Origin of the sequence: Agrococcus beijingensis (genome assembly GCF_030758955.1) — a bacterium.
Taxonomy (GTDB): domain Bacteria; phylum Actinomycetota; class Actinomycetes; order Actinomycetales; family Microbacteriaceae; genus Agrococcus; species Agrococcus beijingensis.
Map to the genome: position 1 here is coordinate 1,025,336 of NZ_CP132360.1, position 112,148 is coordinate 1,137,483.

The following is a 112,148-nucleotide window of genomic DNA, read 5'->3' on the forward strand; positions in this document are numbered from 1 at the left end:
CGCCTGGGCCGACGGCCTCATCACCGTCGCGAGCGAGCCCAGGGCGCTGCGCGACATCGTCGCCGCCTACCGCGACGCGGGCGGCCGCGGGCCCGTGTGCGGGCAGCTGCACCTCGCGTGGGCACCCAGCGAAGCCGAAGCCCTCGCGATCGCGCACGACCAGTGGCAGAGCAACCTCGTGCCGGCGCCCGAGGTCTGGGACATCGAGCAGCCCGAGGACTTCGAGCGGCGCACCGAGGGCGCGAGCGTCGACGAGCTGGCACGGGCCGTGCACATCTCGAGCGACCTCGGCCGGCACGCCGACCGCATCGGGTCGCTCGTCGACGCCGGCCTCGACGAGCTCTACCTGCACCATGTCGGGCAGGAGCAGACGCCCTTCATCGACGCGTTCGGCGAGCACGTGCTGCCGCAGCTGAGCGCCGAGCGGAGCGCGACGTGAGCCCGCGCCCGATCGAGGCGGCCGACCGCTGGTGGCGCAACACGGTGCTCTACTGCCTCGACGTGCAGGTCTTCCAGGACTCCGACGGCGACGGCACGGGCGATCTGCAGGGGCTCGTGTCGCGCATCCACGACCTCGCCGACCTCGGCGTCACCTGCCTGTGGCTGATGCCCTTCTACCCCACCGCCGATCGCGACGACGGCTACGACATCACCGACTTCTTCGGCGTCGACCCGCGGCTGGGCACGCTCGGCGACCTCGTCGAGGTGGTGCGGGTGGCCCGCGCGAACGGCATGCGCGTGATCATCGACTTCGTCATGAACCACACCTCCGCCGACCACCCCTGGTTCCGCTCCTCCCGCCGCTCGAAGACCTCGCCGCACCGCGACTGGTACGTCTGGCGCGATGCGCCCCCGGCGAAGCAGGACGCGCCCGTCTTCCCCGGCGAGGAGGACTCCACCTGGACCGAGGATCCCCGCACGGGCCAGTGGTACCTGCACCACTTCCGCGCCCACCAGCCCGATCTGAACATCGCGCATCCGCCCGTGCAGGAGCAGATCGAGCGCAACCTCGGCCTCTGGCTCGAGCTCGGCGTCTCGGGGTTCCGGGTCGACGCGGTGCCCTTCATGTTCAGCAGCGCCGCGCACCACGGCACCGAGACCACCGGCGCCGCCCCCGACTATCGGGGCGCGGATCACCTGCGGGCGATCCAGCGCTTCGTCGCCCGCCGCAACGGCGAGGCCATGCTGCTGGGCGAGGTGAACCTGCCGCACGAGCAGCAGCTGCACTGGTTCGAGGCCGAGGGCGAGGCGTCGGGGCTGCACGTGCAGTTCGACTTCGTCTCGATGCAGCAGCTGTTCCTGTCGCTCGCCCGCAAGGACGCCCGCCCGCTGGCGAAGGCGCTGCGCGACCGGCCCGAGCTGCCCGAGGCGAGCCAGTGGGCGAACTTCGTGCGCAACCACGACGAGCTGACGCTCGACAAGCTTGCGCCCGACGAGCTCGAGGAGGTGTTCGAGGCGTTCGCGCCCGACGAGGGCATGCGGCTGTACGGCCGGGGCATCCGGCGCCGCCTGCCCACGATGCTCGGCGACGACCGCGCCGTGCGGCTCGTCTACACGCTGATGTTCTCGCTGCCCGGCTGCCCGGTGCTGTTCTACGGCGAGGAGATCGGCATGGGCGAGCAGCTCGACGTGCCCGGCCGCTATGCGGTGCGCACGCCGATGCAGTGGGCGCCGGATGCGGGGGGCGGGTTCTCGACGGCCCCTCCGTCGCGCTTCCCCCGGCCGCTGCCGACGGGCGACTTCGCCCCCGATCGCGTGAACGTCGCCGATCAGCGGCGGGACGACGGATCGCTCTGGCACCACATCCAGCGGCTCACCGAGCGGTACCGCGACGAGCCGTCGCTCGCCTGGGCGAAGCTCGAGGTGCTGTCGCTGCGGCAGCAGGCGGTGCTCGGCCACGTCTGCCGCGACGACGACTGGACGATGCTGGCGCTGCACAACATGGGCGACGGTCACGAGACGGTGAAGCTCGAGGTGGCCTCGGACGACGGGCCGGTGACGCTGGTCGACCGCTTCGACGTCGACGCGACCCCGATCACCATCGACGGGCGGCTCGAGGTGCGGCTCGACCCCTACGGCTGGCGCTGGCTGCAGGTCACGCCCGCGTCGGCGGCGATCCGGCGGGTGTAGGCCGCGTCAGGCCAGCGGCTGGGTCGGCGGTGCGGGCGGTGCTGCCGGCGGCGCTCCCCCGGTCACCCTGGCACGTCACGAGCCGAGGAGCAGTCGCGGAACGCGGACGATCCATCCTCGTTCCGCGACGGATGCCGGATCCGTCCGCTTCTCGTGGCCACTGGCATCGGCCACTGGCATCGGCCACTGGCATCGGCCCGGGACGACGAAGGCCCCGACCTTGCGGTCGGGGCCTTCGTGCGGATCAGGTGCTTACCAGCTCGACTTGGTCACGCCGGGCAGCTCGCCACGGTGCGCCATGTCGCGGAAGCGCACACGCGAGATGCCGTACGCACCCACGTGGCCGCGGGGGCGGCCGTCGATGGCGTCGCGCTTGCGCACGCGCACGGGCGAAGCGTTGCGGGGCAGCTTCTGCAGGCCGAGGCGCGCGGCCTCGCGCTCCTCGTCGGTGCTCTTCGGGTCGATGAGGGCCTTCTTCAGCGCGAGACGCTTCTCGGCGTAGCGCGCGACGATGACCTTCCGCTGCTCGTTCTTGGCGATCATGCTCTTCTTGGCCATTTATCGCTCCTCTCGGAACTCGACGTGCTGACGCACGATGGGGTCGTACTTCTTCAGCACAAGTCGGTCGGGGTTGTTGCGACGGTTCTTCTTCGTCACGTACGTGTAGCCGGTGCCTGCGGTCGAGCGCAGCTTGATGATCGGACGGACGTCCTGCGACTTCTTCGCCATCAGAGCTTCACCCCCCGAGCCTGCATGTCACGGACGACGGCCTCGATGCCACGGGCATCGATGACCTTCATGCCCTTGGCCGACACGTTGAGGGTGATGTTGCGCTTCATCGAGGGGACGAAGTAGGTCTTGCGCTGCACGTTCGGGTCGAAGCGGCGCTTCGTGCGACGGTGCGAGTGCGAGATCGCGTGCCCGAAGCCAGGAACGGCTCCGGTCACCTGGCATACGGCTGCCATGATGCCTCCAGTTGTGGTTACCGTGGGCTTGACGCCCACCCAAGATCACTTGCCTGCACGCACCCGGACCGACCCTTGCGGGACGTGGAGGGGGCGTGTGCTGCGCGGCCGAGGCCGCACCAAGGATCAAGCGTACGCGATCGGACGCCGCCGAGGCAAGACCGAGTCGTGCGCGGGTCGGCCCCGGAACGTCGCGGAACGAGCGGATGCGTCGTGGCGCCCAGGGCGGGACGGCTCGGCTCGCAGGCTCAGCGCGGGAAGACCGGCTGGCCGTCGGGCCCCATCGGGTACGGCGTGCCGTCGGGATGGGTCGGCCACGGCAGCAGGCCCTGGGCGTCGGGCTGCGGCGGCTGCGGCTGCTGCCACGGCGCCTGCATCGCGGAGGGGGCTGGTGCCGGCGCCTGTGCTTGGACCGGGGCCGGGGCCGGGGCCGGTGCCGGCGCCTGCTGCGCCTGGCCTGCCGCGGGCCACGCGGGCCACCCGCTCGGCGAGCCCGGCGCCGCGATGCGCGCTGCCGAGCTGCCGGCGGGGCGCACGTGCTCACCCCGAGCCTCGGCCTCCTGCCAGTCGATGTTGCGGCGGTTCCAGTAGAGGAGCACGGTCACCGACGATGCCAGCGCCGTCACGACGATCGCGGCGACGGTGGAGCGCCAGTACCACTCGCTCACCTCGAGGCCGAACGCGTCGATCGCGAAGTGCAGCGTCAGCAGCACGCCGACGATGCCGACCAGCGCGGACGCGATCAGGCCGATCGTGCGCGCCATCGCGGCGCGGCCGCGGTCGCCCAGCTCGATCAATCCCCAGGCTGCGGCCGCGGCGGCCCGGACGACCAGCACGGTCAGCAGCACGATGCCCAGCAGCTCGCCGAAGATCCAGTCGTTCGCGAAGGGATCGTCGTCGGCGGCTCCGCTGCCGCGCATCCAGATCGAGATCATCAGCACGGCCAGCAGGTAGATGTTGGCGGCGACGCCGATCACCAGCGGCGTCGCCGAGCGCCGTGCCAGCACGAGGTCGACGGCGAGGAGCCCGGTGAACGCCAGGAAGACGACGACCGTCCAGACCACGCGCGACGCCTGGCTCTCGAAGTCGCCGATGAAGATGAGCACGACCGTGATGATCGTGACGATCGCGAGCAGGCAGATGCCGACGAACAGCACCGGCTGGATGCCGAGGATGCGTCGGGGCCCGGTCGGGCCCCCGGGTCGCTCCGGCCAGGCCTGCGGCGAGCTGGTGCGGCCTGCGAGCGGGTTGACCGGCACCCGCGGGGCGGGCCCGGGCTGCGGCGTCGATGCCTGCACGGTGGGCACCGAGGCATGCGGCTGCTCTTGCGACGGCCCGTGCGGCCGCTCGGGCGACGGGCCCTGCGACTGCTGCTGCTCGCGCTGCCGGATCTGTTGCAGCAGTCCCTGCGTCTGGCGGCGGGCTGCTGCCGCGGTGCGGATGTCGACGGGCTCGCGCGCCCCGAAGGCGCTGGGCTGTGCGGTCACTGCTGGTCTCCTCGTGCTGGTGCCGCCAGTCTGGCGAAGGACGCCGGGCGCCGCGATGGGGAGAACTTCCCCCTGTGGAAAGACGAGCGCCGTGGAGAGACGAGCACCGTGCAGAGACGAGCACCGTGCAGAGACGAGCGCCGAGGCCGTCAGCGCGCTGCGGCGCACTCGGCGCAGACGCCGAAGATGTCGACCACGTGCTCCGGCTCGACGAAGCCGTGCGCGGCCGCGACCCTTCCCGCCCACTGCTCCACGGCCGCGGCCTCGAGCTCGACGGTGCGGCCGCACGAGCGGCAGATCAGGTGGTGGTGGTGGGTCTTGGTGCAGGCGCGGTAGAGCACCTCGCCGCCGGACTGCAGCGCATCCGCCTCGCCGTCCGCCGCGAGCGCCGCGAGCGCCCGGTAGACCGTCGCCAGGCCGATGGTCGAGCCGCCGGCGCGCAACGACTGGTGCAGCGACTGCGCCGAGACGAACTCGTCGCTCGCGTCGAGCGCGGTGCGCACCGCCTCGCGCTGCCGGGTCGTGCGGCGGGGGCCGGTCTCGACGACGGCGGCATCGCTCGGTCGGTGCTGGCTCGGTCGGTGCTGGCTCGGTCGGTCGTCGCTCACGGTGTCCTCGCCTCGATGGTGGCACGCGCCGGTGCGCGGCGCAGGCCCGCCGCCAGCCAGGCGAGCCCGTAGCAGGCCGCCGCGACCAGCGCGATCGCGCCGCCGGCGGCCGCGTCGAGCCACCGCGACGCGAGCAGCCCCGCGACTCCCGAGAGGATGCCGATGGCGGGGGCGAGCAGCAGCATCCAGCGGAAGTCGCGCACGAGCAGTCGGGCGGCGGCGGCGGGCGCGACGATCAGCGCGACGCCCAGGATGGCGCCGACGACGGGCATGATCGCGACGACGGTCGCCGCCATGAGGGCGAGCGACACGGCCTCCGGCACCCACGGCCGCAGGCCCGCCCGTCGGTAGCCCGGCTCGTCGACGCTCGAGAAGACCAGGTGGCGGCCGGCGACCGCCCACACGCCCGCCGCGAGCACGAGCATGGCGCCCGTCAGCGCGAGGTCGGCCTCGGTCACCGCCAGCACCTGCCCGACCAGGAACGACTCCACGTCGATCGGCAGCGGCGTGAGCGACTGCAGCATCGCGCCGAGCGCGAAGCCGGCGGTCAGCATGACACCGGATGCGACTGCCGGCCCCTGGGAGCGGATGCGCCCGATGCCGACGGCCACCGCGACGAGCGCGACCGCCGCGACCGCGGCGCCGAGCGGCACCGAGACGCCCAGCATCGCGGCGGCGACCGCGCCCGGGAAGGTGGCGTGCGTGAGCGACATGGTGAAGAAGGCGCGCTCGCGCAGCACCACCAGCACGCCGACCAGGCCGGCCAGCCCGCCCGCGAGCACGACCTCGACCATGGCGAGCTCGAAGAAGCCCAACTGCGCGCCCATCAGCCGGTCACCGCCTGCTCGTCCGCCTGACGCTGCTCGCCCGCACGACGCTGCTCGCCCGCACCGCTTCCGTCCACCGCACGGCCCCGCCGGCGCGCGCCCCGACCGCGCAGCGCGCCGACGCCGAGCGCCACCAGGTACCCCGCGATCATCGTGAGGGCCACGGTGGCGCCCGGGGCCGCATCCGCCCCCAGCACCGCCAGCTGCACGACCACCCACAGGCCGAGCCACCCGGTGACCGCGCCGAAGAGGATCGAGATGGCGACCGCGGCGGGCAGCGACCGCGTCAGGGCACGCGCGGCGGCGGTGGGCACGATGACCACGGCGAGCGCCAGCAGGGTGCCGACCGAGGCGGATGCGGCGACCACGACGAGCGCGACGGCGACGGTGCCGATCGTCTCGAGCAGCACCACGTTCAGCCCCGCACGGCGGGCGCCGGCCGGGTCGAAGGCGGCGAAGAGCTGGCCGCGGGCGGTGGCGACGATCAGCGCGACGGCGAGCGCGATGAGCGCCACCGACAGCCACAGGTCGTCCCAGGTGATGGTGAGCAGCCGGCCGAAGAAGAAGTCGGTGAGGCTGCCGCCCGAGCCCCGCGAGCCGGAGACGAGCACGACGCCGAGCGAGAAGAAGGTGGTGAGCACGATCGCCACCGCGGTGTCGCGCGGCTGGCCCCGGCGGGCGATGAGCGACAGCACCACTGCGGCCACGAGGGCGGCGCCGAGCGCGCCGGGCATGAGCCCCGCAGCGCCGCCGAGCGCCGCGCCGATCGCGAGCCCGGGGAAGACCGCGTGGGTCAGCCCGTCGGTGGCGAACTCGAGGCGGCGCAGGTGCACGAGCACGCCGACCGTGCCGGCAGCGACGGCGAGCGCGATGAGCAGCAGCAGCGGCCGGCCCATGAACGGCACCGCGAACGGCGTGAAGGGGTCGAGCAGCGTCGGGAGCATGACGCTCATCCGCGGTCGGTGCTTGCCGCGTCGTCGTCCTGCAGCAGGTGGTGGTGGTGCTCGGTGTGCTCGGCCTCGTGATGCTCGGTGGTGGCGAGGGTGTGGCCGTCGATCTCCATCACGTGGCTCGCGAAGGCCTCCTCGACGCGCTCGAGCGTCAGCACGCACTCGGTGAGGTCGAAGGCGATCTGCTCGCGGTTCACCAGCAGGGTGCGGTCGCACACGGCGCGGGCGAGCTCGAGGTCGTGCGTGGTGATGATGAGGGCGACGCCGCGCGCCTTGAGCTGCCGGATCGTCTCGAGCAGCGCGTCGCGCGAGCCGCGGTCGAGGCCGTTGAAGGGCTCGTCGAGCAGCAGCAGGCGAGGCTCGCTGGCGAGCGCCCTGGCGAGCAGCCCGCGCTGGCGCTGGCCGCCGGAGAGGTCGCCGAAGCGGGTGCCGCGCAGCGCGGTGAGGCCGACGGTCTCGAGCGCCCCGGCGACCACCTGCCGGTCACGGCCGCCCGGCCAGCGCAGGCCGAGCCGCGGGGTGCGGCCCATCGCGACGACCTGCTCGAGCGTGACGGGGAACTGCGGGTCGATCTCGCTCGACTGCGGCAGCGTGCCGATCTCGCCGCGGCCGCTCGGCACGCGGAAGACCCTCGCGTCGTGGTCGGCGAGCCCGAGGAGCCCGGCGAGCAGCGTCGACTTGCCGGCGCCGTTCGGCCCGATCAGCGCGACCGCCTCGCCGGCGGCCACCTCGAACGAGACGCCCGAGAGCACCGGGGCGCCGCCGTAGCCGAAGGCGGCATCGGCGATCTCGACCACGGCTGCGCTCATGTCAGCGATCCCGGCACCGGCAGCGGCTCGGCGCCCCAGGCGGTCACGATGGCGGTGGTGTTGTGCACCATCGCGCCCAGGTAGGTGCCGGTCGGGCTGCCCTCGAGCCCGAGCGCATCGGCCGCGAGCGCCTGCTCGCCCTGCCGCAGCTCGACGCCGGCCTCGCGGGCGATCGTGGCGGCCAGCTGCGGGTCGATCGCGGTCTCGCTGAACACCACCCGGGTGCCGGTCTCGGCGATCTCGGCGACCAGCTCGTCGATGTGCGCCGCGCTCGCGCCCGCCGCGTCGTCGAGGCTCGGCAGCACCGTGCCGACGACCTGCACGTCGAACGCCCGCTCGAGGTAGCCGAAGGTGTCGTGCGTGGTGACGATCAGGCGCTCCTCGACCGGCACCTGCTCGATCGACGCGCGCATCCACGCCTCGAGCTCGACGAGCCGCTCGAGGTAGGCGTCGGCGGATGCGTCGAGGTCGATCGCGGGATCGGCGGCGGTCACGGCGTCGCGGATCGCCTCCGCCTGCGCGATCGCGTTCGCCGGGTCGTTCCACACGTGGGGGTCGACGTCGCCGTGATCGTGGCCGGTGTGGCCGTCGGCCGGCGCAGCCTCGTCGGCTGACTCGTCGGCAGCCTCGTCGGCGTGCGCATCGGCGGCGTGGTCGTGCCCCTCGTGCGGGTCGTCGTCAGCGGCCAGCAGGTCGAGCCCGAGCGAGGTGTCGACGAGCGTGCCCGCGAAGCCGGAGGCCTCGACGGTGCTGTCGAGCCAGGTCTCGAGGCCCGCACCGTTGACGATCAGCAGGTCGGCGGCCGCGAGCGCCGCGAGCGCCGAGGGGCCGGGGTCGAACGCATGGGCCGAGGCGCCGGCGCGCAGCAGGCTCGTGACCTCGGCCTGATCGCCGACGAGCTCGCGGGTGATGTCGGCCAGCTGGGAGGTCGTGGCGACGATCTCGAGCCGGTCGTCGGCCGAGCCCGCCCCGGGGGCTGCCGCAGCGCATCCGCTCAGCACCAGCGCCAGCGCGCCGATCGCGCCGACGGTCGTGAGGGTTCGCATGCGTTCCTTGTCCGAGCGCGACGCCGTGCCGCACGGAACGACGCTACGGCTAGATGAGAACGATTGTCAATTTCGTGTGCGGCGGGCGATCGACGCCGTAGGCTCGCTCCATGGAGCGAACCCCCCTGGGCACGGCCCAGCTGCAGATCATCACCGCGCTCGGCGTGCACCCCACCATCGACCCGCCCGCGGAGCTCGAGCGCCGCGTCGCCTTCCTGGTCGACTACCTCGAGGCCACGGGCGCGAAGGGGTTCGCGCTGGGCATCTCGGGCGGCCAGGACTCCACGCTCGCCGGCCGCATGGCGCAGCTCGCCGTCGAGCGCCGCCGCGCCGCCGGCGCCGAGGCGCAGTTCGTGGCGGTGCGGCTGCCCTACGGCGTGCAGCACGACGAGGCGGATGCGCAGCTCGCGCTCGACTTCATCCGCGCGGACCGCGAGACCGTCGTCGACGTGAAGCCCGGCGTCGACGAGCTGGAGCGCGAGGTCGAGGCCGCCATCGGCGAGGTCGTCGACTACCACAAGGGCAACGTGAAGGCACGGGCGCGCATGGTCGTGCAGTACGCGATCGCCGGCCAGCTCGGGCTGCTCGTGCTGGGCACCGACCACGCCGCAGAGGCGGTGACCGGCTTCTACACGAAGTACGGCGACGGCGGCGCCGACGTGCTGCCGCTGTCGGGGCTGACGAAGGGCCAGGGCAAGCAGCTGCTGCGCCAGCTCGAGGCGCCCGACCGGCTGTGGCAGAAGGAGCCGACCGCCGACCTGCTCGACGGCAAGCCGGGCCAGGCCGACGAGGTCGAGCTGGGGCTCTCCTACGAGGAGATCGACGCGTTCCTCGAGGGCCGCGAGGTGGCCCCCGAGGTCGCGCAGGAGATCGTCAGCCACTACCACCGCACCGAGCACAAGCGGCGGATGCCCGTGGGGCCGGCCGACGAGTGGTGGCGGCCGGTCGCGGGGCCGATCTTCGATTAGTCGAGCAGCAGCGCCGGCTCCTCCAGGATCGACGCCACGTCGGCCACGAACCGGCTGATCACGTCGCCGTCGATCGCGCGGTGGTCGAACGAGCCGCCCACGGTCGTCACCCAGCGCGGCCGCACCTCGCCGTCGACGACCCACGGCTTCTGCCGGATCGTGCCGAGCGCGATGATGCCCGTCTCGCCCGGGTTCAGGATCGGCGTGCCGGTGTCCATGCCGAACACGCCGATGTTCGTGATCGTGAAGGTGCCGTGCTGCATCTCGGCCGGCTGCGTCCTGCCCTCGCGCGCCGTCGTCGTCAGCTGCTGCAGCGCCCGCGCGAGCTCGAGCAGCGTCATGTCCTGCGCGTCCTTGATGTTGGGCACCAGCAGCCCGCGCGGCGTCGCGGCGGCGATGCCGAGGTTGACGTAGTGGTGCACGACGAGCTCGTCGCCCGTGAACGTCGAGTTGATCTGCGGGGAGCGCCGGATGGCCCAGAGGATCGCCTTCGCCATGATCAGCAGCGGCGAGACCTTCACGTCGGCGAAGTCCGCCGAGGCCTTCAGCCGCTTCACGAACTCCATCGTGCGGGTCGCGTCGACGTCGGTGAACACCGACACGTGCGGCGCGGTGAAGGCCGACTCGACCATCCCCTGCGCGATCACCTTGCGCACGCCCTTGACCGGGATCCGCTCCTCGCGGCCGCCCGCCCACTCGGGCGTGGCCAGGTTGCGGAACACGCTGGCCTGCTGCGCCGCCTGCACGACGTCGTCGCGCGTCACCTCGCCGGCGAGGCCGGTGCCGGCGAGCGAGACGAGGTCGACCCCCAGATCCTTCGCGAGCTTGCGGGTCGGGGGCTTCGCGATCACCGGGCCGGCGGATGCGGCGGGCACCGAGGCGGGCCGCACCGGTCCGTCCGGGGCCGGCACGGAGCGCACCGTGTGCGGCTTCCGACGTCGGGTCTCCGCTCCCCCGCGGACGCCGTAGCCGACGAGGACCGCGCCGCCGTCCTCCTCCTTGTCGACGGTGCCGGCCGTGTCACGGGTGGTCTCGACCGCATCCGCCCCACCGCCGGAGACGCGGATGATCGGGGTGCCGACCTCGACGGTCTGCCCCTCCTCGACCAGCAGCTCCTCGACGGTGCCGTCGAACGGGCTCGGCAGCTCGACGAGCGACTTGGCCGTCTCGACCTCGAGCAGCACGTCGTTGACGGCCACCGTGTCGCCGGGCTTCACGCGCCAGGTGACGATCTCGGCCTCGGTCAGGCCCTCGCCCGGATCGGGAAGGTTGAACTCCTGCATCGGTGCTCCTCGCCTCGTGCGTGTCAGTAGGCCAGCGCGCGATCGACCGCGTCGAGCACGCGGTCGGCGTCGGGCAGGTAGATGTCCTCGAGCTGCGCGGGCGGGAACGGGGCGTCGAACCCCGACACCCGCAGCACCGGCGCCTCGAGCGAGTAGAAGGCGCGCTCGGCGATCGTCGCGGCGACCTCGCTGCCGACCGACACGTGGCCGGGGGCCTCCTGCGCGACGACCACGCGGCCGGTGCGTCGAGCAGACTCGACCAGCGGCGCCCAGTCGATCGGCGAGAGCGAGCGCAGGTCGACGACCTCGCAGCTCGTGCCCTCCGACTCGGCGATCTGGGCGGCCTGCAGCAGCACGTGCACCATGGCGCCGTGCCCGATGAGCGTCACGTCGGTGCCCGGCCGCGCGACGACCGCATCGTGCAGGCCGGCGGTCGGCGCGGGCCGCACCTCGCCCTTCGACCAGTACTTCGACTTCGGCTCGAGGAAGATGACGGGATCGTCGCTCTCGATCGCCTGCCGCAGCATCCAGTGCGCGTCGTTGGCGGTCGAGGGGCTCACCACGCGCAGGCCCGCGGTGTGGGCGAAGTAGGCCTCGGGGCTCTCCTGGTGGTGCTCGACGGCGCCGATGTGGCCGCCGTAGGGGATGCGGATCACGACGGGCATGCGCACGGCGCCGCGGTGGCGGGCGGTCATCTTCGCGAGCTGCGAGACGATCTGGTCGAAGCCGGGGTAGACGAAGCCGTCGAACTGGATCTCGATCACCGGCCGGTAGCCGCGCATCGCGAGACCGATGGCGGTGCCGATGATGCCCGACTCGGCGAGCGGGGTGTCGAGCACGCGGCGGTCGCCGAACTCGGCCTGCAGCCCGTCGGTGATGCGGAAGACGCCGCCGAGCGGGCCGATGTCCTCGCCCATCAGCAGCACCTTGTCGTCGGCGCGCATGGCCTCGCGGAGCGCCGAGTTGAGCGCCTTCGCGATGGGCATGGTGATGGATGCGGTGCGCGCGCCGGCCGCGCCGGTCGCGTTCGGCTCGGCCGCGCCGGGCTCGATCACGGTCTCGCTGCTCATGCGTCGCCTCCGAACGCCGCCTCGAACGCCGCCAGCGCCCGCTTCTGGTCGACCATCAGCGGGTGCGGGTCGCTGTAGACGTGGTCGAAGATGTCGTCGCTGATGGCCGTGCCGGCAGCGAGCGTCTGCCGCCGCATGTCGGCGGCGAGGTCGGCTGCCTGCTGCTCCTGCTCGGCGAACGCGGCGTCGTCGACGCCCTGCGCGCGCAAGTGGGCGGCGAGCCGGGCGATCGGGTCGCGGCGCTGCCACGCCTCCTCCTCCTCGCGCGGGCGGTAGCGGGTGGGGTCGTCGCTCGTGGTGTGCGCGCCCATCCGGTAGGTGTCGGCCTCGATGTAGCCGGGCGTGCCCTGCCGGGCCGCGTCGAGCATCCGCCGGGTCACCGCGAACGACGCGAGCGGGTCGTTGCCGTCGACCCATGCGGCGTCGAGCCCGAACCCGCGGGCGCGCTCGTGCAGCGGGAAGCGGCTCTGGCGCGTCGAGGGCACCGAGATCGCCCACTTGTTGTTCTGCACGAAGAAGACGATCGGCGCCGCGTAGCTCGCGGCGAAGACGAGGCCCTCGCTGGCGTCGCCCTGACTGGCCGCGCCGTCGCCGTAGAAGGCCATCACGGCCTCGTCGGTCTCGGAATCGCCTGTGCCGCACCTGCCGTCGAAGCCGATGCCCATCGCGTAGCCGGTCGAGTGCAGCGCGTGGGTGGCGATGACGAGCGAGTAGATGCGCATGCCCTGCGTCTCGAGCGGGTTCCAGCCGCCGTGCACCGCGCCGCGGAACACGTCGATGATCTGGTTCATCGTCACGCCGCGGTGCAGGGCGATGAGGTGCTCGCGGTAGCTGGGGAAGAGCGTGTCCTGCTCGCGCGCGGCCCAGGCGGCGCCGACCTGCGCGCCCTCCTGGCCGATCGACGGCACCCACAGGCCCAGCTTGCCCTGCCGCTGCAGGTGCCCGGCCTCGATGTCGAAGCGGCGCGTGCGCACCATCTCGCCGTGCATCGCCAGCCGGTCGGCGGTCGAGAGCTCGCGGGCGAGCTCGTGCCACTCGGCGTTCGCGTCGGACTCCACGAGCGCGCCGGCCGCATCGAGCAGGCGGATGGGCTCGGTCGCGCCGAGCGCGCCCGTCACCTCGGTCGCGCTCACTGCAGCGCCTGGATCGCCCGCGCCGCGGCGAGGATGTGGTCGTCGGCCTCGGCCTCGCCGACGGAGATGCGGGTGCCGTCGGCGAACACCTTCGCGACGATGCGGTTGGCGAAGAGGATGTCGTGGATGGCGTCCTCCTGGCCGGGCTTCGAGGGGATCCAGAAGAAGTTGCCGTGCGGCTTCGGGGTGCGCACGCCGGCGTCGACGAGCCGCTGCCACAGCGCGTCGCGGCGGTCGGCCAGCACCTCGATGCGCGCGAACGTCTCGCCGACGTGCTCGAGCGCGGCGATCGCGGCCGAGGAGGCGAGCGCCGTCTGCGAGAGGGGCACGCCGGTGAGGTCTGCGCCTCGCAGAACCCCCGGGTCGCCGACCGCGTAGCCGACGCGGAGGCCCGCGAGCCCATGCGCCTTCGAGAAGGTGCGCAGCACGACGAGGTTGTCGTGCTGGCGCTGGAGGGCGATGCCGTCGGCCGTGGGCTCGCGCACGAACTCGATGTATGCCTCGTCGAGCATGACCAGCACATCTGCGGGGACCCGCGCCAGGAAGGCATCCAGCTCGGCCTTGCCGACGATCGTGCCGGTGGGGTTGTTGGGGCTGCAGACGATCACGGCGCGCGTGCGCTCGGTGATGGCCGCGGCCATCGCGTCGAGGTCGTGCGCGTGGTCGGCGTCGACGGGCACCTCGACGGGCGTCGCACCGCCGGTGCGGACGAACAGCGGGTAGGCGTCGAACGAGCGCCAGGCATAGACGACCTCGTCGCCCGGGCCCGCGACCGCGTGGATCAGCTGCTGCAGCAGCGAGGCGGAGCCGTCGCCGATCAGGATGCGCTCGACGCCGACGCCCAGCTCCTCCGCGAGCGCGGCGCGCAGGTCGGGAGCGCCCGGCCGCGGGTAGCGGTTGACGCGCAGCGCCTCGCGCCGCACCGCCTCGACGACGGCAGGCAGCGGCGGGAAGGGGTTCTCGTTGCTCGAGAGCTTGAACCCGCCCTCGGGCGCGGGGCGCCCCTGCTGGTAGGGAGGAACAGCTGCAATCTCAGGTCGAAGTCGCGCGGTCACCGCCTCAGGCTATTGCGAGTCTCGGCGTCGGAGAGGCATGGAGGTGCGAGAATCCGGCCATGCGCTTCCTGCTTCGAGTGATCTTCACCGCTCTCGCGATCTGGCTCGTCACGCTCTTCGTGCCCGGCATCGAGATCCGGTCGTTCGGCACGCAGTGGTGGGAGGTCGCCCTCACGACCCTGGCCGTCGCCCTCGTGTTCGCGCTCGTGAACGCCACCATCGGCAACCTGATCCGCATCGTCGCGTTCCCGCTCTACATCCTGACGATCGGCATCGTCGCGCTGTTCGTCAACGCGTTCCTGCTGATGATCGTGCACTGGATCTCCGAGGCGGTCGGGTACGGCATCCGTGTCGAGACCTTCTGGTGGGGCATGCTCGCGGCGGTCTGCATCGCCTTCCTCACCTGGCTGATCACGATCGTCACCCGCCCGGTGTTCGGCAAGGAGCGCCCGCGGGAGCGTTGATGCTGCAGCGCGCACTGCCGCGCAGCGGCGTTGCGTGCGCAAGGCCCAAGGTCGAGCAGCCGCGGCAGGCGGCGTAGCGAGACCGCGATTCAGCCACGTCGCAGCTCGACCACCGTGGTCGACACGGGCACCGCGCCTGCGGTGACCGCACGCAGGTGGTCGCGGTGCCGGTCGATGCCCGAGTGCTGCCCCTCGCGCACGTCGAGCGACTCGATGTACTCCGGCCGCGAGTGGCGCGCGGCGAGGCCGGTGCCGTGGCCGCCCGCGCTCTCGAGCAGCAGCGTCGTCGGCCCGTCGCCGTCGGCGATCCCGTCGAGGGCCGCCGTCGGGTCGCCCTCGTGCGCGACGCTCAGCACCGCGATGTGGCTCGGCAGCTCGACCGAGGCGACCGGCCCGCCGACCAGCAGTGCCGTCTCGACGTCGAACCGTCCCGACGCCGCCACGTTCGCGATCGCCGCTGCCCCTTGCGAGTAGCCGAAGAGGTCGACGGGCTCGTCGGGCTCGATGCCGGCGGCGACCATCGCCTCGGCGACCGCCGCGTCCGATCCCAGCAGCGCGGCGTCGCTCGCGGCGTTCTCGACGTTCGCCCAGCCGTCGAGGCCGACGCCCGGATCCGGGAGGGGGCTCTGGGTGCCGTCGACGAACACCTGATGCCGCCTGGTGCCGTCGGGCATCTCGAACGTGGTGATCGTCACGTCGGCGTCCCCGTCGCCGATGACCCGCATCGCCTCAGCGGGTTCGCTCACGGCATGCTCCGGCGGCGGCATCCGCCGCATCGAGTGCACCTGCACGGGTGGCGGCGCGAGCCCCGCCGCCCGGCCGAGCACCGCGCCGCCGGCGAGCGCCGCGAGCACCGCGTCGCGGCCGCCCTCGGTCTCCAGCAGCACCACCGCCTCCTTCGGGATGCCCAGCAGCCCCGCGAGCGCCTCATCGCTCGACTCGACCGCGAGCGCGAGCGCTGCGACGAAGGCGGGGTTCGCCAGCAGCGTCTCGGAGGTGCGCTCCCAGAACGCCGCCGCTCGCTCGAGCAGCGGCTCGAGCGCGATGCCGGCCCCGTGCGCGAGCGCCATGACCTGCGCGGCCTGCTGCGGATGCGCGAGCGCGATCCGTGCGGCGAGCGGCACGATCACGAGGCCCACGGTGAGGGCCGCGCTGACGCCGACGGCCAGCAGCAGCGGCGTCGACGGTGCGATCGCGCCGAGCGCGGCGATCGCCAGCGCCCGGGCTCCCACGCCGACGCCGTACGCGATGCCGTCGACCAGTCCCTCGACGAGCTGCAGCACCGCATCCGACGCCAGCTCGTAGGCGCGACCCACGAGCTCGGTGTCGTCGTGCAGGCGGTCGATCTCGCCGCGCAGCGCCCGCGCCTCGGTCTCGCGGAGCGCCAGCTCGTCGGCGAGCGAGGCGAGCACGCCGCCCGCCACCCCGGGCACGGCACCCATGCGCAGCTCGGGCGCCGATGCCAGCGCGACCACGGCGTCGTTCGCGCGCCATCGCGCGTCGCGCAGCCGGCTGCAGGCGATGCCGGTGACGGAGTCGTCCCACGCGACCGGCGCCGACGCCTTCGCCGTCGGCTGCGGCACCCATCCGAAGGCGCCACCGGCCGTGCCGAACGAGCCGCCACCGCCCGCCGGCCCCCCGAACGTGCCAGCCGCCCCGCCGAACGAACCGCCACCGCCGGCCGACCCGCCGAACGCTCCCGCCGCGCCGAACGGGCCGCCGCCGCCCGCTCCGTCGAACGCCGCCGCCGCGCTCACAGGAGCCCCGTGAGCGAGTGCTCGAGCACGCGCAGCTCGTGCTGCTCGCGCAGCAGGCGACCGCGCAGCGCCTCGACGCGGGCGTCGTACGCATCGCGCGCCGGCCCCAGCCAGCCGTCGAGCCCCTCGAGCCGCACGAGCGCGGTGGCGTCGTCGAGCGCATAGCTCGCGCGCCGCACGGCCGAGCGCGCGGCCCGGGCCCTGCGCCGCAGCTCCTCCTGCATCGCCGCCGTCGCCGTCGCCGTCGCAGCACCCGTCACACCGGTCATCCCGGCCGCCCCAGCCATCGTCATCATCGGCACCCCCTCGACCGCACGGTGCCACGCGAGGGCCGGGCACGAGTGCGCGCGACAGGCGAGCTGTGGAGAGTCGCACGCCCGAGCGCCTGCGGGCCGCCCGCATCCGCCAGAATGGGGCCGTGACCATCGAGCGGGAGTTCGCCGACGCGACGCGCTTCCGCGTCTGCTTCGTGTGCACCGGCAACATCTGCCGCTCGCCGATGGCCGCGACCGTGTTCGAGCACCTCGCCGAGCGGGCGGGCGTCGCCGACCGGCTGCTCGTCGCGAGCGCCGGCATCAGCGAGTACCACGTGGGCGAGACCGCCGACCCGCGCACGCTGCAGACGCTCGAGCAGGCCGGCTACGACGCGGTCTCGCACCGCGCCAAGCAGTTCAAGGCGAAGTGGCTCGACCGCTTCGACCTCGTCATCGCCTTCGACCGGGGTCAGGAGCGGGCCCTGCGCTCGCTCGCTCGCAACGACGAGCAGCATTCGAAGATCCGGCTGCTGCTCTCGTTCGACCCCGACGCCACGGCGCTCGACGTGCCCGACCCCTACTACTCGGAGGACGCCTTCTTCGGCACCGTCCTCCACCAGATCGAGATCGCTGTCGGGGGGCTGTTCCGCCAGATCCAGCCCGCCATGCGCAGCTGAAGGAGCCCCATGTCCCTGCCCATCCAGCCCCTCTCCCCGCTCGACGGCCGCTACCAGCGGCAGACGTCGGCGCTCGCCGAGCACCTCTCCGAGGCCGGCCTCAACCGCGCCCGCGTGCACGTCGAGGTCGAGTGGCTGCTCTGGGTCGCCGAGCACCGCCTCTTCGGCGCGACGCCGGTCGAGGCGCATGAGGCGGATGCGCTGCGGCAGTGGGCGCGGAGCTTCGGCCAGGAGCAGATCGACTGGCTCGCCGAGAAGGAGGCCGTCACCCGCCACGACGTGAAGGCCGTCGAGTACCTCGTGCGCGACCAGCTGGCGCAGCTCGGCCTCGAGCGGCTGTCGGAGGCCGTGCACATCGCCTGCACGAGCGAGGACATCAACAACCTCTCCTACGCGCTGACGATCCGCGCCGCCGTCACCGACGTCTGGATGCCTCAGTTCCGCGCCGTCATCGACCGCCTCCGCGAGCTCGCCGTCGAGCAGCGCGACCGCCCGATGCTGTCCCTCACCCACGGCCAGCCCGCCACGCCGACGACGCTCGGCAAGGAGCTCGCGGTCGTCGCGTGGCGCCTCGAGCGGCAGGCGAAGCGCATCGAGCAGGTCGAGGTGCTCGGCAAGTTCGCCGGCGCCACCGGCACCTTCTCGGCCCACGTCGTGGCCGAGCCCGGCGCCGACTGGCCGGCCACCGCATCCGCCTTCGTCGAGCACCTGGGGCTCGTCTGGAACCCGCTCACCACGCAGATCGAGTCGCACGACTGGCAGGCCGAGCTGTTCGGCGCGATCTCGCACGCAGGCCGCATCCTGCACAACCTCGCGACCGACGTGTGGACCTACATCATGCTGGGCACCTTCACGCAGATCCCGGTGGCGGGCGCGACCGGCTCGTCGACGATGCCGCACAAGATCAACCCGATCCGCTTCGAGAACGCCGAGGCCAACCTCGAGATCGCGTCGGCGCTGCTCGAGTCGCTCTCGGCGACGCTCGTCACGAGCCGCTTGCAGCGCGATCTCACCGACTCGTCGACGCAGCGCAACATCGGCGTCGCGCTCGGCCACTCGCTGCTCGCGCTCGACAACCTGAAGCGCGGCCTCTCGGAGATCGCGGTCTCCGACACCGCGCTCGACGCCGCCCTCGACGGCAACTGGGAGGTGCTGGCCGAGGCGATCCAGACGGTGATCCGCGCCGAGGTGCTCGCCGGCAGCTCGTCGATCGACGACCCCTACGCGCAGCTCAAGGAGCTCACGCGGGGCCAGAAGGTCGGTCAGGAGCAGCTGATCGCGTTCGTCGACGGGCTCGACATCTCGGATGCGGCCAAGGAGCGCCTGCGCCGTCTCACCCCGGGCGCGTACACGGGCGTCGCGAGCGCGCTCGTCGACCGCCTGCCGTAGGCCGCGCGCAGCCCGAGTCGGAGCCGGGCGCCGGGCAGTGCCAGGCTGGGGGCATGCGAGCGACGATCCTCCACGCCCCGGGCGACATCCGCGTCGAGACCTGGGCCGACCCATCCATCGAGCGTCCGACCGACGCGATCGTGCGGGTGGTGGCCGCGTGCGTGTGCGGCTCCGACCTGTGGCCGTACCGCGGCGCGAACCCCGTGCACGAGCCCCGCACGATCGGCCACGAGGCGATCGGCGTCGTCGAGGCGGTCGGCGCCGACGTCGCGCGCGTGCGCGTCGGCGACTTCGTGATCGTGCCGTTCGACCACTGCTGCGGCCGCTGCGTGCACTGCCTCGCCGGCCAGACCCAGGGCTGCCTCGAGCTGGCGATGACCGCGAGCGGGCAGGCCGAGCTCACCCGTGTCACCAACGCCGACGCCACCTGCTTCGTGCTCGACGACGCGCCCGCCGTCGAGCAGCACGCGGCGGTGCTCGCGCTCAGCGACGTGCTGCCCACCGGCCACCACGCGGCCGTCTCGGCCGGCGTCGCGCGCGGGATGACCGCGGTGGTGGTGGGCGACGGCGCCGTCGGCCTCTGCGGCGTGCTCTCCGCCCGCCGGCTCGGCGCCGAGCGCATCATCGCGCTCTCCCGCAACCCCGCGCGGCAGCGCTTGGCGACCGCCTTCGGCGCCACCGACCTGGTCGACTCGCGCGGCGACGACGCCGTCGAGGCGGTGCGCGAGCTGACCGACGGGGTGGGGGCGGATGCGGTGCTCGAGTGCGTGGGCACCGAGCAGTCGATGCTCACCGCGTTCCGCGTCGCGCGCCCCGGCGCGACCGTCGGCTTCGTGGGCGTGCCGCACGGCACCCAGATCCCCTGGCCGACCGCGTTCCGCGGCAACATCGGGCTGCGCGGCGGCATGGCGCCCGTCGTGCGCTACCTGCCCGAGCTGGTGCCGGACGTGCTCTCGGGCGACCTCGACGCATCCGCCGTCTTCGACCTCGAGCTGCCGCTCGACGACGCGGCAGAGGCCTATCGCGCGATGGACGAGCGGCGGGCGATCAAGGTGCTGCTCCGGCCCTGAGGCACGGCAGGGCGCACGGCACCGCAGTGAGCGCGGGCGAGACGGGGCCGCGCCCGACGACGAGAGGCCCGCTCCGGAACCATCCGGCGCGGGCCTCTCGTCGTGTGCGGGCTAGAAGACGGCGGGCGTGCGCACCGGCTCGGAGGCCAGCGACGTGCGCGGCTCCTCGATGGGCGTCAGGCCGGCCTCGACGAGCGCGCCGAGCCCCGCATCCACGTTCTTCCAGTACTGGATCGCGCGCTCGCGGATCTCGGGCACGCGCGTCTTGCCGACGTGACCGACGATGTTCGCCACCAGGCGCTCGCGCTCGGGGATGCTCAGCACGTCGCGCACGAGCGTGCCGGCCTGGCCGAAGTCGTCGTCCTCGGGGTGCAGCGTCACGGCCGAGCGCACGAGCTCACCGTCGTTCTGCCACCCGCGGTCGTCACCGGCCGCAGCCGCATCCGCCGCCGGGCCGCCGAACGAGTTCGGCGCGTAGACCGGGGCGCTCGCCGGGCGGAAGCGCGTGCGCATCGAGCCCTCCTTGTCGTACGAGCTCACCTCGGCCTTCGCGGCGTTGACGGGCAGCTCTGCGTGGTTGGCACCGACGCGGTAGCGCTGCGCGTCGGCGTAGCTGAAGATGCGCGCCTGGAGCATCTTGTCGGGGCTGGCCGCGATGCCCGGCACGAAGTGCGCGGGGCTGAACGCCGCCTGCTCGATCTGCGCGAAGTAGTTCTCGGGGTTGCGGTCGAGCGTCATCTGGCCGACCTCGATGAGCGGGTAGTCGCCGTGCGGCCACACCTTGGTCAGGTCGAACGGGTTGAAGCGGTAGGTCGCGGCATCCTCGTAGGGCATGACCTGCACCAACAGCGTCCACGAGGGGAAGTCGCCATCCTCGATCGCCGAGTAGAGGTCGCGGATGTGGTGGTCGGCGTCGCTGCCGGCGAGCTGGTCGGCCTCCTCCTGCGGGAGGAAGTCGTTGCCCTGGTTGGTCTTGAAGTGGTACTTCACCCAGAAGCGCTCGCCCTCGGCGTTGATCCACTGGTAGGTGTGCGAGCCGAAGCCGTCCATGTTGCGCCACGTCTTCGGCAGGCCGCGGTCGCCCATCAGCCAGGTCACCTGGTGCGCCGACTCGGGCGAGAGCGTCCAGAAGTCCCACTGCATGTCGTTGTCGCGCAGGTGCGAGCCGGGCAGGCGCTTCTGCGAGTGGATGAAGTCGGGGAACTTGATGCCGTCGCGGATGAAGAAGACGGGGGTGTTGTTGCCGACCAGGTCGTAGTTGCCCTCGGTCGTGTAGAACTTCAGCGAGAAGCCGCGCGGGTCCCGCCACGTGTCGGGGCTGCCCTGCTCACCGGCGACGGTCGAGAAGCGGGCGAGCAGCTCGGTCTCGACGCCCGGCTGGAAGAGCGCGGCGCGCGTGTACTGCGAGACGTCGTGGGTGGTGACGAAGCGGCCGAAGGCGCCGCCGCCCTTGGCGTGCACGACGCGCTCCGGCACCCGCTCGCGGTTGAAGTGGGCGAGCTTCTCGACCAGGTAGTGGTCGGTCAGCGCGATCGCGCCGTCGGCGCCGACGCTCTGCGAGTGCGCGTCGCTCGCGATCGGGGTGCCGACGCTGTTCGTGGTGGGGGTCGTCATGAGCCGCTCCGTCTCGTGTCGTGTGTCGTGGTCGGTGGACATCGCGCGGCTGCGCGCTGTCGGGTCTGTGGATGGGCTTCGTCGCCCGGGTCTGTCGGTGCCGCGCGGCGGTCTGGCGGGGGTCGGTCAGGCGGCCTTCGCGCAGTCGGCGCAGACGCCGACGAACGTGACCTGCGCGGCCTCGACGGTGAACCCCGGCGGGGCGTCGGCGTGCAGGCAGGGCGCCTCGCCGACGATGCAGTCGACATCCTCGACCTTGCCGCAGCGCGCGCAGACGGCGTGGTGGTGGTTGTCGTCGACGCGGCGCTCGTAGCGGGCCGGTGAGCGCTCCGGCTCGAAGCGGCGCACCAGCCCGGCCACCGTGAGGTCGCCGAGCATGTTGTGCACCGACTGCACGCTCGTCTCGTGCCCTGCCGCGGCGAGCCCGCGGTGCAGGCTCTCGGCGTCGGCGTGCGGCATGCCCGCGAGCACGTCGAGCACCGCGAGTCGGCCCTGCGTCACGCGCAGGCCGTGCTCGCGCAGCAGCTCGGCGTCGGTCTCGGTCACGATGCCACCCTACTGGTTATCGTGAACCGATCAAAAGAACGTTCGCCTTCGGCGTTTCGCGACCGGGCCGCGATCGGGCGACGGTCGTGAGGTCGCGCATGCGCCCGTCATGGCGGAGGGCGCGGCGGGCGTGGGTCAGCGCTGCTCGTCGGGGAACGCCGTAATGATGTGGCCAGAGCTCAGGCCGACGCCGACCGTGACCATCCAGGCGCGCTGGGTCTGGTCGTCATCGACGAGCTCGACGAGCACGTCGTAGTTGACGATGTCGTCGCGGTACTCCTCGACGCGCGTCGGCTGCTCGAGCGCGCGGTCGATCGCGAACCAGGCGACGTCCTCCCACTCAGCGCCGACCGGCTCGGCGAGCTCGCCGAAGTCGCCGGTGTGGCCATCGGCGATGTGACGCCAGCCAGCGCCATCCGCGTTGCCGCAGGTCATGATCGCCTCACCGGCCGCGACGTCCAGAGCGGGCCAGGCTGCGCGGTCGAAGGCGTCGAGCTCGTCGCGGCCCGGTAGCCCCTCGCAGTCGTCGTCGGGCTCGACGTCGTGGGCGATCGGGTCGAAGACGACGCCCTCGGCGGTCAGGTGCGGGCCGTCGGGGGCGGCTGCGGGCGGCTGCGACGCGGCGTCCGGGCTCGAGCTCGGCCCGGTACCGCCGACCGGGCCGGTCGAGGCGCAGCCGGCGAGCGCCACAACGGCCGCCGCCGCCAGCAGCGCCCGCAGCGTCACGCGTCGAAGCCGTCGCGCTTGTCGAGGTCTGCCGACGACCGCCCCTTGGGCTTGATCGAGAGCATCAGGGTCGCGATGATCAGCAGCGTCACGATGAAGCCGACACCGCCGAAGATGAGGGCGAGCACCACGTCGCGCACCGTCATGAGCACGATCAGGCCGATGAAGACGCCCGCCGCGCCCGCGAACGCGAGGTACTCGAACGGCTTCAGCCGCTGCTTCCGGGTGGGCTGGACGGACCCGTCGTCGTACTGCTGGTCGCTCATGCTTCGCTCCGCTCAGGCTCGGGGTTGGTGCGCGCCGGGCGTGCGGAGAGCGCCGCGAGCGCGTGGTAGACGCCGACGATGACGGCGTAGGCGTTGATCAGGCCGGTGAGGGTGACGGCATCCCTGACGAACAGGAGCACCGCGCCCAGCACGATCGTGAAGAGGCCGACGGCACGCCAGTCGCGCGCCAGCTGCAGGGTGCGCGGCTCGGTGACCGCACGCATCCGCCACCAGCCGCGCAGCTCGAGCACGCCCGAGGCGATGCCCCATGCCGCGACGGTGAGGGCGAGCGCCGTCGCCGTGGGAGCGGCGAGCGCCAGCGCGAGCGCCACGACAGCGGCGACAGCCGACCACGCGGCGGTCAGCAGCGGCCAGCGCCCGGCCTCGCCGGGCACCAGCGCGCGGCCCACCCAGAGGGCGACGGCCGTGCCGGCGAGCAGGATCGCGAGCGCGACCAGGCCGACGAGCGCCGAGTGCAGCGCCAGGAACGGCAGCGCGAGGCCGACGACGAGCGCGGGGATGGCTCGCATGGCAGGGAGATGCCACGGGAGCAGCCCCTGCGAGGGGCGCGGCGTGGCGGTCACGGGTCTCCTTGCAGTCCCCTCCATCGTACCGGCGCTGCCGGAGGTCGTAGCCTGTGGAGCATGAGCCTCGAGCAGCACCGCCCGTTCATCGAAGACCTCTACCGGGAGCTGCACGCGGCACCCGAGCTCTCGCTCCGCGAGCACCGCACTGCCGCGCGCATGGCCGAGCTGCTGCGCGAGCTCGGGCTCGAGGTGCACGAGGGCGTCGGCGTCGAGACCGCCGTCGTCGGCGTGCTGCGCCGCGGCGACGGCCCGACGGTGCTGCTGCGCGCCGACATGGACGGCCTGCCCGTCACCGAGGCCGAGCAGGTGCCGTATCGCTCGACCGCGACCGACACGTTCGAGGGCCAGGCCACCGGTGTCATGCACGCGTGCGGCCACGACACGCACATGGCCTCGCTGCAGGGCGCGCTGCGGATCCTCGCCGACCAGGACGACTGGTCGGGCACGATCATCGCCGTCTTCCAGCCCGCCGAGGAGACCATGGACGGGGCGCTCGGCATGCAGGGCGCGCTGCGCGAGCTGTTCCCCGCGGGCATCGATGTGGCGCTCGGCCAGCACGTGATGTCGGGCGCCGCGGGCCACGTCGTGAGCGCCCCGGGCCCGGTGATGGCGGCGAGCGACCACCTGATCGTGACCGTCAACGGCCGAGGGGGCCACGGCTCGCAGCCCGAGAAGACGATCGACCCGATCGTGCTGGGCGCCTCGATGGTGCTGCGCCTGCAGACGATCGTCTCGCGCGAGGTGGCGCCCTCCGACCGTGCGGTCGTGACGATCGGCACCTTCCACGCCGGCACCAAGCAGAACATCATCCCCAGCTCGGCCCGCTTCGAGGTGAACGTGCGGTCGTTCGAGGAGCCCGTGCGCCAGCGCGTGCTGGCCGCCATCGAGCGCATCGTGCAGGGCGAGGCGCAGGCCGCGGGCGCTCCCCCGGCGACGATCGAGCGCGGCGAGCGCGCGCCCCACACCACGAACGACCCGGATGCGTCGGCTGCGGTGGGTGCGGCGTTCGACGCGGCCTTCGGCGAGCGGCACGGCGTGCAGCAGCCGGTGCTCGGCTCGGAGGACTTCAGCTACCTGCCCGAGGTGTGGGGCGCACCGTACGTCTACTGGTTCTATGGCGGCTTCGATCCCGAGCTCGTCGCTGCGGCTCGCGCGCGCGGCACCTTCGACGTCGACGTGCCCTCCAACCACGCACCCAACTTCATCCCCGTGATGCAGCCGACCCTCGACACCGCGACCACCGCGATGGTCGCGGCGGCCCGCGCCTTCCTGGCCTGACGGCGCCCGCTCCGGGCCCTGGCCTCCCGCCCCCGGACCGGGACGGAATAGATGCGCCCGCGCGCAGGTTGTCGGATATCGGACTGCGCCATCGCGCTCACCTCGGATCCTGAAGGAGACCCATGTCTGCACGCCCCCGCATCGGCCTGATCGTCGGCAGCACCCGCCCCTCGCGCATCGGCCGCAAGGTCGCCGACGAGATCGTCCCTGCGATCGACGCGGCCGGCGCCGAGCCCGTCATGCTCGACCTCGCCGAGATCGACCTGCCGCTCCTCAACGAGGAGGCGCACCCCGCCACCGACATCCGCACCGAGCCGCACACCATCGCGTGGGCCGAGCAGATCGAGGCGCTCGACGGGGTCATCCTGCTGACGCCGCAGTACAACGGCAGCTTCTCGGCGCCGATCAAGAACGCGCTCGACTCGCTCTACACGACCTGGAAGGGCATGCCCGGCCTCGTCGTCTCGTACGGCTGGTCGGGCGGCGCGGATGCCGCGGCAGGCATCGGCGGCGTCTTCGCGCACATGGGCGGCGAACTCGCGGCCGATGCGGTCACGCTCACGTTCGCCCCCACCGACTTCGACGAGGACCGCAGCTTCGGCGAGGTGGCGCCGTTCGTCGCCCGCTACAGCGACGACATCCGCCAGGGCGTCGAGCAGCTCGTGGCCGCCGCCGCGGCGGAGCTCGTCTCGGCCTGACGCCACTCAGGCACGACACGACGGGCGGTTGCCCAGCTCACCCCGGCAGGGCAACCCCCCCTCGTCGTCGGTGCGGGCACGCCCCGCCCGCATCGATCCGGTGTCCGTAGGCTGGGCGCATGATCGCTGTCATCACGTCGTTCACCGACGACCCCACCCGTCTTGAGCTGCGTCCCCGCCACCGCGAGCTGCTCACCGAGATGCACGAGGAGGGGCTGCTGGTCGCCGCAGGCCCGTTCGCCGACCAATCGGGCGCGCTGCTGCTGTTCGAGACCGACGACGTCGCCCAGGTGAAGGCCGCGCTCGCGCGCGACCCGTACTACTCCGCGCCCGGCGTCTCGATCGTGACGATCCAGCCCTGGACCGTGGTGGCCGGAGACCTCTGATGCCCGAGCACCTCGAGGCCCAGCGCCTCGAGACCCAGCGCCTCGAGACCGAGCTGCTGGTGATCGGCTGGGGCAAGGGCGGCAAGACGCTCGCCCGCTCGCTCGGCAGCGCCGGCCGGCGGGTCGTGCTCGTCGAGCGCGACGACGCCATGGTCGGAGGCACCTGCATCAACGTCGCCTGCGTGCCCACGAAGGCGCTGGTGCACCAGGCCGAGTCGCGGCGGCCCGACGACCACCCGGATGCCTTCCTGGCTCGCGCCGTCGAGACCCGCGACAGCCTGGTCGGGCGACTGCGGGAGGCCAACCGGCAGCTGCTCGCGACCGTCGACGCCGTCACGCTCGTGCGCGGCGAGGCGCGCTTCACCGGCCCCCGCACGGTGCGCGTCCACGGCGGCGACGAGCAGCTCGAGATCGTCGCCGAGCACGTGGTCGTCAACACCGGCACCGAGCCGCGACTGCCGGGCATCCCCGGCGAGACCGGGCCGCGCGTGCACGACTCCACCGGCCTCCAGCACCTCGACCGCGTGCCCGAGCGGCTCGCGATCGTCGGCGGCGGCCCCATCGCGCTCGAGTTCGCCGGCATGTTCGCCCGCTTCGGCAGCGCGGTCACGGTGATCGTGCGCGGCGCGAGCATCCTGCCCCACGAGGACGACGATGTGCGCGCCTCCGTCGAGGAGGCGCTCACCGACGCCGGCGTGCGGATCCTCGCCGATGCCGACACCGAGCGGATCGACGACGACGGCGCAGTCGCGACGGTCGTCACCTCCGCCGGCGAGGTCGCCGCTGACGCCGTGCTGCTCGCCACCGGCCGCGCGCCCGTCACAGCGGGACTCGACCTCCCGTCAGCCGGCATCGCTACCGACGAGCGCGGCTTCGTGACCGTCGACGAGTTGCTGCGCACCAGCGCCGACGGCGTCTGGGCGGTCGGCGACGTGAACGGCGGCCAGCAGCTCACGCCCATCTCGCTCGACGACCACCGGGTCGTGCTCTCCCAGCTCACCGGCCGAGGCGGCCGCAGCCGCGACGACCGGGTCGCCGTGCCGACCACCACCTTCACCACGCCGCCGCTCGCCCGCGTCGGCATCACCGAGCGCGAGGCGCGAGCGCGCGGACTCGACGTGCGCGTCGCCGCCAAGCCGGTGGCGACGATCGCCGCGATGCCGCGGCCGAAGGCCGTCGGCGAGACGCACGGCATCATCAAGCTCGTCGTCGACGCGCAGAGCGACCTCGTGCTCGGCGCCGCCCTCCACACCATCGACGCACAGGAGGTCGTGAACCTCGTCGCCCTGGCGATGCGCGCCGGCGTGACGGCGACCGAGCTGCGCGATGGCATCTGGACGCATCCGTCGTCGACCGAGGCCCTGAACGAGGTGCTCGCGGAGCTGCGCTGACGGGGATGGGGCCTCAGCGCCAACGACCTCAGCGCCGCACGCCCAGCCGCGACAGTACCCGATCGGCGAGCGGCTTGCCGCCCGTCTGGCAGTTCGCGCAGTACTCGAAGGTGCTGTCGGCATAGATGACCTGGCGCACCGTGTCGCCGCACACCGGGCACGCCTCGCCCTTGCGGCCGTGCACCCGCATCCCCTGCCGCTTCTCGGCCTTCAGCGACGACGCCGGCACGCCGCGGGCATGCTCGACCGCCTCGCCGAGCACCTCGCGCAGGGCCGTGTAGAGCCGGTGCACCTCGTCGGGCGGCATCGACGCCGGGTGGAACGGCGACATGCGCGCCGCATGCAGGATCTCGTCGGAGTAGGCGTTGCCGATGCCGGCGATGCGCCGCTGGTCGCGGAGCACGCCCTTGATCTGTGCCCGGCCGGCATGCTCGAGGATGTTCGCGAAGCGCTCCTCGGTGAAGGATGCGTCGAGCGGCTCGGGGCCGAGCGTCGCGATCGAGAGCACCTGGTCGGGATGCGCGACCACGTGGATCGCGAGCCGCTTCTGCGTCGCGCGCTCGGTCACGTCGAAGCCGTCGCCGCCGACCCCCTCGTCGCCCGCGGCGCGCTCGAGCACCACGCGGGCCGCCAGCGGACCCTTGAACGCGGGCAACCCGTTCACCGTGGCCCGAGACGGGCCACGGCGCTGGCGTCGCGGCGAAGACCCGAAAGGGTCTTCGCTCTGAGCTCCAGCGCGCCACTGGATCCACCCGGAGCGCGCCAGGTGGATCACGAGGTGCAGCCCGCTGTCGACGCTCAGCACCAGGTGCTTGCCGCGTCGGCTCGCTCCGGTGAAGACGGTGCCCGCGAGGGCGTCGACGGATGGGTCGTAGGTCTTGAGCGCGGCGATCGACGGCACGTCGACACGACGGATCGCGCGGCCGGCCAGGCGGGCGCCCAGGTCGGCCGCGAGCGCCTCGACCTCGGGCAGCTCCGGCATGCGACCAGTGTGCACCCGGTCGCTGACATCGGGACAGCCGTCGCTGCCCGCGAGCCGGCGGGCCCGGGCTACTCGCCCTTCAGGCGGAGCAGGCGGGCCTGCCCCTCCTCGCGCAGCTCGACCAGCGCATCCCTTGCGGTCACGAAGTCGGAGAACGACTTGTGCCCGATCGACTTCTCGTTGAAGACCGGATCCATGCGCTTCATCTGCTCCTTGACGACGTTGGCGTGCAGCCACTCGTCGTCGGTCTTCTGGTGCAGGATGCGCATGGCGCGCTCGAGCAGGCCCGTCGAGGCGTCGCCGCGCTGGGCCGGGGTCATCGCCACCTCGTCCTGAGCCGCGGCGACCGACTCGCTCGTCGCACGGCGGCGGCGACGCGCGGGTGCCTTCGCGGCCTCGGCCTCCGTCGCCGCGGCCTCCTCGGCCTCGGCGGCGATGCGCTTGGCCTCCGCCTTCGTCGGCGCGGGCGCGTCGACCTCGGGCTCGGGCTCGTCGATCTGCACCGGCTCGATGCCCGGCAGCGCGTCGTAGTCGGCGAACTCGTCGCACGCGGCGGCGAGCGACTTCGAGGTGGAGCCGGCGACGCCGATGCCCACCATGTAGCGGCCCAGCCGCTTGGTGCGCTGGGCGAGCGCGATGTAGTCGCTGTCGCCAGCCACCACCACGACGTGGGTGATGTTGTCGAGGCGGAAGAGATCCTCGACCACGTCGATCGAGAGGCGGATGTCGGCGCCGTTCTTCAGCGAGCGGGTGGTCGGGAACATCTGCACCAGGTCGACCGCTCTGGCCAGCAGCTGGTCGCGGTAGGCGGCGTGCGCCGGCACCGACCAGTCGGCGTAGGCGCGGCTGAGCACGATCGAGCCGTAGGAGGAGGCGTAGTCGATGATCGCGCCGAGGTCGACGGTCGCCTGCGAGAAGCGCGTGCGCGCCTTCGACTCGCGGCCGTCGGCGGGCAGCGTGCGCACCTTGTCGGCATGGAAGGCGCCGCGACCGTGGATCTGGTCGTAGCGCGAGATGAGGATGTTGTCGAAGTCGATGTAGACGGCGACACGCGCCTCGGAGTCAGTGGGCATGCAGCCAGTCTGTCAGGCCGCCTCGGTCTCCTCGGCGAAGGCATCGGCGATCTGGTGCCGGAACACCGCCAGCACCCACCACACCGCGACGCCCGCGATCGTCGCCAGCACGCCGGCGACCACGAACGCGGTCGGCAGGTCGAAGGCCGACGCCACGGCCCCGCCGGTGAGCGCGCCCAGCGGCATGCCGCCCCAGATCACCGTGCGGTAGGCGCCCTGCACCCGGCCGAACAGCGCATCCGGGATGAGGGCCTGCCGCACCGACATGACCTGCACGTTGAAGGCGCTCACGGCGAGCGCCCCCAGCGGCCAGCAGACCAGCGCGACCGGCAGCGTCGGCCAGACGCCCATCGCCAGCAGCGTCATCCCGTAGACCACGCCGCTCACGCCCATGGCGCCCGTGCGGCCCAGCAGCCGCGTGATCGTCGTCGACAGCAGCGCCCCGAGGATCGCGCCCACGCCGATCACGCTCAGCACCAGGCCGAAGCCGGCCTCGTCGATGCCCAGCACCTCGAGCGCGAACAGCACGCCGATGCCGTTCGCGATCGCGTTGCCGAACCCTGCGATGCCCGTCGCCCAGACGAGCTGCCGCAGGATCGGATGGCGCACGAGCCAGCCGAGGCCCTCACGGATGTCGGCCGACATCGTCGTGCGCTCGGCCCCGCGGTCGGGCACGAAGGCGCCGCGCACCGTCGCCACCAGCACCGCCGCCCCGACGTAGAGCACGACCGATGCGCCGATCGGCAGCACCGCCCACAGCGCGAACAGGAGTGCGCCCAGGGGCGCGCCGAGGAAGAGGTTCGTGACGCTCTCGGCGGTGGAGAGCAGCGAGTTGCCCCGCTCGAGCTGCGCCCGACGCACCACCCTGGGCAGCATCGCCCTCGCCGCGTTGTCGTAGACGGTCTCGGCGATGCCGAGCAGGAACGCCGCGACGTAGAGCACCCAGATGCTCGCCCATCCCGTGGCGAGCGCGACCGCCAGACCGAGCAGCACGAGGGCGCGGAAGAGGTTCGCGAGCCGCATCGCCGCACGCCGGTCGACGCGGTCGACCAGCGCGCCCGCCGGGATCGCGAACAGCAGCCACGGCAGGAACGCGAGCGTCGCGACCAGCGAGACGAGCAGCGGGTCGCGCGTGAGGCTCGCCGCGACCAGCGGCAGCGCCGCAGCCAGGATGCCGTCGGAGAAGTTCGACGCCGTCGACGACGAGAAGAGCCGCCAGAAGCTCGCGCCGAGCGGCGCCCGCTGCGGCACGCGCTCATCGGTCACGGCCCCCGAGTCTGCACCATGCGCGGCGCCCAGCGACACTCCCGACGACTGCCAGGGGTTGCACAGGCCGCGTGCGACCGGCATCGTGGCCGGTTCGCCAACGGAAGGAGCACTCCATGCTCACCCTGACCGAGAACGCCCAGACCGTCATCACCGGCATCGTCGAGAACGCCAGCGTCGCCAGCACCGGAGGCCTCCGCATCTCACAGGACCTCGGCGGCTCCAGCCTCGACGTGGCGGTCGCCGCAGCACCGCAGGACGACGACCAGGTCGTCGAGGCCGCCGGCGCGAAGGTCTTCCTCGACCCGTCGGCCGCCGTGGTGCTCGACGACAAGGTGCTCGACGCCTCTGCGGCAGATGACGGCCGCGTCGACTTCACGGTCGGCCAGCAGGGCTGACTGAGGTTCCACCGAGGCGGGCCCCGACGCGTTTGCGGGGCCCGCCTCGTCGTTGCACCGCTGACGACAGCTGGGGAGGAGTCTCTGCTCGTCGCCCTCAGCCTCCGACCTGCCATGGGTCGTGCAGCGTGATGCCGAGCCCTTCGAAGTCGGCGAGGTTGCGGGTCGCGAGGTCGTGCTCGCCGACCAGGCAAATCGCGGCGATCATCCCGTCCTCCAGGCTCATCGGCCGGCCCAGCCGCTCGCGCTCGGCCCGCAACGACCCCCATCGGCGGGCTGCGGCACGATCGAAGGCCAGCAGCCGGTCAGCAGCCGCCCGCTCCATCCGATCGATGGCGCCCTGGAGCGCATCGCGCCGTCGGCCCGCATCCAGTCGCTGCACGCCGTACTGCAGCTCCGCCACCGAGACCGCAGTGATCGCGGCGCGATCGGCGTGCGCGCTCAGCCATGCGATGACGCCCGGGTCAGGCCTCCGTCGCATGGGCTCGGAGAGCACGTTCGTGTCGAGGACGATCACAGGAGGTCGACCGAACGCGGGCGTCCACGCTCGGGAAGCGAAAGATCGATGTCGAGCTGCTCGACATCGCTGAGCCAGCCGTGGACGAAGTCGACCCGCACGCCGACGGCGTCGTCGAGGATCTCACGCACCTCGGCCTCCATCGAGCGATCGTGCGCAGCGGCCCGTGCTTTGAGTGCTCGCCTGGTCTCCTCAGACAGGTTCCGGATCGTCAATGTCGCCATCGTGCACCTCCTGCTAGCAATGCTAGCAAACGCGGCTCAGCCCTCGTAGGGCGGCGGCTCGGGCGGCGGTGCGCCGTAGGGCGTGCCACCGAACGGCGTGCCGCCGGGCGGCATCGAGGCGATGCCCTCGCCCGGTCCCATGCCGGGCGCGATGTCGACGAAGCGGGCCAGGTGGCCGTGGAAGGCGACCGGGATCGTCTTCGTCGGGCCACCGCGGTGCTTGGCGACGATGATGTCGGCCTCGCCGGGGCGGATGTCGCGGTCGTAGGCGTCCTCGCGGTGCAGCAGCATCACGATGTCGGCGTCCTGCTCGATCGAGCCCGACTCGCGCAGGTCGCTGATGGCGGGCTTCTTGTCGCCGCGCTGCTCGGGGCCACGGTTCAGCTGCGAGAGCGCGATGACCGGCACCTGCAGCTCCTTCGCCAGCAGCTTGAGCGAGCGCGAGAACTCCGAGACCTCCTGCTGGCGCGACTCGACCTTCTTGCCGCTCGTCATCAGCTGCAGGTAGTCGATCACGACCATGCGCAGCCCGGCCTGCTGCTTGAGGCGGCGGCACTTGGCGCGGATCTCGACGAGCGTGAGGTTGGGGCTGTCGTCGATGTAGAGGGGCGCGTCGTTGATGCGCCCGCGCACCTGCGCGAGCGTCGTCCAGTCGCGGCCCTCGATCGCGCCCTTGCGCAGCTTCTGCAGCAGGATGTTCGACTCGGCCGAGAGCATCTTCATGGCGATCTCGGTGCGCCCCATCTCGAGCGAGAAGAAGACCGACGGCAGGTCGCTCTTGATCGAGCAGGAGCGCACGAGGTCCATCGCGAGCGTCGACTTGCCGATGCCCGGTCGGGCGGCGATCACGATCATCTGGCCCGGGTGCAGGCCGTTCGTGAGCTCGTCGAGCTCGCGGAAGCCCGTCGGCACACCGGTCATCACGCCGTCGAGGCCCTTCGCCGCCTCGATCTCGTTGATCGCCGACTCGACGGCGATGCTGAGGGGCACGTAGTCCTCGGCCTGGTCCTCGCCCATCACCGAGTAGATCTCGGCCTGCGCGTGGTTCACGAGGTCGGTGACCTCGCCCTCCGAGGCGTAGCCCATCTGCACGATGCGCGTGCCCGCCTCGACGAGCCGGCGCAGCACCGCCTTCTCGGCGACGATCTCGGCATAGAAGCCGGCGTTGGCGGCGGTCGGCACCATCGACGTGAGCGAGTGCAGGTACTCGACGCCGCCGGCGCGCGAGAGCATCGCCGTCTTCGTCAGCTCGTCGCTGACGGTGATGACGTCGGTGGGCTCGCCGCGCGAGTAGAGCGAGAGGATCGCCTCGTAGACGATCTCGTGCTTCGGCTGGTAGAAGTCGTTGCCCCGCACCACCTCGAGGCAGTCGGCGACGGCGTCCTTCGACAGCAGCATGCCGCCGATGGCCGACTGCTCGGCGAGCATGTCGTGCGGCGGGGTCCGCTCGCTGTACCGGCTCTCGTTGAGCCCGATCTCAGCCAGGTCTGTCACGCGTTCCCCCTCACCGCCACGATGGCGCACGCCGCCCACAGCGGCATGCCGAGGGGAGACTGACTCAGGCTAGGAGCGCCCGGGGCCGCCGTCGAATCGCCCTGTGGACAACGCTGTGGAAACCTGGGGACAACGCCGCGCGCCCCGGGAGACGACTCTCCCTCAACCTGTGCACAGATCTGTGGAATTGCACCGTGGAATCTCGCCGAAACCGACTCTGACCGGGACTTCCTGTTTCCACAACCGGTGGGGAGATACGGGGGTGAAGTGCACGTTGAAGGTTGGCTTCCCCTGTCGGCTTGACAACGCATCCGACCCTGCCGTCGACGACGAACGAGGGCCCGCATCCATGACGGATGCGGGCCCTCGGCGAAGCGGGTACGGCTACTTGGCCGCGACCACCTTGAGCGTGATCGTCGCGACGATGTCGTCGCGCAGACGCGCGGTCGCCTTGTACTCGCCGACCGAGCGGATCGGCGAGGCGATCTCGATGACGCGCTTGTCGATGCTGCCGTGACCGGCGGCCTCGACGGCGTCAGCGATGTCCTTCGTCTGGATCGAGCCGAAGAGGCGGCCCTCGGAGCCGGTCTTCGCCTTCAGGGTGACGGCGTTCGCCTCGAGGCGAGCGCGCAGGTCCTGGGCCTCCTCGATCGTGGCGTGCTCGCGTGCGACGCGGCCTGCCTTGATCGACTCGACCTGCTTCTCGCCGCCGCGCGTCCACGCGACAGCCAGGCCCTGCGGCACGAGGTAGTTGCGGGCGAACCCGTTCTTGACCTCGATGACGTCACCAGCGGAGCCGAGGCCGGAGACCTCGTTCGTCAGAATGAGCTTTGCCATGGTTCAGTCCCCTCAGCGTCCGGCGCCGGAGTACGGCAGGAGCGCCATCTCGCGAGCGTTCTTGATCGCCTTGGCGATCAGGCGCTGCTCCTGCACCGAGACGCCGGTGATGCGACGGGCACGGATCTTGCCGCGCTCCGAGATGAACTTCTTGAGCGTCGCGACGTCCTTCCAGTCGATGACGCCGACCTTGATCGCCTTCGCCGGAGCGAGCGTCTTGCCGCCCTTCGGGCCCCGCGGCTTGCGGTTCTGCGGCTTGCCAGCCATGTGTCCTTCTTTCGTGCTCGGGACTGCCGTCCCGTGAATGCTTGGAGTGCGAGAGGCCTAGAAGGGCGTCTCGTCGTTGTAGGAGGTGCCGGGAGCGCCCCACACGTCGCCGGAGGCGGGCTGCGCGGCCGGCTGGCCCCACGGCTCACCGGCGGCCTGCTGCGGCTGGCCGAAGCCGCCGCCCTGCCCGACCTGGCCACCCTGCCCACCGGAGCTGCGGCCTGCGCCGCCGCCCGTCGTGCGCGTGATCTGCGCCGTCGCGTAGCGGAGCGAGGGGCCGATCTCGTCGACCTCGAGCTCGATGACCGTGCGCTTCTCGCCCTGCTGCGTCTCGAACGAGCGCTGCTTCAGGCGACCCTGCGCGATGACGCGCGAGCCCTTCGACAGGCTCTGCGAGACGTGCTCGGCGAACTCGCGCCACACCGACGCGCGGAGGAACAGCGCTTCGCCGTCCTTCCACTCGTTCGACGCGCGGTCGAACGTGCGCGGCGTCGATGCGATCGTGAAGTTCGCCACCGCGAGACCGTTCTGCGTGTAGCGCAGCTCCGGGTCGGCAGTCAGGTTGCCGACGACCGTGATGATCGTCTCGCCAGCCATGGCTACTCGGCCTCGACCTCTGCGGTCGCCTCAGCGGCTGCCGGGGCTGCGGGGGTCGCGGTCACCGGAGCGGCCGGCGCGGCGGCAGCGGCGGGCGCATTCGCCTTCCGGGCTGCCTTGGCCTCGGCGTGGCGACGCGAGTCGCCCGTCTGCGCCACGGCGGTGTCGGCACGCAGCACCTTGGTGCGCATGACGGCCTCGGAGAGGCCCAGCTGGCGGTCCAGCTCATCGGTGGTCTTGGACTCGGCCGAGAAGTTGACGACGGCGTAGATGCCCTCGGTCTTCTTGTCGATCTCGTATGCCAGGCGACGTCGGCCCCAGATGTCGACCTTGTCGATCGTGCCGCCATCGTTGCGGATGACGTTGAGGAACTTGTCGAGGGACGGTGCGACAGAGCGCTCGTCCACCTCCGGGTCGAGAATCACCATCAGCTCGTACTGCTGCATGCTTCACCCACCTCCTTCGGACTAGAACGGCTGCAGACGGTCTGCAGCAGGAGGGTATGCATGTGCGCGGGTTCACCCAGCGCAACCTGGCAATCCTACCGCAGGCGAGGTGCCAGTCTCAATCCCGATCTGGCTCGGGCTCGGCGGGCAGTCGCTCGCCCGATCGTCGAGGGTCGGATGCGGTGCGCAGGCCGATCACGCCCGTCACGATGGTCGCGACCCCGTTGATGGCCACCAGCGCCATGGCGAGGTAGTGCCACCAGGGGCCGCGCTCGACGACGCCCAGCTGCTCGGGCACCAGCTGCACGGCGACGATGGCCGCTGCGGCGAGCAGCACCATGCCGATGCCGACGCCGATCGACAGCCGCGGCCGATCGAGCCACCAGCGCTCCATGCGCGCCCACCGCCCGTCGCCGGTCGGGCGGGCGGCCAGGCGCATCGACGCGGCGACGGTGCGGCCGATCGACGCCGGCTCGCGCACCGTGGCCGCGGGTGCTGCTGCCGGCGCGAGCCGGCCCGAGGCGAGGGCGGCGAGCAGCTGCGGAGCCGCCACGGCGTCGGCCAGCCGGTCGGCCGTGACCGCCGGGAAGTCGTCGAGCCAGAGCTGCTCTAGCGCCGTGCGGTGCTCGTCGCCCAGGCCCAGCTCGGCCAGCAGCTCGTCGGGCACCGTCATGGGCGAGCGCACCCGCAGCCGGTCCTGCGCCCGCAGCGCCGCGGCCGCCGCGGGGTCGCGCGCGTCGTCCGGCACGATGCCGATTGGCCGCGTCTCCCACGCGAGCGCCCAGTCGGCCTGCATCGGCCCGAGCCGCTCACCCAGCGTGCGCCTGCGCCCGACGGGGCGGCGCAGCCACGCGAGCAGCTCGAGCCGGTCGTCGCGCTGGATCATCGCCACGACCGGTCGGAGGTCCTTCGTCCACTGCGGGAAGCTCGCGCCCTCGGTCACCACGATCGACCGCTCCGCCGCCGGCACCAGCGTGGTGCGGCCGCCGGCGCCGAGCGCGAGCTCGGGCAGTCGCGGCGCCAGACGATCGGCTGCCAGCGGCACGAGCGACGCGACGAGCGTCGGCGCCTCCAGCAGCGACGCCGACCTCGACTCCATCGCCAGCTCCGGGTCGAAGTCGAGCGGCACCGACATCGCCACGTCGCCCATCGGCTCGCCGGTCGCCGACAGCGCCGTCAGCTGCACCGCGGCGCCCAGCACGCGGCTCAGCCGAGCCGCGATCGTGTCGAGGGCGAGCCCGGCCTCGAGCCCCTCCTCGCCAGCCACCATGGCCAGGCCCGAGACGTCGGTCAGGATCGCGCCCGAGAGGATGCCGACGCTCTCGGCTGAGGCGTCGCGCAGCACCAGGCCCACCAGCCGCTCCGCCCGCAGCGCGGCGAGCAGCCGGTCGTGCGCGTCGTCGACCGGCAGCTGCAGCACGACCTCGAAGGGCGCGTGCGGCACCTCGGGGCCGGCCCAGCCGTCGTCGGGCCGGGCTTCGTCGGGACGGGCTTCGGCGGGACGGGCGCCCTCGGGGTCGATCATGCCCCGATGCTAGGCGCCGCGGGCGGCCCACCAGTCGCGCAGCACCGTCTCGGCGCGCTCGGCGCCGAGCGGGCCGTGCTCGAGCCGCTGCTCGAGCAGCATCCGGTAGGCCTCGCCCACCTCGCGGCCGGGCTGCAGGCCCAGGATCGCCATGATCTGCTCCCCGTCGAGGTCGGGACGCACCGCATCCATCTCCTCCTGCTCGCGCAGCTCGGCGATGCGCTGCTCGAGGTCGTCGTAGGCGAAGTCGAGCCGCTCCGCCTTGCGCCGGTTGCGGGTCGTCACGTCGGAGCGCGTGAGGATGTGCAGCCGCTCGAGCAGCGGGCCTGCGTCGCGCACGTAGCGCCGCACGGCCGAGTCGGTCCAGGCCTGCTCGCCGTAGCCGTAGAAGCGCAGGTGCAGCTCGACCAGCCGCGCGACCGCCTTCACCGTGTCGTTGTCGAAGCGCAGCGCCTTCAGCCGCTGCCTCGCCAGCCGCGCGCCCACCAGGTCGTGCTGGTGGAAGGTGACCGTGCGGCCCTCGATGCGGCGCGTCGCCGGCTTGCCGATGTCATGGAGCAGCCCCGCGAGCCGCGAGACCAGGTCTGGCGACGCATCCGGATTCCGCGACGCCTCGAGGTCGATGCCCTGCTGCAGCACGGTCAGCGAGTGCTCGTAGACGTCCTTGTGGTGCGCGTGCTCGTCGGCCTCGAGCCGCAGCGCCGGCACCTCGGGCAGCACCCGGTCGAGGATGCCCGTGTCGGTCAGCAGCCGCACGCCCGGCACCGGGCTGCGCGTCAGCAGCAGCTTCGTCAGCTCGTCGCGCACCCGCTCCGCGGAGATGTCGCGGATGCGCTCCGCGAGATCGGTCATGGCCGTCACGACCCGGGGTGCCACGTCGAAGCCCAGCTGGGCGGCGAAGCGCGCGGCGCGCATCATGCGCAGCGGGTCGTCGTCGAAGGAGCGCTCCGGCGCCATCGGGGTGTCGAGCACGCCCTGCAGCAGGTGCTCGAGACCGCCACCGACGTCGACGAGCTGCGGCACCGCATCCGTCGTGCCCCGACGGGGCGTGATGCGCAGCGCCAGCGCGTTCACGGTGAAGTCGCGCCGCTCGAGGTCGAGCTCGAGGCTGTCGCCGAACGCCACCTGCGGCTTGCGCGAGACGCCGTCGTACTGATCGGCGCGGTAGGTGGTGATCTCGATCGTCTCGCCGCCGATGCGCGCGGCGATGGTGCCGAACTCGCGGCCGACATCCCAGGTGGCGTCGGCGAGCGGCGACACGAGCGCCAGGATCTCGTCGGGGCGGGCGCTGGTGGTGAAGTCGAGGTCGGTCACCGGCCGGTCGAGGAACGCGTCGCGCACCGGTCCGCCCACGAGCGCCAGCTCGTGCCCCGCCGCCGCGAACGCGTCGGCGAGCGGCTTCGCAGGCGCCGACTCCACGAGCGCGTGCAGCCGCGCGGTCGCCTCCCCCATCACGTTCACGACCGACCATTGTGCCGCACCGCCCGCCGCCGTCCGGCGCCGGACCCGCGAGGCCCGCTCATGAAGGCAGTCTCTACACTGAGCGCATGCTGTCGGCAGGTCGCCTGGCGCGACGGCGCGCGACAGCGTGCGCCGCCGCTGCTGTCGCGACGGCACTGCTCGCAGCCCCGCTCGCCGGCGCCGATCGGGCGCAGGCCGCCATCGCTCCGGCGAGCGATGGGGAGCTCTCCATCGCACCCGTCGACCCGCTGCTCAGCGAGGGCGAGCGGCTCGTGCTCCAGGTGACGATCGACAACGCCTCGGCCACCGCCTCGCCCGCCACGACGGTCGACGTGCTGCTGACGACCGCTCCCATCGCCACCCGCTACGCCCTCACCCGCTGGTTCGACGGCCAGGCCATCGCCGCGAACCGCAGCATCGCGACCGTCGAGCTGCCCGAGGTCGCTGCGCTCGAGCAGGAGACCGTCACGGTGACCGTCGAGGCGGATGCGCTGGGTCTCGACGGGACGCCGTGGGGCGCCTACGGGATCGCCGCGTCCGCGCCGAGCATGAGCGGGGCGACGAGCGTCGTCGTGCGCGACGAGCCGGGCGAGTCGAGCCCCACCAGGCTCGCGCTCGCCGCGCCCATCGACGCCCCGGTCGAGGAGAGCGGGCTGCTGGCTGCCGACGACCTGGCCGCCGCCACCGGGCCCCGCGGGCTCGCGCGCACCACGCTCGACGCCGCCCTGGCAGCCGGTGCGACGGTCGGCGTCGACCCCGCCTTCGGCGCGAGCGCCGCTGCGCTCGGCCAGGAGGCGCCGGCTGCCGCGAGCGCGTGGCTCGATGCCGCAGACACGCCCTCCGCCTACCCGCTGCTCTACGCCAACGCCGACCCGATCGCGCTGGTGCGCGCGGGCCTGTACCCGGTCGAGCCGCTCGGCATCCCGATCGCCGACGGCTCACCGCTCGCCCCCTCGGCCGGCGTGGTCGGCTCGCGCCGGCCCGTGATCGACGCCACCTCGGCCGTGATGAACCAGGACGACCTCGTTGCGCTCTCGGGCATCGGCACCGTGGTGCTGTCGACCGGCAACCTCGACGAGCAGATCGGCGGCCGCACCCCCGGCGCGCACATCGAGGTCGCCGGGGTCGAGGTGCTCGCCGCCGACGCCGAGGTGCAGCGCGCCGTGGGCGACGCCGCCTCCGCCGACGCCGTCGAGGCCTCCGAGGCGCGCGCCGAGCTCATGGCGCTGCTCGCGACGATCACCCGCGAGCGCCCCAGCGATCCACGCACGCTCGCCGCGGTGCTGCCTGCCACGACGCAGGGCGCGAGCATCGAGACCCTCGCCGATCTCGCATCCGCCCGCTTCGTCGACACCGTCGGCATCGACGCGGCGCTCGAGGCCGAGTCCCGCCCCGCCGAGCTCTCGCCCCTCGAGGACCCGTCGCGGGTCGAGGGGGCGGTCTTCGTGCAGCAGGCGCTCGCGCACGAGCAGGAGGTCGCGCGGGTCGCGAGCATCGTCGCCGACCCCTCGACGCTGCTCGCCGAGCTGCGGCTGTCGCTGCTGGCCGCGCTGCCCGACGCCGGCCGGCGGGTCACCGACGCCGACCGCGCCGCGATCGACGGCCTCGGCAGCGCCATGACCGTGCTGCGCAACGGCGTGCAGATCGTCGGCGGAAGCGAGATCCAGGCGGTCGGCGAGCGCGTGCCGATGCCCATCACCATCACCAACCAGCTCGACGAGGCTGCCGAGGTCGTGCTGACGGTGCGCGCGTCGAACGCGCTGATGACGGTGCGCGAGCCCAGCACCACGATCGTGGTGCCCGCGGGCAGCCAGCAGCGCGTGCAGGTGCCGGTCGACATCGTCGGCACCGGCACCGTGCTGCTCATCGCCCAGCTGCACACGCCCGACGGGGTGCCGCTCGGCCAGATCCAGACGCTGCGGGTCAGCGCGCAGCCGACGATCGAGGTGGCCGTAGCCTGGGTGCTCGGCAGCGCCATCGTGCTGCTGCTCGGGTTCGGCATCTGGCGCTCCGTGCGCAAGCGCAGGCTCGGCAAGGCGCATGGTGACCTCGACACCCCTGAGGAGCACCGCGAGCAGGGGGATCCCGAGTGAGCACAGGCAAGGCGAGCGCGATCATCGCAGCCGGCACGATGGTCTCGAGGCTGCTCGGGTTCGCCAAGATGGTGCTGCTCGCCGTCGCCATCGGCCAGTCGAGCTCGCTGGCCGCCGAGGCGTTCGGCATGGCGAACCAGCTGCCGAACAACGTCTACGCGCTCGTCGCCGGCGGCGTGATGAGCGCCGTGCTGGTGCCGCAGATCGTCAAGGCGTCGAGGGGCGCCGATGGCGGCGAGGCCTACGTCTCGAAGATCGTCACGCTCGGCGGCACCGTCTTCCTGCTGCTGACCGTGGTCGCGACGCTCCTCGCGCCGCAGCTCGTCGACATCTACGCGGTGAGCGCGGGCGCCGACGGCCGAGGCTTCGGCGCCGAGCAGCTCGACCTCGCCGTCGCGCTCGCCTACTGGTGCATGCCGCAGATCCTCTTCTACGCGATCTACACGCTGCTCGGCGAGATCTACAACGCGCGCAGCCAGTTCGGTCCCTACACCTGGGCCCCGGTCGTCAACAACCTGGTGTCGATCGCCGGCCTCGGGCTGTTCATCCTGCTGTTCGGCAACGACAAGATCAACCGCCAGCTCGAGGTGTGGGACTGGGATCGCATCGCGCTGCTCGGCGCCGTCACGACCGGTGGTGTGGCCGTGCAGGCGATCGTGCTCGTGCTGTTCTTCCGCAAGACGGGGCTGAGGTTCACGCTCGACTTCCGCTGGCGAGGCGTCGGGCTCGGCGCGACGGGCATCGCCGCCAGCTGGCTGTTCGGCATCGTCATCATCGGCCAGATCAAGGGCATCGTGCAGTCGCGCGTCGCATCGCTGGGCGAGGGCGCCAACATCGCCACGATGCAGAACTCCTGGTACGTCTTCTCGCTGCCGCACTCGATCATCGCCGTCTCGATCGCGATCGCGTTCTTCACCCGCATGTCGCACCACGCCACCCGCGACGACCTCTCCGGCATCCGGCAGGACGTCTCGAGCGCGCTCCGCTCGGTGGGCATGCTCACGACCATCTCGGCGCTGGTGCTGGCCGTCGTCGCCGTGCCGTTCTCGCGCATCCTCGAGGGTGGGTTCGATCCGACCCTGGCGATGCCGTTCACCATCTGGGCGTTCCTGATCTGCCTGGTCGCCTTCAGCGCCGAGTTCGTGCTGCAGCGGGTCTTCTTCGCCCTCGGCGACACCCGCACGGCCTTCGTCTACGCGTGCGTGGGCATGTTCATCACCTTCGGGCTGCTCTGGTGGGCGTCGACGCTGCCCGGCAACTGGGTGATCGCCGGCACGGCGCTCGCCGTCTCGATCGCCAACCTCATCTCGTGCGCTGTCTGGCTCGTGCTCGTGCGCCGCAAGATCGGGCAGTTCGGCTTCAAGCTCATCGGCCTGCGGCACCTGCAGTACCTCGCCTACGGCCTCGTCGCGGCGGCCGGCGGCGTCGGTGCCACGTTCGCGCTCGGCGGCTACCGAGCCGATGGATTCGGCACGCAGTTCGTCTGGACGGCGATCCTCACCTGCGTCATCGCGGGCGCCGTGATGGCCGTCATCTACTTCGGGCTGCTGTACATCACCCGCAACCCCGACTTCCGGTCGACGATCGACATCCTCGTCGCGAAGGTCAAGGGCGGCCGCCGCGAGGCCGACCCGGACCTCCCCAAGGAGCCCGTCTGATCCACCGACGATGCACATGCACGGCGTCTAGGGTGGGCGGCACCGCACTGCTCGGAGGGGGCATCGCATGGCTGGCCAGCTCGTCCGCATCGCCGCGCCGCTGATCGTCGGTGCCGCCGCCGGCATCGGCGCCATCATCGGCGCATCGCTCGCCAGGGATCGCGCGCAGCTGCGCGAGATCGAGCCGCCCGGCCGTCCGCTCGCGTTCGAGGGCTGGTGGTCGTCGGATGCGTCGTCGTCGCTCGCGCACGCGCATCCGGCCGTGCTCATGGTCGATGCCACATCCGCCCGCGTCATCGACTCGTGGGACCGTCGCCGGCGCGCCCGTGTCGAGCATCCGGTGGTGCGGCGCACGCCGGAATGGCCCCGGGAGGGCGTCATCGTGGTCGATGCGGCCACCGGCGACCTGCTGACCGTGGTCAGCCCGGCGGGGCCGGCGGGAATGCCCGCCGCCTAGAATCGGTTGTTCCGGACGCATCCCATCGAACAGGAGATCCTGTGCACGACGTCATCATCATCGGCTCCGGCCCCGCGGGCTTCACCGCCGCCATCTACGCGGCGCGCGCGAACCTGAAGCCGGTCGTCCTGGCCTCGAGCGTCGAGATGGGCGGCGACCTCATGACCACCACCGAGGTCGAGAACTTCCCCGGCTTCCCGAACGGCGTGCAGGGCCCCGAACTCATGTTCGCGATGCAGCAGCAGGCCGAGCGCTTCGGCGCCGACGTGCGCATGCAGGATGCCACCGAGCTCGAGCTCGACGGCGACGTGAAGCGGGTGTACGTGGGCGACGAGGTGCTCGAGGCGCGCACCGTCATCTACGCGACGGGGTCGGCCTACCGCAAGCTCGGCATCGCCGGCGAGGAGCCCCTCTCTGGCCACGGCGTCTCCTGGTGCGCGACCTGCGACGGGTTCTTCTTCAAGCAGAAGCAGCTCATCGTGGTCGGCGGCGGCGACTCGGCCATGGAGGAGGCGACCTTCCTGACGAAGTTCGCCGACAAGGTCACCATCGTGCACCGCTCCGAGTCGTTCCGCGCCAGCGAGGTCATGCTCGACCGCGCCCGCGCCGACGAGAAGATCGAGTTCCTCATGAACGCGGTCGTCGAGGAGATCAACGGCTCCGAGATCAACGGCACGCAGCAGGTCAGTGGCGTCACGCTGCGCGACACCACGTCGGGCCAGGTCTGGGAGATGCCGGTCGACGGCGTCTTCGTCGCGATCGGCTCCGACCCGCGCACGCACCTCGTGCACGGGAAGCTCGACTTCACGCCTGAGGGCACGATCGCCGTCGAGGGCCGCTCGTCGCGCACCTCGGTGCCCGGTGTCTTCGCCGCCGGCGACGTCACCGACCCCATCTACCGCCAGGCCGTCACCGCCGCAGCGTCCGGCACGGTCGCCGCGCTCGACGCCCAGCACTACTTGGCCGCGTACGCCGTGCCGGCCCTCGTCACCAGCCCCGAGGAGGCAGCACTGTGAAGGAAGTCACCACCGCATCGTTCGAGCAGGACGTGCTGAAGTCCGACAAGCCCGTCGTCGTCGACTTCTGGGCCGCCTGGTGCGGTCCGTGCCGCGCGGTCAGCCCCATCCTGGAGGCGATCGACAACGAGACCGAGAAGCTCGACGTCGTCAAGGTGAACGTCGACCAGGAGCCCGAGCTCGCCATGCGCTACAACATCACGTCGATCCCGGCGATGAAGGTCTTCCAGAACGGCGAGATCGTCAAGGAGATGATCGGCGCGCGCCCGAAGCCCGCCATCGAGCAGGAGCTCGCAGCGTTCCTGTGATCTGACCTGACACGAGAAGGGCCCGGTGGATGCGTCCACCGGGCCCTTCTGCACGCATCGGTCAGTCGTCGGTCGGCTCCGCACCGCCGCTGAAGCCCTGCTCCCCCAGCTGCCCGAGGATGCGGTTGAGGTCGCCCACCGTGGCGAAGTCGATGGTCAGCTGACCCTTCGAGCGGCCGAGCGCGATGCGCACGCGGGTGTCGAGCCTGTCCTCGAGCCGCGTGGCGATCTCATCGAGCCCGTGCTGGACCGCGCCCTTGGTCGGCGCCTTGCGGGGGCTGCGCGTCTGCACGAGGCCCGCGGCAGCCTCCGCCGCACGCACTGAGAGATCCTCATTGATGATCTTCGCTGCCAGCTGCTCCATCGCCTCGGGCGTCGGCAGCGAGAGGATCGCTCGGGCGTGGCCCGCGGAGAGCACCCCGCTCGCCACGCGCGTCTGGATCGGCTCGGGGAGCTTCAGCAGCCGGATCGTGTTCGAGATCTGCGGCCGGCTGCGGCCGATGCGCTTCGACAGCTCGTCCTGGGTGATCGCGAAGTCCTCCATCAGCTGCTGATAGGCGGAGGCCTCCTCGAGCGGGTTCAGCTGGGCGCGATGGAGGTTCTCGAGCAGCGCATCGCGCAGCATCGCGTCGTCCGGCGTGTCCTTGATGACCGCGGGGATGGTCTCGAGGCCAGCCCGCTGGGTGGCGCGCCAGCGCCGCTCCCCCATGATGAGCTCGTAGCGCGTGCCGTCGGCGGCCGGCTCCACCGGGCGCACCACGATGGGCTGCAGCACGCCGAACTCGCGGATCGAGTGCTCCAGCTCGGCCAGGTCGTCCTCGTCGAACGCGGTGCGCGGCTGGCTGGCGTTGGGCCGGATCTCCGAGGGAGCGATGGCGGCGAAGCTCGCCCCCGGGATCTCCAGCAGCTCGTGCTCGTCCTGCTCTCCCGAGAAGAAGACGTCGACCGGCCGGCTCCCGGCCTTCGGTGCTCGCCGGCGACGTGTCGCCGGCGCAGCGGTCGACGCAGCGGCGTCATCCCTCGGGTCGGTGGGCTCGGCGGTCTCGGTGGGTGCGGGACCGGTCGGGATGAGCGCACCGATGCCTCGTCCCAGTCCTGCCTTCTTGCTCATGCCGCTCCTCTGCGTGCGATCTCTGCGGCTGCCTCGCGATACGAGAGCGCACCGGGGCTGTTGGGGTCATAGGCGATCACGGTCTGCCCGTAGCCAGGCGCTTCCGAGACGCGCACCGAGCGCGGGATGACCGCCTCGAGCGTCTCGTCGGCGAAGTGCTCGCGCACCTCGTCGACCACCTGCCGCGACAGCAGCGTGCGGCCGTCGAACATCGTCAGCAGCACGGTCGAGAGGTCGAGCTTGGGGTTCAGGTGCGCCTTGATGCGATTGATGGTGTCGAGCAGCTGCGAGACGCCCTCGAGCGCGTAGTACTCGCACTGGATCGGCAGCAGCACTTCCGTGGCGGCGGTGAATGCGTTGATCGTCAGCAGGCCCAGCGATGGTGGGCAGTCGATGAAGACGTAGTGCGGCGGCTCCTTGTGGCCGTTCAGGAACCCGTCGAGCGCCTCGCGCAGTCGGTGCTCCCGGCGCTCCATGACGGCCAGCTCGAGATCGGCTCCCGCGAGGTGGATGGTCGAGGGGACGACCTGCAGGCGGTCGCTCTGCGGGCTCACTGCGATCGCGTCGGCGAGCGGGTCGCCGTCGATGAGCACGTCATAGGTGCTGATCACGTCGGCGTGGTGATCGATGCCGAGGGCGGTGGATGCGTTGCCCTGCGGGTCGAGGTCGATCACCAGCACGCGCGCCCCGGCCTGCGCCAGTGCGGCCGCGATGTTCACAGCACTGGTGGTCTTGCCCACGCCGCCCTTCTGGTTCACCACCGTGAAGATGCGGGTTCGCGCCGGCAACGGCAGCTCGGCCGATGAGAGCGCCTGCCGTCGGCGCGCCATCGCCGCGAGCTCGCGGGCGATCGGGGTCGTGTCGAACTTTCCCGTGGTCACGCGTGCCTTCCTATCGATGTTTCACGTGGAACATCGCGGCTTTGCGCAGCGCGACGACGGTCCTGAACCGGCTCCCAGTCTGGCGCCTGCAGGCCCGATTGCAAAGTCGAGAGTTGCTCGTGCCTGTCCGGCCTTGTTTCACCTACACACCGTTGTCCACAGCCATGTGGATAACTCGTCGGCGTGTCCCTGCACCTCGAGGTGAGCCTGAAGCCCTGGCCTAGTGGCTCATAATCCGCGGGATCACGCGGAAACTGGGCCATTCGTCACGCCGTTCTGCGACCCTCAGGCTTGGCCAGGCTTCAGCAGTTATGCACATTTCTCCACAGGCACTGCGCACGCCCGCACCCGGCGGGCTCGACCAGGAACAGGGAGCCGAGCCCTCGTCCGCGCTCCTCGCGCCTCGTTTTGAGGGATTGTCTGATCGCCACCACCTGGAGCGGGCCCAGGCGGACTCAACGCCACCGCGCCAGTTCGGCCGTGTTTCACGTGAAACACGGAATGCGGTATGCACCACCCACGGCGACCGGCACAGCTGCGGTGATGAGCAGCAGCACCGCAACCTCATGGAGACGCGCGCATCAGCGTCGAAGGTGTCGCTTGCTCGACGCGAGCTGCTCAGGCGTGCACCGTGGCGGCGCCCAGGGAGATAGATGTTCGCCGCAGTGCGGCCGCCCTTTCGCGATCGCTAGCTCGCTCGGCCCGGCGCGGGTGCGCAGCACTCGGCGACGCGAGGGTCAAACTCGCGGATTCTGAAGCTGCGCCGTCAGCGCGTGCCTCCCTCGCGATCAGCGCATGCCTCCATCGAGCGCAGCAACTCCGGCCACGAGTGATCCCTGCCGACCGCCGACTGATGTGATCGCGATCTGGAATGTTTCACGTGGAACACCGGATCCCATCAGCGCAACGGGCTGCCGCACCGCGCTGGCGGCGGCGCGCCGACAACAGCAGTGATGCTTCACGTGCAACATGCAAGGAGCGACGCTGCTCGGCGCCTGTGTTTCACGTGGAACATCCGCGGCGACCCGCTGGAAAGCTGGCCTGCGGATAGCGTGCGTCTCCACGAAGCGGCACGGGCGGCAGGGTTCGCGGCCAGCATGTGCATCCGGCAGCTCGACAGCGAGGTGCCCGGGGAACGCCTCGCGCAGCTGTCGCGCAGCATGCTGGCTGGCTGCAGCGACCGCCAGCGCCATGTTTCACGTGGAACATCAGCAGCGAATCACATGCGATGCCCGCCTGACCCGCGTTCACCACGCAGTCGACGCACTCCTGCATCGGCAATGCGCGCCCACCGCGCCTGCCGCAACGCGGTGGCGCGGGGCGACACCCCTGACGGAATGCTGGCGAACGGCACGGAGCCGGATCCTCGCGTCGCACGCGGCTCGCGCACCACGCCGACGCCTCAGACCGCCACTCGTCCGCTGAAGCGACCGAAGGTCAGCAGTCCAGCTCGCAGCGCCCCAGTCCAGCGTGCAGCGCTCCCTGGCTCAGGGACCGCGGCAATCAAGGGTCGACGATGGCGCGCACGACCCGGGTGATCTCGAGGCCGTGCTCAGCGCCGAGCTCCAGCACCTCGATCGACGACACCCGGTGCTTCCGGAGCACCTTCGACGCCGCAGCGATCTCGTCCTGTGCTCGGCCGCCCTTCATGAGCAGCAGCTCGCCGCCGCTGCGGAGCAGGGGAGCGGTCAGCGGCACCAGCGTGCGCAGCGCGGAGACCGCACGGGCGGTCACCTGATCGAGGGGGAGGAGCAGGCCGCTGCCCGGCAGATCCTCCGCTCGTGCCCGGACCACCTGCACGTTGTCGAGCCCCAGGCGGTCGACCTCGGACTGCAGCCAGTCGGTGCGACGCTCCATCGGCTCGATGAGCGTCATCTCGACGTCGGGGCGCGCGATCGCCAGCACGAGACCGGGTAGCCCGGCGCCAGATCCGACGTCGCCGACACGACCGTGCAAGAGGGGAGCCACCAGAGCAGAGTTGAGGATATGTCGAGACCAGAGCTGCGGCAGCTCGCGAGGTCCGATCAGACCGAGGGTCTCGCCCTGCGCCGCGAGCGATGCGGTGAACGATCGGGCGAGCTCGATCCGTGCCCCGAACAGCCGCCCTGCGATCGCCGGCTCAGGCTCGACGACTACGGCAGGCTCGACCGCTGCACCTTGCTCGACCGGCGCAACCGGGTCGAACGACGCAAGCGGGTCGAACGGCGCCGAAGGCTCGACCGGCGTGGGAGTGCCGTCGGTCACGACGATGCGGCAACGATCACGATGTGGCGGTCGGCGCCCTCGCCCTCCGAGTCGCTCGCCAGCCCGTGATCGCGCACGAGGTCGTGCACGATCTTGCGCTCATACGACGACATCGGCTGCAGCGGCACACGGTCGGCACCGTCCGCGATCGCGGCAGCAGCCTCGTCGACGACGACCTGCAGCTGCGCGGCGCGGGCATCCCGTGAACCCGCGACGTCGAGCACCAGCCTCGAGAACTCGCCGGTCTGCTGCTGCACGGCCAGGCGCGTCAGCTCCTGGAGCGCCGCGACGACGTCGGGCTTCGAGAGGTCGCCCAGATCGTCGCCGGCCTCGCCGACCACGATGGTCGTGCGCATCTCGGTCTGCTCGATCTCGATGTCGCCGTCGAAGTCGGCGATGTCGAGCAGCGCCTCGATGTAGTCCGCGGCCACCTCGCCCTCATCGGGCGTCGCGTCGGTCTCTGCTGCCGCCTGCTGCTCGGTCATCAGTCGTCCTCTCGCTTGGACTTGGGCTTCTTGGAGCGCGGCTGCTGCCGCTGCGTCCGAAGATCGATCTCGGCCTGCGTCTCAACCGCGACCGCCTCGTCGGCCGGCGGCAGACCCATCCGCTGCCGCTTGCGCGCCATGCGCGCCTCGCGGGCCAGAGCCGCCTCGGAGCCGGGAGTCGGGAGCTTGCTGATGATGATGAGCTGCTGCACGAGCGTGTAGATGTTGGAGACGAGCCAGTAGAACATCGTGCCGAGCGGGAAGAGCCAGGCCGAGACGAGCAGGAACACCGGGATGATGTACAGCAGCACGCGCTGCTGCTTGTACATCGGCGACTCCTTCATCGCCGGCGTCTGGTTCTTCGTCATGATCTGCAGCTGCGTGTAGAACTGCGTGGCGCACATGATCAGCGTCAGCACGATCGACGTGATGATGACCGGCACATTGGCTTCTTCGAAGCCGGCCTGCATCGTCATGTGCAGCGGCACCACGTCGAACAGCGTCGACTCGCTGAACTTGATCGCGAGGTCCTGCGTGAGCAGGCCCACACCCGGCTTGCGGTTGTTCGCGTCGGTCAGCACCTGCACCAGACCGAGGAAGATCGGCATCTGGATGAGCAGCGGGAGGCAGGACGCGAAGGGGTTCGTGCCGGCCTTGCGGTAGGCCTCCATGGTCTCGCGCTGCATGGCCTCGCGCGAGAACTGATCCTTCTTGCCCTTGTACTTCTTCTGGATCCGCTGGATCTCGGGCTGGATCTCGAGCGACTTCCGCGACGAGACGATCTGCCGGACCGTGAGCGGGATCATGGCGCTGCGGATCACGAGCACGAGCCCGACGATCGAGAGCACCCAGGTCAACCCGGATCCAGGATCGCCGCCGAGCGACGTCACGATCCAGTGGAAACCGACGAGGATCGCCTCGATGACCCACTTGATGGGCCACATCAGCAGGGCGAAGATGTCCAAGCTGTCACTGCTCCTTGCGGGCGAGGACGAACCCCGCTCGAGTCGTTGCGAACCGCGACCGCGGTTCAGGGATGTCGTCCACTCCGCCGGCCGCCCACGGGTGGCAGCGCAGGATGCGTCGAGCGCCCAACCAGATGCCGCGCACTGCACCGTGCTGCTGGATCGCCTGGAGGGCGAACGACGAGCAGCTGGGGTAGTAGCGGCACACGTCGCCGTAGAGCGGTGAGATCACCGCTCGGTAGACGACGAGGATCGCGACGCAGATGTTGCGAGGAACCAGTCCCAGCCTCAGCAGGCCCTCACTCATGATCGTTGCTCCAGCAGCGGCGCGATGCCGGCCTTCAGTGTAGCGAAGTCGGCCTTCCCGGCCGCCGGGAGCGCTCGGATCACGATGTCGGTCGCCTCGATCGTCGGCAGCTCCTCGCGCACGATCTCGCTCAGCCTCCGCTTCACGCGGTTGCGGACGACAGCGTTGCCCACCTGCTTCGACACGATGAACCCGAAGCGGGCGACTGCCGCTTCGGGTTGCGCGCGATGCACCACCGCGAGGGGTCCGCCCGCGCGGCGACCGGTGCGCACGATGCGACGGAAGTCACCGCCGTGCACGATCCGGTTCGCCTTCGCGAGCACCGCCTGGGTCTACGCCGAGAGCTCGGTGCGACCCTTGGCGCGGCGTGCGGCCAGGATCGAGCGGCCGGCACGCGTGCGCATGCGGAGGCGGAAGCCGTGCTTCTTGGCGCGACGGCGGTTGTTCGGCTGGAACGTGCGCTTGCTCATGGTGAATCTCCCGTGGTCCGGCGCGATTGCGCCGCAAGATGTGGTGGCCGAGCTGGCAGGCTCGCCGATGCGCCGCACGACGGGCGCGGCAACCTGACAACCATACGCGAGACTCAGCCTCCGGTCAACGGCGCGAGGTGCCCGATGCCGCCACGCCGAGCTCATGACAGCAGGACTTGCAAGCAATGCGCTATGCGTGCAGACTCGTGGAATCCGCGCCGCGGCAGGTGCCCGGGGATCACCGCAGCGACCGCACCACATCACCCACAGCACATGTGGATAATGGTGTGGAAAGACGCACCCCAGCACCGCCTGCACAGAGGAACCGCATACCTATGGCCCCGGACGACCGAACCGGACAGCTCTGGTCCTCCGTGCTCTCCACGCTCGAGGGGGACAGCCGGATTCCCCCGTCGTTGCGCGGATTCCTCGACCTCGTGGAGCCGCAGGGCGACATGGCCGGCGTGCTCTACCTCGAGGTTCCGAACGACCTCACCCGCGACATGCTGGAGCAGCGGCTGCGCTCGCCGATCACCGAGGCGCTTGTGGAGAACGCTGTGGAGATCTCCTCCTTCAAGATCGTCGTGAACCCGCAGCTCGACCGCGAGCCGCTGCCCGATGTCATCGATGATCCGCGGGCCGAGCCCGTCGTCGCACCGGTGCAGAGCTACGAGCGCGACAGCTCCGACTCGTCGGCACGGCGTGTCGACTCGCGGCTCAACCCGAAGTACGTCTTCGAGAACTTCGTCATCGGCGGATCGAACCGCTTCGCGCACGCCGCGGCCCTCGCCGTCGCCGAGACGCCGGCCAAGGCCTACAACCCGCTGTTCATCTACGGCGACTCCGGCCTCGGGAAGACGCACCTGCTGCATGCGATCGGGCACTACGCCGAGGGCATGTACCCCGGCATCCAGGTGCGGTACGTCTCGAGCGAGGAGTTCACGAACGACTTCATCAACTCGATCGCCAACAACCTGAACCAGTCCTTCCAGCAGCGCTACCGCGAGGTCGACGTGCTGCTCATCGACGACATCCAGTTCCTGCGCGGCAAGGAGTCGACGCAGGAGGCGTTCTTCCACACCTTCAACACGCTGCACGACCACAACAAGCAGGTCGTCATCACGTCGGATGTGGCGCCCAAGCACCTGCAGGGCTTCGAGGCCCGCATGGTGAGCCGCTTCGAGTGGGGGCTGATCACCGACGTCACCGCGCCCGACCTCGAGACCCGCATCGCGATCCTGCGCAAGAAGGCCGAGGCCGAGCGCATCCAGATCCCGCCGGAGGTGCTCTCGGTCATCGCCGACAAGGTGCAGTCGAACATCCGCGAGCTCGAGGGCACGCTGATCCGCGTGACAGCCTTCGCGAGCCTCAACCGGCTGCCCGTCACGATGGAGCTGGCCCAGACGGTGCTGAAGGACCTCTTCTCGTTCGACGAGGAGGCGGTGGTGTCGCCGAGCGACATCATCAGCCACACCGCCGCCTACTTCCGGCTCTCGGTCGACGACCTGCACGGCTCGTCGCGGTCGCAGACGATCGCGCTCGCCCGGCAGATCGCCATGTACCTCTGCCGCGAGATGACGAGCATGTCACTGCCGAAGATCGGCCAGCTGTTCGGCAACCGCGACCACACCACGGTCATGTACGCGAACAAGAAGATCGAGAAGCTGATGCAGGAGCGTCGCTCGGTCTACACGCAGGTCACCGAGCTGACCGCCCGCATCAGGCAACGCGCGGGCGCTTGAGGTGAGAGGCCATTGCTGGCCTCTCACTGCGCCCTGCGCCCTGCGCCGACGCCCGTCCCGGGCGTGGGTCACTGCTGCGTCGCCATTCCCGTCGCGCCGCCCTCCGCATCCCAAGCGGCCTCCGCGACGCGCACCATCCCTCGACGACCACACCCAACCCTCAACGTGCACTTCATGTGATTCGGATGTGGAGCGCGTGGGCGAGCCTGTGGACAACGCGACCGCGACCTGTGGAACTCGCGCCCCAGCGCATCCGCCCGTCTCCACCGTCTGTGGATGCGCGTCAACAGCGGCTCTACAACTTCCACGGTTGTAGTTCCCAGCGTTCCCACGGCGAGGACGCCATCGATCCACAGGTTGCACAGACGTTATGAATGACAGAGATCGTTTCGAGAGAGATTTGGGCGAGCTGCCAACCATGACCGTCGGCGGCCCGATCGGCGTCCGGGGTCGGAATGGCGAGCCTGTGCCAGAATCGACACCGCCGTGCTCTGCGGCGCGGCAATCTCGCAGCGCCTCGAGCGCCGAAGGAGGATCCCCCGTGAAGAAGCACGCCGTCAAGAAGGTCGCGCAGTGAAGTTCGTCATCAATCGCGATGTCTTCAGCGACGCCGTGTCGTTCGCGGTCAAGCTGCTGCCGCAGCGGCCGACGATGCCGATCCTGAGCGGCGTGCGCATCGAGTCCACGGCCGACGGCGTGGTCTTCTCGTCGTTCGACTTCGAGTCCTCCGCCCGCACCTCGGTGGCTGCCGACGTCGAGGGCGAGGGTGTGGTGCTGGTCTCCGGCCGGCTGCTGAGCGACATCGCGGCGAAGCTGCCGCAACGCGAGGTGCGGGTCGAGGACGACGGCACCAAGGTCATCCTGCGCTGCGGCAACGCGCAGTTCTCGCTCGCGAAGATGCCGCTCGAGGAGTACCCGACGGTGCCGACCGTCGAGGGCCGCACCGGCGTCGTCGAGGGCAAGGCGTTCTCGGAGGCCATCTCGCAGGTGGCGATCTCGGCATCGCGCGAAGACGTCACGCCGGTCATCACCGGTGTGCAGCTCGAGGCCTCGGAGCACACGCTCACGCTCATCGCCACCGACCGCTACCGCGTCTCGGTGCGCAGCATCCCGTGGGACGCCGGCGATCAGACCGAGGCGCTCACCTCGCTGGTGCCGGCCCGCACGCTCGTCGAGGTCGGCCGCACCTTCGGCAGCGCCGACCGCATCGAGATCACCATGAGCGAGGCGGGGGAGCGGCAGCAGATCGCGTTCTCGACCGCCGATCGCACGGTCACCAGCCTGCTGATCAAGGGCAACTACCCGCCGGTGCGCCGGCTCTTCCCCGAGCAGGTCGAGCATCACGCGGTCGTGAGCACCTCCGAGCTCGTCGATGCCACCCGTCGCGTGCAGCTCGTGCTCGACGCCGAGGCCGCGATCCGCTTCACCTTCAGCGAGGGCCAGGCGCAGCTCGAGGCGATCGGCTCCGAGCAGGCGCAGGCCTCCGAGTCGATCGACGCCGTGCTCGAGGGCGACGACATCGTGCTCTCGATCAAGCCGCAGCTGCTGATCGACGGCATCCAGGCCACCCACTCGGAGTTCGTGCGCGTCTCGTTCACGCACTCCGAGAACACGAACAAGCCCGGCCCCATGCTGATCCGCGGGCAGACGTCGCGCGACGACGCCGAGGCGACCGACTTCAAGTACCTGCTGCAGCCCAACCTGCTGCTGCGCTGACCCGCGACACACGTCGCGACGAGGGGGCACCATGACGCACATCGGACTGATCGGGCTCGGCAAGATGGGCGGCAACATGCGCACCCGTCTGCGCGACGCCGGCATCGACGTCACCGGCTACGACCGCAAGCCCGAGGTGACCGACGTCGCGAGCGTCGACGAGCTGATCGCTGCCCTGCCCGCGCCCCGCACCGTCTGGGTGATGGTGCCGGCGGGCGAGATCACGGATGCGGTGGTCACCGAGCTGGGCGAGAAGCTGTCGGAAGGCGATCTGGTCATCGACGGCGGCAACTCGCGCTTCACCGAGGATGAGCGGCACGCGGCCCAGCTGGCCGAGCGCGGCATCCGCTTCGTCGACGTGGGCGTCTCCGGAGGCATCTGGGGCCTCGAGAACGGCTACGGCCTGATGGTCGGCGGCGACAAGGCAGACGTCGAGGGGCTGCTGCCGGTCTTCGACGCGCTGCGCCCTGAGGGCCCGCGCGAGGAGGGCTACGTGCACGCCGGCCCGACCGGCGCCGGTCACTACGTGAAGATGGTGCACAACGGCATCGAGTACGGCCTCATGCAGGCGTACGCCGAGGGCTTCGAGCTGCTCGAGCGCAAGGAGCTCGTGCACGACGTCGCCGGCAGCTTCAAGGCATGGCAGCGCGGCACCGTCGTGCGCTCCTGGCTGCTCGACCTGATGGTGCGCGCCCTCGACGAGGATGACGACCTGTCGGAGATCGAGGGCTACGTCGACGACTCGGGCGAGGGGCGCTGGACCGTCGAGGAGGCGATCGCCAACGCGGTGCCGATGCCCGCGATCGCGGCGTCGCTCTTCGCGCGCTTCGAGTCGCGTCAGGACGACAGTCCCGCGATGAAGGCGGTGGCCGCGCTGCGCAACCAGTTCGGCGGCCACGCGACCAAGAAGGCATAGGTGCGCGTCAGCCGACTCGCGCTGACCGACTTCCGCAACTACCGCGCGGCGGACGTCGCGTTCGAGCCCGGTGCGAACCTGCTCGTGGGCCGCAACGGGCAGGGCAAGACCAACATGGTCGAGTCGCTCGTGTGGATCGCGACCGGGTCGAGCCACCGCGTGCCCGTCGACACCGCCCTCATCAGGGCGGGGGAGCAGCAGGCGATCGTGCGCTGCACCGTCACCAACGACGAGCGCAGCTTCCAGCTCGATGTCGAGCTCAACGCCCGCGGCGCCAACCGCGCGCAGGCCAACGGGCAGAACGTGCGCATCCGGGATCTGCCGCGCTACCTGCAGGCGGTGCTGTTCAGCCCGGAGGATCTGCAGCTCGTGCGTGCCGATCCGGCCGGTCGGCGCAGATTCCTCGACGACCTGGCCGTCATGCGTGCGCCCCGGCTCGCCGGCGTGCACAGCGACCTCGACCGGGTGCTGAGGCAGCGCAACTCGCTGCTGAAGAGCGCTCGCGCGGCGCGGCTGCGGCCCGACGACCTGACGACGCTCGAGGTCTGGGACGGCCGGCTCGTCGACCTCGGCCTCGAGGTGCTGCGCACCCGTCGCGCCCTGGTCGCCGAGCTGGCGCCGCACGTCGACGCCGCCTACCGGCTGGTCGCGGGCGACGAGCACGAGGCGCGCATCGCGCTGACCACCAACGTGCCCGACTCGGCCGAGGCGTTCCACGCGCTGCTCGCCGAGCGGCGCCGCGACGAGCTCGACCGCGGCGTCAGCCTGGTGGGCCCGCATCGCGACGACCTCGACCTGCAGCTCAACGACCTGCTGGCCCGTCACTACGCCAGCCACGGCGAGTCGTGGTCGTTCGCGCTGGCGCTGAAGCTCGCCTCGGCCGAGCTGCTGCGCGACGGCTCGGGCGGCGATCCGGTGATGATCCTCGACGACGTGTTCGCCGAGCTCGACGCGGGCCGTCGGCGTCGCCTGGCCGAGGCGGCGGCCGGCTTCGAGCAGGTGCTCATCACCGCGGCGGTGGAGGACGACGTGCCCGAGGCGCTGCGCCACCACCGCATCCGCATCGACGGGGGAGAGGTGATGGCCGATGCATGAGCTGGCGAAGACCGAGCCCGAGCGCGTCTGGTTGCGGCTGAAGGCGAAGTTCGGCGACCCGGCGATGGTCACGCGCGACGGCCGACGCCGTTCGAGGCGCGACCCGGATGCGTCGGTGCCGTTCGGGAAGGGACGCGATCCGCGGGCGCTCGGCGACGTCATCGGCGGCTTCGCCGACGACCGCGGCTGGACGACGACGCTCGCGCGCGCCGACGTGATGACCCACTGGCCCGAGCTGGTGGGGGAGGAGAACGCCGGACGCACCGAGCCGGTCTCGTTCGAGGAGGGCGTGCTCACCGTGCGCTGCGCATCGACGGCCTGGACGCAGCAGATGCGCATCCTGCGCGCCGAGACGACCACGCGCATCCTCGCCCGGTTCCCGGAGTGCGGGCTGACGTCGGTGCGCTTCATCGGTCCGGACCTGCCGAGCTTCAGCAGGGGCCGGCGCTCGGTGCCCGGTCGGGGTCCGCGCGACACCTGGGGCTGAGCGCGCGAGATCGGCCTGTGCGCCCGGGTTCCGCCCGCCCCTCGGTCGCGCCGCGAGCCCCTCGCCGGTGATCCTCCCGCGGTCGGTTACCCTGTCTGACAACAGGACTCGAGGAGGAGCCATGCCCAGGGCTTCGCGCACGCATGACGCCGTTGATCAGCTGCTGGACGCCATCATCGACGGCGCCCTCACCGCCGGCGAGCAGCTGCCGCCCGAAGGGGTGCTCGCGACCGAGTTCGGCGTCTCGCGGCTCACCATGCGCGAGGCGGTGCGCCTGCTGCAGGCGCAGGGCGTGATCGTGCAGGTGCCGGGCAGCCGGCACCGCATCGCGCAGGTCGCGGAGTGGACGGGCATGGATGCGGTGGTGCGGCATGCGCGCAGCGCCGGCCAGCGCCGGCAGTCGTCGCTCGAGCTGCTCGAGGTGCGCATGATGATCGAGACGGGCGCCGCTCAGCTGGCGGCCGAGCGCCGCACCGACGAGCACCTCGAGCAGCTGGAGGACGCGCTCGCCCGCATGGAGCAGCACCACGGCAGCGGCGATGTCGACGCGTTCGTGCAGGCCGACCTCGAGTTCCACGACCTGGTCATGCGCGCCGCCGACAACCGCATCCTGGTGGCTGCGCTGCTGCCGCTCACCTCGATGCTCACCGAGACCCGAGGCGAGACGAGCGCCGTGCTCGAGATCCGCGAGCACGCGATCGACGAGCACCGCAAGGTGCTCGAGTCGATCCGCTCCGGTGTCTCGGTGGCGGCCCGCGATGCGATGGCGAGCCACATGCAGCAGACGCGCGACGACCTGCTCTCGCTCGTGCTCGACTGAGCCTCGCCGACCGGGGCTTGACAGCCTGCGGCATTCTGCTCCACCATGTCTGATATCAGATCGCGCTACCGCTGGCGCTGATCCGCGGACAAGGGAGTTCTCGTGCACATCGATGCCCTGCTGGCCGACCTGCCGGCCTCGCTCGAGATCCCCGCGGCGGCCGTCGCCGCGGCGCGCAGCGACGACCTCGTCTTCGTGGTGCTCGACGACGACCCCACCGGCACGCAGTCGGTCGCCGGTCTGCCCGTGCTCACGCGCTGGGCTCCGGAGGATCTCGACTGGGGGCTCACCCAGGGCGCCCCAGCCGTCTACGTGCTGACCAACAGCCGCTCGCTGAGCGAGGCCGACGCCGCGAGCCGCAGCCGCGAGGTGGTCGAGGTCGCGATCGCCGCGGCCGCTCGGGCGGGCGTGCGCGTCTCGTTCGTCAGTCGCAGCGACTCGACGCTGCGCGGGCACTTCCCGCTCGAGACCGACGTGCTGAGCGCCGCGGCGGCCGAGCACGGCGGCGCCGCCCCGCATCTGACCGTGCTGGTGCCGGCCTTCCCCGACTCCGGCCGCATCACCGTCGACTCCGTGCACTACTGGGTCGTCGACGGCGAGGCCATCCCGGTGGGGGAGACGGCCTTCGCCGGCGACGCCACGTTCGGCTACCGCTCGTCGAACCTCCGCGACTGGGTGGAGGAGAAGACCGAGGGACGCATCCGCCGCGACGACGTCGCCGCCCTCACGATCGACATCATCCGCTCGGGGCCGGAGCGCGTGGCCGGGTTCCTGCGCGAGCTGCCGGCCGGCACCGTCGTCGCCGTCGACGTGGTCGACGAGCACGACATGCGCTGCGTCGCGCTCGCCCTGCACGCGCTCGAGCACGAGGGCATGGCATCGCTGCTGCGCATCGGACCGCCCTACCTGCGCGCCCACATCGGCCAGGAGATCGCCGCTCCCGTGACCGCCGACCGCATCGAGTTCGCGAACGCGCGCGGCGGCCTCGTCGTCGTCGGCAGCCACGTGCCGCTCACGACCGCGCAGCTCGAGGCCCTGCTGGCCGACCGCCCCGGCACCGTGACGGTCGAGCTCGACGTGCGCGCGCTCATCGACGACCGCCGCGAGGCGCACCTGAGCGCGCAGGCGGATGCGGTCGCCCGGGCCATCGCGTCGGGCACCGTGATCGTGCACACCAGTCGCGAGCTGGTCACCGGTCGCGACGGCGCCGAGAGCCTCGACATCTCCCGCCGCGTCTCGGCCGGACTCGTCGAGCTCGTCGCGCGGGTGCTCGAGCTCGCGCCCCCTCGCTTCGTCATCGCCAAGGGCGGCATCACCTCGAGCGACACCGCCTCCGAGGCGCTCGGCATCCGCCGGGCCATGGTCGTCGGCCCCATGCTGCCCGGCATCGTCTCGCTCTGGCAGCCGCAGGTCGGCCCGGCCGTCGGCATCCCCTACGTCGTCTTCGCGGGCAACGTCGGCACCACCGAATCCCTCGCGCTCGTCGTCCGCACGCTCGCGGACTGAGCCGATCCCGCGACCGCACCGACGCATCCGCACCTCTTCTCCATCACCGCACACCCACAGAACGGAACAGCCATGACCAGCAAAGTCGCCGTCATCGGGCTCGGCGCCATGGGACTCCCCATGGCGACGAGGCTCGCGCAGCGCTTCGACGTCTCCGGATTCGACATCGCCGAGCAGCGCCTGGCGCTCGCCGGCGAGCAGGGCGTCACCCCCGCCACCTCCGCGGCCGAGGCCGTCGCCGGTGCGCAGGCCGTCATCGTGGCCGTGCGCACCGGCGAGCAGCTGCGCGAGCTGCTCTTCGGCGAGCGCGGCTTCGCCGAGCACCTCGGCGACGGCGCCGTGGTGATCCTCACCAGCACGGTCGGCACCGACGGCATCGCCGAGATCGCCGAGCTGCTGCGTGCCTCGGGCGCGGCGCTCGTGGACGCGCCGCTCTCCGGCGGCCCGGTGCGCGCCGGCGAGGGCGACCTGCTCATCGTGGTGGGCGCGGAGCCCGCCGCGCTCGAGATCGCCAGGCCGGTGCTCGAGCAGCTCTCGTCGACCCTGTCGATCGTCGGCGATCGGCCCGGCCACGGCCAGGCGCTGAAGACGGTGAACCAGCTGCTGTGCGGCGTGCACATCGCCGCCGCTGCAGAGGCGCTCGCCCTCGCCGACGCGATGGGGCTCGACCAGGAGCGCACGCTCGAGGCGCTCACCGCAGGAGCCGCGAACTCGTTCATGCTCGGCAACCGCGGCCCGCGGTCGCTGCAGGCCTACGACGAGGAGGGCGCCGAGGTGCTCAGCCGCCTCGACATCTTCGTGAAGGACATGGGCATCGTCGGCGCGGCCGCGCGGGCCCACCACCTGGCGGCCCCGGTCGCCGCCGCCGCCGAGCAGCTGTTCCTGCTCGGCGAGGCCCAGGGCCTCGCCGCCCACGACGACTCCGCGGTCATCCGCGTCGTCGCCCCGGCTCGTCGGGCAGCAGCGGGCCGTCGCGGAGAGGCGGCGATCTGATGGAGTACCCCCTCGGCGTCTTGATCGCCATCGGCCTGGGCGGCATCGGCCTGCTGCTGCTGCTCATCATCAAGTTCAAGGTGCAGGCGTTCTACGCGCTGCTGCTCACCTCGATCGTGGTCGGCGTCGCCGCCGGCCTGCCGCTGACCACCGTCCCCGCCACCGACGACAGCCCCGAGCAGCTCGGCGTCATCCAGGCGATCATCGCCGGCGTCGGCGGCACGCTCGGCTCGGTCGCGGTGCTCGTCGCGCTCGGCTCGATGCTCGGCAAGATCATCGAGATCTCGGGCGGCGCGGAGTCGCTGGCCGGCAAGTTCACGAGCTGGCTGGGGCCGAAGCGCGTCGGCGTCGCCCTCACGGCGGCCGCGGCGATCCTGGCGATCCCGGTGTTCTTCGATGCCGGCTTCATCATCCTGATCCCGATCATCTACGCCTTCTCGAAGGCGGCGAAGGTCAGCCCGCTGAAGTTCGGCCTGCCGATCGCCGGCATCATGCTCGCAGTGCACGTGGCCGTGCCGCCGCACCCGGGCATCGTCGGCGGCGCCACCATCCTCGGCGCCGACATCGGCTGGGTCACGATCCTGTCGCTCGGCATCTCGATCCCGCTGGCCTTCGCCGCCTACGCGCTGGGCAAGTGGCTCAACCGCCGCGAGTACACGATGCTGCCCGCCACGAAGGCGATGTTCGACGCGTTCGGCACCGAGAGCGACACGTCGCTCAAGGGCAGCTCGCTCACCGCCGACGAGAAGGCGCCCAGCGCCTGGACCATCCTCGGCATCATCATCCTGCCGCTCGCCCTGATCATGGTCGGCACGACCGTGGCGCCCGCGTTCGAGAAGGGCACCTTCTGGAACGGCTTCCTGGCCATGATCGGCCAGCCGATCTTCGCGCTGATGGTGGCCATCGCGGTCGCGATGATCGCGCTGGGCCTGCGCCGCGGCTGGTCGGCGTCGCACCTCGGCGAGGTGATGGAGTCGGCGCTGCCCGCAGCTGCCGTCATCATCCTCGTCACCGGTGCCGGCGGCGCGTTCGGCCGCATCCTCACCGAGACCGGCATCGGCGGCGCGGTCGCCGACATCATGTCGGCGTCGGGCATGCCCGTGCTGCTGCTGGGCTTCCTGATCTCGCTGATCATGCGTGCCGCGCAGGGCTCGGCCACCGTGGCGATCACCACCGCGGCCGGCCTGCTGCTGCCGGCGGTCGCGGGCCTGGGGCTCGACCCGATCCACCTCGCCCTCTTCGCCGTCGCGATCGGCTACGGCGCGCTCGGCCTCAGCCACGTGAACGACTCGGGCTTCTGGATCGTGACGCGCTACCTGGGGCTGTCGGTGAAGGACGGCCTGCGCACCTGGACGGTCATGACGACCATCCTCGGCGTGCTCGGCTTCGCCCTCACCGCGGCCCTCTGGGTGCTCATCCCGATGGGCTGACGACCGTTCGGCGGATGCCGCACGACGGCCCGGGACCGAGAGGTCCCGGGCCGTCGTGGTTCTGAGCGGGGTATCCACCTCGATCCGTGACCGGCCCGCCGAGGCCCGTGAAGGCATCCAGGGGACCGAAACACCGATTCGGCGGGCTGTTCTGCCGTCGGAAGCCGCGATCGTCCCGCAGAGGCGCGTTCTGCACCATGTTCCACGGCCGTACGGGGTAGAATCGGAGGGTTGCGCGGCCACGTGTTGGCGGCGCGGAAGGCGGACGCGGAGAAGCATGGCGAACGAGCACGAGACACAGCCCGAGCACGAGCCGGCGAAGGAGCCGGTGCAGCAGCCCGAGCAGACGCGCGAGCAGCGGGAGCAGGGCGACTACGGCGCCGACCAGATCCAGATCCTCGAGGGTCTCGAGGCGGTGCGCAAGCGCCCGGGCATGTACATCGGCTCGACCGGCCCGCGCGGCCTGCACCACCTCGTCTACGAGATCGTCGACAACGCGGTCGACGAGGCGCTCGCCGGCCACTGCGACAGCATCGACGTCACGATCCTGCCCGACGGCGGCGTGCGCGTGACCGACAACGGGCGCGGCATCCCCGTCGACCCGCACTCGAGCGACCCGTCGAAGTCGACCGTCGAGGTGGTGCTGACCGTGCTGCACGCGGGCGGCAAGTTCGGCGGCGGCGGCTACGCGGTCTCCGGCGGCCTGCACGGCGTGGGCTCGTCGGTCGTGAACGCGCTGTCGTCGCGGCTCGAGGTCGAGATCAAGCGGCAGGGCCACGTGCACCGCCAGGCCTTCAGGGTCGGCGAGCCCGAGGCCGCGCTCGTCACCGGAGAGGCCACGGACGAGACCGGCACGACCCTCACCTTCTGGCCGAGCACCGAGATCTTCGAGACCGTCGAGTTCGACTACGAGACGCTCGCGAAGCGGTTCCAGCAGATGGCGTTCCTCAACAAGGGCCTGCGCATCGCCATCCTCGACCAGCGCCCCGAGGCGGTCGTCGAGGTCGACGCCGACGGCGCCGACGAGGCGACCGTGCAGCGCTCCGACGAGTTCCTGTACGAGCAGGGCCTGAAGGACTACGTCGCCTACCTGAACGAGTCGAAGCGGGCCGAGGCCGTGCATCCCGAGATCATCGACTTCGAGTCGGAGGACACGGAGCGCCGGATCTCGGTCGAGATCGCGATGCAGTGGACCACCTCCTACCAGGAGGCCGTCTACACCTACGCGAACACGATCAACACGCACGAGGGCGGCACGCACGAGGAGGGCTTCCGCGCCGCGCTCACCACCCTCGTCAACAAGTACGCACGGCAGACGAACCTGCTGAAGGAGAAGGACGAGAACCTCTCGGGCGAGGATGTCCGCGAGGGCCTGACCGCGATCGTCTCGGTGAAGCTGGGCGAGCCCCAGTTCGAGGGCCAGACGAAGACGAAGCTCGGCAACACCGAGGCGAAGTCGTTCGTGCAGAAGGTGACCGGCGAGGAGCTCGGACACTGGTTCGAGTCGAATCCCGCGATGGCGAAGGAGATCGTCCGCAAGGCGCTCGGCGCCGCGACCGCGCGCATCGCCGCGCGGAAGGCGCGCGAGCAGACGCGCCGCAAGGGCCTGCTCGAGTCGGCCGGCATGCCGGGCAAGCTCAAGGACAACCAGTCGAAGGATCCGACCATCTCGGAGATCTTCATCGTCGAGGGCAACTCGGCAGGCGGCTCCGCGGTGCAGGGGCGCAACCCCTACACGCAGGCGATCCTGCCGTTGCGCGGCAAGGTGCTGAACGTCGAGAAGGCGCGCCTCGACCGCGCGCTCGGCAACGCCGAGATCCAGTCGATGATCACCGCGTTCGGCGCGGGGCTCGGCGAGGACTTCGACCCCGAGAAGGCCAGGTACCACAAGATCGTGCTGATGGCCGATGCCGACGTCGACGGCCAGCACATCACCACGCTGCTGCTGACGCTGCTGTTCCGCTACATGCGGCCGCTCATCGACCTCGGCTACGTCTACCTGGCCGCGCCGCCGCTCTACAAGATCAAGTGGACGAACGCCGACCACGAGTACGCCTACAGCGACCGCCAGCGCGACGAGATGATCGCCGCGGGCACGGCCGCCGGCCGCCGCATCCCGAAGGACAACGGCGTGCAGCGCTACAAGGGTCTGGGCGAGATGAACTACTCGGAGCTGTGGGAGACGACCATGGATCCCGACACCCGCACGCTCAAGCAGGTGACCCTCGACGATGCCGCCGTGGCCGACGCGATCTTCTCGACCCTCATGGGCGAGGACGTCGAGGCCCGCCGCACCTTCATCCAGAAGAACGCCCGCGACGTCCGCTTCCTGGACATCTGAGGCTGAGAGAGCAGCATGACTGACGAGACGACTCCCGCGGCCGAGCCCTTCGACCGCGACGCCCCCAACCACGGCGCCATCGAGCAGGTCGACCTGCAGCTCGAGATGCAGCGCTCCTACCTCGACTACGCGATGAGCGTGATCGTCGGGCGCGCGCTGCCCGAGGTGCGCGACGGCATGAAGCCCGTGCACCGTCGCGTGATCTACGCGATGTACGACGGCGGCTACCGCCCCGACAAGGCATTCTCGAAGTGCTCGCGCGTCGTCGGCGACGTGATGGGGCAGTTCCACCCGCACGGCGACTCGGCGATCTACGACGCGCTCGTGCGCCTGGTGCAGCCGTGGTCGATGCGCTACCCGCTCGCGCTCGGCCAGGGCAACTTCGGCTCGGCCGGCGACGACGAGGCGGCGGCGCCCCGGTACACCGAGACGAAGATGTCGCAGCTCTCCATGGAGATGGTGCGCGACATCGACGAGGACACCGTCGACTTCCAGGACAACTACGACGGCCGCACGCAGGAGCCCTCGGTGCTGCCCGCCCGGTTCCCGAACCTGCTCGTCAACGGCTCGGTCGGCATCGCCGTCGGCATGGCCACGAACATCCCGCCGCACAACCTGCGCGAGGTGGCCGCGGGCGCGATCTGGCACCTCGAGCACCCGGATGCGTCGAAGGAGGAGCTGCTGGAGGCCCTCCTCGAGCGCATCCAGGGCCCCGACTTCCCGACCGGGGCGCAGATCCTCGGCACCAAGGGCATCCAGGAGGCGTACCGCACCGGCCGCGGCTCCATCACGATGCGGGCCGTCGTGAACGTCGAGGAGGTGCAGGGCCGCACCGCGCTCGTCATCACCGAGCTGCCGTACCAGGTGAACCCCGACCGCCTCGCGGTGCGCGTCGCCGACCTGGTCAAGGACGGCAAGCTGCAGGGCATCGCGAACATCGAGGACCAGACCTCGGGACGCACCGGCCAGCGCCTCGTCATCACGATCAAGCGCGACGCGGTCGCGAAGGTCGTGCTCAACAACCTCTACAAGCACACGCAGCTGCAGGAGAACTTCGGCGCGAACATGCTGGCGATCGTCGACGGCGTGCCCCGCACGCTCTCGATCGACGGCTTCATCACGCACTGGGCCGACCACCAGGTCGAGGTCATCGTGCGGCGCACGCAGTTCCGCCTCGCCAAGGCCGAGAAGCGCATGCACACGCTCGAGGGCTACCTGAAGGCGCTCGACGCGCTCGACGAGGTCATCGCGCTGATCCGCCGCTCGGCGACCACCGAGGTCGCGCGCGAGGGGCTCATGGAGCTGCTCGACGTCGACGAGGGCCAGGCGACCGAGATCCTCGAGCTGCAGCTGCGCAAGCTGGCCGCCCTCGAGCGCCAGAAGATCCAGGACGAGGCCGACGAGCTGACCGTCATGATCGCCGACTACAAGGACGTGCTGGCCAAGCCGGCGCGCCAGCGCGAGATCATCGTCGACGAGCTGCGCGAGATCGTCGCGAAGCACGGCGACGACCGCCGCACCGAGATCATGCACGGCTACGGCGGCGACGTCTCGATGGAGGACCTGATCCCCGAGGAGCAGGTCGTCGTCAGCCTGACGACCGGCGGCTACATCAAGCGCACGCGCATCGACCAGTACCGGGCGCAGCACCGCGGCGGCAAGGGCGTGCGCGGCGCGCAGCTGCGCAGCGACGACGTGGTCGAGCACTTCAGCGTCAACTCGACGCACGACTACATGCTGTTCTTCACGAACCTCGGCCGCGTGTACCGCATGAAGGCCTACGAGATCGTCGAGGCCGGTCGCGACGCGAAGGGCCAGCACGTCGCGAACCTGCTCGCGTTCCAGCCCGACGAGAAGGTGCAGACCGTCCTCACGCTGCGCAGCTACGACGCGGCAGAGTACCTGGTGCTCGCGACGCAGCAGGGCCAGGTGAAGAAGACGCGGCTCGAGCTGTACGACACGAACCGCACAGGCGGCATCATCGCGATCAACCTCGCCGACGACGACCGGCTCATCTCGGCGATGCTCGCGAACTCCGACGACGAGATCCTCGTGGTCACGAAGCTCGGCCGTGCGGCCCGCTTCCAGGCGACCGACGAGGCGCTGCGCCCGATGGGCCGCAACACCGGCGGCGTGCGCGGCATCCGCCTGAAGCAGGGCGACCAGGCGCTCGCCGCGATGGTGATCGGCGACGAGGGCTACGTGTTCGTCGTCACCGAGCAGGGCTTCGGCAAGAAGACCGAGGTCGCAGGCTACCCGTCGAAGGGCCGCGGCACGCAGGGCGTGCTCACGTTCGCCTCGGGCGACCACGACCGCGGCGCCCTGGTCGGCGCGACGATCGTGCACGACGGCGACGAGCTGCTGCTGATCCGCTCCTCGGGCAAGGTGATCCGCTCGAGCGTCGACGAGGTCGAGGCCCGCGGCCGCACGACCATGGGTGTGCAGTTCGCCGAGCGCTCGACCACCGACCTGGTGATCTCGATCGCGCGCAACGTCGAGGAGGACGTGGAGGTCGAGGCCCCGACCGACGCGCCCGCCCCGGCCGACGCGCCCGCCCCGGCCGACGCATCCGCCCCGTCTGACGCATCCGCCCCGTCTGACGCATCCGCCCCGGAGGTCGCCCCGGGCGATGCCGCTATCGTGGACGCCACGGATGCGGCGCCCGCCGACGCCGCGGATGCCACCGAGGAGGACGACGCATGAGCATCGCCGAGAAGCTCCAGAGCAAGTCGCCTCGGCGCGGCGGATCGAGCAAGCAGGTGCGCCTGCGGCTCGTGCACATCGACTTCTGGTCGGCCATGAAGGTGTCGGCGATCCTCGGCGTCGTGCTCGGCGTCGTGCAGGTGGTCATCGTCTTCGTGATGTGGACCCTGCTGCAGGTCGTCGGGCTGTTCGGCAAGATCGACGAGGTGATGCAGGACATCCTCGCCGACCCGGAGTTCGCGATCACGACGCTCCTGTCGCTGCCCCAGGTGATGATGTTCACGCTGCTGGTCGCCGTGCTGAACTTCGTGGTCATCACCGTGCTCGGCGCGGTCATCGCGGTGCTCTACAACCTGTCGGTCCGCCTCACGGGCGGACTGCAGGTCGGCTTCGCGAACCAGTGACCCTCCAGCGGCGTCGCTGACGGCGCCGTGTTGGGAAGAAGCCCTGCATCGTGGTAGCATCGATGCTTGTGCTTGGGGCTATAGCTCAGGCGGTTAGAGCGCTTCGCTGATAACGAAGAGGTCCATGGTTCGAGTCCATGTAGCCCCACCAAGCACATCCTCCCAAGGCATGCAGATGCCGCGGGGCCTTAGCTCAGTTGGTAGAGCGCCTGCTTTGCAAGCAGGATGTCGGGAGTTCGATTCTCCCAGGCTCCACACCCAGCCCCGACCTCGGTCGGGGCTTCGTGCTTCTCCGGGCTCGTTCAGGATCGCGGGCTACCGTGGCGCCTCCGCAGCAGAGCGACACTCCGGAGGTCTCGCCATGGGCTTCGATCCGCGCACCGCCATCGTCACCGGCTCCGACTCGGGCATCGGCCGTGCGACCGCCGTCGCGCTCGCCAGGGCCGGCCTCGACATCGGCATCACCTGGCATCGCGACGAGGCGGGCGCCGAGCGCACCGCCGCCGAGGTGCGCGAGCATGGGCGCCGCGCCGAGGTGGCTCGGCTCGACACCACCGAGCTGCAGCGCGTCGGTGCGGTCGTCGACGACCTGGCCGGGCGGCTCGGCGGCGTCGACGTGCTCGTCAACAGCTCCGGCACGGGTGGGAGCACGGCGTTCCTCGAGCTGTCGACCGACGAGTGGCGGCAGATCGTGGCGACCGACCTCGACGGTGCGTTCGTCTGCCTCCAGGCGGCAGCGCGGCACATGGTCGACGCTGGGCGCGGCGGCCGGCTGATCGCCGTCACGAGCGTGCACGAGCACCAGCCGCGGGTCGGCTCCAGCGCCTACGACGCCGCCAAGCACGGGCTCGGCGGGCTGATCAAGACCATCGCCCTCGAGCTCGGCGAGCACGGCATCACCGCCAACAGCGTGGCGCCGGGTGAGATCGCGACGCCCATGACCGGGCAGGAGGACGTGGATCCCCACGGCGAGGATCGCCCCGGCGTGCCGCTCGGGCGCCCGGGCGATGCGCGCGAGGTCGCGGCGGTCATCGCATTCCTCGCGTCGGCGGAGGCCGCCTACGTGACCGGTGCCTCCTGGGTGGTCGACGGCGGGATGCTGCAGATGGGTCCGCAGGCCGGATCGCACCTGCAGAGCGGGGAGTGGCGCAAGGCCTGAGCCGCCTCGAGCACTGCCCGTCTGCGTGCCCCGCCACGTCCCGGCGGGATGCGAGGATGGACGGGATGGAGGAGCGCAGGGACTGGCGGAAGCGCATCGCGCGCGCGATCCGCACCGACCCCGCTTCGCGCCCGATGACCGAGGCGCTGCTCACGATCGACGAGGTGCACGCCCGCAAGGTCATCGACCTCGCGATGCGCATCGCCGAGGCGCTCACGACGGTCGGCGCATCCGCCAACGACGTCGTGCTCGCCACCACGCGCGTGGCCGGGGCGCTCGGCATCCGGCCCGTGCACATCGACGTGACCTACAACTCGATCGGCGTCTCCTACCACCGCAACAACGACGACCTGCCGATCACGCTGCTGCGGGTCGTGCGCGCGCCGGTGCCCGACCACGCCAAGCTGCAGCGGCTGCAGGCGCTCGTCGCCGAGATCGAGGGCGGCCTCGAGCTCGAGCAGGCGCGTGCGCGCTTCCACGCGATCCGCCGCACGCCGTTCATGTACCGCCCGACCTTCGTGGTGCTGGCGCAGGGCATGCTCTCCGTCGGCGTCACGATCCTGTTCGGCGCCTCGTGGATGATCGGTGTCATCGCCTTCATCGCCGCATGCGCCGCGGCGCTCGTGCAGCGCGGCATGGCGCGGCTGCGCGTGCCGTTCTTCTTCTCGCAGATCGTGGGCGCGCTGGTGGTGACCGCGGCGGCCGCGGGCACGGGCGCACTGGCCCAGCTGGGCGTGCCGATGCTCGAGGAGGTGCGGCCCTCGATCATCGTCGCCGCCGGCATCGTGCTCATGCTCGCCGGCCTCTCGGTGGTCGGCGCCGCGCAGGACGCCATCGACGGGTTCGCGCTCACCGCGGGCGGGCGCATCCTCGAGCTGACCATGGCCACGCTCGGCGTCGTGATCGGCATCACCACCGGCCTGTCGCTCGCGCGATCGCTGGGCATGGGATTCATCGTCACGAGCGACGCCCCGGCGCTCGGCGCGCTGCCGCTGCAGGTGACCGGCGCCATCATCATCGCCGTGACGGTCGCGATCATGAACGGCGCGGGGCTGCGCACGACGATCATCAGCGCCGTGCTCGGCGGCCTGGCCTGGGCCGGGTACACGGCAGCCTTCGCCGCAGGCGTCGGCACCGCGGTGGCGAGCGCGGCCGGTGCGCTGCTGGCCAGCTTCGTCGGCATCGTGGTCGCGCACCGGCTGCACGTGCCCTCGATCGCGGTCACCACGGCGGCGATCGTGCCGCTGGTGCCCGGCTACGCGGTCTTCCGCGGACTGCTCGAGCTCGTCGAGTCCGACGGCACGCCCGCGAGCCTCGTGCTGGGCTTCGCAACCCTGATCGGCGCCGGCGCGATCGGTCTCGGCCTCGCGTCGGGCGCCTCGCTCGGGCTCTTCCTGGGCGCGCCGATCCGCGACTCCGTCGAGAGCCGGATGCGCGGCCGCGGTCGCGCGCGCTGAGCCGGGCCGCCGCACGGCGTACCGTGTGCTGAGCGGCCAGCGCCGAGCGAGAGGACGACCATGCACGACGATGCCACGCGGGGCACCGCCGAGTTGCGCACGTTGCCGCAAGCACGCTCGATCAGCGGTTGGGATCGGGTGTGGCGACCGTTCTGGGTGCTCCCCATGGTGATCGTCGCGGCCGCGCTGCTCGCCGGCTACCTCGTGCCTGAGCTGGATCGCGCCGCGAGCGACGATCTCCCCTATGTCTTCCCGGGCGGTCCCAGCGGCGCGCGCGACATGCTGGGCACGATCGCCGGGGCGATGATCTCGGTGACCGGCCTGGTGTTCTCCATCACGATGGTCGTGGTGCAGCTGGCGAGCAGCCAGTACAGCCCGCGTGTGCTCGGTGACTTCCTTGCCAGCCGCGTGACGCAGCTGACCCTCGGTGTCTTCGCCGCCAGCTTCACCTACGCCCTGACCGTGCTCCGATCGGTCCGTGGCGAGTCAGGCGACGGGGGCTCGTTCGTGCCGCAGCTCGCCGTCACGCTCGCGTTCCTGCTCGTGCTCGCGAGCGTGGGCATGTTCCTCGCGTTCATCCACCACATCACGAACTCGATCCAGGTGTCGTCGATCGTGTCGCAGCTGGGGAACGCGACGGTCGACGTGGTCGACCGCTACTTCCCGGTGCCCGCGACAGGAGACGCCCGGCCGCGCCAGGACGACGGGGAGCCGCACGAGGGGATGCTCGCCCAGTGCATCCAGGCTCGCGAGCACGGCGCTGTCGTCGAGCTCGATCACCACCGGCTCGTCGAGCGGGCGACGGAGCACGACGTGATCATCGAGGTGCTGCTGCAGGTCGGCGCCTTCGCGGCAGAGGGGCAGCCTGCGCTGCGGATCTGGCGGCACGCGACGGCTGCGCCCCTCGGGGAGGCGCATCTCGACGCACTGCGCAGCCTCGTGGTCGTCGAGCAGGATCGGATCCTGAACCAGGATCCGGCGTTCGGCGTGCGGAAGCTGGTCGACATCGCGGAGCGAGCGCTCTCCCCAGCGGTCAACGACCCCACGACCGCCGTGCAGGTGCTCGACGAGGTGCACCGCATCCTGCGGACGACGGTGACGCGGCAGGATCTGCCCGCGCTGGTGTCGAGCGCGGGATCGCTGCGGCTCATCCACCGACCGCAGCGGGTGGAGCAGCTCGTCGACCTGGCGCTCGCCGAGCCGCTGCACTACGGCGAGGGCTCGCTCCAGGTGCCTCGCCGCGTGGAGGTGATGCTCGTCGATCTGCGAGACGTCGCGCTGCCCGAGCATCGACCGCCGATCGATCGCTGGCTCGCACGTGCCCGCGCGATCATCGCACGCCAAGGAGAGCACGAGGGCCGGGCGAGCGGTCCGCGCACGGCGTCGTGATCTGCGCCGCGCTCGTCACCGTCGCCGGCTCGTGCCGCCACCGCTTCGCGCCACGCCGGCATCGCGACTAGCGTGATGCGCAGTCGAGGCGGCTTCGCCGTCTGATGGATCGAGCGGAGGACCTGCGATGAGCACGACTCGAGGCGACGACGACAAGGCGCGGAAGGCCCTGCGCGGCCGGCTGCCGCGTCGACCCCGGCCGCTGCATCCGGCGCTCGACGTGCCACCGGTGCCCGCGAAGGAGGCCCAGCGGCGCCCGCTCGACCGGGTCGTGTTCGGGATCGCCGCCGCCGTCGCGCTCGCCTTCGTGGTGTGGGGGATCATCTCGACGGAGTCGCTCGGCGCCGCCTCGGCCGCCGGCGTCGACTGGGTGGTGACGAACACCGGCTGGCTGTTCGCCCTCGCGGCCTCCGGCTTCGTGATCTTCATCATCTGGATCGCAGCGAGCCGCTTCGGGCGGATCCCGCTCGGCGACGACGGCGAGGATCCCGAGTTCAGCACCGTGTCGTGGATCGCGATGATGTTCTCGGCCGGCATGGGCATCGGCCTGGTGTTCTTCGGGGTCACCGAGCCGGTGAGCCACTTCGTCACGCCGCCGCCGGGCACCGAGGGCGGCACCGACGCGCAGACGGTGCGCACCGCGATGGCGACGACGATGTTCCACTGGTCGCTGCACCCGTGGGCGATCTACGCCGTCGTCGGGCTGGCGCTCGCCTACAGCGTGTTCCGCAAGCGGCGTGCGCTCACGATCTCGTCCTCGTTCACGTCGCTGTTCGGCGCCCGCACCGTCGAGGGACCCATCGGCCGGGCGATCGACATCTTCGCGATCTTCGCGACGCTGTTCGGCTCGGCGACCTCGCTCGGCCTGGGAGCGCTGCAGATCGGCTCCGGGCTCGAGATCGTGTCGGGCCTCGGCGAGCTGGGCAACGGGGCGCTGGTCGCGATCATCGCGGTGCTGACGGCCGCGTTCGTCGTCTCGGCCGTCTCGGGCGTCTCGCGCGGCATCAAGTGGCTCTCGAACATCAACATGGTGCTCGCGGGCGTGCTCGCGCTGTTCGTGTTCGTCATCGGCCCGACCGTCTTCATCCTCAACCTGGTGCCGACCACCGTCGGCGGCTACCTCGAGCAGCTGGCCACGATGGCGGCGCGCACCGAGGCCGCCACGACGCCCGAGACCGCCGCGTGGCTCTCCGGCTGGACGATCTTCTACTGGGCCTGGTGGGTCAGCTGGACGCCGTTCGTCGGCATGTTCATCGCACGCATCTCGCGCGGCCGCACGATCCGGCAGTTCGTGACCGGCGTGCTGCTCGTGCCCACGATCGTCTCGCTCGTCTGGTTCGCCATCTTCGGCGGCCTCGGCATCGACCTCGAGCTGAACGGCGTCGACCTCGGCAGCAGCGGCACCCCGGAGTCGACCCTCTTCACCGCGCTGGCCGAGCTGCCCTTCGCCCAGGTCACGGCGATCGTGGTGATGGTGCTCGTCGGCATCTTCTTCATCTCGGGCGCCGACGCCGCCTCGATCGTGATGGGCACGCTGTCGCACCGCGGCTCGCTGCGGCCGTCGCGCCCGACCGTGGTCTTCTGGGGCATCGCCACCGGCGGCGTGGCCGCGATCATGCTGCTCATCGGCGGCGAGGATGCGCTGACCGGGCTCCAGCAGGTCACCATCGTGGCCGCGCTGCCGTTCGTGGTGATCATGATCGGCATGGCGGTGGCGCTGACGAAGGACCTCTCGCAGGATCCGGTGGTCGTGCGCCGCGCCTACGCCGTCGCCGCGGTCGAGCAGGCGGTCGTCGCGGGCGTCACCGAGCACGGCGACGACTTCCAGCTGACCGTCGAGCAGACCCGGCCGGGGGAGGGCGTCGGCGAGCTGGTGCCGACCCAGCCGATCGAGCCGACCGCGTCGCCCTCGGATCCCGCGCCCCGGCCGGATGCGCCGGGCTGGCGCGGCGTCGACCGCGAGGCGGCCGAGCGGGAGCGGGCGGCGGAGCCCCAGGCGGAGGCGCCCCGCTCGGACGCGCCCTGACGCCGTAGGATGGCCAGATGCGCATGCGAGTGGCGGCCTACGCCCTGATCACCCGGGGCGAGGGCGACGCGCGCGAGATCCTGCTCCCGCACTGGCACGAGGGCGGCATGGCCGGCTGGACCCTGCCCGGCGGCGGCGTCGAGCCCGGCGAGCACCCCGCCGCGGGAGCGGTCCGCGAGGTCAAGGAGGAGACCGGCTACGACGTGCGGCTCACGAGCCTGCTGGGCGTCGACTCCGCGGTCGTGCCGACCAGCACGCGCGGCGACGAGATGCAGGCGCTGCGGATCCTCTACCGCGCCGAGGTGACGGGCGGCGAGCTCACGGTCGAGGTCGACGGCACCACCGACGACGTCGCCTGGCACGCGCTCGCCGACGTGCCGGCGCTCCGCCACGTGCACGCGGTCGACTGGGCGCTGCGCCACCTCGACGACGCCGGATCACCGCTGCGCTGACCCATGCCACCACTCGTCATCCTCGGCCTCGGCCTCATGGTCGTCTCCTGCGTCGTCAGCGGCTTCGACGCCATCCGCACGATGCGGCACGGCCGCGAACCCGAGCGGCGCATGCGCGCCTTCCTGCTCGCCGCCGGGCTGCTGGTCGGCGGCGGCGTCATGGTCGCGGTCGGCCTCGCGATCGGCTGATCGCGCCGCCATCGCATCGACGGCGACGAACCGGCCGTGACGAGCACCGGCCACGATGTGCGCCGAGCATGACGAAGGCCCCCGCCGCAGCGGGGGCCTTCGTCATGCGTTCGTGCGCGGGTCAGGCCTGCGGGGCGCCGGCCTCGGGGCCGTCGGCGAGCCCGCCGGAGGGCTGATCGACCGGGCGCGGCGGGGCGTCGATCGCGCTGTCCTCGGCGTCGGGGATCCAGAGGTCGTCGTCGGCGCGCAGCGTCTGCCAGGCGGCGTACGCGGCGCTGGCGACGGCGACGGCGCCGACGCCGATGAGGAGCCACTGGAAGGCGTTGGGGCCGGACTTCACCTGGTGCGCGGGCGAGACCTCGGGGACGGTGGCGTAGCGGCGCACCTTCTCGATCGCGTCCTGCACGCGGTCGTCCTTCGCGATCTGGGCCATCGCGGCGAACGAGCCGAGGCCCGTGGCGATCGCGGGCACCACCGAGCTGTTCCAGCCGTGGGTGGCCTTCGAGAGCGAGTCGCGGCCGACGTCGACGCCGCGGTGCACCACGCGCTCGGCGGCGGGCCGCAGCGACTCGTTGCCGTAGGCGCGCGCCTGCGAGCGGGCCTCGCGCGCGATCTCGGCCGCGTGGGTGTTCACCACGCGCTGCTCCGCCATCAGCTGGTCGGCCTTCTTGCGGAGCTTCTTGAGCTGCTTCGCGCGCTTGCGCGTCAGTTCGAGCGACATGTCTGTCCTTCCGTCGTGGAGCCTGCGCGTCATCCTTGCAGGTTTTCCTGAGCGAGTCACCCAGTGCCGAACGGTTTCGCTGTCGTCGAACGCAGGTCGATCGGGCGCCCCCCGACAGGGGTGCTGTGGGAGGATCGAGCCATGGCTCATCACACCGCTGTCGCGACGATCCGCACCAATCTCGGCGAGATCAAGGTCAACCTCCTCGGCGACCACGCCCCCAAGACCGTGCAGAACTTCGTCGAGCTCGCCTCCGGCGCTCGCGAGTGGCAGCACCCGAAGACCGGTGAGAAGAGCACCGCGCCGCTCTATGACGGCGTCATCTTCCACCGCATCATCCCCGACTTCATGATCCAGGGCGGCGACCCGCTCGGCCAGGGCACCGGCGGCCCCGGCTACGAGTTCGACGACGAGATCCACCCCGACCTGCGCTTCGACGCGCCCTACGTGCTCGCCATGGCCAACGCCGGCAAGCGCGCGGGCCGCGGCACCAACGGCTCGCAGTTCTTCATCACCACCATCCCGACGCCGTGGCTGCAGGGCAAGCACACCATCTTCGGCCTCGTCGAGGACGAGGCGTCGCAGAAGGTCGTCGACGCCATCCAGGCCGTGCCGACCGACGGCCGCGACAAGCCGCTCGACGACGTCGTCATCGAGTCGGTCGAGATCGCCCAGGCCTGAGTCCGGCCCTCGGACCGGTCCCGCGACCACACCGTGACGTCCGCATCGCCGGCAGATCGCTGCTACCGGCACCCTGACAGGGTCAGCTGGGTGCTCTGCCAGCGCTGCGGGCGCACCATCTGCGGCGAGTGCCAGCAGCAGTCGCCCGTCGGCGCGCGCTGCCCCGAGTGCGTGCGCGAGCTCGCCGCCGAGCAGCGCACCCGCGTCAAGCAGATGCGGGTCGCCACCGGCGCGCCGCGCACCGGTGTGGGCCGACAGGTGCGGCGCTGGCTCGGCCAGCCCGCGCCGGTCACGATCGCGCTGGTCGCGGTGACCGCGCTCATCGGCGTGCTGCAGATCCTGCCGGGCAGCCTGTCGGGGCAGCTGCTGTACTTCCTCGGCTACTCCTTCAGCGAGCCGTGGCGCTTCGTCACCTACGCGCTGGTGCACGCGACGCCGCTGCACTTCGCGTTCAACATGCTCATCCTGTGGATGATCGGCCCCTCGATCGAGCAGCGCATCGGCAGGCTGCCGTTCCTCGCCGCCTACATCGTCAGCGCGGTCGGTGCCGCGGTCGCGGTGGCCTGGTTCACGCCCGCGACCGCCGTGGTGGGCGCCTCGGGCGCGATCTACGGGCTCTTCGGCATGGCGATCGGCATGCAGCGCATGCTCGGGCGGGTGCAGCCGTCGCTGCTCATCATCGTCGGCATCAACCTGGTGATCACCTTCACCTTCGGCGGCATCTCCTGGCCGGCGCACGTCGGCGGGCTCGCCATCGGCCTCGGGCTCGGCTTCGGCATCGGTGCGGTGCACCAGCGGATGCGCGGGGATCAGACGACCAAGGCGGCCTGGCTGGTCATCGGCGGCGTCGCGCTCGTCGTGGCGGCCCTGTTCGCGGCGCGGATCGCGACCATCTTCTGAGCCGCGGTGACGCGGCAACGGCCGCAGCGCATCCGGTTCTCCACAGTTCTCTCCACAGCTGTGGAGAATGACATGGGTGTAGTTCGCTACTTCCAGCGGGTGGTCATGATGAACCCGATGAACATCACGCCGAAGCCGATGACGATGTTCCACGAGCCCAGCTGGGGCACGGGCAGCGTCGTGCCCGAGATGTAGTACACGATCACCCAGAGGAAGCCCACCAGCATGAAGCCGAACATCACCGGCTTGAACCAGGCTGGATTGCGCTGCTCGTCGTGTGGCGAGCGCTCCTTGCCCTTGGCGGACCGGGCCTTGCTCTGGGCCTTCTCGACCGACTTCTCGCTGCTCATGGCTCCCAATCGTAATGCAGGCGCCGCCTAGGATGGTTCCGTGGCCGAACAGCTCGCTCGAGGGCGCGCGGCCGGGCGAGCGACCCGGCGTCGCGCCACGTTCGCGAGCGTTCTCGGCGAGCTGCTGCTGACCGCCGGCGTGCTCGCGCTGGGCTACGCCGGCTGGCAGGTCTGGCTCTCGGACGCCGTGCTCGGCAGCCAGCAGCAGGAGGCCGCGCGCACGTTCGCCGCCCAGCTGGGGCCGCTCGACCCGGTGCTGCCCGGCGTCGGCGCCAGCGAGCCCGCGGCCTCGCCCGCCGAGGCCCTGCCGTTGCGCACCGACGAGCCGCCGGCCGAGGCCGCCGCCGCCGAGCTCGAGTCCTTCGCCGTCATGTACGTGCCCCGACTGGGGCAGTTCGAGCGCGTGATCGGCGAGGGCACCAGCCGCGCGGTGCTCGACAGCCTCGATCAGGGGCTCGCGCACTACGCGCAGTCGGCGCAGCCCGGCGGTATGGGCAACTTCGCCGTCGCCGGCCACCGCAACGGGCAGGGCGGGCCGTTCACGCACCTCGACGAGATGCGCATCGGCGACCGCATCTACGTGCAGACCGACAGCGCGTGGCACGTCTACGAGTTCCGCAACCACGAGTACGTGCACCCGACCGAGGTCGGCGTGGTGGCGCCGGTGCCGCAGATGCCGTCGACGCCCGCCGACGGCCGCTACCTGACGCTCACGACCTGCAACCCGGAGTGGTCGGCGGCCGGGCGGCTGATCGCCTACGCGACCTACGTGGGCTGGCAGCCCGCCGAGAACGGCATGCCGCTCGAGCTCGCGCGCACGATGGGCCGTGCCTGATGTACGCGGCGCTGTGGCGCGGCCTGCCCGGCCCCTGGCCGGTGCGCCTGCTCATCGTGCTCGCGCTCATCGCGGGCGTCGGCTACCTGCTGATCTTCCACGGCTATCCGTGGATCATGCAGACCTTCTTCCCCACTCCCGACCCCACCTTCGCCGCTCCGCCGACCCAGACAGGCATACCCCTCGCATGACACGCATCCTCGTCGTCGATAACTTCGACAGCTTCGTCTACACCCTCGCCGGCTACCTGCAGGAGCTGGGCGCCGAGGTGACGGTGGTGCGCAACGACGAGGTCGACGCCGCCACCATCACCGAGTGGGACGCCGTGCTCCTCTCGCCCGGTCCTGGCGCTCCGGCAGACGCGGGCGTCTCGATCCCGATGGTGCACGCGGCGATCGCGACGGGCACGCCGCTGCTGGGCGTGTGCCTCGGCCACCAAGCGATCGCCGAGGCGCTCGGGGGCGTCGTCACGCACGCGCCAGAGCTGATGCATGGCAAGACGAGCCTCGTCGAGCACGACGGCACGAGCGTGTTCGCCGGGCTGCCGAGCCCGCTCACCGCGACCCGCTATCACTCGCTCGCGGTCGTCGACGGCACGGTTCCGGATGCGCTGCGCGTGACCGCGCGGACGGTGCCGGATGCGTCCGAGGGCGAGAGCGCGCCGCACGACGCGGGGCAGGACGCCGAGCACGACACGGAGCACGGCGCCGGCGTCATCATGGCGCTCGAGCACCGTCGGGCGCCGGTGTGGGGCGTGCAGTTCCACCCCGAGTCGGTGCTGACCGAGGGCGGCTACCGGATGCTGGGCAACTGGCTCGAGGCAGCCGGCCTCGCGGGCGCCGCAGCCGCCGCGATGGGCCGGGCACCGCTCGTGACGCTCGCGCCGCCGCCCGACCACGCGCGCTGATGCGGGCGGGAGAGCGCCCGGCCGCGTAGGCGCGGGGGCCCGAGCCGAGCCGCGGCTCGCTCAGTCGCCGTCGCCGCCGCCTCCGCCGCCTCCGCCGTTGCCGCCGCCCCCGTTGCCCGGACCCGAGGGGTCGACAGGCGCGGGGGGTGCAGAGGGCGCGGGTGCCGGAGCCGGCGCGGGCGCCGGCGCGGGTGCGGGTGCCGGCCGCGCGGCGCGCACGCAGTAGGTGACCGTGATCGCGCTGCCCTGCGCGACATCGGAGTCGGCGGTGAGCGACTGCGCCGTCACATCGTTGGCGTCGGCAGCGGCGCACGAGGTGGTCGTCCGTCGCTGCACCGTCATGCCGAGCGTCTCGAGCTGCGACGTGGCGTCGGCGATGGCCTGGCCCACGACGTTCGGCACGGTGACGAGCCCGTTCGACAGCACGAGGTTGATCGTCGCGCCCTGCGAGACATCGGTGCCGGCGCCCGGATCGGTGCTGATGACCCGGTCGAGCTCGACGGTGGGGGATGCGTCGCGGGTGACCTCGCCCACCACGAAGCCCGCGGCCTCGAGCGCCTGCCGAGCCTGTGCCTCGGTGAGGTTCGAGACGCTCATGAGCGGCGCGGGCGGCGGGCCGTTCGAGACGATCAGCGTCACCAGATCGCCCGGGGCGAGGCGGATCTCGGCCTCGGGCTCGCTGCGGATCACCGTTCCGGCGGCGCTGTCGTCGATCACCCGGCGCACGTCGGCCTGGAGTCCGGCGTCCTCGACGGCGACGGTCGCCTCGTCCTCGGTGAGCCCGGCCACCGCCGGCACGTTGGTCGAGAGACCCGCGATCGGGATGTTCGAGAAGCTGGTGGCCCAGACCACGGCCACGATGACGAGCAGCGCGATCAGCGCGGCCGCTCCCCAGAGCCAGAAGAGCGGGGGACGGCGGTCTCGCCTGGCATCGGCCGGCTCGGCCTCCGACTCCGGCAGTCGATCGTCGGCGGCGAGCGCGGCGAACATGGTCGTCGCGGCCCCCAGCTCGAGCGGTGCGGTCTCGGTGCGCTCGAAGGGCACGAGCACGCCGTCGAGCGCCTCGTCGAGGGCCTGCTTGAACTCGCCCGCGGTCTGGAACCGGTCATCGCGCTTCTTCTGGAGCGCCTTCGCGACCACCGAGTCCATCGCCGGCGTGATGCCCGGGGTGATCGACGAGGTGGTCGGCGGCTCCTCGGCGACGTGCTGGTAGGCGACGCCGACGGGGGTGTCGGCGCGGAATGGCGCCTGGCCGGTGAGCAGCTCGAACAGGATGACGCCGGTCGAGTACAGGTCGGTGCGCAGGTCGACGGATTCGCCGCGCGCCTGCTCGGGGGAGAAGTACTGGGCCGTGCCGAGGATCGTGCCGGTCTGCGCCACGTTGGCGCTGGTCTCGCTGACGGCCCGCGCGATGCCGAAGTCCATCACCTTGATCTGGCCGCCCGGCGTGACCATCACGTTGCCGGGCTTGATGTCGCGGTGCACGATGCCGGCGCGGTGCGAGTACTCGAGCGCCGTCAGGATGCCCTTCGTGATGCGGGCCGCCTCGGTCTGGGGCAGCGGCCCCTCGGCGATGATGTCCTTCACCATCCGGCCGTCGACGTACTCCATGACGATGTACGGCACCGCCGCGGCTGCGCCGCTGCTGTCGAGCGCCGGCTCCTCGCCGGCGTCGAAGACGCGCACGACGGTGGGATGCGACATGCGGGCCGCCGACTGCGCCTCCTGACGGAAGCGGGTGCGGAACTCCGCATCGCGCGAGAGGTCGGGCTTCAGCAGCTTGACCGCCACCTGGCGGTCGAGGCGGGTGTCGCGGGCGAGGTGCACCTGCGCCATGCCGCCCTGGCCGATGAGCTCGCCGATCTCGTAGCGGTCGCCGAGGGTGCGCAGCGACGCGATGATGCTGTCGGTCATCGCGGCTCCTCCCTCGTCAGGCCCCTGCGGGTGTGCCCCGGCGAGCGGGGATCGGTCGATTCTACGTCACCGGCCTGCGCCGGCACCGGCAGGGCCGTGCGGCGACGGTGTCACGGCCGGCGTCACGGCTGGCCCGGGGGCACCACCGGCAGCGTCGGCGTCGGCACGGTCGGCGTGGGTGCCGGGGCCGGCGTGGCCGGCGTCGTCGGGGTGGGTGTCGGCTCCGGCTCGGGCTCCGGCTCCGGCTCGGCGACGCCGGTCAGGGTGAGCACCGGCGACGAACCGCTCGTCAGCGGCTCTCCGCCGTCGATCGCGCAGGTGTAGGTGTAGGTGACGGTCGTCGCGCCCTCCGGCAGGCCGAAGATCTGCACCGCCGGTCCGCCCGGCGACTCGGTCGCCGTGCTGCCGCTGGGGAACGTGATGAGCGCGTCGTAGTTGCTGATCGTGTAGCCGGCCGGGCAGCTCGCGGCGTCCCACACGATCGTCAGGTCCGATCCCACCGGCACCGCGGCGGGGTCGGCGGAGTTGTCCTGCAGGCGCGGCGCGCTCGTCGGGTTCTGGATCTGCGCGAGCGGCGCGTGGATCGTGCCCGACACGGTCGCGCCCACGGGCACGGGGCCGGTCGGCGCGACGGCGTAGATCCTGCCCGCGTCCCCGTCGGTGGTCGCCGGCGTGCCGGTCTCGACGCGCGGCACGAGGCCGAGCGCCTCGATGGCGTCGCGGAACTCGGCCTCGGTCAGGCCCTCGAAGTCCGCCAGCGAGATGTCGACCGTTGCCGCGGTCTGGCTGTCGGTGACCGGAGGCGTGGCGGTCGGATCGTCGCGGTTCTGGTTGAGCAGGATGAGCGCGATCGCCACGCCCGCCGCGACGAGCAGCAGGGCGAGGATGATGACCGGCCAGATCCAGGGGTTGGTGCGGCGCTTCTGGCGATCGCGCACGGCTGTCGTCGCCCGCGTCACCGGCAGCGCGGCAGTCGCGGGGCTCGACTGGGTCGTGATCACCCGCGTCGCGGCCTGCGTGGGGGAGTCGATGGTCGCGAACGAGTCGGTCGAGGCGATGCCGGGCACGATCGCCGCCGCGCCGGCGATGTCGCCGCGACGGAGCATGGTCGCCGCGCGCGACAGGTGCGCTGCCGACGTCGGCCGGTCGGCCGGCGTCTTGGCGATGCACGAGAGCACGAGGTTGCGCACCGGCTCGGGCACCGTGGTCGGGAGGTCCGGCGGCGCGTCGTTGATGTGCGACATGGCGATCGCCACCTGCGACTCGCCCGTGAACGGCCGGCGGCCGGCGAGCGCCTCGTACGCGACGATGCCGAGCGAGTAGATGTCGGTCGAGGGAGCCGCCTGCTGGCCGGAGGCCTGCTCGGGCGACAGGTACTGCACCGTGCCCATGACCTGGCCGGTGGCGGTCAGCGGCACCTGATCGGCGATGCGGGCGATGCCGAAGTCGGTGATCTTGACGCGCCCCTCGGGCGTGATCAGCAGGTTGCCGGGCTTGATGTCGCGGTGCACGAGCCCCGCCTGGTGGGCGGCATGCAGTGCAGCAGAGGTCTGCGCGACGATGTCGAGCACCTTGTCGGCGGAGAGCGTGCGGTCGCGGTCGAGGATCGCGCTGAGCGGCTCGCCGGGCACGAGCTCCATCACGAGGAAGGCGCTGCCCTCCTCCTCGCCGTAGTCGAAGACGTTGGCGATGCCCTCGTGGTTGACGAGCGCGGCGTGCCGGGCCTCGGCGCGGAAGCGCTCGAGGAACCCGGGATCCCCCATGTACTCGTCCTTGAGGATCTTCAGCGCGACGGTGCGGCCGATCACCTGATCGGTCGCCTGCCACACCTCGCCCATGCCGCCGATGGCGATCCTGCTGGTCAGCTGGTAACGCCCACCGAAGGTGAGTCCGCTGGATGGTCTCATGAGTTCAGCACCGCCTCGATCACTGCTCTCCCGATTGGTGCGGCGATCACGTTTGAAGTATCGCCGACGATGTTCTCATCCGGGACGACCACGACGGCGACAGCCACGCTCCGGTCGTCCAACTCTCCGTATCCCGTGAACCACAGGTTGAACGGCTCGCCGCTCTCGCCCGTCTCCGCGGTGCCGGTCTTGCCGCCGACGGTCACGCCGGGGACGGCGGCGTTCGTCGCGAGCCCGTCGGTGACGGCCAGCTGCATCGCGCCGCGCATGGCGGCCGAGGTCTGGGTCGAGACGGGATTGCCCAGGATCGTGGGCTCGGGGTCGTCGAGCACGTCGAGGTCGGGGGCGAGCACCCGGTCGATCATCTGGGGCTGCATCATCGTGCCGTCGTTGTAGAGGGCGGCCGTGACCATCGCGATCTGCAGCGGCGTCACCCGCACGTCGTACTGGCCGAAGCCGGTGAGCATCAGGTTGGGGGCGTTCGCGTCGGCCGGGTAGGTGCTGGGCGTGACCTGCAGGGGGATCGACAGGTCGCGGCCGAAGCCGAACTCGCTGGTCTGCTGCGCCATCGCGTCGACGCCCAGCTCGGCGGCGAGCTGCGCGAACGGGATGTTGCACGAGAGCACGAGCGCGGTCTCGAGCGTGACCGTCTCGCCCGGCCCGCAGGTGGTGCGGGATGCGTTGCGCACCTCGGCGGTCGAGCCGGTGAGCTGCAGCACGTCGGGGTTCGGGAACTCCGACTGCAGCGTGTAGCGACCCGACTCGAGGGCCGTCGCCGCGGTCACGAGCTTGAACACCGAGCCCGGGTAGTACAGGTCTCCCGCGATCGCGCGGTTGTGCAGCGGGTCGCTCGGGTCGGCGAGCAGCTGGTTGTAGGTCTCCTGGACCGTCGCGGTGCTGTGGAGCGCGAACGCGTTCGGGTCGAACGTGGGGCTGGAGTACATCGCGAGCACGTCGCCGGTGTCGGGGTCGAGCGCGACGACCGCGCCCTCCCGGCCAGCCAGCGCATCCGCCGCCGCCTGCTGGGCGGCATGGTCGATCGTGAGCTCGACCGACGAGCCGGAGGGGTCCTGACCGGTGATCGTGGCGAGGATCTGATCGAAGAACTGGCTGTTGGCGGCGCCGGTCAGCTCGTCGTTCATCGCCCCCTCGATGCCGGTGTTGCCCTGGCCGAGGGTGTTGTAGCCGGTGACGGAGGCGTAGAGCGGGCCGAGCGGGTACTCGCGCTGCCAGGCGTACTCGTCGTCGGTCGGGGTCGACTGGGCGACCGGGATGCCGTCGACGACGATCGCGCCGCGCTCGACCGCGAACGAGTCGAACAGCGTGCGGGTGTTGCGCGCATCGGCCTGCAGCACATCGGCCTGCACGGCCTGGATCATCGTCGACGATCCGAACAGGCCGATGAACATCACCAGCAGCAGCGCGCTCACGCGCCGGATGGGCCGACGCATGCTCTGCTCGCGATCCTTGTCGCTCATGCGATCCCCCTTCCGCGCACCGAGTCGCTGAGCCGCAGCAGCAGCGCGACGATGAGCCAGTTGGCCAGCAGCGAGGAGCCGCCGGCGGCCAGGAACGGCGTCGTCAGGCCCGTCAGCGGGATCAGCCGGGTGACGCCGCCGACGACGATGAACACCTGCAGGCCGATCGCGAACGCGAGGCCGACGCCGAGCAGCTTGGTGAAGTCGTCCGGGCCCTGGAAGCCGATCCGCACGCCCCGCGAGACCAGCACCAGGTAGAGCGCGAGGATCGCGAAGACGCCTGCGAGGCCGAGCTCCTCGCCGAGCGAGGGGATGATGTAGTCGCTGTTGGCGTAGGGCGTGATGTCGGGGCGCCCGAGGCCGAGCCCGGTGCCCAGCAGACCGCCCTGCGCCATGCCGAACACGCCCTGCACGATCTGGAACGAGCCGCCCTGCGCCTCGTACACCGACTGGTCGAAGGCGTTCACCCAGGCGTCGATGCGGCGCTGCACGTAGCCGAGGGTGAAGTAGGCGGCGACGCCGCCGAGGGCGACGAGGCCGACGCCGATGACCATCCAGGAGCGGCGGCCGGTGGCGACGTAGATCATCACCAGGAAGAGCCCGAAGTACAGCACCGAGGTGCCCAGGTCGCGCTGGAAGATGAGCACCAGCATGCACATCGCCCAGACGATGAGGATGGGGCCGAGGTCGCGCACGCGCGGGAAGCGGATGCCGAGCACCTTGCGCCCGACCACCGAGAGCGAGTCGCGCGCGGTCATCAGGTAGCCGGCGAAGAAGATCGCCAGGGCGATCTTGGCGAGCTCGCCCGGCTGCAGCGACAGCACGTCGCCGACGCCGATCCAGACGGTCGCGCCGTTGATGGTGCGGCCGATGCCGGGCACGAGCGGCAGCACGAGCAGCACGATCGCGACGGCCATCGCGAGGAACCGGTAGCGGGCCAGCACGCGGTGGTTGCGCACCAGCACGATCGCCAGGATCGCGACCACGAGGGCGATGCCCGTCCAGACCATCTGGCGCGTCGAGGCCGCCGCCCAGCCGCTCGCGCCCTCGGCGAGGTCGATGCGGTAGATCATCGCGATGCCGAGCCCGTTCAGCACGGTGACGACGGGCAGGATGATCGCGTCGGCCTCGCGCGCGACGAAGCGCAGCGCGATGTGGAGCGCCAGGGTGAGGATGCCGAGCCCGCCCGCGAGCTGCAGCGGCAGCATGTCGACGCGCTCGAGGGCGCCGAGCTGCACGAGCACCATGGCACCGCCCGCGAGCACCCAGGCGATCACGAGCAGGAACAGCTCGAGGTTGCGCAGCTTCGCGGGATTGCGGATGCGCACGCGGATCGCCTCGGTGACCTCGCGCAGCTGCACCAGGCCAGTGGGGGTGGCGTCGGCGACGCTCCGGTCGCTCACGGCGTCCGCTCCAATCGCTCGACGATCGCCTGCGCGGCCGCCAGCGAGCCGGCCGACAGCGTCTGCTCGACGTTGCGCTGGTTGAAGGGCGAGAGCGACTCGAACGCGATGTCGGTCTGCTCGATCTCGGTGGCCAGCACGATCGGCCCGATCTGCTGCTGGATGCCCTGGTAGATCGCCACCTGGCCGTCGTCGTTGACGCCGACGAAATAGCGGTCCTGGGTCCATCCGTAGAAGGTGACGCTGACGATGGTGAACAGCGCGATCGCGAGCACCGCGCCGACGCCCCAGCTGATGCGGCGGTTGCGACGCATGCGGCGCTGCTCGGCGAGCAGCTCCTGCAGGAACTCCTCGCTCTCGGGCTCGAAGTGCTCGAAGGCCGGCTGCAGGCGCGACTGCCTGGGGTGCAGCAGCAGCTGCGAGAGGCTCACCGAGGTGCGCTCGGGCTCGACGGCCTCGTAGCTGATGGGGGCCGCCGCCGACCCGACGGTGGTGGGCTCGACCGACGAGGTGCGGCGGTCGTCGATGTCGACGAGCACCACGGTGACGTTGTCGGGCGCACCCCGCGAGAGCGACTCGTTGACGAGCCGCTGCACGGTCGATGGGGTGTCGAGGCCCTGCTCGAGGATGGCGCGGATGCGCTCCTCGTCGACGTAGGACGACAGGCCGTCCGAGCAGACCAGCCAGCGGTCGCCGGGGAACGTCTCCTCGACCATCGTGTCGATCTCGGGGTTCGTCTCGACGTTGCCGAGCACGCGCATGACGACGTTCCGTCGCGGGTGGTGCTCGGCCTCCTCGCGCGTGATGCGGCCGGCGTCGACCAGCTTCTGCACGAACGTGTGGTCGGTGGAGAGCTGCTCGAGCGCGCCAACGCGGTAGCGGTAGATGCGGCTGTCGCCGATGTGCGCGATGCCCACGCGGTCGCCCACGCGGATCACGCCCGACGCGGTCGTGCCCATCCCCGAGAGCTCGGGGTGCTCGACCATCGCCTGCTGCAGCCCGTCGTTGCCCTCGCGCAGACGATCGGCGAGCGCGGCCGCGGCCTCCTCGGCCGTCTCGTACGCGCGGTCGGCCTCGCGCGCCCGCCGCGTGACGATCGCGCTCGCGACGTCGCCGCCCGCGTGGCCGCCCATGCCGTCGGCGACGAACGCCAGGTGCGCTCCGACGTAGCCGGAGTCCTGGTTCTCGGTGCGGATCCTGCCGACGTGGCTGATCGCGGAGGAGAGCGGTGCGCTCAAGCTCAGCGCCTCAGCTCGAACGTCGTGGTGCCGATCCGCACGCTGCTGCCGACCCGCAGCGGGGTCGCCTCGCTGATGCGCCGGCCGTCGACGAAGGTGCCGTTCGTGGAGTCGAGGTCCTGCACCATCCACGAGTCGCGCCAGCGCACGATCTTCGCGTGCGCGGTCGAGGTGTAGTCGTCCTTGATCTGCAGGCCCGACCCGCTCGAGCGCCCGATCGACAGGCCGGTCTCCGGCAGGTCGAGCTCGGTGCCCGCCCGCGGTCCGGTGGTGATCACGATGCGCGAGGCTTGACCGGCGGATGCGCTGCTCGCGGAGGCGCGCGGGGTCACGGTCGTGGGGGTGTCGGACGCCACCACGGGCACGGCCGCCGACGCGGCAGCCTCCTCGCGCGTGCGCTGGCTCTGCACGGCGACGCGCTGCAGCGGCGTGAGCCGCGGACCGAAGAGGTCGCTGCGCAGCGAGTAGAGCACGATGAAGATGAACAGCCACAGGAGGGCGAGGAAGCCGATCCTGATGATGATGAGGGTCAGGTCGCTCACGAGCGGCGCTCCTTCGACTGCGCCAGCACGCGGTAGACGATGCGCGTGGCACCGATGTCGATGATCGAGTCGGGCTCGAGCAGCGAGCTCTTGAGGGCCCGACCGTTGAGGGTCGTGCCGTTCGTCGAGCCGAGGTCGCTCACCTGGGCGCGGGTGCCGTCCCAGATGATCTCGGCGTGCTTGCGCGAGGCGCCCGCGTCGTCGACGGTGATGTCGGCATCCGATCCGCGGCCGATGACCGTGCGGCCCTTGCGCAGCGTGTGGCGCTTGCCCTTGATGTCGACCACGGCAGTCCAGACGACCTCGCCGGCCTCCGAGTCGGAGCGGATCTCGAGCATGCCGGTCGCCATCGCGTCGTCGGGCTCGAGGCCCAGGTCGATCGGGCCGGGGAACGAGTAGCCCGACTGTCGCGCGTGCGCCTGCACGGCAGCGGTGAGCTCGTCGAGCAGCGAGTCGCCGAGCCGCCGCAGGCGCTGGAAGTCGGCGGTCGACAGGCGCACGGTGAGCCGGTTGGGCACGAGGATGCGGTCGCGGGAGACGACGGAGGCGCTGGTGTCGAGCTCGCGCTTGAGCGCGCTGGCGATCTCCACCGGTTCGACACCGGCGCGGAACGTCTTCGCGAAGGCGCCGTTGACGGCCTTCTCCAGCCCGCGTTCGATCGCGTCGAGGAATCCCACCGCTGTCATCACCACCCTTCGTGCCGCCGTTAGCGTACCCGTCGAGTCCCAGAACCTGATATTCTCGTGTGGTTGCCCGGTGTGAGCCGGGCTTCGCGCGAGTGGCGGAATTGGCAGACGCGCTGGCTTCAGGTGCCAGTGTCCGCAAGGACGTGGGGGTTCAAGTCCCCCCTCGCGCACAGAAAGGCCCTGGGCTCCACCCCGGGGCCTTTCCCGTTTCCGCGTGACCGGCTCGGTCTACTAGGAAAGTCTCGTGAGCCTATGCGGCCACGGGGATTACTAGCGACTCCGACTTCATGAGGTCGAGTTGCAGACCTCAATCCGAACTGAGACCGGCTTTTTGGGATTCGCTCCACCTTACGGTATCGCAGCCCATTGTACCGGCCATTGTAGCATGCGTGAAGCCCAAGACATAAGGGGCATGATGATTTGACCTCATCCCCACCTTCCTCCGAGTTGACCCCGGCAGTATCCCATGAGTTCCCACCATTACGTGCTGGCAACATAGGACGAGGGTTGCGCTCGTTGCGGGACTTAACCCAACATCTCACGACACGAGCTGACGACAACCATGCACCACCTGTATACCGACCTTGCGGGGCGACCATCTCTGGCCGTTTCCGGTATATGTCAAGCCTTGGTAAGGTTCTTCGCGTTGCATCGAATTAATCCGCATGCTCCGCCGCTTGTGCGGGCCCCCGTCAATTCCTTTGAGTTTTAGCCTTGCGGCCGTACTCCCCAGGCGGGGAACTTAATGCGTTAGCTACGACACGGAGACCGTGGAATGGTCCCCACATCTAGTTCCCAACGTTTACGGCATGGACTACCAGGGTATCTAAGCCTGTTTGCTCCCCATGCTTTCGCTCCTCAGCGTCAGTTACGGCCCAGAGATCTGCCTTCGCCATCGGTGTTCCTCCTGATATCTGCGCATTCCACCGCTACACCAGGAATTCCAATCTCCCCTACCGCACTCTAGTCTGCCCGTACCCACTGCAAGCCCGAGGTTGAGCCTCGGGTTTTCACAGCAGACGCGACAAACCGCCTACGAGCTCTTTACGCCCAATAATTCCGGACAACGCTTGCACCCTACGTATTACCGCGGCTGCTGGCACGTAGTTAGCCGGTGCTTTTTCTGCAGGTACCGTCACTTTCGCTTCTTCCCTGCTAAAAGAGGTTTACAACCCGAAGGCCTTCGTCCCTCACGCGGCGTTGCTGCATCAGGCTTGCGCCCATTGTGCAATATTCCCCACTGCTGCCTCCCGTAGGAGTCTGGGCCGTGTCTCAGTCCCAGTGTGGCCGGTCACCCTCTCAGGCCGGCTACCCGTCGTCGCCTTGGTGAGCCATTACCTCACCAACTAGCTGATAGGCCGTGAGCTGATCCTTGACCGAAGTTCTTTCCACCATCAGGAGATGCCTCCGAAGGTCGTATCCGGTATTAGACGCCGTTTCCAGCGCTTATCCCAGAGTCAAGGGCACATTGCTCACGTATTACTCACCCGTTCGCCACTAATCCGGAGGAGCAAGCTCCTCCTTCATCGTTCGACTTGCATGTGTTAAGCACGCCGCCAGCGTTCGTCCTGAGCCAGGATCAAACTCTCCGTAAAGAAAAGTTGCATACCAAACCGGGGAAAACCGGATGGCAGCGAGTTTGATGCTGACAAAATAGACTGTCTACTGACAATCTGTCTCATCCAAAGGAATCGTTCTGCCCGAAGGCAGGACGAGTTAATAATTTGGCATTTGACATTGTGCACGCTGTTGAGTTCTCAAGGATCGGACGCTCTCGGACATTCCCATCACAGGTCTGCGCCGAGGCAACTTCTCAAGTATAACCACTTCTTCACGAGTGTCAAATCGACACACCGTGCGGAGCAAAGCTCACACCAGACTTTCAGATCCGGTTCGTGGCAACCTGTCTAGATTACACGATCCAGAACGACTGTCAAGCCGGCATGTCGGCAACAACTGCTGCCAACGCTGCGATCCGCACACTCGTCATCGAAGTGGAGTAGTCACGATACTCGCCCCACGGCCCAGCACACAACGTGTGGAGGAACCCGAAGGCAAGGAGGTGGTCCCTCTTGATCCGCCAGCCTCTCGGCCCGGCGTCTATGGGGTGACAAGGGACAACATTACACGGAAGACCGCCCACACGGGCAAACCGACCGCAGCCCGGGCGTGTCGCAGGGCGGCGCTGCCCGCACGTCCTGGCTGCCGCGAGATCCACGACCCCACACTCACGGAGGACAGCCGGCGCCTGGTCGACAGCGCTGCTCTCGGCTTCGGCGCCCGTTGCGCGCCAGCGCACTGGAGTGCCACCCACGCACGGAGTTGCAGAGTGCCACGAGTTCGAGGGCCTCCGCGACCCGGCGACGTCGAGGAGCCGGCCGAGCCCAGTGGCCGACAGAGGTCGCGAGTGGAGTGCGAATACGACCGCTGAGCGACACGTGCTCGGCTCATCGCTCGGCGGGCCGACACCGACGGGACGGAGCCGCGCACGAACACTGCTCGCGCGAGGAGACCTGGGGCACTGCTGACCAGCTGCTGCTCTGCACTCGCTCACCGTGGAGCGCGGAGCGCGGACGCACGCTTCTGACCTGGATCGTGCCAAGTTAGTGCCCCGCGGCTGACCCGAGTTTGGTGAGGATCGCGGCGGCTTCGCCGGCCGCAGGGGTCTGGGCGGTGATCTGGTGTCCGTCGATGGTGATCACGACATCGCGCAGCGGCTTGAGCGCGCGCACGATGCGGCGGATCGAGGCGCCGGTGATCGCCTGCAGGTGACGGCTGATGGCGAGGGCGCAGAACACGATCGTCAAGTGCGCCTGGATCGAGTCCTCCTGCGCGTGGAACATGGGTCGCGCCTTCAGGTCGGTCTTGGCCATCCGGAACGACGCTTCGACCTGGAACAGCTCGTGATAGGCCGCGACCACCCCGGCCCCGTCGATCGCCCGTTCGGGGAGGTTGGTGACGTAGCCCTTCAGGCCCAGCCAGCCGCGGGCCTTCTCGATCTGCGGCCAGTTCACGCCGACGCTCTTCCCGTCGATCGTGACGAACCGGTCCCTCTTCGCCGGCCGGCTGCCGTCGGCGATCTTCTCGGCGCGTTCGATCTGCTTGTTGAGCGTGATGTTGTCGCGCTTGTCGCGTTTGAACGAGTAATGCCAGACGACCCGCCGCTCCCGCGCCTTCGCGCCGACGCCCATCGTGCGGACGGTCTCGATGATCTGCCCGTCGACGAACGCGTTCCCGTGCCGCTCGAAGTGCGGGGTGAGGTCGTGCGGGGCGGAGGAGGTGCGGGAGCCGACGATGAACCGGAACCCGGCGTCCTCGACGGCGTTCAGGTTCGCGGCCGAGAGCATGCCGGCATCGGCGACCACCACCAGCTCCTCCACCGCGTGGCGGGCGCGGAAGGCGTCCAGCACCGGCAGCAGCGTGAGCGTCTCGCCNGAGTGATTACGTTACACGGGGCCGGGCGCCTGGCCCCAAATCGCGTGCATCCCGGGCGTGTCTCCGCAGAACGGCGCGGCAGACGAGGAACGGGGGCCCGAGGGCCCCCGTTCCTCACGCGCGAATCGCTCCGGCATCCGTGCCGGCCTCGACACCGGCGTCGACACCGGCGAGCGTCTTCTTGCCGCGCCGCAGCACGGCGTATCGGCCGTGCAGGAGTCGGCCCTCCAGCGTGGCGGCGGGGTCGTCGATGCGCTGGTTGTTCACGGAGACACCGCCCTGCGCGATCGCGCGCCGGGCATCGGAGAGCGAGTCGACGAGTCCGGTCTCCTGCAGCAGCTGCAGCACCGGGGCGTCCGGGGTCGCGGTCGCCTGCTTGTCGAGCGAGGCCACTGCAGCAGCGAGCGTCCCCTCCCCCAGCGCGTCGAGATCGCCGGCGCCGAAGAGCGCCTCGGAAGCGGCGATCGCCTGCTGCGTCGCCTCGCTGCCGTGGATGAAGGTCGTCGCCTGGAACGCCAGCTCCTTCTGCGCCTCGCGTCGGAACGGCGCCTCCGCCGTCGCCCGCGCGAGCTGCTCGATGCGCGCCGACGGCAGGAAGGTGAACGACTTCAGCAGCTGGATCACGATCGCGTCGTCCTGGTTGAGCCAGAACTGGTACATCGCGTAGGGCGTCGTCAGCTGCGCGTCGAGCCAGACCGCGTTCCCCTCGCTCTTGCCGAACTTCTTCCCGTCGGCGTCGGTGATCAGGGGTGAGCCCAGCGCGTGGGCGTGCACGCCCTCCGCCTTGCGGATCAGCTCGGTGCCGGCGGTGAGGTTGCCCCACTGATCGCTGCCGCCGAGCTGCATGATGCAGCCGTAGCGCAGGAAGAGCTCGCGGAAGTCGAGCCCCTGCAGCACCTGGTAGCTGAACTCGGCGTAGGAGATGCCCTCATCGGACTCCATGCGCGAGGCCACGGCATCCTTGCGCAGCATGGTGCCGACGCGGAAGTGCTTGCCGATCTCGCGCAGGAAGTCGACGGTCGACATCGGCGCCGTCCAGTCGAGGTTGTTCACCAGCTCGACCCGGTTGTCGCCCTCGGCCAAGAGGAACCGCAGCATCTGGTCGCCCAGGTAGGTCACCCACTCTGCGACGGTCTCGCGCTCGTTCAGCTGGCGCTCGGCGGTCGGCTTCGGGTCGCCGATCAGGCCGGTCGAGCCGCCGACCAGCGCGAGCGGCCGGTGACCGGCCAGCTGCAGGCGGCGCATGATGATCAGCTGCGCCAGGTTGCCCAGGTGCAGGCTCGGCGCGGTCGGGTCGAAGCCGCAGTAGAAGGTGATCGGCTTGCCGCCCAGCAGGAACCGGAGCGCCTCGGGGTCGGTGGAGACGTGCACGCTGCCGCGATACTGCAGCTCGTCCCAGACATTCGGGAACGCCGGGTCGAGCTGGATGGGAGCGAGTTCGGTCACCCGTCGAACCTATCGAACCTCAGCGGCTCTCGAGGCGCGCCAGGCGGGCGTCGAGCGACTGCAGCTGCACGTCGACGGCGGCGCGGGCGGTGCCGCCGATGCCGTCGCGCGACGCGATCGCTCCGTCGACGGTCAGCACCTCGCGCACCTCGGGCGTCAGGTGCTCCGACACCGAGCGGTAGTCGTCGTCGCTCGCCTCGTCGAGCTCGATGCCGCGCGACTCGCACAGCCGCACCAGCGCACCCGAGATCTCGTGCGCATCACGGAACGGCACGCGACGCTTCACCAGCCACTCGGCCACATCGGTCGCGAGCGCGTAGCCGGCGGCGGCGCCGGAGCGCATCCGCTCTTCGTCGAACGTCAGCGTCGCCACCATCCCGGCGAAGGCCGGCAGCAGCACCTGCAGCTGATCGACCGCGTCGAAGACGGGCTCCTTGTCCTCCTGCAGGTCGCGGTTGTAGGCGAGCGGCAGCGCCTTCAGCGTCGCGAGCAGGCCCGCGTGGTCGCCGATCAGACGACCCGCCTTGCCGCGCGCGAGCTCGGCGATGTCGGGGTTCTTCTTCTGCGGCATGATCGACGACCCGGTCGAGAAGCCGTCGTGCAGGCGGGCGAAGCCGACGTCGCGGGTGGTCCAGAAGATGACCTCCTCGGCGAGCCGGGAGAGATCGATCGCGGTCATCGTCAGCACGAACGTGAGCTCGGCGACCACGTCGCGGGCGGCGGTCGCGTCGATCGAGTTCGGGCTCGGCGTCGCGAGCCCGAGCTCGTGGGCGACGATCGCCGGGTCGAGGCCGAGGGTCGAGCCGGCCAGCGCACCGGAGCCGTAGGGCGACTCGCTCGCGCGCACCCGCCAGTCGGCGAGCCGCTCGAGGTCGCGCACCAGCGGCCAGGCGTGGGCGAGCAGGTGGTGCGCGAGCAGCACCGGCTGCGCGTGCTGCAGGTGGGTGCGGCCAGGCATCGGCGCGTCGGGGTGCGCGTGGGCCTGCATGCGCAGCGCCTCGATGACCGCACGGATGCCGCGCTCGACCTCGTCGGTCTCCTCCAGCATCCACACGCGCACGAGCGTCGCGATCTGGTCGTTGCGCGAGCGGCCGGCGCGCAGGCGGCCGCCGAGGTCGGCGCCGGCGATCTCGATGAGCCCGCGCTCGAGCGCGCCGTGCACGTCCTCGTCGGAGTCGGCCGCGACGAACGCGCCGCTGCGCACCCGCTCGGCCAGCTCGTCGAGCGCCGCGCGCATGCCGGTCAGCTCGTCGTCGCCCAGCAGCCCGGCGGCGTGCAGCGCGGTCGCGTGCGCCTTCGACCCGCGGATGTCGAGCTGCGCCAGCCGCCAGTCGAAGTGCGTCGACTTCGACAGACGCGCCATCTCCGGGCTCGGGCCCGAGGCGAAGCGGCCGCCCCAGAGGGAGCCCTCGTTGGTCGTCGATTGGCCGTCGCCCTGCTGGCTCGTGCCCTGCTGGCCAGCGCCCTGCTGGCCCGCGTCGTGCTGCTCGCTCATGCGTCGGCCCGCTCGAGCAGCCAGGTGAGCAGCGCCTTCTGCGCGTGCAGGCGGTTCTCCGCCTCGTCCCAGATGATCGACTGCGGCCCGTCGATGACGTCGGCCGTCACCTCGAAGCCCCGGTCGGCGGGCAGGCAGTGCATGAACACCGCATCGTGCTTTGCCTCGGCCATCAGCGCCTGGTCGACCGTGAACTCGCCGAACGTGGCGACCCGCTCGGCCTTCTCGTCCTCCTTGCCCATCGACACCCAGGTGTCGGTGACGACGATGTCGGCGTCGGAGACGGCGGCGGATGCGTCGTGGACGACGGTCGCACTGCCGCCGGTCTCGGCGGCGATCGCCTGGGCGGCGGCGACGACCTCGGGCACGGGCGCGTGCGCCGCGGGCGCGCCGACGCGCACGTGCATGCCGGCGGTCGCGCAGGCGAGCAGGTAGGACTGACCCATGTTCGAGCGGCCGTCGCCGACGAACGCGACCGTGAGGCCGGCGAGCTCGCCCTTGTGCTCCTGCATCGTCAGCAGGTCGGCGAGCAGCTGGCAGGGGTGGAAGTCGTCGGAGAGCGCGTTGACCACCGGCACCGTGGTGCCCTTCGCCATCTCCTCGAGCCCGGCCTGCGCGTAGGTGCGCCAGACGATCGCGGCGACCTGGCGCTCGAGCACGCGCGCCGTGTCGGCGGCCGTCTCCTTGCCGCCGAGCTGGCTCGATGCGGTCGCGATGATGAGCGGCGAGCCGCCCAGCTCGGAGATGCCGACGTGGAACGAGACGCGGGTGCGGGTCGACGACTTGTCGAAGATGACCGCCACGGACTTCGGGCCCTCGAGCGGGCGGGCCGCGAACCGGTCGCGCTTCATGGTCGCGGCCAGCTCGAGCACCTCGCGCTGCTCTGCCGGGCTCAGGTCGTCGTCGCGGAGGAAGTGGCGGGTCATGCGGGCTCCTGCAGGTCGGTCGGCGCGGTGGGCGACTGGGGGGCGGATGCGGGCACCACCTCGGTGCCCGACCCTGCGGTCGTGAAGATCTCGGTGAGGATGGAGTGCGGCGAGCGGCCGTCGATGATGGCGGCCTTCGCCACGCCGGAGCGCACTGCGGTCAGGCACGCCTGCATCTTGGGGATCATGCCCGACTCGAGCGAGGGCAGCAGCGCCTCGAGCTCGACGTCGTCGATCTCGCTGATGAGGCTCGAGCGGTCGGGCCAGTCGCGGTAGAGGCCCTCGACGTCGGTGAGGATGACGAGCTTCTCGGCGCCGAGCGCGGCCGCGAGCGCCGCGGCGGCCGCGTCGGCGTTGACGTTCAGCGACTCGCCGGGCCGGTCGCCGTCGGGCGCGATCGACGACACGACCGGGATGAGGCCGGCGTCGAGCAGCCGGCGCACGGGCCGCGGGTCGACCGCGACGACGTCGCCGACCTGGCCCAGGTCGACATCCTCGCCATCGACGACGGTGCCGCGGCGGCGGCCGGTGAACAGCCCAGCGTCCTCCCCCGACATCGACGCGGCCAGCGGGCCGTGCGCGTTGATGAGCGACACGAGCGTGCGCGCCACCTGGCCGGTGAGCACCATCCGCACCACGTCCATCGCCTCGCGGCTGGTCACGCGGTACCCGCCGCGGAACTCGCTCTCGATGCCGTGGATGCGCAGCGCCTCGCTGATCTGCGGGCCTCCGCCGTGCACCACGACGGGCGCGAGGCCCACGTGGCGCAGGTAGACCATGTCCTCGGCGAAGGCGCGCTGCAGCGCCTCGCTGACCATCGCGTTGCCGCCGTACTTCACCACGATGGTCGCGCCGCGGTAGCGCTCGAGCCACGGCAGCGACTCGATCAGCGTCTCGGCCTTGCGCGCGGCGTCGTCCTGCTCGTCCCTAGCTCGCATATGCCGAGTTCTCGTGCACGTAGTCGTGGGTGAGGTCGTTGGTGCGGATGGTGGCGGTCGCGTCACCGGCGTTCAGGTCGATGACGATGTGGGTCGCCCGGGGCGTCAGGTCGACCTCCTCGCGGGGGCGATCCGGCGTGCCGGCGTGGCAGACGCGCACCCCGTTGAAGGTGACGTCGACGTCGTACGGGTCGAACGACGCATCCGTCGTGCCGATCGCCGAGAGCACCCTCCCCCAGTTGGGGTCGTTGCCGAAGATGGCGGCCTTGAACAGGTTGGAACGAGCGACCGACCGGCCGACGACCACTGCCTCGTCCTCGCTGGCAGCCTGTCGCACCTCGATCGCGATCGCGTGCGTCGCGCCCTCGGCGTCGGCCTGCAGCTGGTGCGCGAGTTCGTCGCAGAGCGCCGTCACGGCGGCGGTCAGCGTCGCCTCGTCGGGCCGCGCGCCCGAGGCGCCGGAGGCGAGCAGCAGCACCGTGTCGTTCGTCGACATGCAGCCGTCGGAGTCGAGCCGGTCGAAGGTGACGCGCGTCGCGGCGCGCAGGGCGCGGTCGAGCACATCGGCGTCGACGTCGGCGTCGGTGGTGAGCACCACGAGCATCGTGGCGAGGCCCGGTGCGAGCATGCCCGCGCCCTTCGCCATGCCGCCGATGGTGAAGCCGTCACCCTCGACGACCGCCTGCTTCGGCACCGAGTCGGTGGTCATGATCGCCTGGGCGGCCCGCAGGCCCGCCTCGGCGTCGGCGCCGGCGGCCTCCCCGGGACCGTGCGCCAGCGCATCCGCCGCGAGGTCGACGCCGCGGAGGACCGCCTCGCGGAACGCCTCGCCGCCCTCGCCGATGAGGCCCGTCGAGCACACCTGCACCTCGACCGCGCCGATGCGCAGCCGCTCGGCGACGCGCTCGGCGGTCTGGTGCGTGGTCTGGAATCCGAAGGCGCCGGTGAAGCAGTTCGCCCCGCCGGAGTTGAGAATGACGGCGCGGGCGCTGCTGTCCTGCATCGCCTGCTCGCTCCAGAGCACCGGGTTGGCCTTGGCGCGGTTCGAGGTGAAGACGGCCGCGGCGCTCGTGCGCGGGCCGTCGTTCACCACCAGCGCGACGTCGAGGCCGCCGGAGGACTTCAGGCCAGCGGCGACGCCGGCCGCGCGGAAGCCGGCGGCGGCGGTCACGCTCACGGGGCGACCCCGTCGACCGGCAGGCCCAGCTGCTCGTCGAAGCCGAGCGCGATGTTGGCCGACTGGATCGCGGCGCCGGCGGTGCCCTTGCCGAGGTTGTCGATCGCGGCGATCATCACGACGCGGCGCGCGGCCTCGTCGACGCCGACACCGATGTGCACCGAGTTCGAGCCCAGCACGTCGGCGGTGCGCGGGAACGCGCCGGCCGGCAGCACGTACACGAAGCGCTCGTCGCCGTAGGCGCTCAGCCACGCGCCGCGCACCTGCTCGGCGGTCGCGTCGCCGACCAGCGGCGCCGTGACGGTCGCGAGGATGCCGCGCGACATCGGCACCAGCACGGGCGTGAAGGAGTGGAGCACCTCGCCGGCACCCGCGTTGCGCAGGTTCTGCGCGATCTCGGGGATGTGGCGGTGCGTGCCGCCGACGCCGTACGGCGTGGCGGAGCCGGTGAGCTCGGAGGCGAGCAGGTGCGTCTTGGCCGCACGGCCCGCGCCGGAGGAGCCGACCGCCAGCACCGACACGAGGCCGGTCGGGTCGATGACGCCGGATGCGATGCCGGGCGCGGCCGCGAGGGTCACGGCGGTCGCGTTGCAGCCGGGCACCGCGATGCGGCGGGCCGCGCGCAGCTCGCGGCGCTGCCGGCCGCCGTCGGCGAGGATCAGCTCGGGCATGCCGTAGGGCCAGGTGCCGGCGTGCTCGGTGCCGTAGTACTGCAGCCAGTCGGCGGCCGCCTCGAGGCGGTGGTCGGCGCCGGCGTCGACGACCAGCACGTCGTCCGCCAGCTGCGCGGCGATGCCGCCGGAGTGGCCGTGCGGGAGCGCCAGGAAGACGACGTCGTGGCCGGCGAGCACCTCGGCGGTGGTCTCCTGGAACGTCAGGCTGGCAAGGGATCGCAGGTTCGGGTGCACGGAGACGAGGGGCTGCCCGGCGTTGGCGTGCGCCGTGACGGTGCGCACCTCCAGCTCGGGGTGCAGGGCGAGCAGCCGGAGCAGCTCGCCGCCCGCGTACCCGCTCGCGCCTGCGACGGCGACGGAGAGGCTCATGCCTCCAGGCTACTCGGGGCGGATCACTCGATGTGCCGCTGGGGCTCGACGGCGAAGCGCACCTCGACGGCGGCGCGCACCTCGAGCTCGCCCGCCTCGAAGGAGATGGCGGCGCCCGAGTCGGCCGCCTCCATGGCCATCGTCGCCATGCGCGACTTGGGGCTCGGCGGCATCGGCGGCATCGTGCCGGGCTCCTGGATGGCCGCGATCACCGGGGTGCCCAGGCCCGCGGCCGCGGCGTAGTCGCCTGCGCGCTCGACCGCGTCGGCGATCGCGCGCGTGCGGGCGGCCTTCGCGCGCTCGCGCTCGGTCTCGTCGGAGAGCGACCACTGGATGCCGCCCACCTCGTGCGTCTGGTGCAGCCCGACCCGGCCGATCCAGCTGCCGAGCGCATCGAAGTCGCGGAAGCGCACCGTCACCGCGGCCGCCGCGGTGTAGACCGAGCGCCGCGGCTGCCCCTCGCCGACCCACTCCTCGTGGTGCGAGATCCAGACGCGGTCGGCGTGCCAGGACTCCGCGGCTCCGGCCTGCTCGTGCGCCTCGGCGTCGGTGACGAGCCGCTCGTGCGCCTCGGCCACCGCGTGCATCGCCGCCTCGGGGCTGGGCGCGCTCCAGCGCGACTGCACCGTGACCGTCGCCCGCTCCGCGCTCGCGCGCTCGAGAGCCGAGCCGCAGACCGTGATCTCCACCATGCGGCGGATGCTACTCGCGCAGCCTGGCCCCATGCCGGTCGGCGGCGACGGCGAGGCCCGCGAGCTTCGCCTCCGACGCCTCGCCGGCGGTGAGCGTGCGATCGGCCGCGCGGAAGCGCAGCGCGAAGGTGAGCGACTTCTCGCCCTCCCCCAGCCCGGCTCCGCGGTAGTCGTCGACGAGCGCGATGTGCTCGAGCAGGGCGCCGGCGCCGTCGCGGACGGCGCGCAGCACGTCGCCGGCCGGCGCCTCGAGCGGCACCACCACCGAGAGGTCCTGCGTCGCGGCCGGCACCGGCGCGATCACCTGGGTGTCGAGGCCGACGCGGGCGGCCGCCAGCAGCGCCGACAGGTCGAGCTCGGCGACCGCGACGCCGCGCGGCAGGTCTGCATCGGCCGCGACCGAGGGCAGCAGCTCGCCGGCGACGCCGACGACGGCCGACCCGAGCAGCAGCTCGGCGGTGCGGCCGGGGTGCAGCCACTGCCGCTCGCCCTGGCGCACGTCGAGCTCGAGCCCGAGCGTGCGGGCGATGCGCTCGGCCGCCTCGATCGCGTCGGCGAGGCCGAAGCGCTCGGCCGCGCGGCCGGGCTGCTTGCGCACCCGCTCGCCCACCAGCACGACGGCCGCGTGGTCGGGCTGCGCGGGCAGTCGGTCGAGATCCTCCAGCACCGCGTCGGAGGGGCGCTCCGCGGCTCCGGGCAGGTCGTCGGTGCCCTGGCCGTCGACGGCGACGAACACGCGGCCGAGCTCGAACAGGGCGAGATCGGTGAGGCCCCGGCCGAGGTTGCGGTGCGCGGTGTCGAGCATGCTCGGCACGAGCGCCGTGCGCATGAAGGGGCGCTCGCCGTCGAGCGGGTTCTCGAGCCGCACGGGCTCCGCTCCCGTCATGCGCGCCTGGCGCTCCGTCGCGAACGGCGCGACCAGCAGCTCCGTGAGGCCGTTCGAGGCGAGGGCGTCGGCGACGCGACGGCGCAGCGACTGCGCACGCGTGTAGCCGCGCCCGGGCGGGGCGACCGGCAGCACCGAGGGGATGCGGTCGAAGCCCACGATGCGGGCGATCTCCTCGACGAGGCCCTCGCGGTCGACGAGGTCGGGGCGCCACGTCGGCGGCGTCACCATCCACGCATCCGCGCCCTCGTCGACGGTCGCGCCGATCGAGACGAGCGCGTCGCGCGCCTCGTCGTCGGTGTAGTCGGCGCCCATCAGGGTGCGCCAGAAGCCGACCGGGATGGTGATCGGGCGCATCTCGGGCACGCCGCCGACCTCCGCGCCGAAGGTGTCGAGCGTGCCGCCGGCGAGCTCGACGAGCAGCTGGGCGACGCGGGCGGCCGCGGCGTCGGCGACGGCCGGGTCGACGCCGCGCTCGTAGCGCTTCGACGCCTCTGAGATCAGCTTGTGGCGGCGCGACGAGCGGCCGATCGAGACGGCGTCGAACGTCGCCGCCTCGATGAGCACGTCGGTCGTCGACGCATCCATCTCGGTCTCGGCGCCGCCCATGACGCCCGCGATGCCGATGGCACCGCGGTCGTCGGTGATCAGCAGGTCCTCCACGTGCAGCGCGCGGTCGACGCCGTCGAGCGTGGTGATGCGCTCGCCTGCGCGGGCGCGGCGCACCGCGATGCCGCCGCGGATCTTCGCGAAGTCGTAGCCGTGCGTCGGCTGGCCGAGCTCGAGCATCACGTAGTTGGTGATGTCGACGCCGAGCGACACCGAGCGCATGCCCGCCAGCCGCAGCCGCGAGACCATCCACGCCGGCGTCTCGCGCGACTGGTCGATGCCGCGCACGACGCGCACGATGAATCGCGAGCAGCCGACGCTGCCGCGGATCGGCGCGTCGTCGTCGATCGAGAGCGAGAAGCCGGATGCGTCCCGCACGTCGAGCGCGGCCCGTGCGGTGTCCGCCGGGTCGCGGAACGCCTGGCCGGTCGCCGAGGCGAGCTCGCGCGCGACGCCGCGGATCGACAGCGCGTAGCCGCGGTCGGGCGTGACGTTGATCTCGACGGCCTGGTCGTCCAGACCCAGCAGCGACAGCGCATCCGCCCCGACCTCGCCGGGGATGCCGAGCTCGTCGAGCCGCATGATGCCGTCGTGGTCGTCGCCGAGGCCGAGCTCGCGCTCGGAGGCGATCATGCCGTCGGAGACGTGGCCGTAGGTCTTGCGGGCCGAGATCTCGAAGTCACCGGGCAGCATGGCACCCGGCAGGCTCACGACGACGCGGTCGCCGGCGACGAAGTTCAGCGCGCCGCAGACGATGCCGCGCACGCCGCCGTTGGCCTCGCCGACGTCGACCTGCGCGTAGCGGATCGTCTTGCCGTTCTTCTGCGGCTCCTCGACGAACTCGAGCACACGGCCGACGACGATCGGCCCGCGCAGCTCGCCGCCGTGCACCGCCTCCTCCTCGAAGCCCACGCGCACCAGCTGCTCGTGCAGCCAGGCGGCGGTCTCCTCCTTCGGCAGCTCGACGTGCTCAGCCAGCCATGACAGCGGGATCCGCATCAGATCACCATCCCGAACTGCTCGGTGAAGCGCACATCGCCCTCGATCATGTCGCGCATGTCGTCGAGCTGGTACCGGAACTGCAGGGTGCGCTCGACGCCCATGCCGAACGCGAAGCCCGAGTAGACCTCGGGATCGATGCCGGCGGCGCGCAGCACGTTGGGGTTGACCATGCCGCAGCCGCCCCACTCGACCCAGCGCGGCCCGCCGCGCATGCCGGGGTGCCAGACATCCATCTCGGCGCTCGGCTCGGTGAACGGGAAGTAGTTGGGCCGCAGGCGGATCTTCGCCTCGTCGCCGAACATGATGCGCGCGAGGTGCTCGAGGGTGCCGCGCAGGTTGGCCATGGTGATGCCCTTGTCGACGGCGAGGCCCTCGATCTGCGTGAAGACCGGCAGGTGCGTCGCGTCGATGTCGTCGGTGCGGTAGACGCGGCCGGGGGCGACGATGTAGATGGGCAGGTCGCGCGTGAGCATCGAGCGCATCTGCACCGGGCTGGTCTGCGTGCGCAGCACCATGTGGCGATCAGCCGGCGCGACGTAGAAGGTGTCGGACTCGCCGCGCGCCGGGTGGTCGGGGTCGACGTTCAGCGCGTCGAAGTTGAACCACTCGTGCTCGAGCTCCGGGCCCTCGGCGACCTCCCAGCCCATGCCGACGAACACGTCGCTCATCTCGTCGACGAGCATGCTGAGCGGGTGCCTGCCTCCCGCGGCGCGCAGCCGCGGCAGCGCCGTCACGTCGACGCGCTCGGCCTCGAGCTGCGCGGCCTCCTCGACGGCGACGAGCTGCGCCTGCCGCTCGGCGAGCGCCTCGGCGACGCGGGCGCGGCCTGCGCCGATCGTCTGGCCGGCAGCCTTGCGATCCTCGGGCGCGAGGTCCCGGAGTGAGGCGTTCAGGGCCGAGAGCTCGGAGCCCTGGCCGTTGTGCGCGGCCTTCGCGGCTTGCAGGTCGGCGGTCGTCGCCGTGGTCTCGATCGCGGCGAGCGCCGCGGTCACCGCGGCGTCGACGCGCGCGCCGAGATCGGCAGATGCATCGGGAGGTGTCACTCGATGATCCTACCGGCGTGCTCGGGTCAGCCTCCGCCGCCGTCGCCGACTCCCGCACCCCTGATGCGTGTGATCTCCGCCTGCGGATCCTGCAGCTGTCGGATCGTCTGCGTCGGCAGCTGGATCGCCTCGGTGGCCGAGCCGTCGAGGTTCCCGCCGCCGCGGCGCGGTCGCTGCAGGCGCCGGGCGAGCACCCGCACGAGCCACGACAGCGTCAGGTTGATCGCGAGGTAGATGGCCAGCATGACGAAGAACATCGACAGCGCGTAGGGACCGCCCTGGCGGTCGTAGAAGTCGACGAGCTGACGGCCGATGCGGATCAGCTCGGGCGAGCCGACGATGTAGCCGAGCGACGTGTCCTTCAGCAGCACGATGAACTGGGCGAGGATGATCGGCAGCATGATGCGGAACGCCTGCGGCAGCTCGATCGCGAGCGTGGTGCGCAAGGGCGTCAGGCCGATCGCGAGCCCGCTCTCGCGCTGCCCCTTCGGCAGCGACTTCATGCCGGCGCGGAGCGCCTCGCCGATGATCGCGCCGTTGTAGACGATGAGCGCCCAGACGACCGCCCAGTAGGCGCCGGTCGAGAAGACGATGAAGATGAACAGCATCATCAGCAGCACGGGCATGCCGCGGAAGAACTCCAGCACGACGGTGACCGGGATGCGCACCCAGGGCGAGAGGGCATTGCGCAGGATCGAGAGGATCACGCCCAGCACGAGCGCGCCGGCCGCCGCGATGCCCGCGATCGAGAGCGTCGTGCCGAGCCCCACGAGCAGGCCTCGCGCGCCGATCCACGTGGCCGGCTGCAGGAAGATGTCCCATCGGTCCTGGTAGAAGGCACCGCCGAGCCACAGCTGGTAGGCGGCGAGCGCGAGCGACACGACCGCGACGACCGCGAACACGATCGAGAGGATGCGCGAGCGCCGGATGGCGCTGGGGCCGGGGGCGTCGAAGAGTACCGAGCCGCTCATCGCTGCACGCTCCACTTGCGCTCGAGGTGGTCGACGAGCTGGCCGAGCGGCACCGTGATCAGGAGATAGCTGAACGCGATGCCCACGAAGATCTCGAGCGCCTGGTCGCCGTACACGTTCGACAGGCGCTGCGCGACCGAGACGAGCACGAAGACGAAGAAGCCCATCGCCACGGAGGTGTTCTTCACCAGGGCGATGATGACGTTGATGAGCGGCGGCAGCACACTGCGGAACGCCTGCGGCAGCACCACGAGCGTCATCGTCTGGCCGAAGCCGAGGCCGATCGACCGCGACGCCTCGGCCTGGCCCATGGGCACGGAGTTGATGCCCGAGCGCACTGCCTCGGCGAAGAACGCGCTCGTGTAGTAGGTGAGCGCGAGGATCGCGCCGATCTGGAAATCGAGGATGATGCCGAGCTTCGGGAGCACGAAGGCGGTGAAGAAGAACACCAGCGTCAGCGGGGTGTTCCTGGCGACCTCCGTCCACACGGTCGCCACCACGCGCAGCGCCGCGACCGGCGACACGCGCATGCCGGCCAGCAGGATGCCGATCGGCAGGCCGATGAGCGTCGTCGCGCCCGTGAGCAGCAGGGTGGCCAGCATGCCCTGCAGCCAGAGCGGGCCGTTCTCGAGAAGTGCTTGCATCAGTCCCTCATCCGGTCACCGGATGCGGGGGGCGAGCCCCCGCATCCGGGTCACGGGTGTCGATCAGTAGCGGTCGATCAGTAGCGGTCGGGCGCCGGGAACTCCGGCGTCGGCAGCACGGTGCCGGCGGTCTGCTCCCAGAGCTCTGCCATGCGGCCGTCCTCGACAGCTGCCTCGAGCACGTCGTTGATGAACGTGCGGAACTCGTCATCGCCCTTGGTGATGCCGAGGCCGTAGGGCTCCTCGGTGAACGTCTCGCCGTCGTTGACGAGCTCGAACTCGCCCGCGTTCTGGTCGACGAAGCCGGCCAGGATCACGTTGTCGGTGGTGACCGCGACGACCTGGCCGTTGCGCAGCGGGTCGAGGCAGTTGGAGTAGGTGTCGGTCGCCTGCAGCGTGGCGCCGTACTCGTCGACGATGCGCGCGGCGGGGGTCGAGCCCTCGACCGAGCAGACCGACAGCCCCGCGACGTCGTCGGGACCGGTGAGGCCGTCGGGGTTGCCCGCCAGCACCATCAGCGCCTGGCCAGCCTCGTAGTACGGGCCGGCGAAGTCGATCTTCTCCTTGCGGGCGTCGTTGATCGTGTAGGTGGCCGCGACGAGGTCGACGGTGCCGTTCTCGATGAACGTCTCGCGGTTGGCCGAGACCGTCTCGGTCCACTCGATGCTCTCGAACGGGATGCCGAGCTCGGCTGCGATGAGCGAGCCGACCGCGACGTCGAAGCCCTCAGGCGCGCCGTCGGGGCCGACGAGGCCGAACAGCGGCTGGTCGAACTTCGTGCCGATGGTGATCGAGCCGGCCTCGGCGAGCTCGGCCATGGTGGTGCCCGCCTCGAACTCGGGCGCCTCGACGACCTCGAGGCCGTAGGGGTGCTCCGTCGACGAGCCGGTGCCGGGGTCGGCCGAGCCCTCGGGGGCCTCGGACGAGGTCGTGCCGGCGGGGCCGCCGCACGCGGTGAGGGCGAGGACCGCGAATGCGGCGACGCCCAGCGTCAGCTTGCTGCGCATGAGTGCTTCTCCTTGGTTGATGTGGTGCAGGGTCAGGGGGACGGGAGCCAGGAGCTGGAGCATCGGGCCGATGCAGCCGGCAGCTTCAGTGGGTCAGGATCTTCGAGAGGAAGTCCTTGGCGCGCGCCGACTGCGGGTTCTGGAAGAACTCCTCGGGCGTGGAGTCCTCCATCACCTTGCCGTCGGCCATGAAGAGCACGCGGTCGGCGGCCTTGCGCGCGAAGCCCATCTCGTGGGTGACGGTGATCATCGTCATGCCGCCGTGCGCGAGCTCGACCATCACGTCGAGCACCTCGTTGATCATCTCGGGGTCGAGCGCGCTGGTCGGCTCGTCGAAGAGCATCAGCTTCGGCTCCATCGCGAGCGAGCGCGCGATCGCCACCCGCTGCTGCTGGCCGCCGGAGAGCTGCGCGGGCATCTTGTTCGCCTGGTTGGCGATGCCGACGCGCTCGAGCAGCGACATCGCGTGCTCCTCGGCCTCCTTGCGCCTCTTGCCGCGCACCTTCATCGGGCCGAGCGTGACGTTCTCGAGGATCGACTTGTGCGCGAAGAGGTTGAACGACTGGAAGACCATGCCGACGTCGGCCCGCAGCTGCGCGAGCGCCTTGCCCTCCTTGGGGAGCGCAACGCCGTCGATGCGGATCTCGCCGTCGTCGATCGTCTCGAGGCGGTTGATGGCGCGGCAGAACGTCGACTTGCCGGAGCCCGACGGCCCGATGACGACCACGACCTGGCCCTTGGGCACGGAGACGTTGATGTCGTTCAGGACGTGGAGGTCGCCGTAGTGCTTGTTGACGTGGTCGAGCTCGACGAGGGGCTGCATGCGCTCATACAACCACGGCCGATCCGCGAGATCAGGAACCGGTTGCGGATCGCAACGAAACGGTTACAACGACCGCTGGGCGAACGCGGTCTCGTAGAGGCAGACCGAAGCGGCTGTGGCGAGGTTGAGCGACTCTGCGCTGCCGTAGATCGGCAGTCGCGCGGCGCGGTCGGCGAGCGCGAGCGTCGCCGCGTCGAGACCCCGCGCCTCGTTGCCGAACAGCCATGCCGTGGGGCGCGCCAGCACGCCCGCGGCTCGCAGCTCGATCAGGTCCTCCCCCGACACGTCGGCGGCGAGCACCGAGAGGCCGGCCGCCGCGGCCGCCTCGACGGCGTCGATGGTGGAGGCGCCGACGGCGATGTCGACGTGGAAGATCGAGCCGGTCGTGGCCCGCACCACCTTGGGCGCGAAGGGGTCGACGGAGTTCTCGGTGACGATGACAGCGGATGCGCCTGCCGCGTCCGCGGCGCGCAGGATCGTGCCGAGGTTGCCCGGGTCGCGCACCTCGTGGAGGATCACGACGAGCGGATGCTCGGCGACCGCCGCCCGGTCGATGGCGTCCTCGAGCCGCACCGGCGACTGCTTCGCGACGGCGACGATGCCCTGCGGGTGCACGGTGTCGGAGATCGCGGCGACGACGCGGTCGGAGGCGAGGGTGACCTGCGCGTGCTGCTCGGCGCGGGCGATCAGGTCGGCGTGCCGCTCGGCCGCCGATTCGGTGACGTAGACGTCGACGAGCTGCGCGCCCTGCCAGCGCACCGCCTCGTCGAGCGCCGCAGGGCCCTCCAACAGGAACAGCCCGGTCTGAGACCGGGCTGCTCGCTGCTGGAGTCTCGCAGCCTCACGCACGCGGGGCGCACGGGGGCTGTCGAGCATGTCAGGCTGCGCTTCGCGGAGCCGACGTGTCGGCGGGCAGAGCCGCCTTGGCCGCCTCGACGAGGGTCGTGAAGGTGGCGGGCTCGTGCACGGCGAGCTCGGCCAGCATGCGACGGTCGACCTCGATGCCCGCGAGGCCGAGGCCCTGGATCAGGCGGTTGTAGGTCAGGCCGTTCGCGCGCGACGCGGCGTTGATGCGCTGGATCCACAGGCGACGGAAGTCGCCCTTCTTGGCCTTGCGGTCGCGGAACGCGTAGACGTGCGAGTGGAGCAGCTGCTCCTTGGCCTTCCGGTACAGGCGCGAGCGCTGCCCGCGGTAGCCGGCAGCCTGCTCGAGGATGACGCGACGCTTCTTGTGGGCGTTGACCGCCCTCTTGACACGTGCCATGAGTCTGTTCTCTCTATCTCTTCTTCGTCGCGCGCGTCAGCGGGCGAGCAGCTTCTTGATGATCTTGGCGTCGGCCGGTGCGAGCACCTTGTCGCGGTTGAGGCGGCGCGTCTGGACCGACGACTTCACCTCGAGGTTGTGGCGCATGCCAGCACCCTGCTTGCGGATCTTGCCGCTGCCGGTGATCTTGAAGCGCTTCTTCGCACCGGAGTGCGTCTTCTGCTTGGGCATTCTTCTCTCCTACTCGGATGCTGGCTCGTCCGCGGGCTCGGCCGCGGGCTTGGCCTTGGGCGCAGCGGGCTTGACGGCCGCCGTCGGCGTCGCGGGCTTCGCCGCGGGCTTCGGGGTCGCCGGCTTCGCAGCGGGCTTCGGTGCTGCGCCGGGCGCAGCGGGGGCTGCGGCGGATGCGGCAGCGGGCTTGGGTGCGGACGCCGGGCGCGGCGCCGATGCGGGCGTCGGCTGCAGCGTGCGGGGTGCCTGGCGCGGACGCGAGTCGGACGACGGGCGCGAGTCCGAGGACGGACGCGAGTCGGACGAGGGACGCGAGTCGGACGACGGGCGCGAGTCCGAGGACGGGCGCGAGTCGGAGCGCGGCTCCGAGGTGCGCGACGAGCCTGCCGGGCGCGACGAGCCGACCGGGCGCGACGACGACGACGAGCGCGGCGGGCGCGACTCGAACTCGGCGACGGGCGTGGTGCGCGGCGTCGGGGCCGGCCGCGGCGGGCGTGCCGCGTCGAGCTCAGCCTGGTGCGCGGCCTGCTTCTCTGCCTCGAGACGACGCTTCTCCTGGTCGGCCTTGCGCTGCGCGGAGCGCGCGGCGTTCAGCTCGGCCTTCGCGTCGGACTTCGAGCGGAGCGGGCCCACGATCATCACCATGTTGCGGCCGTCGATGGTCGGCGACGACTCGACGACGCCGAACTCGGCGATGTCCTCGGCGAAGCGCTGCAGCAGCTTGACGCCCATCTCGGGACGCGACTGCTCGCGACCGCGGAACAGGATCATGGCCTTGACCTTGTCGCCGGTCTCCAGGAAGCCCTGCGCGCGCTTGCGCTTCGTCTCGTAGTCGTGCGCGTCGATCTTCAGGCGGAACCGGACCTCCTTGAGGACGGTGTTCGCCTGGTTGCGACGGGCCTCCTTGACCTTCTGCGCCTGCTCGTACTTGAACTTGCCGAAGTCCATGATCTTGACGACGGGCGGGCGCGAGTCAGGCGAGACCTCGACGAGGTCGAGCTCTGCCTCACGGGCAAGACGAAGTGCATCCTCGACCCGAACCACACCGACCTGCTCGCCACCAGGGCCGACAAGACGGACTTCGGGAACGCGGATGCGCTCATTGATGCGGGGATCGCTGATCGCGGGCTCCTTCTCGTTGCTGTGCTGTGTGCTGGTGCACGGCGAACGAGGAGCCAGAACGCGGGATCGACCTGCGCGGCTCACACCGGCGAGCACGTGCCCGGGGGCACGATTCGCGGTGCTGCTGACCCGGTAGCCTGGAACGACTGCGGGTGGGATTGCTCCTCTTTCACCTCCGGGCGAAAAGCCCGAAACCTGCAGAAGCCTACCAGAGACCAGCCTTCAGGAGAAGAGCAGATGACCGACGCGCTCCAGCACGACCACCTCGACGACGGCCTCGCCCAGGCCCGTGACATCGCCGAGGTGCCCGCGGTCGAGCTGATCAACACGGTCGCGATCCACCTGCTGAGCGCCGCAGCGGTCAAGGTCGGCCTGGCCGACGACCCCGAGCAGCAGCTCGACCTCGACGAGGCGCGCAAGCTGATCAACGCGCTCGCCGGTCTCGTCACGGCAGCTGCGCCCGAGGTGGGCAGCATCCACGCCGCTCCGCTGCGCGACGGCCTGCGCTCGGTGCAGCTCGCGTTCCGCGAGGCCAGCGCCATCCCCGACCTGCCCGGCAAGGGCCCGGGCGAGAAGTTCACCGGCTCGGTCGTCTAGACCGCTCGGGCGGCCTTCGGGCCGGCCGTCCACTCGGCTCGCGTGACCGCGGCGACCGGCGGCGCGGAGAGCGGCACCTGCGCGCTGCCGTCCCAGCGGTGCACGCGCAGGGCGACGCTCTCGATGCGCTCGCGCAGCAGCTCGGCCCCACCGAGGGCCCGCGCCGCGCGCTGCACCTGCCCGGCGGCGTCGGCGGATGCGTCCACGAGCGCATGCACCTCCAGGTCGGCGCCCTGCAGGGTGCAGCGCGGATCGCCGGTGGCGAGCACCACAGCCTGCACGGCGGGCTGGCTGAGCAGCGCGTCGACGGCGACCGCCTGCACGGCCGGATCCTCGACGCCCCACGCCCAGGACGCATCCGTCAGCAGCGCCTCGAGCATGGTGCGGCCGAGCACGAACTCGCTCTCGGCACCCGGGTCGACGACGATGCGGCCCGGCCCGTCGAGCGCGGCCGCGGCAGCGCGCTGCACGCTCGACGGCACGGGCCTGGCCTTCGGGTTCCACGCCTGCATGGCGCCGACGTTCGAGAACATCGGCAGGATCGGCGCGCCGTCGGGGCCGTGCACCGTGACGATCGAGAGCTCCTGCGTCTTGTCGATCGTGCGACCGCGCTCGTCGATGCCCGTCTCGCCGGCCGCCGCCAGCAGCGGCACGAGGAGCCGCTCGCCCCGCAGCGACTCGACGACACCCGCGCGGCCCGCGTCGCCGCGCGCGAAGGAGCGCACGGCCTCGAGGAAGCCTGCCGGCGCAGAGCCGTCATCGCCCGCGTAGGCGGTGTCGTGGTGGTGGAACGAGCGGCCGGCCCACGGCCGTCCCGCCGAGTCGGCCTCGCGGCCCGTCTCGGTCACTTGCCCGCGACGTCCAGCGCTGCCGCGAGGGTGAAGGCGCCTGCGTACAGCGCCTTGCCGACGATCGCGCCCTCGACGCCGTGCGGCACGAGCTCGCGCAGCGCCGCGATGTCGTCGAGGCTCGCGACGCCGCCGGAGGCGACGACCGGCTTCTCGGTGCGCTCGGCGACCTGGCGGAGCAGCTCGATGTTGGGGCCCTGGAGGGTGCCGTCCTTGGTGACGTCGGTCAGCACATAGCGGCTGCAGCCGGCGGCCTCGAGGCGGTCGAGCACATCCCAGAGGTCGCCGCCCTCCTGCGTCCAGCCGCGGGCCGCGAGGGTGGTGCCGCGCACGTCGAGGCCGACGGCGATCTGGTCGCCGTACTCGGCGATGACCGAGGCGGTCCACTCCGGGTTCTCGAGCGCCGCCGTGCCGAGGTTGATGCGCTTCACGCCGGTGGCGAGCGCCGCCTCGAGCGACGCCTCGTCGCGGATGCCGCCCGACAGCTCGACCTGCACGCGGCCCTTGACGGCCTTGATGACCTTCTTGATCACGCCACGGTTGTCGCCGCGACCGAAGGCCGCGTCGAGGTCGACGAGGTGCAGCCACTCGGCACCCTGCCGCACCCAGTCCTCAGCGGCGTCGATCGGGCTGCCGAACGAGGTCTCGGTGCCGGCCCGGCCCTGCGTGAGTCGCACGGCCTTGCCGTCGGCGACGTCGATCGCGGGCAGCAGCTGCAGCTTGGGCGACTGGTTGAAGTCGGTCATGGGGATGGTGTGCCTTCCGGATCGGGGCCGCAAGCGATGGTACTCGCGCGGCTCAGAGGCCGCGAACCCAGTTGCGCAGCAGGCGGATGCCCGCCTCGCCCGACTTCTCGGGGTGGAACTGGGTGGCGGTGAGCGGGCCGTTCTCGACGGCGGCGACGAATCGCTCGCCGTGCTCGGCCCAGGTCACCCTCGGCGCGCGGATGCGGTTGTGAGGGTCGATGAGCCACTCGGTGGCGGCATAGGAGTGCACGAAGTAGAAGCGCTCGCCCTCGAGGCCGGCGAACAGCGTCGAGCCCTCGGGAGGCTCGACCTCGGCCCAGCCCATGTGCGGCAGCACCGGCGCCTGCAGGCGCCGCACGGTGCCCGGCCACTCGTCGAGCCCGGCGGTCTCGACCCCGCCCTCCTCGCCGGTGGTGAACAGCACCTGCATGCCGACGCAGATCCCCAGCACGGGCCGCCCGCCGGCGAGCCGACGGCCGATGAGCTCGCCGCCGCGCACGGCCTGGATGCCCGCCATGCAGGCGGCCATCGAGCCGACGCCGGGCACCACAAGGCCGTCGGCCTCCATGATCGTCGTGCGGTCGGCGGTCAGCGTGACGTCGGCGCCAGCGGCCTCGATGGCCTTGGCCGCCGAGTGCACGTTGCCCAGGCCGTAGTCGAGCAGGGCCACGCGGGGTCGGGCAGCGGTCACAGCGCACCCTTGGTCGAAGGCACGCCCGTCACCCGGGGGTCGGGCTCGACCGCGGTGCGCATGGCGCGCGCGAAGGCCTTGAACTCGGCCTCGGCGACGTGGTGCGGGTCGCGGCCGGCGAGCACCTCGACGTGCGCGGTGATGCGGGCGTTCAGCGTGATGGCCTCGAGCACGTGGCGCACGAGCGAGCCGGTGAAGTGGCCGCCGATGCGGTGCAGCTCGAAGCCGGCGGGCTCGCCGGAGTGCACCAGGAACGGCCGGCCCGACAGATCGACGACGGCGCGCGCGAGGGCCTCGTCGAGCGGCACGGTCGCGTCGCCGTAGCGGCGCACCCCCGCCTTGTCGCCGAGGGCCTCGGCGAGCGCGAGGCCCAGCGCGATCGCGGTGTCCTCGACGGTGTGGTGCGCGTCGATGTCGGTGTCGCCGCTCGACTCGATCGTGAGATCGATCAGCGAGTGCTTCGAGAACGCCGTCAGCATGTGGTCGAAGAACGGCACCGTCGTCGCGATCGACGACGTGCCCGTGCCGTCGAGGTCGAGGCTGAGGCGGATGCTCGACTCGCTCGTCGTGCGCTCGATGGAAGCAGTGCGGGCCATGGGTTCCATCCTATTCGGCGCGCAGCGCGGCCATCGCCGCGATGACGGCGCTCGTCTCGGCCTCGGTGCCCGCCGTGATGCGGACGGTGTGCGGCAGCCCGACGTCGCGGATCAGGATGCCCTGCTCGAGCAGGGCGCGGAAGGTCGCCTGCGGGTCGTCGACGCCGCCCACCAGCACGAAGTTCGAGTCGGAGGGATACGGCTGGTAGCCGAGCGCGCCGAGCTCGACGACGAGGCGGTCGCGCTGCGCTCGCAGGTCGTCGACGCGGGAGAGCATGGTGTCGCTGTGGCGCAGCGCCGCGACGGCCGCGGCCTGCGTGATCGCCGACAGGTGATACGGCAGGCGCACGAGCCGCAGGGCGTCGACGACCGCGGGGTCGGCGGCCAGGTAGCCGACCCGGATGCCGGCGAAGGCGAACGCCTTGCTCATGGTGCGCGACACCAGCAGCCTCGGGTAGCGGTCGAGCAGCGTGAGCGCGGTGCGGCTGCGGTCGTGGGCGAACTCGGCGTAGGCCTCGTCGACCAGCACGATGCCGCGGGCCGACGCGGCCGCCGCCTCGATCGTCTCGAGGTCGATGGCGGTGCCCGTCGGGTTGTTGGGCGAGCAGAGGAACACCACGTCGGGGTCGTGCTCGGCGATGGCCTCGCGCACGGCCTCGGGCGTGAGCGTGAAGTCATCGGCGCGCGGCACCGGAAGCCACTGCATGCCGACGCCCTGCGCCAGCAGCGGGTACATCGAATAGGTGGGCGTGAAGCTGAGCAGCGTCCTGCCGGGGCCGCCGAACGCCTGCAGCACGTGCTGCAGCACCTCGTTCGACCCGTTGCCGGCCCAGATCTGCTCGGGCCGCAGGCCGTGGCCGAGATAGTCGGCGAACGACTGCCGGAGGGTGTCGAACTCGCGATCGGGGTAGCGGTTCGCATCGGGCAGCGCGCGGGCGATCTCCTGCACGATGTCGAGCGCGACCTGCTCGGGCACGCGGTAGGCGTTCTCGTTGACGTTCAGCCGCACCGGC

111 protein-coding genes, 3 tRNA genes, 1 rRNA gene and 2 pseudogenes (2 of these 117 running past the window's edge) are annotated in these 112,148 nt (G+C 71.2%); 44 read left to right on the plus strand and 73 right to left on the minus strand.

Going from position 1 to position 112,148, the window contains the following annotated elements; translation table 11 throughout:
* Positions 1-439, plus strand: the final stretch of a protein-coding gene (locus Q9250_RS04875) for a TIGR03885 family FMN-dependent LLM class oxidoreductase (protein WP_306233467.1). It extends 536 nt beyond the left edge of the window; the window shows 439 of its 975 coding nt (coding positions 537-975); its start codon lies beyond the left edge, outside the window; its stop codon occupies positions 437-439.
* The gene (locus Q9250_RS04880) at positions 436-2,130 is read left to right on the plus strand and encodes an alpha-amylase family protein (RefSeq protein WP_306233469.1); all 1,695 of its coding nucleotides are present in this window, start codon (positions 436-438) and stop codon (positions 2,128-2,130) included. The genes Q9250_RS04875 and Q9250_RS04880 overlap by 4 nt, the downstream gene beginning before the upstream one ends.
* 252 nt (positions 2,131-2,382) lie before the next feature.
* Here Q9250_RS04880 and rpsN read toward each other — a convergent pair whose 3' ends face one another.
* The 9 genes from rpsN to Q9250_RS04925 all read right to left on the minus strand — a co-directional run bounded on the left by rpsN (position 2,383) and on the right by Q9250_RS04925 (position 8,822).
* A complete protein-coding gene (gene rpsN / locus Q9250_RS04885; protein ID WP_306233470.1) occupies positions 2,383-2,688 on the minus strand; it encodes a 30S ribosomal protein S14 in 306 nt (101 codons plus the stop codon).
* Positions 2,689-2,859, minus strand: coding sequence for a 50S ribosomal protein L33 (gene rpmG / locus Q9250_RS04890; protein WP_123696729.1), 171 nt, complete (start codon positions 2,857-2,859; stop codon positions 2,689-2,691).
* The gene (rpmB, locus tag Q9250_RS04895) at positions 2,859-3,095 is read right to left on the minus strand and encodes a 50S ribosomal protein L28 (protein WP_306233471.1); all 237 of its coding nucleotides are present in this window, start codon (positions 3,093-3,095) and stop codon (positions 2,859-2,861) included. Before rpmB ends, rpmG begins: the two co-directional genes overlap by 1 nt.
* A 248-nt stretch (positions 3,096-3,343) precedes the next feature.
* The gene (locus tag Q9250_RS04900) at positions 3,344-4,582 is read right to left on the minus strand and encodes a hypothetical protein (protein WP_306233472.1); all 1,239 of its coding nucleotides are present in this window, start codon (positions 4,580-4,582) and stop codon (positions 3,344-3,346) included.
* 149 nt (positions 4,583-4,731) lie between these two features.
* Positions 4,732-5,190 carry a Fur family transcriptional regulator gene (locus Q9250_RS04905; RefSeq protein ID WP_306233473.1) on the minus strand — a complete coding sequence of 153 codons (459 nt, stop codon included), beginning with the start codon at positions 5,188-5,190 and terminating at the stop codon, positions 4,732-4,734.
* On the minus strand, positions 5,187-6,017 hold the full coding sequence (locus Q9250_RS04910) for a metal ABC transporter permease (protein WP_306233474.1): 831 nt from the start codon (positions 6,015-6,017) through the stop codon (positions 5,187-5,189). Before Q9250_RS04910 ends, Q9250_RS04905 begins: the two co-directional genes overlap by 4 nt.
* A complete protein-coding gene (locus Q9250_RS04915; protein WP_306233475.1) occupies positions 6,017-6,970 on the minus strand; it encodes a metal ABC transporter permease in 954 nt (317 codons plus the stop codon). Before Q9250_RS04915 ends, Q9250_RS04910 begins: the two co-directional genes overlap by 1 nt.
* On the minus strand, positions 6,967-7,776 hold the full coding sequence (locus Q9250_RS04920; RefSeq protein ID WP_306233476.1) for a metal ABC transporter ATP-binding protein: 810 nt from the start codon (positions 7,774-7,776) through the stop codon (positions 6,967-6,969). The genes Q9250_RS04915 and Q9250_RS04920 overlap by 4 nt, the downstream gene beginning before the upstream one ends.
* Positions 7,773-8,822: a metal ABC transporter substrate-binding protein gene (locus Q9250_RS04925; protein WP_306233477.1), complete on the minus strand. Its 1,050-nt coding sequence runs from the start codon at positions 8,820-8,822 to the stop codon at positions 7,773-7,775. The genes Q9250_RS04920 and Q9250_RS04925 overlap by 4 nt, the downstream gene beginning before the upstream one ends.
* A gap of 110 nt (positions 8,823-8,932) precedes the next feature.
* On the opposite strand from Q9250_RS04925, the gene nadE reads away from it, so the two are divergent.
* The gene (gene nadE, locus Q9250_RS04930) at positions 8,933-9,790 is read left to right on the plus strand and encodes an ammonia-dependent NAD(+) synthetase (protein ID WP_306233478.1); all 858 of its coding nucleotides are present in this window, start codon (positions 8,933-8,935) and stop codon (positions 9,788-9,790) included.
* Here the strand turns inward: nadE and Q9250_RS04935 are convergent.
* The 4 genes from Q9250_RS04935 to Q9250_RS04950 form a co-directional block, all read right to left on the minus strand.
* On the minus strand, positions 9,787-11,073 hold the full coding sequence (locus Q9250_RS04935; RefSeq protein WP_306233479.1) for a dihydrolipoamide acetyltransferase family protein: 1,287 nt from the start codon (positions 11,071-11,073) through the stop codon (positions 9,787-9,789). The genes nadE and Q9250_RS04935 overlap by 4 nt on opposite strands.
* A gap of 23 nt (positions 11,074-11,096) precedes the next feature.
* Positions 11,097-12,059, minus strand: coding sequence for an alpha-ketoacid dehydrogenase subunit beta (locus Q9250_RS04940; protein ID WP_306233913.1), 963 nt, complete (start codon positions 12,057-12,059; stop codon positions 11,097-11,099).
* 80 nt (positions 12,060-12,139) lie between these two features.
* A complete protein-coding gene (locus Q9250_RS04945; RefSeq protein WP_306233480.1) occupies positions 12,140-13,276 on the minus strand; it encodes a thiamine pyrophosphate-dependent enzyme in 1,137 nt (378 codons plus the stop codon).
* On the minus strand, positions 13,273-14,331 hold the full coding sequence (locus Q9250_RS04950) for a histidinol-phosphate transaminase (RefSeq protein WP_306233481.1): 1,059 nt from the start codon (positions 14,329-14,331) through the stop codon (positions 13,273-13,275). Before Q9250_RS04950 ends, Q9250_RS04945 begins: the two co-directional genes overlap by 4 nt.
* Before the next feature lie 59 nt (positions 14,332-14,390).
* On the opposite strand from Q9250_RS04950, the gene Q9250_RS04955 reads away from it, so the two are divergent.
* Entirely contained in the window at positions 14,391-14,795 is a 405-nt protein-coding gene (locus tag Q9250_RS04955; protein ID WP_306233482.1) for a phage holin family protein, read from the plus strand.
* Between the two features lie 89 nt (positions 14,796-14,884).
* On the opposite strand, the gene Q9250_RS04960 is transcribed toward Q9250_RS04955, so the two are convergent.
* Positions 14,885-16,552 (minus strand): hypothetical protein, encoded by a 1,668-nt coding sequence (locus tag Q9250_RS04960; RefSeq protein WP_306233483.1) that lies wholly within the window; start codon positions 16,550-16,552, stop codon positions 14,885-14,887.
* Positions 16,549-16,848, minus strand: a complete 300-nt coding sequence (locus tag Q9250_RS04965) for a hypothetical protein (RefSeq protein ID WP_306233484.1) — start codon at positions 16,846-16,848, stop codon at positions 16,549-16,551. The genes Q9250_RS04960 and Q9250_RS04965 overlap by 4 nt, the downstream gene beginning before the upstream one ends.
* A 122-nt stretch (positions 16,849-16,970) precedes the next feature.
* Here Q9250_RS04965 and Q9250_RS04970 point away from each other — a divergent pair, with 122 nt between their 5' ends.
* From Q9250_RS04970 to Q9250_RS04980, 3 genes are read left to right on the plus strand one after another with little or no spacing between them, the layout of a single operon-like run.
* Positions 16,971-17,483, plus strand: a complete 513-nt coding sequence (locus tag Q9250_RS04970) for a low molecular weight protein-tyrosine-phosphatase (RefSeq protein WP_306233485.1) — start codon at positions 16,971-16,973, stop codon at positions 17,481-17,483.
* A 9-nt stretch (positions 17,484-17,492) separates the two neighbouring features.
* A complete protein-coding gene (gene purB / locus Q9250_RS04975; RefSeq protein ID WP_306233486.1) occupies positions 17,493-18,872 on the plus strand; it encodes an adenylosuccinate lyase in 1,380 nt (459 codons plus the stop codon).
* A 53-nt stretch (positions 18,873-18,925) separates the two neighbouring features.
* Positions 18,926-19,942 (plus strand): zinc-binding dehydrogenase, encoded by a 1,017-nt coding sequence (locus tag Q9250_RS04980; RefSeq protein WP_306233487.1) that lies wholly within the window; start codon positions 18,926-18,928, stop codon positions 19,940-19,942.
* A 111-nt stretch (positions 19,943-20,053) separates the two neighbouring features.
* Here the strand turns inward: Q9250_RS04980 and Q9250_RS04985 are convergent, their stop codons facing one another.
* From Q9250_RS04985 to Q9250_RS05005, 5 genes are all read right to left on the minus strand, one after another.
* Entirely contained in the window at positions 20,054-21,556 is a 1,503-nt protein-coding gene (locus tag Q9250_RS04985; RefSeq protein WP_306233488.1) for a catalase, read from the minus strand.
* A gap of 126 nt (positions 21,557-21,682) precedes the next feature.
* Positions 21,683-22,102, minus strand: a complete 420-nt coding sequence (locus Q9250_RS04990) for a Fur family transcriptional regulator (protein ID WP_422665078.1) — start codon at positions 22,100-22,102, stop codon at positions 21,683-21,685.
* Between the two features lie 135 nt (positions 22,103-22,237).
* Positions 22,238-22,828, minus strand: coding sequence for a hypothetical protein (locus Q9250_RS04995; protein ID WP_306233489.1), 591 nt, complete (start codon positions 22,826-22,828; stop codon positions 22,238-22,240).
* Positions 22,825-23,094 (minus strand): hypothetical protein, encoded by a 270-nt coding sequence (locus Q9250_RS05000; RefSeq protein ID WP_306233490.1) that lies wholly within the window; start codon positions 23,092-23,094, stop codon positions 22,825-22,827. Before Q9250_RS05000 ends, Q9250_RS04995 begins: the two co-directional genes overlap by 4 nt.
* Positions 23,091-23,624, minus strand: coding sequence for a hypothetical protein (locus Q9250_RS05005; RefSeq protein WP_306233491.1), 534 nt, complete (start codon positions 23,622-23,624; stop codon positions 23,091-23,093). Before Q9250_RS05005 ends, Q9250_RS05000 begins: the two co-directional genes overlap by 4 nt.
* Positions 23,625-23,738: 114 nt before the next feature.
* On the opposite strand from Q9250_RS05005, the gene Q9250_RS05010 reads away from it, so the two are divergent.
* The 4 genes from Q9250_RS05010 to Q9250_RS05025 all read left to right on the plus strand — a co-directional run bounded on the left by Q9250_RS05010 (position 23,739) and on the right by Q9250_RS05025 (position 27,434).
* Positions 23,739-24,959, plus strand: coding sequence for an amidohydrolase (locus Q9250_RS05010; protein ID WP_306233492.1), 1,221 nt, complete (start codon positions 23,739-23,741; stop codon positions 24,957-24,959).
* A gap of 122 nt (positions 24,960-25,081) precedes the next feature.
* Positions 25,082-25,657, plus strand: a complete 576-nt coding sequence (locus Q9250_RS05015) for an NADPH-dependent FMN reductase (protein WP_306233493.1) — start codon at positions 25,082-25,084, stop codon at positions 25,655-25,657.
* A 119-nt stretch (positions 25,658-25,776) separates the two neighbouring features.
* Positions 25,777-26,043, plus strand: coding sequence for a YciI family protein (locus tag Q9250_RS05020; protein WP_306233494.1), 267 nt, complete (start codon positions 25,777-25,779; stop codon positions 26,041-26,043).
* Entirely contained in the window at positions 26,043-27,434 is a 1,392-nt protein-coding gene (locus Q9250_RS05025) for a dihydrolipoyl dehydrogenase family protein (protein ID WP_306233495.1), read from the plus strand. Before Q9250_RS05020 ends, Q9250_RS05025 begins: the two co-directional genes overlap by 1 nt.
* 28 nt (positions 27,435-27,462) lie before the next feature.
* Here the strand turns inward: Q9250_RS05025 and Q9250_RS05030 are convergent, their stop codons facing one another.
* The 3 genes from Q9250_RS05030 to Q9250_RS05040 form a co-directional block, all read right to left on the minus strand.
* On the minus strand, positions 27,463-28,416 hold the full coding sequence (locus Q9250_RS05030) for an Fpg/Nei family DNA glycosylase (protein WP_306233496.1): 954 nt from the start codon (positions 28,414-28,416) through the stop codon (positions 27,463-27,465).
* 68 nt (positions 28,417-28,484) lie between these two features.
* Complete coding sequence (locus Q9250_RS05035) at positions 28,485-29,489, minus strand: NYN domain-containing protein (RefSeq protein ID WP_306233498.1); 1,005 nt, start codon at positions 29,487-29,489, stop codon at positions 28,485-28,487.
* Between the two features lie 12 nt (positions 29,490-29,501).
* The gene (locus tag Q9250_RS05040) at positions 29,502-30,755 is read right to left on the minus strand and encodes an MFS transporter (RefSeq protein WP_306233499.1); all 1,254 of its coding nucleotides are present in this window, start codon (positions 30,753-30,755) and stop codon (positions 29,502-29,504) included.
* A 116-nt stretch (positions 30,756-30,871) separates the two neighbouring features.
* Here Q9250_RS05040 and Q9250_RS05045 point away from each other — a divergent pair, with 116 nt between their 5' ends.
* Entirely contained in the window at positions 30,872-31,153 is a 282-nt protein-coding gene (locus Q9250_RS05045) for a hypothetical protein (protein WP_306233500.1), read from the plus strand.
* A 97-nt stretch (positions 31,154-31,250) separates the two neighbouring features.
* Here the strand turns inward: Q9250_RS05045 and Q9250_RS05050 are convergent, their stop codons facing one another.
* The 9 genes and pseudogenes from Q9250_RS05050 to Q9250_RS05090 all read right to left on the minus strand — a co-directional run bounded on the left by Q9250_RS05050 (position 31,251) and on the right by Q9250_RS05090 (position 38,512).
* The gene (locus Q9250_RS05050) at positions 31,251-31,670 is read right to left on the minus strand and encodes a type II toxin-antitoxin system VapC family toxin (protein ID WP_306233501.1); all 420 of its coding nucleotides are present in this window, start codon (positions 31,668-31,670) and stop codon (positions 31,251-31,253) included.
* Positions 31,667-31,894 (minus strand): FitA-like ribbon-helix-helix domain-containing protein, encoded by a 228-nt coding sequence (locus tag Q9250_RS05055; RefSeq protein ID WP_306233502.1) that lies wholly within the window; start codon positions 31,892-31,894, stop codon positions 31,667-31,669. Before Q9250_RS05055 ends, Q9250_RS05050 begins: the two co-directional genes overlap by 4 nt.
* A gap of 144 nt (positions 31,895-32,038) precedes the next feature.
* A pseudogene (gene dnaB / locus Q9250_RS05060) lies at positions 32,039-33,322 on the minus strand (replicative DNA helicase); the annotation flags it as partial.
* Positions 33,323-33,772: 450 nt separating this feature from the next.
* Entirely contained in the window at positions 33,773-34,225 is a 453-nt protein-coding gene (rplI, locus tag Q9250_RS05065) for a 50S ribosomal protein L9 (RefSeq protein WP_306233504.1), read from the minus strand.
* Between the two features lie 12 nt (positions 34,226-34,237).
* Positions 34,238-34,492: a 30S ribosomal protein S18 gene (gene rpsR, locus Q9250_RS05070; protein WP_306233505.1), complete on the minus strand. Its 255-nt coding sequence runs from the start codon at positions 34,490-34,492 to the stop codon at positions 34,238-34,240.
* A gap of 57 nt (positions 34,493-34,549) precedes the next feature.
* On the minus strand, positions 34,550-35,089 hold the full coding sequence (locus tag Q9250_RS05075) for a single-stranded DNA-binding protein (RefSeq protein ID WP_306233506.1): 540 nt from the start codon (positions 35,087-35,089) through the stop codon (positions 34,550-34,552).
* A gap of 2 nt (positions 35,090-35,091) precedes the next feature.
* The gene (gene rpsF, locus Q9250_RS05080) at positions 35,092-35,535 is read right to left on the minus strand and encodes a 30S ribosomal protein S6 (protein WP_306233507.1); all 444 of its coding nucleotides are present in this window, start codon (positions 35,533-35,535) and stop codon (positions 35,092-35,094) included.
* Positions 35,536-35,653: 118 nt separating this feature from the next.
* Positions 35,654-37,060 carry a hypothetical protein gene (locus Q9250_RS05085; RefSeq protein WP_306233508.1) on the minus strand — a complete coding sequence of 469 codons (1,407 nt, stop codon included), beginning with the start codon at positions 37,058-37,060 and terminating at the stop codon, positions 35,654-35,656.
* A 9-nt stretch (positions 37,061-37,069) separates the two neighbouring features.
* Positions 37,070-38,512 (minus strand): CCA tRNA nucleotidyltransferase, encoded by a 1,443-nt coding sequence (locus Q9250_RS05090; RefSeq protein ID WP_306233916.1) that lies wholly within the window; start codon positions 38,510-38,512, stop codon positions 37,070-37,072.
* Positions 38,513-38,607: 95 nt separating this feature from the next.
* Here Q9250_RS05090 and Q9250_RS05095 point away from each other — a divergent pair, with 95 nt between their 5' ends.
* From Q9250_RS05095 to trxA, 5 genes are all read left to right on the plus strand, one after another.
* Positions 38,608-40,614 carry a DUF6049 family protein gene (locus Q9250_RS05095; protein WP_306233509.1) on the plus strand — a complete coding sequence of 669 codons (2,007 nt, stop codon included), beginning with the start codon at positions 38,608-38,610 and terminating at the stop codon, positions 40,612-40,614.
* On the plus strand, positions 40,611-42,272 hold the full coding sequence (murJ, locus tag Q9250_RS05100) for a murein biosynthesis integral membrane protein MurJ (protein WP_306233510.1): 1,662 nt from the start codon (positions 40,611-40,613) through the stop codon (positions 42,270-42,272). Before Q9250_RS05095 ends, murJ begins: the two co-directional genes overlap by 4 nt.
* 67 nt (positions 42,273-42,339) lie before the next feature.
* Positions 42,340-42,729 carry a hypothetical protein gene (locus Q9250_RS05105; RefSeq protein WP_306233511.1) on the plus strand — a complete coding sequence of 130 codons (390 nt, stop codon included), beginning with the start codon at positions 42,340-42,342 and terminating at the stop codon, positions 42,727-42,729.
* 41 nt (positions 42,730-42,770) lie between these two features.
* Positions 42,771-43,745, plus strand: a complete 975-nt coding sequence (gene trxB, locus Q9250_RS05110) for a thioredoxin-disulfide reductase (RefSeq protein ID WP_306233512.1) — start codon at positions 42,771-42,773, stop codon at positions 43,743-43,745.
* Positions 43,742-44,053 (plus strand): thioredoxin, encoded by a 312-nt coding sequence (gene trxA / locus Q9250_RS05115; protein ID WP_306233513.1) that lies wholly within the window; start codon positions 43,742-43,744, stop codon positions 44,051-44,053. The genes trxB and trxA overlap by 4 nt, the downstream gene beginning before the upstream one ends.
* A 61-nt stretch (positions 44,054-44,114) precedes the next feature.
* Here trxA and Q9250_RS05120 read toward each other — a convergent pair whose 3' ends face one another.
* The 8 genes from Q9250_RS05120 to rpmH all read right to left on the minus strand — a co-directional run bounded on the left by Q9250_RS05120 (position 44,115) and on the right by rpmH (position 50,516).
* On the minus strand, positions 44,115-45,164 hold the full coding sequence (locus tag Q9250_RS05120) for a ParB/RepB/Spo0J family partition protein (RefSeq protein WP_306233514.1): 1,050 nt from the start codon (positions 45,162-45,164) through the stop codon (positions 44,115-44,117).
* The gene (locus tag Q9250_RS05125; protein ID WP_306233918.1) at positions 45,161-45,994 is read right to left on the minus strand and encodes a ParA family protein; all 834 of its coding nucleotides are present in this window, start codon (positions 45,992-45,994) and stop codon (positions 45,161-45,163) included. Before Q9250_RS05125 ends, Q9250_RS05120 begins: the two co-directional genes overlap by 4 nt.
* A gap of 1,554 nt (positions 45,995-47,548) precedes the next feature.
* Entirely contained in the window at positions 47,549-48,157 is a 609-nt protein-coding gene (rsmG, locus tag Q9250_RS05130; RefSeq protein ID WP_306233919.1) for a 16S rRNA (guanine(527)-N(7))-methyltransferase RsmG, read from the minus strand.
* Positions 48,158-48,285: 128 nt separating this feature from the next.
* Entirely contained in the window at positions 48,286-48,774 is a 489-nt protein-coding gene (locus tag Q9250_RS05135) for a Jag family protein (protein WP_306233515.1), read from the minus strand.
* Entirely contained in the window at positions 48,774-49,739 is a 966-nt protein-coding gene (yidC, locus tag Q9250_RS05140) for a membrane protein insertase YidC (protein ID WP_306233516.1), read from the minus strand. Before yidC ends, Q9250_RS05135 begins: the two co-directional genes overlap by 1 nt.
* A 4-nt stretch (positions 49,740-49,743) precedes the next feature.
* Positions 49,744-50,046: a membrane protein insertion efficiency factor YidD gene (gene yidD, locus Q9250_RS05145; RefSeq protein WP_306233517.1), complete on the minus strand. Its 303-nt coding sequence runs from the start codon at positions 50,044-50,046 to the stop codon at positions 49,744-49,746.
* The gene (gene rnpA, locus Q9250_RS05150; protein ID WP_306233518.1) at positions 50,043-50,369 is read right to left on the minus strand and encodes a ribonuclease P protein component; all 327 of its coding nucleotides are present in this window, start codon (positions 50,367-50,369) and stop codon (positions 50,043-50,045) included. Before rnpA ends, yidD begins: the two co-directional genes overlap by 4 nt.
* Before the next feature lie 9 nt (positions 50,370-50,378).
* Positions 50,379-50,516: a 50S ribosomal protein L34 gene (gene rpmH, locus Q9250_RS05155; protein ID WP_055951440.1), complete on the minus strand. Its 138-nt coding sequence runs from the start codon at positions 50,514-50,516 to the stop codon at positions 50,379-50,381.
* Positions 50,517-50,851: 335 nt separating this feature from the next.
* Here rpmH and dnaA point away from each other — a divergent pair, with 335 nt between their 5' ends.
* From dnaA to Q9250_RS05255, 20 genes are all read left to right on the plus strand, one after another.
* Positions 50,852-52,258, plus strand: coding sequence for a chromosomal replication initiator protein DnaA (gene dnaA / locus Q9250_RS05160; RefSeq protein ID WP_306233519.1), 1,407 nt, complete (start codon positions 50,852-50,854; stop codon positions 52,256-52,258).
* A 573-nt stretch (positions 52,259-52,831) separates the two neighbouring features.
* Positions 52,832-53,974, plus strand: coding sequence for a DNA polymerase III subunit beta (gene dnaN, locus Q9250_RS05165; protein WP_306233520.1), 1,143 nt, complete (start codon positions 52,832-52,834; stop codon positions 53,972-53,974).
* A gap of 31 nt (positions 53,975-54,005) precedes the next feature.
* Positions 54,006-54,890 carry a phosphogluconate dehydrogenase (NAD(+)-dependent, decarboxylating) gene (gene gnd, locus Q9250_RS05170; RefSeq protein ID WP_306233521.1) on the plus strand — a complete coding sequence of 295 codons (885 nt, stop codon included), beginning with the start codon at positions 54,006-54,008 and terminating at the stop codon, positions 54,888-54,890.
* Positions 54,891-55,985: a DNA replication/repair protein RecF gene (recF, locus tag Q9250_RS05175; protein ID WP_306233522.1), complete on the plus strand. Its 1,095-nt coding sequence runs from the start codon at positions 54,891-54,893 to the stop codon at positions 55,983-55,985.
* On the plus strand, positions 55,978-56,472 hold the full coding sequence (locus Q9250_RS05180; RefSeq protein ID WP_306233523.1) for a DciA family protein: 495 nt from the start codon (positions 55,978-55,980) through the stop codon (positions 56,470-56,472). Before recF ends, Q9250_RS05180 begins: the two co-directional genes overlap by 8 nt.
* 121 nt (positions 56,473-56,593) lie before the next feature.
* Positions 56,594-57,292 (plus strand): FadR/GntR family transcriptional regulator, encoded by a 699-nt coding sequence (locus tag Q9250_RS05185; protein WP_306233524.1) that lies wholly within the window; start codon positions 56,594-56,596, stop codon positions 57,290-57,292.
* A 102-nt stretch (positions 57,293-57,394) separates the two neighbouring features.
* Positions 57,395-58,798, plus strand: coding sequence for a four-carbon acid sugar kinase family protein (locus tag Q9250_RS05190; RefSeq protein WP_306233525.1), 1,404 nt, complete (start codon positions 57,395-57,397; stop codon positions 58,796-58,798).
* Between the two features lie 72 nt (positions 58,799-58,870).
* Complete coding sequence (locus Q9250_RS05195; RefSeq protein WP_306233526.1) at positions 58,871-59,791, plus strand: NAD(P)-dependent oxidoreductase; 921 nt, start codon at positions 58,871-58,873, stop codon at positions 59,789-59,791.
* On the plus strand, positions 59,791-61,221 hold the full coding sequence (locus Q9250_RS05200; protein ID WP_306233527.1) for a GntP family transporter: 1,431 nt from the start codon (positions 59,791-59,793) through the stop codon (positions 61,219-61,221). Before Q9250_RS05195 ends, Q9250_RS05200 begins: the two co-directional genes overlap by 1 nt.
* 277 nt (positions 61,222-61,498) lie before the next feature.
* A complete protein-coding gene (gene gyrB / locus Q9250_RS05205; protein ID WP_306233528.1) occupies positions 61,499-63,562 on the plus strand; it encodes a DNA topoisomerase (ATP-hydrolyzing) subunit B in 2,064 nt (687 codons plus the stop codon).
* A gap of 15 nt (positions 63,563-63,577) precedes the next feature.
* Complete coding sequence (gene gyrA / locus Q9250_RS05210; protein ID WP_306233529.1) at positions 63,578-66,265, plus strand: DNA gyrase subunit A; 2,688 nt, start codon at positions 63,578-63,580, stop codon at positions 66,263-66,265.
* Positions 66,262-66,669 carry a DUF3566 domain-containing protein gene (locus Q9250_RS05215; protein WP_306233530.1) on the plus strand — a complete coding sequence of 136 codons (408 nt, stop codon included), beginning with the start codon at positions 66,262-66,264 and terminating at the stop codon, positions 66,667-66,669. The genes gyrA and Q9250_RS05215 overlap by 4 nt, the downstream gene beginning before the upstream one ends.
* A gap of 74 nt (positions 66,670-66,743) precedes the next feature.
* Positions 66,744-66,820, plus strand: a tRNA-Ile gene (locus tag Q9250_RS05220).
* 31 nt (positions 66,821-66,851) lie between these two features.
* Positions 66,852-66,924, plus strand: a tRNA-Ala gene (locus Q9250_RS05225).
* A gap of 106 nt (positions 66,925-67,030) precedes the next feature.
* Positions 67,031-67,828: an SDR family oxidoreductase gene (locus Q9250_RS05230; RefSeq protein ID WP_306233531.1), complete on the plus strand. Its 798-nt coding sequence runs from the start codon at positions 67,031-67,033 to the stop codon at positions 67,826-67,828.
* A gap of 65 nt (positions 67,829-67,893) precedes the next feature.
* Positions 67,894-69,285, plus strand: a complete 1,392-nt coding sequence (locus tag Q9250_RS05235) for a threonine/serine exporter family protein (protein WP_306233532.1) — start codon at positions 67,894-67,896, stop codon at positions 69,283-69,285.
* Between the two features lie 165 nt (positions 69,286-69,450).
* Entirely contained in the window at positions 69,451-70,674 is a 1,224-nt protein-coding gene (locus Q9250_RS05240) for a DUF2254 domain-containing protein (RefSeq protein ID WP_422665079.1), read from the plus strand.
* Positions 70,675-70,801: 127 nt separating this feature from the next.
* The gene (locus tag Q9250_RS05245; protein WP_306233534.1) at positions 70,802-72,700 is read left to right on the plus strand and encodes a BCCT family transporter; all 1,899 of its coding nucleotides are present in this window, start codon (positions 70,802-70,804) and stop codon (positions 72,698-72,700) included.
* Between the two features lie 17 nt (positions 72,701-72,717).
* Positions 72,718-73,152, plus strand: coding sequence for an NUDIX hydrolase (locus Q9250_RS05250; protein WP_306233535.1), 435 nt, complete (start codon positions 72,718-72,720; stop codon positions 73,150-73,152).
* Between the two features lie 3 nt (positions 73,153-73,155).
* A complete protein-coding gene (locus Q9250_RS05255; protein WP_306233536.1) occupies positions 73,156-73,341 on the plus strand; it encodes a hypothetical protein in 186 nt (61 codons plus the stop codon).
* Positions 73,342-73,462: 121 nt separating this feature from the next.
* On the opposite strand, the gene Q9250_RS05260 is transcribed toward Q9250_RS05255, so the two are convergent.
* On the minus strand, positions 73,463-74,062 hold the full coding sequence (locus tag Q9250_RS05260) for a hypothetical protein (protein ID WP_306233537.1): 600 nt from the start codon (positions 74,060-74,062) through the stop codon (positions 73,463-73,465).
* 141 nt (positions 74,063-74,203) lie between these two features.
* Between Q9250_RS05260 and Q9250_RS05265 the strand changes: the two genes are divergently transcribed.
* Positions 74,204-74,743: a peptidylprolyl isomerase gene (locus tag Q9250_RS05265; protein WP_306233538.1), complete on the plus strand. Its 540-nt coding sequence runs from the start codon at positions 74,204-74,206 to the stop codon at positions 74,741-74,743.
* A 90-nt stretch (positions 74,744-74,833) separates the two neighbouring features.
* On the plus strand, positions 74,834-75,643 hold the full coding sequence (locus Q9250_RS05270; RefSeq protein ID WP_306233539.1) for a rhomboid family intramembrane serine protease: 810 nt from the start codon (positions 74,834-74,836) through the stop codon (positions 75,641-75,643).
* Positions 75,644-75,729: 86 nt separating this feature from the next.
* Here the strand turns inward: Q9250_RS05270 and Q9250_RS05275 are convergent, their stop codons facing one another.
* Positions 75,730-75,993, minus strand: coding sequence for a cell division protein CrgA (locus Q9250_RS05275; RefSeq protein ID WP_306233540.1), 264 nt, complete (start codon positions 75,991-75,993; stop codon positions 75,730-75,732).
* Positions 75,994-76,033: 40 nt separating this feature from the next.
* Between Q9250_RS05275 and Q9250_RS05280 the strand changes: the two genes are divergently transcribed.
* From Q9250_RS05280 to Q9250_RS05290, 3 genes are read left to right on the plus strand one after another with little or no spacing between them, the layout of a single operon-like run.
* The gene (locus tag Q9250_RS05280) at positions 76,034-76,828 is read left to right on the plus strand and encodes a class E sortase (protein WP_306233541.1); all 795 of its coding nucleotides are present in this window, start codon (positions 76,034-76,036) and stop codon (positions 76,826-76,828) included.
* Positions 76,828-77,019 carry a hypothetical protein gene (locus Q9250_RS05285; RefSeq protein ID WP_306233542.1) on the plus strand — a complete coding sequence of 64 codons (192 nt, stop codon included), beginning with the start codon at positions 76,828-76,830 and terminating at the stop codon, positions 77,017-77,019. Before Q9250_RS05280 ends, Q9250_RS05285 begins: the two co-directional genes overlap by 1 nt.
* Positions 77,016-77,735: an anthranilate synthase component II gene (locus Q9250_RS05290; RefSeq protein ID WP_306233543.1), complete on the plus strand. Its 720-nt coding sequence runs from the start codon at positions 77,016-77,018 to the stop codon at positions 77,733-77,735. The genes Q9250_RS05285 and Q9250_RS05290 overlap by 4 nt, the downstream gene beginning before the upstream one ends.
* Positions 77,736-77,795: 60 nt before the next feature.
* Here the strand turns inward: Q9250_RS05290 and pknB are convergent, their stop codons facing one another.
* From pknB to Q9250_RS05325, 7 genes are all read right to left on the minus strand, one after another.
* Positions 77,796-79,649, minus strand: a complete 1,854-nt coding sequence (gene pknB, locus Q9250_RS05295; RefSeq protein WP_306233544.1) for a Stk1 family PASTA domain-containing Ser/Thr kinase — start codon at positions 79,647-79,649, stop codon at positions 77,796-77,798.
* Between the two features lie 122 nt (positions 79,650-79,771).
* Positions 79,772-81,556, minus strand: a complete 1,785-nt coding sequence (locus Q9250_RS05300) for a protein kinase domain-containing protein (protein WP_306233545.1) — start codon at positions 81,554-81,556, stop codon at positions 79,772-79,774.
* The gene (locus Q9250_RS05305; RefSeq protein WP_306233546.1) at positions 81,553-83,034 is read right to left on the minus strand and encodes a peptidoglycan D,D-transpeptidase FtsI family protein; all 1,482 of its coding nucleotides are present in this window, start codon (positions 83,032-83,034) and stop codon (positions 81,553-81,555) included. The genes Q9250_RS05300 and Q9250_RS05305 overlap by 4 nt, the downstream gene beginning before the upstream one ends.
* Positions 83,031-84,398: an FtsW/RodA/SpoVE family cell cycle protein gene (locus tag Q9250_RS05310; RefSeq protein ID WP_306233921.1), complete on the minus strand. Its 1,368-nt coding sequence runs from the start codon at positions 84,396-84,398 to the stop codon at positions 83,031-83,033. The genes Q9250_RS05305 and Q9250_RS05310 overlap by 4 nt, the downstream gene beginning before the upstream one ends.
* 35 nt (positions 84,399-84,433) lie before the next feature.
* Positions 84,434-85,675, minus strand: a complete 1,242-nt coding sequence (locus Q9250_RS05315; protein ID WP_306233547.1) for a PP2C family protein-serine/threonine phosphatase — start codon at positions 85,673-85,675, stop codon at positions 84,434-84,436.
* Positions 85,676-85,677: 2 nt separating this feature from the next.
* Complete coding sequence (locus tag Q9250_RS05320) at positions 85,678-86,217, minus strand: FHA domain-containing protein FhaB/FipA (RefSeq protein ID WP_306233548.1); 540 nt, start codon at positions 86,215-86,217, stop codon at positions 85,678-85,680.
* Entirely contained in the window at positions 86,214-86,903 is a 690-nt protein-coding gene (locus tag Q9250_RS05325) for an FhaA domain-containing protein (RefSeq protein ID WP_306233549.1), read from the minus strand. Before Q9250_RS05325 ends, Q9250_RS05320 begins: the two co-directional genes overlap by 4 nt.
* Positions 86,904-86,989: 86 nt before the next feature.
* On the opposite strand from Q9250_RS05325, the gene Q9250_RS05330 reads away from it, so the two are divergent.
* Positions 86,990-87,073: transfer RNA gene (locus Q9250_RS05330), tRNA-Leu, on the plus strand.
* A gap of 46 nt (positions 87,074-87,119) precedes the next feature.
* Here the strand turns inward: Q9250_RS05330 and Q9250_RS05335 are convergent.
* The 19 genes and pseudogenes from Q9250_RS05335 to infC all read right to left on the minus strand — a co-directional run bounded on the left by Q9250_RS05335 (position 87,120) and on the right by infC (position 107,714).
* Positions 87,120-88,498 (minus strand): 16S ribosomal RNA (locus Q9250_RS05335).
* A 1,008-nt stretch (positions 88,499-89,506) separates the two neighbouring features.
* Positions 89,507-90,337: pseudogene (locus tag Q9250_RS05340) on the minus strand (IS1634 family transposase); the annotation flags it as partial.
* A gap of 115 nt (positions 90,338-90,452) precedes the next feature.
* Positions 90,453-91,784 carry a tyrosine--tRNA ligase gene (gene tyrS / locus Q9250_RS05345; protein ID WP_306233550.1) on the minus strand — a complete coding sequence of 444 codons (1,332 nt, stop codon included), beginning with the start codon at positions 91,782-91,784 and terminating at the stop codon, positions 90,453-90,455.
* A gap of 19 nt (positions 91,785-91,803) precedes the next feature.
* A complete protein-coding gene (gene argH / locus Q9250_RS05350) occupies positions 91,804-93,279 on the minus strand; it encodes an argininosuccinate lyase (RefSeq protein ID WP_306233551.1) in 1,476 nt (491 codons plus the stop codon).
* Positions 93,276-94,205: an ornithine carbamoyltransferase gene (gene argF / locus Q9250_RS05355; RefSeq protein ID WP_306233552.1), complete on the minus strand. Its 930-nt coding sequence runs from the start codon at positions 94,203-94,205 to the stop codon at positions 93,276-93,278. Before argF ends, argH begins: the two co-directional genes overlap by 4 nt.
* Positions 94,202-95,143 (minus strand): acetylglutamate kinase, encoded by a 942-nt coding sequence (argB, locus tag Q9250_RS05360; RefSeq protein ID WP_306233553.1) that lies wholly within the window; start codon positions 95,141-95,143, stop codon positions 94,202-94,204. The genes argF and argB overlap by 4 nt, the downstream gene beginning before the upstream one ends.
* The gene (gene argJ, locus Q9250_RS05365) at positions 95,133-96,320 is read right to left on the minus strand and encodes a bifunctional glutamate N-acetyltransferase/amino-acid acetyltransferase ArgJ (RefSeq protein ID WP_306233554.1); all 1,188 of its coding nucleotides are present in this window, start codon (positions 96,318-96,320) and stop codon (positions 95,133-95,135) included. Before argJ ends, argB begins: the two co-directional genes overlap by 11 nt.
* Positions 96,317-97,363, minus strand: a complete 1,047-nt coding sequence (gene argC / locus Q9250_RS05370; RefSeq protein ID WP_306233555.1) for an N-acetyl-gamma-glutamyl-phosphate reductase — start codon at positions 97,361-97,363, stop codon at positions 96,317-96,319. The genes argJ and argC overlap by 4 nt, the downstream gene beginning before the upstream one ends.
* Before the next feature lie 23 nt (positions 97,364-97,386).
* Complete coding sequence (locus Q9250_RS05375) at positions 97,387-98,055, minus strand: SIMPL domain-containing protein (RefSeq protein WP_306233556.1); 669 nt, start codon at positions 98,053-98,055, stop codon at positions 97,387-97,389.
* A 10-nt stretch (positions 98,056-98,065) separates the two neighbouring features.
* Complete coding sequence (gene pheT / locus Q9250_RS05380; protein ID WP_306233557.1) at positions 98,066-100,549, minus strand: phenylalanine--tRNA ligase subunit beta; 2,484 nt, start codon at positions 100,547-100,549, stop codon at positions 98,066-98,068.
* Positions 100,549-101,595 carry a phenylalanine--tRNA ligase subunit alpha gene (gene pheS, locus Q9250_RS05385; RefSeq protein ID WP_306233558.1) on the minus strand — a complete coding sequence of 349 codons (1,047 nt, stop codon included), beginning with the start codon at positions 101,593-101,595 and terminating at the stop codon, positions 100,549-100,551. Before pheS ends, pheT begins: the two co-directional genes overlap by 1 nt.
* Before the next feature lie 26 nt (positions 101,596-101,621).
* On the minus strand, positions 101,622-102,566 hold the full coding sequence (locus tag Q9250_RS05390; RefSeq protein WP_306233559.1) for an amino acid ABC transporter permease: 945 nt from the start codon (positions 102,564-102,566) through the stop codon (positions 101,622-101,624).
* Entirely contained in the window at positions 102,563-103,210 is a 648-nt protein-coding gene (locus Q9250_RS05395) for an amino acid ABC transporter permease (protein WP_306233560.1), read from the minus strand. The genes Q9250_RS05390 and Q9250_RS05395 overlap by 4 nt, the downstream gene beginning before the upstream one ends.
* Before the next feature lie 77 nt (positions 103,211-103,287).
* On the minus strand, positions 103,288-104,217 hold the full coding sequence (locus Q9250_RS05400; RefSeq protein WP_306233561.1) for a glutamate ABC transporter substrate-binding protein: 930 nt from the start codon (positions 104,215-104,217) through the stop codon (positions 103,288-103,290).
* Positions 104,218-104,302: 85 nt separating this feature from the next.
* Positions 104,303-105,040: an amino acid ABC transporter ATP-binding protein gene (locus tag Q9250_RS05405; RefSeq protein ID WP_306233562.1), complete on the minus strand. Its 738-nt coding sequence runs from the start codon at positions 105,038-105,040 to the stop codon at positions 104,303-104,305.
* Positions 105,041-105,103: 63 nt separating this feature from the next.
* On the minus strand, positions 105,104-105,916 hold the full coding sequence (locus Q9250_RS05410; RefSeq protein ID WP_306233563.1) for a TrmH family RNA methyltransferase: 813 nt from the start codon (positions 105,914-105,916) through the stop codon (positions 105,104-105,106).
* A gap of 1 nt (position 105,917) precedes the next feature.
* Positions 105,918-106,304 carry a 50S ribosomal protein L20 gene (rplT, locus tag Q9250_RS05415; protein WP_306233564.1) on the minus strand — a complete coding sequence of 129 codons (387 nt, stop codon included), beginning with the start codon at positions 106,302-106,304 and terminating at the stop codon, positions 105,918-105,920.
* A 36-nt stretch (positions 106,305-106,340) separates the two neighbouring features.
* Positions 106,341-106,535 carry a 50S ribosomal protein L35 gene (rpmI, locus tag Q9250_RS05420; RefSeq protein ID WP_306233565.1) on the minus strand — a complete coding sequence of 65 codons (195 nt, stop codon included), beginning with the start codon at positions 106,533-106,535 and terminating at the stop codon, positions 106,341-106,343.
* 9 nt (positions 106,536-106,544) lie between these two features.
* Positions 106,545-107,714: a translation initiation factor IF-3 gene (gene infC / locus Q9250_RS05425; RefSeq protein ID WP_306233924.1), complete on the minus strand. Its 1,170-nt coding sequence runs from the start codon at positions 107,712-107,714 to the stop codon at positions 106,545-106,547.
* Between the two features lie 180 nt (positions 107,715-107,894).
* Here infC and Q9250_RS05430 point away from each other — a divergent pair, with 180 nt between their 5' ends.
* On the plus strand, positions 107,895-108,254 hold the full coding sequence (locus tag Q9250_RS05430) for a DUF1844 domain-containing protein (RefSeq protein WP_306233566.1): 360 nt from the start codon (positions 107,895-107,897) through the stop codon (positions 108,252-108,254).
* Here Q9250_RS05430 and Q9250_RS05435 read toward each other — a convergent pair.
* The 5 genes in view from Q9250_RS05435 to Q9250_RS05455 are tightly spaced (at most 52 nt apart) and all read right to left on the minus strand, a layout consistent with a single transcriptional unit that may run on beyond the window.
* The gene (locus Q9250_RS05435; RefSeq protein WP_306233567.1) at positions 108,251-109,102 is read right to left on the minus strand and encodes an SseB family protein; all 852 of its coding nucleotides are present in this window, start codon (positions 109,100-109,102) and stop codon (positions 108,251-108,253) included. The two genes, Q9250_RS05430 and Q9250_RS05435, sit on opposite strands and share 4 nt — an antisense overlap.
* On the minus strand, positions 109,099-109,848 hold the full coding sequence (gene priA / locus Q9250_RS05440; RefSeq protein WP_306233568.1) for a bifunctional 1-(5-phosphoribosyl)-5-((5-phosphoribosylamino)methylideneamino)imidazole-4-carboxamide isomerase/phosphoribosylanthranilate isomerase PriA: 750 nt from the start codon (positions 109,846-109,848) through the stop codon (positions 109,099-109,101). Before priA ends, Q9250_RS05435 begins: the two co-directional genes overlap by 4 nt.
* Positions 109,849-109,900: 52 nt before the next feature.
* Positions 109,901-110,539: an imidazole glycerol phosphate synthase subunit HisH gene (gene hisH, locus Q9250_RS05445; RefSeq protein ID WP_306233569.1), complete on the minus strand. Its 639-nt coding sequence runs from the start codon at positions 110,537-110,539 to the stop codon at positions 109,901-109,903.
* Positions 110,536-111,144, minus strand: a complete 609-nt coding sequence (gene hisB / locus Q9250_RS05450) for an imidazoleglycerol-phosphate dehydratase HisB (protein ID WP_306233570.1) — start codon at positions 111,142-111,144, stop codon at positions 110,536-110,538. Before hisB ends, hisH begins: the two co-directional genes overlap by 4 nt.
* Before the next feature lies 1 nt (position 111,145).
* Positions 111,146-112,148: the 3' portion of a histidinol-phosphate transaminase gene (locus Q9250_RS05455; RefSeq protein ID WP_306233571.1), read on the minus strand. Its footprint extends 77 nt past the window's final position; 1,003 of the gene's 1,080 nt are visible here — the last part of the coding sequence; the start codon falls outside the window, past its right edge; its stop codon occupies positions 111,146-111,148.

Excerpts from the sequence above, each read along its gene's own strand:
- Q9250_RS05125 (WP_306233918.1), bottom strand. The coding sequence starts at position 45,994 with ATGGCGCGCCGACGGCAGGCGCTCTCATCGGCCGAGCTGCCGTTGCCG.
- Q9250_RS05010 (WP_306233492.1), top strand. The coding sequence starts at position 23,739 with ATGAGCCTCGAGCAGCACCGCCCGTTCATCGAAGACCTCTACCGGGAG.
- Q9250_RS05000 (WP_306233490.1), bottom strand. The coding sequence starts at position 23,094 with ATGAGCGACCAGCAGTACGACGACGGGTCCGTCCAGCCCACCCGGAAG.
- Q9250_RS05405 (WP_306233562.1), bottom strand. The coding sequence starts at position 105,040 with ATGCAGCCCCTCGTCGAGCTCGACCACGTCAACAAGCACTACGGCGAC.
- Q9250_RS05275 (WP_306233540.1), bottom strand. The coding sequence starts at position 75,993 with ATGAGCAGCGAGAAGTCGGTCGAGAAGGCCCAGAGCAAGGCCCGGTCC.
- Q9250_RS05195 (WP_306233526.1), top strand. The coding sequence starts at position 58,871 with ATGACCAGCAAAGTCGCCGTCATCGGGCTCGGCGCCATGGGACTCCCC.
- Q9250_RS05400 (WP_306233561.1), bottom strand. The coding sequence starts at position 104,217 with ATGCGCAGCAAGCTGACGCTGGGCGTCGCCGCATTCGCGGTCCTCGCC.
- Q9250_RS05245 (WP_306233534.1), top strand. The coding sequence starts at position 70,802 with ATGAGCACGACTCGAGGCGACGACGACAAGGCGCGGAAGGCCCTGCGC.
- Q9250_RS05300 (WP_306233545.1), bottom strand. The coding sequence starts at position 81,556 with ATGAGACCATCCAGCGGACTCACCTTCGGTGGGCGTTACCAGCTGACC.
- Q9250_RS04920 (WP_306233476.1), bottom strand. The coding sequence starts at position 7,776 with ATGAGCGCAGCCGTGGTCGAGATCGCCGATGCCGCCTTCGGCTACGGC.
- rplI (WP_306233504.1), bottom strand. The coding sequence starts at position 34,225 with ATGGCAAAGCTCATTCTGACGAACGAGGTCTCCGGCCTCGGCTCCGCT.
- Q9250_RS05090 (WP_306233916.1), bottom strand. The coding sequence starts at position 38,512 with ATGGGGGAGGCGACCGCGCGGCTGCACGCGCTCGTGGAGTCGGCGCCT.
- yidD (WP_306233517.1), bottom strand. The coding sequence starts at position 50,046 with ATGAGTGAGGGCCTGCTGAGGCTGGGACTGGTTCCTCGCAACATCTGC.
- purB (WP_306233486.1), top strand. The coding sequence starts at position 17,493 with ATGTCCCTGCCCATCCAGCCCCTCTCCCCGCTCGACGGCCGCTACCAG.
- rpsN (WP_306233470.1), bottom strand. The coding sequence starts at position 2,688 with ATGGCCAAGAAGAGCATGATCGCCAAGAACGAGCAGCGGAAGGTCATC.
- Q9250_RS05215 (WP_306233530.1), top strand. The coding sequence starts at position 66,262 with ATGAGCATCGCCGAGAAGCTCCAGAGCAAGTCGCCTCGGCGCGGCGGA.
- Q9250_RS05020 (WP_306233494.1), top strand. The coding sequence starts at position 25,777 with ATGATCGCTGTCATCACGTCGTTCACCGACGACCCCACCCGTCTTGAG.
- Q9250_RS05375 (WP_306233556.1), bottom strand. The coding sequence starts at position 98,055 with ATGGTGGAGATCACGGTCTGCGGCTCGGCTCTCGAGCGCGCGAGCGCG.
- Q9250_RS04985 (WP_306233488.1), bottom strand. The coding sequence starts at position 21,556 with ATGACGACCCCCACCACGAACAGCGTCGGCACCCCGATCGCGAGCGAC.
- rpmG (WP_123696729.1), bottom strand. The coding sequence starts at position 2,859 with ATGGCGAAGAAGTCGCAGGACGTCCGTCCGATCATCAAGCTGCGCTCG.
- gnd (WP_306233521.1), top strand. The coding sequence starts at position 54,006 with ATGACGCACATCGGACTGATCGGGCTCGGCAAGATGGGCGGCAACATG.
- Q9250_RS05430 (WP_306233566.1), top strand. The coding sequence starts at position 107,895 with ATGACCGACGCGCTCCAGCACGACCACCTCGACGACGGCCTCGCCCAG.
- Q9250_RS05180 (WP_306233523.1), top strand. The coding sequence starts at position 55,978 with ATGCATGAGCTGGCGAAGACCGAGCCCGAGCGCGTCTGGTTGCGGCTG.
- Q9250_RS05235 (WP_306233532.1), top strand. The coding sequence starts at position 67,894 with ATGGAGGAGCGCAGGGACTGGCGGAAGCGCATCGCGCGCGCGATCCGC.
- Q9250_RS05250 (WP_306233535.1), top strand. The coding sequence starts at position 72,718 with ATGCGCATGCGAGTGGCGGCCTACGCCCTGATCACCCGGGGCGAGGGC.
- Q9250_RS04955 (WP_306233482.1), top strand. The coding sequence starts at position 14,391 with ATGCGCTTCCTGCTTCGAGTGATCTTCACCGCTCTCGCGATCTGGCTC.
- Q9250_RS04980 (WP_306233487.1), top strand. The coding sequence starts at position 18,926 with ATGCGAGCGACGATCCTCCACGCCCCGGGCGACATCCGCGTCGAGACC.
- Q9250_RS05285 (WP_306233542.1), top strand. The coding sequence starts at position 76,828 with ATGTACGCGGCGCTGTGGCGCGGCCTGCCCGGCCCCTGGCCGGTGCGC.
- priA (WP_306233568.1), bottom strand. The coding sequence starts at position 109,848 with ATGACCGACTTCAACCAGTCGCCCAAGCTGCAGCTGCTGCCCGCGATC.
- Q9250_RS05290 (WP_306233543.1), top strand. The coding sequence starts at position 77,016 with ATGACACGCATCCTCGTCGTCGATAACTTCGACAGCTTCGTCTACACC.
- Q9250_RS05005 (WP_306233491.1), bottom strand. The coding sequence starts at position 23,624 with ATGCGAGCCATCCCCGCGCTCGTCGTCGGCCTCGCGCTGCCGTTCCTG.
- Q9250_RS05045 (WP_306233500.1), top strand. The coding sequence starts at position 30,872 with ATGCTCACCCTGACCGAGAACGCCCAGACCGTCATCACCGGCATCGTC.
- Q9250_RS05030 (WP_306233496.1), bottom strand. The coding sequence starts at position 28,416 with ATGCCGGAGCTGCCCGAGGTCGAGGCGCTCGCGGCCGACCTGGGCGCC.
- Q9250_RS05305 (WP_306233546.1), bottom strand. The coding sequence starts at position 83,034 with ATGAGCGACAAGGATCGCGAGCAGAGCATGCGTCGGCCCATCCGGCGC.
- Q9250_RS05230 (WP_306233531.1), top strand. The coding sequence starts at position 67,031 with ATGGGCTTCGATCCGCGCACCGCCATCGTCACCGGCTCCGACTCGGGC.
- Q9250_RS05325 (WP_306233549.1), bottom strand. The coding sequence starts at position 86,903 with ATGACAGCGGTGGGATTCCTCGACGCGATCGAACGCGGGCTGGAGAAG.
- hisB (WP_306233570.1), bottom strand. The coding sequence starts at position 111,144 with ATGGAACCCATGGCCCGCACTGCTTCCATCGAGCGCACGACGAGCGAG.
- Q9250_RS04915 (WP_306233475.1), bottom strand. The coding sequence starts at position 6,970 with ATGAGCGTCATGCTCCCGACGCTGCTCGACCCCTTCACGCCGTTCGCG.
- rpsR (WP_306233505.1), bottom strand. The coding sequence starts at position 34,492 with ATGGCTGGCAAGCCGCAGAACCGCAAGCCGCGGGGCCCGAAGGGCGGC.
- Q9250_RS05185 (WP_306233524.1), top strand. The coding sequence starts at position 56,594 with ATGCCCAGGGCTTCGCGCACGCATGACGCCGTTGATCAGCTGCTGGAC.
- Q9250_RS05395 (WP_306233560.1), bottom strand. The coding sequence starts at position 103,210 with ATGCAAGCACTTCTCGAGAACGGCCCGCTCTGGCTGCAGGGCATGCTG.
- Q9250_RS05265 (WP_306233538.1), top strand. The coding sequence starts at position 74,204 with ATGGCTCATCACACCGCTGTCGCGACGATCCGCACCAATCTCGGCGAG.
- gyrA (WP_306233529.1), top strand. The coding sequence starts at position 63,578 with ATGACTGACGAGACGACTCCCGCGGCCGAGCCCTTCGACCGCGACGCC.
- Q9250_RS05260 (WP_306233537.1), bottom strand. The coding sequence starts at position 74,062 with ATGTCGCTCGAACTGACGCGCAAGCGCGCGAAGCAGCTCAAGAAGCTC.
- Q9250_RS05390 (WP_306233559.1), bottom strand. The coding sequence starts at position 102,566 with ATGAGCGGCTCGGTACTCTTCGACGCCCCCGGCCCCAGCGCCATCCGG.
- Q9250_RS04925 (WP_306233477.1), bottom strand. The coding sequence starts at position 8,822 with ATGCGAACCCTCACGACCGTCGGCGCGATCGGCGCGCTGGCGCTGGTG.
- Q9250_RS05135 (WP_306233515.1), bottom strand. The coding sequence starts at position 48,774 with ATGACCGAGCAGCAGGCGGCAGCAGAGACCGACGCGACGCCCGATGAG.
- Q9250_RS05015 (WP_306233493.1), top strand. The coding sequence starts at position 25,082 with ATGTCTGCACGCCCCCGCATCGGCCTGATCGTCGGCAGCACCCGCCCC.
- argC (WP_306233555.1), bottom strand. The coding sequence starts at position 97,363 with ATGAGCCTCTCCGTCGCCGTCGCAGGCGCGAGCGGGTACGCGGGCGGC.
- Q9250_RS05055 (WP_306233502.1), bottom strand. The coding sequence starts at position 31,894 with ATGGCGACATTGACGATCCGGAACCTGTCTGAGGAGACCAGGCGAGCA.
- rpmB (WP_306233471.1), bottom strand. The coding sequence starts at position 3,095 with ATGGCAGCCGTATGCCAGGTGACCGGAGCCGTTCCTGGCTTCGGGCAC.
- pknB (WP_306233544.1), bottom strand. The coding sequence starts at position 79,649 with ATGACCGACAGCATCATCGCGTCGCTGCGCACCCTCGGCGACCGCTAC.
- Q9250_RS05105 (WP_306233511.1), top strand. The coding sequence starts at position 42,340 with ATGGCTGGCCAGCTCGTCCGCATCGCCGCGCCGCTGATCGTCGGTGCC.
- Q9250_RS05410 (WP_306233563.1), bottom strand. The coding sequence starts at position 105,916 with ATGCTCGACAGCCCCCGTGCGCCCCGCGTGCGTGAGGCTGCGAGACTC.
- Q9250_RS05095 (WP_306233509.1), top strand. The coding sequence starts at position 38,608 with ATGCTGTCGGCAGGTCGCCTGGCGCGACGGCGCGCGACAGCGTGCGCC.
- Q9250_RS05035 (WP_306233498.1), bottom strand. The coding sequence starts at position 29,489 with ATGCCCACTGACTCCGAGGCGCGTGTCGCCGTCTACATCGACTTCGAC.
- gyrB (WP_306233528.1), top strand. The coding sequence starts at position 61,499 with ATGGCGAACGAGCACGAGACACAGCCCGAGCACGAGCCGGCGAAGGAG.
- nadE (WP_306233478.1), top strand. The coding sequence starts at position 8,933 with ATGGAGCGAACCCCCCTGGGCACGGCCCAGCTGCAGATCATCACCGCG.
- rpmH (WP_055951440.1), bottom strand. The coding sequence starts at position 50,516 with ATGAGCAAGCGCACGTTCCAGCCGAACAACCGCCGTCGCGCCAAGAAG.
- argB (WP_306233553.1), bottom strand. The coding sequence starts at position 95,143 with ATGCGAGCTAGGGACGAGCAGGACGACGCCGCGCGCAAGGCCGAGACG.
- pheT (WP_306233557.1), bottom strand. The coding sequence starts at position 100,549 with ATGCGGATCCCGCTGTCATGGCTGGCTGAGCACGTCGAGCTGCCGAAG.
- dnaA (WP_306233519.1), top strand. The coding sequence starts at position 50,852 with ATGGCCCCGGACGACCGAACCGGACAGCTCTGGTCCTCCGTGCTCTCC.
- Q9250_RS04965 (WP_306233484.1), bottom strand. The coding sequence starts at position 16,848 with ATGATGACGATGGCTGGGGCGGCCGGGATGACCGGTGTGACGGGTGCT.
- Q9250_RS05255 (WP_306233536.1), top strand. The coding sequence starts at position 73,156 with ATGCCACCACTCGTCATCCTCGGCCTCGGCCTCATGGTCGTCTCCTGC.
- argH (WP_306233551.1), bottom strand. The coding sequence starts at position 93,279 with ATGAGCGAGCAGCACGACGCGGGCCAGCAGGGCGCTGGCCAGCAGGGC.
- Q9250_RS05085 (WP_306233508.1), bottom strand. The coding sequence starts at position 37,060 with ATGATCGACCCCGAGGGCGCCCGTCCCGCCGAAGCCCGTCCCGACGAA.
- Q9250_RS05240 (WP_422665079.1), top strand. The coding sequence starts at position 69,451 with ATGGTGATCGTCGCGGCCGCGCTGCTCGCCGGCTACCTCGTGCCTGAG.
- rpsF (WP_306233507.1), bottom strand. The coding sequence starts at position 35,535 with ATGCAGCAGTACGAGCTGATGGTGATTCTCGACCCGGAGGTGGACGAG.
- Q9250_RS05200 (WP_306233527.1), top strand. The coding sequence starts at position 59,791 with ATGGAGTACCCCCTCGGCGTCTTGATCGCCATCGGCCTGGGCGGCATC.
- argF (WP_306233552.1), bottom strand. The coding sequence starts at position 94,205 with ATGACCCGCCACTTCCTCCGCGACGACGACCTGAGCCCGGCAGAGCAG.
- Q9250_RS04910 (WP_306233474.1), bottom strand. The coding sequence starts at position 6,017 with ATGGGCGCGCAGTTGGGCTTCTTCGAGCTCGCCATGGTCGAGGTCGTG.
- Q9250_RS04935 (WP_306233479.1), bottom strand. The coding sequence starts at position 11,073 with ATGCAGGAGTTCAACCTTCCCGATCCGGGCGAGGGCCTGACCGAGGCC.
- Q9250_RS04940 (WP_306233913.1), bottom strand. The coding sequence starts at position 12,059 with ATGCCCATCGCGAAGGCGCTCAACTCGGCGCTCCGCGAGGCCATGCGC.
- Q9250_RS05075 (WP_306233506.1), bottom strand. The coding sequence starts at position 35,089 with ATGGCTGGCGAGACGATCATCACGGTCGTCGGCAACCTGACTGCCGAC.
- rpmI (WP_306233565.1), bottom strand. The coding sequence starts at position 106,535 with ATGCCCAAGCAGAAGACGCACTCCGGTGCGAAGAAGCGCTTCAAGATC.
- rplT (WP_306233564.1), bottom strand. The coding sequence starts at position 106,304 with ATGGCACGTGTCAAGAGGGCGGTCAACGCCCACAAGAAGCGTCGCGTC.
- Q9250_RS05120 (WP_306233514.1), bottom strand. The coding sequence starts at position 45,164 with ATGAGCAAGAAGGCAGGACTGGGACGAGGCATCGGTGCGCTCATCCCG.
- Q9250_RS05025 (WP_306233495.1), top strand. The coding sequence starts at position 26,043 with ATGCCCGAGCACCTCGAGGCCCAGCGCCTCGAGACCCAGCGCCTCGAG.